Genomic DNA, 106,684 nt, shown 5'->3' with positions numbered 1-106,684 from the left:
GGGTAGAGCGGGCGAGCGGGCGGAGCGAGGCGAGGCGAGCGGGCGGGATGCCAAGGTCCTCTCCCCGCCCGCCACGGGGTTCCGCCCGCTCGCCGTCATGGGGACGGGAGGCGCACCACCCGGCCGCCACGCGCCTCCCGTCCGCCTTGGGGTGAGTGGGCGGAAATGGGCGGTTCCATCCGCCGCAGCGGTGCGTTTTCCGCCCGCTCACACCCGCGTGTCGACTCGAACGGGGCCCGCTCCGGCGAGCGGGTGGAAGCGGGCGGTGCCATCCGCCGCAGCGGTGCGTTTCCGCCCGCCCGCGTGCGCGGGGACGGGAGGCGCGGGGCCAGGCCCCCAGGCGCCTCCAGGCCGCCAGCTGCCCAGTGGGCGGCGGGCGAACGGGCGCAAAGCGGCGCACGCACGGCGCGCGCGCCGCCTTTCCGCCCGCTCACACCCGAGGCGGAGTCGCTCTGGTGAGCGGGCGTTGCAGGAGGGTGCACTCGCGACGGACCCTGGTACTCCGCCCGCTCGCGTGAGCCGGACGGGAGGCACGGGACCAGCCCGCCTCGAACCTCCCGTCCGGCAGACGGCGAGCGGGCACGACCCGTGGCGCGACCGTCACGCACCCTGGCATTCCGCCCGCTCACGCCCGAGGGCGGACGGGAGGCACGGGACCAGCCCGCCTCGAACCTCCCGTCCGGCAGACGGCGAGCGGGCACGAACCCGTGGCGCGACCGTCACGCACCCTGGCATTCCGCCCGCTCGCCCAGCGGACCGGCACGCTCGGCAACGCGACAGCGGCCGGCCCGGAGGCCGACCGCTGTCGGATGGGTCGCGCGGTTCCTCAGTGGAAGGCGGGCACGATCAGGTAGATGCCGTAGAGCACGGCCGCACCGCAGAGCACGAAGCAGACCACGGCGAGCGCCCGCAGCATCCGGACGGCCGACGCCGCGGCGTTCGGGTTCGGGAAGCCCGCCGTGGCCGGTCCGATCGTGCCGTCGTCCTTCACGGTGTACTTGCCGGCCCGGGTGTCGGCGGCGCTCCAGAAGCGGAGGCCGACGGAGTACACCGAGACGACGAAGCACGCAGAGACGACGGCGACGAGTGCCACGAGGAGGAACGCTCCCCAGTCGATGCCCATCAGCAGGTCCTCCCGAGCCGGAACGCTCCGCGGCGTCCGTCAGTGGCGATGCCCATCAGCAGATCCTCCCGAGCCGGAACGCTCCGCGGCGTCCGTCAGTGGCGATGCCCATCAGCGACGGCCTCCCTTGCGTCCGGCCATGCGGCGGAGCGTCCGCTCACGGCTCAGTTCGGCGCGGCGGGCGGCGACGGCCTCAGCGCGCTTCTTGCGTTGCAGTCCGCGCTGCTCCTTGCGGGTCAGCACGGCGTTCGCGGCGACGTCGATCTCGATGGCCGAGGCGTGCTCGTGCGGCTTGCGGAGCGACCACAGGTACAGGCCGAGGATCACGATCGCACCGACGACCGCGTCGATCACCAGGCCGATCACGCCGAAGCGGGCGATGCCCGACGCGACCGCGCCGACCGCAGCCGCCGCCGGCAGGGTGATGAACCAGGCGATGACGATCTTGCCCGCGGTCGACCACTGGATCTTCGACCCGCGCCGACCGAGTCCGGCGCCGATGATCGACCCGGAGGACACCTGCGTGGTGGAGAGCGCGAAGCCGAGGTGGCTCGAGGCCAGGATCGTCGCAGCGGTCGAGGCCTCGGCGGCGAACCCCTGCGTCGCACGGATCTCGGTGATGCCCGAACCGAGGGTGCGGATGATGCGCCACCCGCCGGTGTAGGTACCGAGTGCGATCGCGAGCGCGCAGGCCACCACTACCCAGAACTGCACGCCCTGGTCCGCCGACTGGGCACCAGACGCGATCAGCGTGAGCGTGATGACGCCCATCGTCTTCTGCGCGTCGTTCGTGCCGTGTGCGAGCGACACCATCGACGAGGTGAAGATCTGGCCGATGCGGAAGCCGCCCCGCTCGTTCGGGAACACCGGGCGCCGCGTGATCCGGTACGCGATCCGCGTGGCGAGCAGCGACACCAGCGACGCGATCACCGGCGACAGGAACGCGGGGATGATCACCACCGTCAGCAGCGCCGCGTAGTTCACCGAGTCGAAGCCGGCCCCGACGATCGCGGCGCCGATGAGGCCACCGAAGAGCGCATGCGAGGACGACGACGGTAGGCCGCGCAGCCACGTGATCATGTTCCAGACCACCGCGCCGATCAGACCCGCGAAGATCATCTCCGGACTGATGGCGACGCCACCGGGTCCCTCGTTGATGAGCCCGTGCGAGATCGACGTCGCCACAGCAGTGCTGAGGAACGCCCCGACGAGGTTGAGCACCGCTGCGACGGAGACCGCCACCGTGGGCTTCATGGCGCCGGTCGCGATCGGGGTCGCCATTGCGTTGGCGGTGTCGTGAAAACCGTTTGTGAAGTCGAAGAAGAGGGCCAACGCAATGACCAGGACGACTATGAGCGTGATGTCCACCGCGGGCAAGTGTCCCAGGCGAGGGGGCATCGAGCAAGCCGGACGGACACCTGTTGTTCATCTGGCCTTCACGTTCGCTCAGGTCCGCGGCTCCGGGATGGGAAGATGGACCCGTGGACATCGCCGAGTTGCTCATCCTGCTGGTCGGATCGCTCGCCGTCACGGGGTTCGCTCGGGCCTGGGGACTCCCGGCACCGCTGCTCGTCACCGCCGTCGCCCTGGGCGTGTCGTTCATCCCCGGACTGCCGCACATCGAGATCGACTCAGAGGTGATCCTCACGGTCGTCCTGCCGCCGCTGCTCTACTCGGCGGCGCTCGACGTGTCGTGGCAGAGCTTCCGCGGCTCGATCAAGCAGATCCGACGGCTCGGGATCTTCCTGGTCATCGTCACGGCGCTCGCGGTCGGCCTGGCGGCGTACCTGATCATCCCGGACATGACGTGGCCCGCAGCGATCCTCCTGGGCGCCATCGTCGCCCCGCCCGACGCGGTGTCCGCCGCGGCCATCGGTCGGAAGCTCGGGCTCCCCCGACGCGTGATGACGGTGCTCTCCGGCGAGAGCCTGATCAACGACGCCGCGTCCCTGACGCTGGTCCGGGTGTTCACACTGATCATCGCCGGGGCCTCGTTGACGATCTGGCAGGACCTCGCGATCTTCGGCCTCGCGATCGGCGTCGGACTCGTCGTCGGCGGCGTCCTGGGCGTCCTCGTGCACTGGATCCGGATGCGGATCAACGACCCGGTGGTCGAGACGATCATGAGCATCCTGCTGCCGTTCGTCGCGTACATCCTGGCCGAGGAGCTGTCCGGCTCCGGCGTCATCGCGGTCGTCACCGCCGGGCTCTACATCGGCTACAACTCGCCGAAGGAGGGGTACGCGACCCGACTGCAGGAACGCCCGCTCTGGACGAGCATCGACGTCATCCTCGAGGGCTTCGTCTTCGCGCTGATCGGACTGCAGCTCAACACGGTCGTGCAGGACCTGGTGGAGAGCGAACGCAGCCTCGGCCAGACCCTGACCGCCGCTGCCGTCGTGCTCGCCGTCGTGATCCTGGTCCGACCGCTGTTCATCTTCGAGTCCTACGCCCGGAACCGTCTCCACGGTCGCTTCATCCGTCCCCTGCGCGTCCGGCTGTCCCGAGGACACCGTTCCCTGCGCTGGATCCGCGGCACGGCGGAACCGAGACTGAACTGGCGCGAGTTGACGGTGATCTCGTGGACCGGCATGCGCGGGGTGGTGACCCTCGCCGCCGCCGTCTCCGTCGTCGCGAGCCCGACGCAGATCCCGGCGCAGGACACGATCTTCGTGATCGCGTTCATCGTCACCGTCGGCACCCTCCTGCTGCAGGGGCTGACGCTGCCGTTCGTGATCCGCGCCCTCAGGGTGCAGGACCCGGCCGAGGACGACAAGGACCGCCGCAGCGAGATGCTGCTCAACCAACGGACGACCGTCGCCGCGATCGAGCTGCTCGACCGCCGTCGGCCGGAGTGGGGCACCCGGTACGGTCCGGAAGCGACCGACAAGGTCCTCGCCCGCCTGAAGGCCCGTCTCGAACGCCAGGCGGAGACGTTCCGGCAGGACGCAGAAGAAGAGGAGTCCGAGGACCGCAGGACCTCGGTCCGGCTCCGCGGGACGCAGATCCAGGACATCCGCCGCGAGCTGCTCGACCGCCGACGCGAGATCGTCCTCGAGGAACGCGAGAAGGGCAACCTCGACGAGGAGGTCATGCGCCGCGTGCTCGTGACCCTCGACGCCGAAGAGCTCGCGATGGACTCGGCGCAGGCGTCCCGCAGCCGTTCCTGACCTGCCCGCACCCTGGCGCCCGGGCGTACCCTGGAACGCCAGACGACAGGACAGGAGCGCACCGCCGAGTGAGCACGCCGCGGAACGAAGCACGCAGGAACAACGACCTCCCGACGCGCAGCGCCGACGAGACTGCGCGGGTCGCGCACGAGCGGTCACGGCCGGTCCACCGCCCCGGCCGGGAGGCCCGCCCCACTCCGCCACCGAAGCAACACATCGGCCGCTACCGCCGTTGGTACGCCACGTTGCACCCGTCACTGCAGCTCATCGGGCTCCAGCTGTGGATGCCGCTGTTCTTCATCGTCGGGTTCTGCCTCTGCTACGTGTTCGCCTTCCACGCCCCGCATCCGCACGACGTCCCGATCGGCATCGTCGGCAGCGACCAGACGCTCATCGGGGCCGTGCAGAAGGCCCTCCCCGGCGAGTACCTCTTCTCGTCCTACGACTCGCTCGCCGGCGCGAAGCGCGACGTCGTCGCGGGGACGATCGCGGTGGCCTTCGACCCGTCGGCCAACGAGCTGTTCAAGGCCAGCGCGCACCAGTTCCAGGTCGCGAGCCTGGTGCCCGCCACACTGACCGCGGTGCTGACCGGCGCGGGACTGGCCGCTCCCCGGGTGACCGAGCTCGCTCCCCTGCCGGCCTACGACGAGTACGGCACGGTCGCGATGTACGTGATGCTGGCGTGGTGCATCGGCGGCTACATGGTCGCGATGTTCATCGGCATCATGGGCGGCCCGCTGCGCCACCGGACGCGCATGACGGTCATCGTCACCGGTGGTCTGGTCATCTCGCTCATCACGAACACCCTCGCCGGCCCCGTCGTCGGCGCGATCCACGGGCACTTCATCCCGCTCGTCCTCATCGCCTGGGGCTGGATCGTGGCGATCGGGCTGGCGGTGAACGGCCTGAGCTACTTCGTCGGACGGTTCATCGCCGCGCCGGCCATGATCTGCTTCGTCTTCCTGTCGATGCCGTCCTCCGGTGGCGCCTACCCGAAGTGGTTCATGCCGGAGCCGTTCGCGTGGCTCAACAACGTCGTGGTCGGCTCGAGCATGGTCGACATGATCAAGCACCAGCTCTACGGCGTCGGCCCGGGCCCGGAGCGCGGCCTGGTCACGATGGGCTGCTACGCCGCCGCCGGGCTCGTCCTGATGTTCCTCGGCAAGAAGTGGTGGGAACGCCGCCGGATCCGCGCGATCGTCACCGGCCGGACCACGATGTTCCAGGACGCGAACACCGCGAACCGCGAGTTCCTGGGCCGTGAGCGTGACGCCGAACTCGAGCGGAACGGTCTCATCTCGACCGAGACCGGCACGCTGCAGGTCCTGCGCGACGACGACTGGGAGGACGAACGCGCCGCCGGTGACGTCTTCACCGGCGGACGCGACGGGCTCGAGAACCAGCCGCTGAACCCACGTCGATGAGCGTCCGAGCGAGGGCTATCCTGATCCGATCATGACCCGTACCGCCTGGCACCGCCTCCTCATGACGATCGTCGTCGTCTTCCTCGTCATCGCCGCGCTGTCCTACGTCACGAGCATCGTGCTCGCGCCGGGCGGTGGCCGCAGCGTCGCCGGGCTCTGGGACGGCTGGGCGATGTTCGCGCTCGTCGCCGCGATCGCGTTCGGCGTCGTCGACTTCTTCGTCCGGCCGCTCGGCGGACAGAGCGGGGACGCGGACGTGATGGCCGAGGCCGAAGCCGCGCGCACCGGCAACACCCCGACGCAGCGCGCACGCTGACGAGCGTCGGCGGTCAGAGCGTCAGGACGGCCGTGCCGGGCAGCGATCAGGCCGGTTCGCCGATCCCCGTCCCGGTGAACCCGGCGACCGAGGCGTTGTCCTCCGCGAACACCACCCGCGCATCGACCTGCCCGCCAGCCAGGACCCCGGGCAGCCAGTAGCGCGCGTCGTCCCACATCGCGTCGTACGGCACGGCGTCCACCGGCACCCAGCGGGGCTCCAGCTCGTCACCACCCGACGGGTCGCCTTGCCAGCGGCGGCAGACGAAGACGTCCGAGACCTGGGACCAGGACGGGCGGAACGGGAACCGGTAGTCCAACGTGCCACGGGCCTCCAGGTCGGCCGGGTCGATGCGGAGGCCCACCTCCTCCGCCACCTCGCGCACGGCGGTCTCGACCGCTGTCTCGTCACCCTCGCGCTTGCCGCCCGGCCCGACCACGCGCCCGGTGCCGAGGCCCCGCCGCTTCTCGCCGAGCAGCACCTCCGGCCCGTCCGCACCGTCCCGCAGGAGGTACACGACGACGACGGCCGGGTGCTGGGACTTGCTCTCGTCGCGCTCGGTCATGTGTCCAGTGTGGCCGATCGGATGACGTACGCTCGTTGCATGGCAGGCGTGCTGTGGGGGCGTCATGGCTGAGTCTCGCAGGACGGGGCGCAGCCTCGAGGTGCTGCGCGCCGAAGCCGCCGAGGAGATCTCGGTCATCGTCGAACACCGGTGTCGGCAGGGTGACGATCCCTGGGACTTCATGCACACGCTGCCGAGCGTCGACGAGCAGGTCGTGCTGATCCTCCGGGCCGAGGCGATGGAGCTCGACGTCCGCATCGGCCAGCGCAGCGCACAGTGGTCGTCGCACCCGGCCTCCGGGCACGGCACCGAGCACGGCGAGGAGTACCACCGCCTCCGCCGTATCGCGCTCCAGCACCCGGAACTCACCGAGGCCGTGTGGAAGCTCATGGACGCACTGCCCGGTGGTCGCTGACAACCGCCTGGGGTTGGATGGGGGCATGACCGACACCGTCCTCGCCGTCCTGAACCAGCCCTCCCGCGCTGCCGCGCCGCACGACCCGGAGGCGGAGGCCTTCACGTGGGTGAAGCCGCTCGAGGAGCACATCCAGGTGATGGACCTCGGCCTGACCCGGGGTGACGGTGTGTTCGAGACGATCACGGTCATCGACGGCCGTCCGCAGGCACTCGAGGCGCACCTCGCCCGCTTCGGTCGGTCCGCCGCCAAGCTCGACCTGCCGGAGCCGGACCTCGATGCCTGGCGACAGGCGATCGAAGCGGTCTGCGCACGGCTGGACCCGGTGCGCGAGGCGTACGCGAAGACCGTCCTGACGCGCGGGGTCGAGGGCCTCGGCCGTCCGACCGGCTGGGTCTACGCGGCCCCCTCCGCCGACCAGACCCGCGACCGCACCGAGGGCATCGGCGTCGTCACCCTGGACCGCGGCTACCGGCACGACGTCGAGCGGACGTCGCCATGGCTGCTGCAGGGCGCGAAGACGCTGTCGTACGCGATCAACATGGCCGCCCTCCGCGAGGCCGTCCGCCGCGGTGCCGACGACGCGCTCTTCGTCTCGACCGACGGGTACGTCCTCGAAGGCACCCGCGCGAACCTGGTCATGGCGGTCGGTGGCCGCCTCGTCACCCCACGGACCGACATCGGGATCCTGGACGGCACCACGCAGGCGGACGTCTTCCGCTTCGCCGAGCAGGAGGGCATCGAGACCGCCTACGAACTCGTCACGCTCGACGACCTGCGGGCCGCGGACGCGCTGTGGCTGGTGTCGAGCATCCGGCAGGCCGCTCCGATCCACACGGTCAACGGCGTGCCGCAGGAGATGGACCTCGGGATGACGGAGCGCATCAACGACTTCCTCCTGTCGCGTCAGGACTGAACCGGCCGGACCCGACGACGGACGGGAGGCTCGGTGCGGCGCCGCACCGAGCCTCCCGTCCGTCAGCCGGTCACCGACACCGGGCTGGTCACCAGCGCGGTGTCGTCACGCCCTGTCCGTCGACGTAGGCGAAGACCTGCTCGCCCTCGATCCAGACGCGCTGGGCGCGGCTGGTGGCGTCGAGCGGGTCGCCGTCCCAGAGGACCAGGTCGGCGTCGAGCCCCTCGGCGATGCGCCCGACCCGGTCCCCGAAGCCGAGGATGTCGGCCGGGGCCGAGGTGATCGCTTCGAGCGCGGTCTGTCGCGGCAGGCCGTCGCGCACCGCCATCGTCGCCTGGGTGACGAGCATGTTGATCGGGACGACGGGCGCGTCGGTGGTGATCGCGACGCGGACACCGGCTGCCGCGATCGTGGTGAGGTTCGGGATGCCGCGGTCGCGCAGCTCGACCTTGGAACGGCTGGTGAACAGCGGCCCGTAGATCACCGGGATGCCCTTCTCGGCGAGCAGGTCGGCGATCTTGTGGGCCTCGGTGCCGTGGTTGACGACCAGGCGGTAGCCGAACTCCTCGGCGAGACGGACGGCGGTGGCGATGTCGTCGTGGCGATGGGTGTGCTGGTCCCAGGCGAGTTCGCCGTCGAGGACGCGGACCAGGGCCTCCTTCGTGAGGTCACGGGTGAACGGCTCGTCCTTCCGTGCGGCGGCGTCACGGGCCGCCCGGTAGTCCTGCGCGGCGACGAACGCCTCGCGGATCACCTTCGCCACGCCGAGGCGGGTGGAGGGGGTCTGCCCCTTCTCGCCGTAGACCCGCTTCGGGTTCTCGCCGAGGGCGCTCTTGATGCTCACCGCGTCGGAGATGAGCTGCTCGTCGATGGTCCGGCCACCCCAGGTCTTGATCGCGACCGTCTGCCCACCGATGGGGTTGCCGGAGCCGGGCTTCACCACGATGCTCGTGATGCCGCCGGAGAGGGCGTCGCGGAACCCCTCGTCGTCGATGTCGACCGCGTCGATCGCGCGGACGGCGGCCATGTTCGGGCCGGTCATCTCGTTGGTGTCGTTGCCGGCCGAGCCGTTCGCCTCCTCGTGGATGCCGACGTGGCCGTGGGCCTCGACGAAGCCTGGCAGCAGCCAGGCGCCGGCAGCGTCGATCACGGGCAGGCCGTCGGGAGGCGTCACGTCGGGTCCGACGGCCGTGATCCGGCCGTCCTGGACGACGACCGCTCCCCCGTCGAACTCCGCCCCGTCCACGGGGACGACGTGGGCACCGATGATCACGAACGAGTTGTCAGTCATTCCACAACGGTACCGATCCCATCGGCGGACGCCTCGGTCTTCGTACACGACATACGGGTTCTTCGCGGTGGAGGACGGCTCGTGGGTACCTTCTGGGGACCCGACGAGCGGAGGCAGGATGCACCACCACGACACCCGGCCGCCCCGGCCTGACTGGCCGGCGCACCGCACGGCGACCCGACCGTGGCGCAGCAGTGGACGACCGCCCCGAGCCGACCGCATGGTCCGCTCGGTCCGGTGCTCGCTGCCGCCCCGCATCGCCCACCGCACCTGGACCGCACCCCCGACCACGGCGGACTTCGTGTCGCGGGTGACCGAGCGCCTGACGGACCTCGACCGACGCCTCGGTGACCGCACCGCGACCTTCGACCTGCTGCTCGCCCGGACCGAGGCCGTCTCGTCCTCCCGGATCGAGGACGAGCACGCCACGCTCGACGACTACGCCCGAGCCCTCGTCGGCATCCGCGCGAACGGCAGCGCGACGGCGATGGTCGGCGCGACCGCGGCCCTCAGGGCGATGATCGACGACGCCGGCCGGGGCGGCATCACCGAGCGCTCGGTGCTCGACGCGCACGCCGTGCTCATGCGGGACGACCCCGTCGACGGCCCAGTCGCCGGGCGCTGGCGGCAGGTGCAGAACTGGATCGGTGGCGGAGCGTCCCCGCGCGACGCCGCGTACGTCCCGCCGCCGGCCGACGACGTCGCCGAGGCCATGGACGACCTGTTCGCCTTCCTGTCGCGGGACGAACTCGACCCGATCGTCCAGGCGGCGATCGCCCACGCCCAGTTCGAGTCCATCCACCCGTTCATCGACGGCAACGGGCGGATCGGCCGCGCCCTCGTCAACGCCGTGCTCCGACGACGCGGTCTGACGTCCTCGCTCGTTGTCCCCGTGGCCGCGGCACTCGTCGCGGACCGGGCCGGGTACTTCGCCGAACTCGTCCGGTACCGGAACGGGCACGTCGACGGTGTCGTGACCCTGGTCGCCGCGGCGATCGGCACCGTGTGTGACGAGGTCGAGTACGCGGCACTCCGCCTCGACGAGATCGAGCACGACCGCGCCGCGGTGCACAGCACGAGCTGCGGACCCCGGGTGACGCACGACTCCGCGGTGCTCCGCGTCCTGCTCGCGGACCCGGTCCTGACCGAGGCGGCGATCAGTGCCGCGCTGCCGCCGGACCTGCCGTGGACGGACGCGGTGATCGACGACCTGGTCGACGCGGGCGTGCTGCGGCCGGTCACCGAGCGGCGACGGGGCCGGGCCTGGGTGGCGTCGGACGTGCTGGCGGAGCTCGACGCGCTCGCGGAACGCATCCGGGCGGCCGTGGTGCCGTCGACCTCGGCGGCCGTGCCGGCGGGCTCGGCGGTGGATGCCGAGGCGGTGGGCGGAGCGGCGGGGCCGGGTCGGTCCTCCATGCCGAGCGAATAGGGTGGGCCGGGTGACCAGCGAGCACGACGTGACCATCCCGCCGACCGCCGCCAAGCGGCCCCGGACGCGGACCCACCACGGCATCGACTTCGTCGACGACTACGAGTGGCTGCGCGACAAGGAGTCCCCGGACACCATCGCGTACCTCGAAGCCGAGAACCGCTACACCGAGGGGCAGACCGAGCACCTCAGCGGGCTCCGTCAGCGGCTCTTCGACGAGGTCAAGACCCGCGTGCAGGAGACCGACCTCTCGGTCCCCGTCCGCATGGGCCAGTGGTGGTACTTCACCCGGACCAGCGAGGGCAGCCAGTACGGGGTGCAGTGCCGCGCTCCGATCAGCGGACCCGACGACTGGACCCCGCCGTCGCTCGAGGCGGCAGCCGAGGACTCGCCGACGGGCGCCGGCACCCTGCCCGGGGAAGAGGTGGTCCTGGACGGCAACGCCCTGGCCGAGGGGCACGACTTCTTCTCGCTCGGCACCTACGACATCAGCGACGACGGTCGCCGGCTGGTCTACGGCGTCGACGTCGAGGGGGACGAGCGCTACACCCTGGCGGTCCGGGACCTCGAGACGGGACAGGACCTCGGCGACACGATACCGAACACCGGAGCCGGCGCGACGTTCGACCCCTCGGGCCGGTACGTCTTCTACCCGACCGTCGACGACTCGTGGCGACCGGACCGCATCTGGCGGCACACCGTCGGTACGTCCGCGGACGCGGACGTGGTGGTGTTCGAGGAGCCGGACGACCGCTACTGGGTCGGCGTGGGCGTGACCCGCTCGTCGCAGTACATCGTCATCGAGCTCGGGTCGAAGATCACCTCCGAGGCGCTCGTCCTCGACGCGTCCGACCCGACCGGCGAGTTCCGTGTGGTGTGGCCCCGTCGTGAGGGCGTGGAGTACGAGATCGAGCACGCGATCGTCGGCGGCAGCGACCGACTGCTGGTCCTGCACAACGACGGCGCCGAGAACTTCGAGCTGGTGGACGTCCCCGCCGACGACCCGACGTCGGAGTCCGACCGCCGCGTCGTCGTCGCGCACCACGCCGAGCGACGCATCGAGTCGGTCGACGCCTTCGCCGGACACCTGGTGCTCGAGTACCGGTCCGAGGCGCTCCCCCGGATCGCGATCATCCCGATCGAGGGCGACGGCTACGGCGACGCGCACGAGGTCCCCTTCGACGAGGCGCTGTTCTCGGCTGGCCTCGGTGGCAACCCCGAGTGGGACCAGCCGACGCTCCGCCTCGGGTACACGTCCTTCGTCACCCCGTCCGAGGTCAGCGACCTGGACCTGGCGACCGGCGAGGTCACCGTGCTGAAGCGGCAGCCGGTGCTGGGCGGCTACGACCCGGCCGACTACGTGCAGGAGCGCGACTGGGCGACCGCGTCCGACGGCACGCGGGTCCCGATCTCGCTCGTGTGGCGCCGTGACGCCGTCGATGCCGACACCCCGGCCCCGCTGCACCTGTACGGGTACGGCTCGTACGAGCACTCGATCGACCCGGGCTTCAGTGTGATGCGCCTGTCGATGCTCGACCGCGGGGTCGTCTTCGCCGTCGCCCACGTCCGCGGTGGCGGCGAGCTCGGCCGGCACTGGTACGAGGACGGCAAGACCCTGACGAAGAAAAACACGTTCACGGACTTCGTCGCCGTCGCCGATCACCTCATCGACAGCGGCCGGACCACGCCCGAGCGTCTGGTGGCCGAGGGCGGCAGCGCCGGCGGCCTGCTGATGGGCGCGGTCGCGAACCTGGCACCCGAACGCTTCGCGGGCATCCTCGCCGCGGTGCCGTTCGTCGACGCGCTGACCAGCATCCTCGACCCGGACCTGCCGCTGACCGTCATCGAGTGGGACGAGTGGGGCGACCCGCTGCACGACCCCGAGGTCTACCGGTACATGAGCGAGTACTCGCCGTACGAGAACGTCCGCGACGACGTGCAGTACCCGCGCATCCTCGCTGTGACCTCCATCAACGACACCCGTGTGCTCTACGTCGAGCCGGCGAAGTGGACTGCGAAGCTGCGCGAGGTCGGCGCTCCGGTGCTCCTGAAGACCGAGATGTCCGCCGGACACGGTGGTGTCAGCGGTCGGTACGACTCGTGGAAGGAGCGTGCGTCCGAGCTGGCCTGGCTGCTCGACGTGCTCGGACTGGCCGACGTCTCCCCCGCAGCCGCGAGCGCGAACCCGATCGCGGCGGGCTGACCCGGAGCACGGACCGAATCCGGCCCGACGACGACGGCGCGCACCCGAGCAGGGTGCGCGCCGTCGTGGTTCCGGGCGTCGCCGTCACACGCGGTTGAGCGCGTGCACCGCCTCGTCGTAGGACTCCTCGGCCACGCGGACCCGGTCTCCCGCCAGGACCCCGTACCCGAAGGTGCCCTCGCCGGCCCGTTCCGCGATGCCGGCCTGCACGCGCAGCTGCTCGAGCGCGTGCAGCGACCGGACCCGCTCGGTGAGCACGTCGGCCGCGGTGCCGATGCGCTTCCACAGCGCATGCGGGAACGCGTCGTCGCCGAGGACGTCCATCGCCATCCGGGCGCGGAGCGTCGCGTGCCAGGCACGCTGGGTCGCCTCGCGGTCGCCGGCCTCGTCGGCGGGGTCGTCCCCGACGGCGACGCGGACGAGGTCGCGGATGCGCGGCTTCTCGATCGCCGAGACGTCCTGCGCGACCCGCTTCGGGTCGCGCAGGGCCCACGCCGTCGGTCGGGGGCGCTCAACGGCGTCGTCGAGGGCGTCGAGCAGTTCGAGGAACGACTCCTCGTGCAGGGACAGGACGACTCCGCGGGTGGCGTCGTCGCGGCGCTGGCGAGTGGCGGCGAGGACGCGCTCGCGGGTGATGGAGTCGACGAGCGCCTCCTGCGCCGGGCTCGACGCGTGCGGCAGTCGGTCGACCAGGTACTCGGCGAGGGCGGCTCGTGCCGTGACGGCTGCGAGTGCGTCGGCCGCGGCGGCGGCCCGGTCGATCTCGTCCCCGTCGGCGAAGGCCGGCCGGTACGACCCGAGGACGGCGGCGATGCCGAGCGCGGTCTCGGCCGTCTCGGCCAGGTCGGTCGGTGCGCCGGACCGGAGTCCGGCCTCCAGTCGGAGCAGCGTGCCGCGGAGCTTCCGCAGCCGCTTGGTGAGTGCGCGCGCCGCGGTGCCCTTGTGCGGCTTCTCCTCGGTCTGGAGGCGCGGTGCCGGTGCCCCCGCCAGCCCCCGTGCCAGCTTGGACGCGACGGCGGCGGGGCCGGCGCCGACGGCGGCGAACCGGCCGTCCAGGGCGGCGAAGAGTTCGTGCGCGATCTGCGGGTCGACGCCCTCGACGGCTTCGACCTCGACCTCCCGCCAGGTGTTCGGGTCCGCCGGCGCGTCGTCGTCGAGGCGTTCGGCGACGACCCGGTCGTCGGCGAGTTCGGCGACCTGGTCACCGTCCTCGTCCAGCAGGCGGGTGACGGTGCGGGTGGTGGTGATGCGGACGACGGGGTGGAGTCCGCGGCCGCGGCGTTCGGTGAAGAGTGCGGCGAGGACGTCGACAGGCACGGTGTCCGGGTCCTCGGTGAGCGGGAAGTGCTGCTCGTGGCGGACGGTGTCGGACTCGGCGCGCTTGATGTGCCAGCCGGCGTCGTGTCCGCCGGTCCGCCGTCGGACGGTGACGTGGGCGGCGACGAGGTCGTACCGCTGGGTGTCCCAGTAGGTGGCGTCGAGCTCGAAGGGCTCCTGGACGTCGGTCTGCATGATCCCGCCGGCGCCGACCAGGTCGGGCAGTGCGGCGCCGTCGGGCAGGTCGTAGGTGCGCTCGATCTCGAGGTGGGTGTCGCTCACACGGTCTTGTCTACCAGGGTGGCGGCGTGGTCCTCACCACGGGTGGGTCGGCGGTGTGGCCGTCGTCCCTCGTCAGGGAGCCGCGGCCGGACGCGGGGCCGGAGGCTCGGTCGGACGCAGGGTCGGACGCGGGGTCGGACGCGCCTCCCGGGAACCGGGGTTACCGTGAGCACATGAGCGAGACGATCACCCGTGACGCGTTCGTGCCCGAGGCCGGCGGCGTCACCATGTTCACGACTTCCTGGTGCGGCTACTGCGCCCGACTGAAGAACCAGATGACCAAGGCGGGCGTGCCCTTCCGCGAGGTCGACATCGAGAACACGCCCGGCACGGCCGAGCTGGTCGCCGAGGTCAACGGCGGCAACCAGACCGTGCCGACGCTGGTCTTCCCCGACGGCAGCACGGCGACGAACCCGTCCCTGGCCGAGGTGCAGTCGCGCGTCTGACGCGCGGCGGCGCCCGGCCCCGGCGCCCGGCGTAAGCCGGCCCCGGCGCCCGGCGCAAGCCGGACCCGCACAACAGGAACCCGCTCGAACCACGGTCTCCCGTGGTTCGAGCGGGTTCCTGTTGTGCGCAGCCGAACGGCGCCAGCCGGCCAGCCAGCCAGCCGCGCCCTACCGCGAGAGCGCGTCGAGCAGCAGCGCCGCCATCGCGTCGAGCTGGATGTCGCCGGAGTCGACGACCTCTTCGTCCGACCCGTCGAGCGCGCGGGCGGCGAGGCCGGCCTTCGAGTCGATGAGCTCGGCGATCTTGGTGTCGATCGTCTGCGCGGCGATGATGCGCCACGCGGTGACCGGCTCTTCCTGACCGATGCGGTGCACGCGGTCGATCGCCTGCGTCTGCTCGGCGCTCGTCCACGACAGTTCGGCGAGGACGACGTTGGACGCCACCTGCAGGTTCAGGCCGACGCCCGCCGCGGTGAGCGAGCAGACGATGACGGCCACGTCGGGGTCGTTCACGAACGAGTCGATCTCGGCCGTGCGCTGCGCAGGCGTCTGGTCGCCGCGGATCGTCGCGGTGCGCAGGTGCCGGCGGGCGAAGACCTCTTCCGCCTGGTCCATCACGTCGAGGTGCTTGGCGAAGAACACGACCTTGCCGACGTTCGAGGCGAGCTGCGCCGCGTAGTCCGCCGCGAGCTGCGCCTTGGCACGGCCGATGCGACGCACCATCGAGAACACGTTCTCCCCGGTGGACGAGGCGTCCTGGTCCTCGAGCTCCCAGCGGGCGACCTGGCGGACGAGCTTCTCGTCGATGCCGTCGACCGGCGCCTGGCCGGTACGGGCAGCGAGTGCCTGGTGGTACCGCTTGACCAGCTTCGCGGTGAGCTCGCGCTCGGCGTCGCGGATGGAACGGCCCTCGTCGCCGTCGAGCTCGACGGGGATGTCGGCGATCCGGCGGGCCGGGATGTCCGCGGCGACGTCGACCTTGCGGCGACGGACGATGCCCAGGTCGATCACGGCCTTGCGCGCCTCGGTGAAGAAGCCCTGGTCGGCGGGGGTCAACCCGATCTCCTCGAGCTCGTTCATGAGCTGCGCGCGGGGCTTCTTGTCGTCGATCCAGCCGAGGAACTCCCAGATCGTGCGGAAGTCCTCGACCGAGTTGATGAGCGGCGTCCCGGTCAGAGCCATCAGCAGCGGGTTCGCGGTGCGCTCGCGGATCTTCTCGGCGAGCTGCAGCACGAACTTCGAGCGCTGCGAGTCCTTGTTCTTGATGAAGTGGGCTTCGTCGACGACCATGCCCTTGAACCCGAAGGTCCCGAGCCAACCGACGTGCCGGTCGAGGATCTCGTAGTTGACGATGATGATGTCGGCGAACCCGTCGAGGTCCTGGCCGTCCCCGTGGATGACCGTGGCCCGGTGGTTCGGCACCCAGCGCTCGGCCTCGCGAGCCCAGTTCGTCTTGACGACGTTCGGGACGACGACGAGCAGCGGGAACGCCTTCGCGGCGTCGGCAGCGAGCAGCGACTCCGCGGTCTTGCCGAGGCCCGGCTCGTCGGCGAGCAGGAAGGTGCGGTGCCCCTGCGCCGCCGAGGTGACGAGCTCCGCCTGGTGCTTCATCAGCGAGGCACCGGCCGGGGTGTGCAGCGTGGCGGGCTCGGGCAGCGGCATCGAGGCCACTCCGCCGCCGGCGCCGTACTCGAAGGACTTGAACAGCGGACCGAAGAGCTCCCAGTTCGCCAGACGACGCGGGTGCGCCACGGGCTGGTCGGCGAGCGCGAAGTCGGGCGGCAGGAACGGGTTCGCGAGCTGCCGCTGCACGACGGACTGCGGCACCACGGACCGCTCGGGCGTCTCGACCGCAGCGGTCGGTTCGGCTGCGATGACCAGGTCCTCGGGCTGCAGCTCGATGCCGGCGGCGATCAGCATGTCGCGCTTCACCGTGCGCGTGGCCTCGGAGACCGAGGCTTCCTCGGTGAGGAGCTGGATGACACTGGTGTCCCGCGCAGCGGTCTTCGCGAGGATCGTGGCGACCCCGTCGAGGCGCTTCAGCTGCTCGGCCCGCTGCGAGTCGGTGAGGGTCGCGTCCGCCTTGACGCGCGCACGCTCCTCGCGCATGAGCAGGGCGACAGCCTGGAACTTCGTGCGGTTCGTCGCCTTGAGCGGGCCCCGCTGCGCGGCGGCTTCGACCTCGCGCACGGCGCGGGCGAGAACGGGGATGAGGCCGTCGTTGTCGAGCGGCCGGGTCCGGCGCGCAGCCGTCCGCGTGCCACCGGCAGCGCGACGGGTACCTGATCGAGCCAAGGCTCCTCCTGTTCCGCCCTCGTCGGGGCGAGCCACCCGGTACGGGCGGAAGTCGTGTGGTGCGGCTGCCGTGTGTCGTGGCCGTCGCACCGGTGTCCACCGCGGGCCGCCGTGGCCCGCAGCACGCCGGCACGTTCCGGCAGGACGCATCGGGGGCCCAGGTGCGGGCCGGTGGCCGATGTGACGGTCTGCGCGGGAGTCCGGCGGCGTCTCACGCACGCCACCCATCCCGGAGGAGGTCCCCCGGAGAACGTCCTGGAGGTCTGACCTACCAGGCGACGCGGCTGCGGCCCGCACCGGCCAGGGACCGGTCGTCGCGGCAGGGATCGACGCGACATGCGAGCACGCCGTGCGTGCGCGGTCAGTTTACTCCCCCGGCACCGCCGGAGGCGACTCTCCACACCCCGCGCGTGGCGGGCGTCCCGACCGGGACACGGCGTTACGGGCAGGGCGGACGGGACGGGCGTCAGCGGTGCGGTGCGGAGCGGGGCCGGCCGGCACCGGACGGGAGGCTCGGGGCCGGTTCCGCCAGGGCAGCCCGCGTCGCCGCGAGCAGCTGCTCCGCCGTCGCGATCCCGTTCACCGACCCGGTGGTCGCCTGCCCGCCCGCGTGCGCGAGGAGTTGTGCCCCGATCGCCGGCCCGAGGCGCTCGGCCTCCTGCGGGTTCCGGGCGGCCCAGTCCCGGGCGACGGCGTCCGCGAGGCGCTCGGCGGCGGCACCGCGGTCCACGTCACCACGGGAGCGGTGCCACAGCCCGGTGACGACGAGGTGCGCGACGACCGCGCCGACGTCCCGCACCGGGTACCCCCAACCGGCGGTGTCGATGTCGAGCAGGCCGGAGATGCGCCACGGCTCGTCCTCGTCGACGAAGACCTGCTCGAGGTGCAGGTCACCGTGCACGACCTGCTTCTGCGCGGCGTTCCAGCCGATCGACCGGCGCCCGATCGCGTCGTACAGGCGGTCGATCTCCTCGGCGTCCCCGGGCAGCGCGGTCGTCAGGGTACGGCGGTGCCAGTCCGCGTGGTCCATCGCGTCCGCACGCGCCTGCTGCGTCATCGGGACCGCGGCGATGCGGCCGGTCAGCGCTGCGAGGGACGCCACGAAGCGCGGGTCGTCCGCGATCTCGACGATCCGGCTGCCGGCCGGGACACCCCGGACGAGCTCGAGGACGAGCAGCCCGTCACCGCGGCTCGCCAGCACGCGCGGCACCGGGAGCCCGGCCGCCGCGAACTGCTCGTGGGTGCGGACGATCGGTGCGACCCGGTGCGGCCGGACGATCTTGATGAAGAGGGTGCGCTCGGGTGCGTCGACGCGGACCACGGCACGCTTGCCGGGCCGGTAGGCGGCCACCGTCAGGGTCGGGTCCGTCACCGGCATCCCGAGCGTGGTCAGGAGTTCGGCGACGGCGTCCCGGTAGGTCACCTGCGGCAGCACCGGGAGGCCCGGGTCGTTCGGGTAGGCCCACACAGACACCGGCTCCCCCGTCGCGGGGTCGGTGACGATCGCGCTGTTCTGGTCGTGGGCGCCGCCGGTGTCGACGTAGGTCAGGACGGTGGCCCGCTGGCCGTTCCGGTCGAGGGTGTCGACCTCGTACCCGTAGAGGTAACCGTTGCCCGAGGGTTCGACCGAGTGCGCACGGGCGGCCACGACGGACGTCCCGGACCCGGCGAAGGCCTCGGGGATGACACGCTCATGGTTGGGCCACACGGCCACAGTCAACCGTGTGTGCGGGGATTCGGCGCGTTGCCGAGCGGCTCGGCGTGCGGCTCCTGGCTAGCGTGGAGGGGTGAACCCGGTCAGGCGCCTCCGCAGCTCCAGCCGCACCCCGTTCCTCCAGGTCGTGAAGACCGCGGTGGCGGTGGTCGCGGCGGTGCTGCTGTGCGAGCTCCTGATCCGTGGACCGTTCCCGACCTTCGCCGCGATCGCCGCCCTGCTCGTCGTGCAGCCGAGCATCAACCAGTCGTTCGTGAAGGGCCTGGAGCGCAGCGCCGGGGTCCTGCTCGGCGTGGTCCTGGCGACCGGGGTGCACCTGCTCCTCGGCGACGCGGTGTGGATCGTGCTGCTCGTGGTCGTCCTGGCGATCCTGCTCGCCTGGGCACTGCGCCTGACCCCGACCTCGGCGACGCAGGTCGGCATCAGCGGGATGCTCGTGCTGACCGCCGGGGTCGTCACGCCGAACTACTCGGCCGACCGCATCCTCGAGACCGTGATCGGCGCGGTCGTCGCGCTCGTGGTGAACGCCGTCATCGTGCCGCCGGTCCTCCTCGAACCCGCACACCTGGCCGTCGCACGACTCGCCCGCGACACCGCCGCCGCGTTCGAACGCATCGCCGTCGGCCTGACCGAGGGGTGGAACCACGAGCAGTGGGACGCAGCCCTGCTGCAGGCCCGGGCGCTCCGGCAGCAGCACGGCCGGACGGAGGCCGCGCTGACCTCGGCTCGCGACTCGCTCGCCATGAACCCCCGCGGCGGTCGGCACCACACCGTCCTCGAGCGGGACGTCGCCGTCGCCGAACACCTGCGCGTCCTCGTCACCCGGGTCACGGGCATGACACGCGCCGTCCGGGACAACACCGCCCCGGACCTCCGTGCCGACCCGATGGTGGGGCGGATCGCCACCGAGGTCGCCCGCATCGGCTCCGACGTCCGCCGCCTCGGCGCGCAGGTCGAGTCGGCACGACTCACGCCGGGCGAGCTCGCCGAAGGACCGGAGGAGACCGCGGTCGAGCACGCGCTGACCGCGCCGCTCGCGGTCGTCCGGCCGAACTCCCGGCACTGGGTGCTCATCGGAGCGCTGCTGGAGGACGTCCGGCGCGTCCGTGAGGAACTGCTCGGCGAGGACGACTGAGCAGTCTGCTCCGACGTCGGGTCAGCGGACGGGTTCGTCCGTGCCGCACGCGGCCTGGCGCGCCGCCTCGAGGAGGTCCGCCCACACCCCCGCCGCTGGCCACGACGGGTCGGACGTGACCACCTCGACGTCGGCGAACCGACGGATCTCGGCGACCACGGCCTCCCGGCCGGCTGCACGCGCGGCGCGACCCGCTCCGTCCAGCACGGCGGCGAGCAGGTCGGCGACGACGCGGTCGCGATGTGGTCCGTCGAGCGGACCGAGACCGACGACGCCCTCCCGGGCGGAGTCGAGCTCGGCGCGCAGGCGGACGATCTCCGGACGGTCCGGGTCGTGCATGGTGCCCCCCAGTACAGGACGGTCTGTCGGGTACAGCGTCCGGGCCGGAGCATAGCAAGGCGATGGTCCCGGCCAGTACCCGTCGGTCTCGAGCTGTCCACCGGACGCAACGGGACGCCCGCCGTGCTGTGACGGTGTTCAGGCGTGCCGGATGCCGATCCGCCCGCCGGACGGCGTTCGGTGCCACGATGGTCGCGGGAGGTCCAGATGCGCTTGTTGGTGGTCGAGGACGATGACGAGATGCGCGCGCTCATGGAGCGCGGGCTCGCTGCCGAGGGGTACCGCGTCACCGCGGTCGAGAACGGCGTGGAGGCGCTGATCGCCCTCGGTGAGCAGGCCTACGACATCGCCGTGGTCGACGTGATGATGCCCGGCATGTCCGGGTTCGAGCTCGCTCGACGCGTCCGCGAACGGGAGGACCCGGTCCGGATCCTCCTCGTCACCGCACGTGACGCCGTCGACGACCGGGTGTTCGGACTCGACGCCGGCGCCGACGACTACCTCACCAAGCCCTTCGCGTTCGCCGAACTCACCGCCAGGCTCCGTGCGCTCGGCCGCCGTGAACCGGTCGGTGCTCCCCGCACCATCGAGGTCGGCGACGTCTCGATCGACTCCGAAGCACGCCGCGTGTCCATCAAGGGCCAGCGCGTCGCCATGAGCCCCACCGAGTTCGCGCTGCTGCGGCTGCTCGCCCGCTCGGTCGGCACGGTCGTCGACCGCCCGAAGATCCTCGAAGAGGTCTGGGACGGCTCGCAGCACGTCGACCCGAACGTCGTCGAGCAGTACATCTCGTACCTGCGGAAGAAGCTCGTCGCGCAGGAGGCGACCGTCGCCATCAGCACCGTCCGTGGCCGCGGCTACCGACTCGACCTCGTCGGCGCGTGACGACCGCGTGACGCGGTCGGACGGGGCAGCACCCGCGCGGCGGACCCGGTGGACGCTGCGATCGCTCTCGCTACGTGCCCGCATCACCATCGGCTCGACGGTGATCGCGGCGGTCGTCATCGCGCTGCTCGTGATCGTGATGCGCCTGCAGGTCGTCAGCGTCGTCGCGCGGGCCACCGAGACCCTGCTCGACGCCGACACCGACCCGTACGTCGCCACGCTCGAGGTCGACAGCAACCCGAACCTCTCCCCGCCCGGCAACGCGCAGTTCGTCGCGGTGGTCTCACCCACGGGCGACATCACCCTGTCATCGATGCCCGGACGCCTCGAACAGGCGCTCGGGAGTCTCCGCTCCACCCCGGCCGGCACCTCGGTGATCGACGTCGGCGACTCCGAGTACCGCGTCGTCGTCGAACACCCGGTGAACCAGGCTGGACGCTGGACCGTGGTCGCCGCCCGCAACTCGCAGGCCGAGGCGATCGTCGTCGACGACCTGACCACCACGCTGTCCTTCACGGGTCTGGCGATCCTGGTGGCCTTCGGCGTCGCCTCGTGGGTGCTGGCCACCACGGCGCTGCGTCCCGTCAACCGGATGCGTCGTGAGGCCGAACGGCTCTCCGTCGCCCCGGAGCGCGCCGAGCTGCCGGTCGGCCCCGCGCAGGACGAGCTGGCGTCCCTCGCCACGACCCTGAACGCCTTCCTCGCGCGGACCCGCCAGGCCACCGAGCGGGAACGCCAGATGGTGTCGGACGCCAGCCACGAGCTGCGCACCCCGCTCGCGATCCTCACCACCCAGCTCGACCTGGCGTCCCTGGACGGGGACGACGCCCAGGCCCTCGCCGCCCACATCGAACGTGCGAAGAACAGCGTCGCCCGGCTCTCGAGGCTCGCCAACGACCTGCTCACCCTGTCCCGCATCGAGGAGTCGGAACGCCGATCGGCGGACGGCGCCCCGCAGACGGCCACCGCGTGGTCGGACCTGGGCGACGAGGTCATGGCCGCCGTCGACCGCGTCCGCCTCATCGCGAGCGCCAAGGACGTCACGGTCGACTTCGAACTCGATCCGCCCGTCGCGGTCGGTGGCTCGGGCCCCGGCATCGGCGGCGGCACGGTGGAACCGCGGTACCGGCTCGACACCGGCGGGATGGCGCAACTCGTCACGAACACCGCAGGCAACGCGGTCGCCGCACTCCCCCGAGGCGGCAGCGTCGTCGTCACCTGGCGGACCACCCCCGGCGAGGGTGTGTTGCAGATCACCGACGACGGCCCCGGCGTCCCCGAGTCGTTCGTACCGGTCGCGTTCGACCGTTTCACCCGGCCCGACGAGGCCCGCACGTCACGACGCGACCCGGACGCTGTGCCCGGCATCCCGATGCCGGGCGGCTCCGGACTCGGACTCGCGATCGTCCGCGCGATCGCCGAACGGGCTGGAGGCTCGGCCACCCTCCGCAACGTCCCGGCCGGCGGGCTCGAGGTCACCATCCGCGTCCCTGAGGTGCGGGTCACGCCGAACCCTCGCCGCTGACGGATCCGGGGAGTGCCGCGCTCACGGGTGCTCCCGCGCTCACGGGAAGTGCGCGCTCACTGGAAGTCCCGGGACCGGGTCCGGACCGCGAGGGGCAGGTGCTCGATCCGGTCCGCGACCAGGTTCACGACGCCGTCCGGCGAGCGTTCCAGGATCCCCCGCACGATGACCGCCGGCGACTCCCGGGCCACCCGTCGGTACCGCCCCCACACGCCGACGCTGCAGATGACGTTCACCAGCCCGGACTCGTCCTCGACGTTGAGGAACGTGATGCCCGACGCCGTCGCCGGACGCTGCCGGTGTGTGACGATGCCGCCGACCTCGACGCGCCGACCGGTCTCCGCCGTCCGGGTGTCCTCGACGCTGAGCACCCCGCGATGGGACAGCTCCGGACGGAGGTGTCCCATCGGGTGGTCGTCGGTCGACATGCCCGTCGACCACATGTCCGCGATGAGGACGTCCCCGCTCGTCATCTGCCCGAACAGCGGCGGCTGCACGACGACCTGGGTGTCCGGCAACTGGTCGGCCCGCTCGGCCGCCGCCTGCGCTGCGGACCACATGCCGGCCCGGCGGTCGATGCCCAGGGACTCGAACGCGTCGGCGGCGGCGAGGGCCTCGAGCTGTGCCGTGGTGAGGCCGACCCGCCTGGCCAGGTCGGACATGTCGGTGAAGGACCCGTTCGCCCGCCGTTCGGCGACGATGCGCTCGGCGCTGCGTCGGCCGAGCGAGGCGACCTCGGCCAACCCGAGTCGCACGGCGAACGCGCCGTCCCGTCGGTGGGCGGCGGTGTCGTCCTCGGCGTCCCGGTCGAAGGGCAGCACGGGCGGTTGCTCCGTCGCCAGGCACGCGTCCCCCAGACCGCCGGCGGCGTGAGCGGCGGAACCCGTGGGACCCGTGGGACCGGCGGAACGATCGGGCTGGTCGGGGTCGTCGATCGGCTCGAGGGTCGCGTCGACCTCGGACCGCAGGATGTCCGGCCGGAGCACACGGACCCCGTGCCGCCGGGCGTCGGCGACGAGGGTCTGCGGTGAGTAGAAGCCCATCGGCTGCGCCCGGAGCAGCGCCGCCAGGAACGCTCCCGGGTAGTGCAGGCGCATCCACGCGCTGGCGTAGACGATGAGCGCGAAGCTGATCGAGTGGCTCTCCGCGAAGCCGAAGTTCGCGAACGCCTGGATCTTGGCGTAGATGGCGTCGGCGTCCTCGCCGAGGATGCCGTTCTCCGCCATCCCCCGGTAGAGCTTGTCCCGGAGCCGGTCGATCTTCTCGAGGCCACGCTTGGACCCCATCGCACGGCGGAGCAGGTCGGCGTCGTCCCCGGAGCAGTTGCCGACCGCGATCGCCATCTGCATGAGCTGTTCCTGGAACAGCGGCACGCCGAGCGTCCGTTCCAGCACGGGTTCGAGGGCCGGGTGCATGTAGGTGACCGGTTCCTCGCCGGTGCGGCGTCGGATGTACGGGTGGACCGCGCCGCCCTGGATCGGCCCGGGGCGGACGAGGGCGACCTCGATGACCAGGTCGTAGAACCGTCGGGGCAGCAGCCGGGGCAGCGTGCCCATCTGCGCGCGGGACTCCACCTGGAAGACCCCGATCGTGTCCGCGCGGCAGAGCTGGTCGTAGACCCCCTGTTCCTCCTTCGGGATGGCGTGCATGTCCCACCGCTCCCCGCAGTGGTCCGCAGCCAGGTCGAACGAGTACTGCAGCGCGGCGAGCATGCCGAGCCCGAGCATGTCGAACTTCACGAGCCCCATGTAGGCGCAGTCGTCCTTGTCCCACTGCAGGACGGTCCGGCCGTCCATCCGGGCGTGCTCGATCGGCACGACCTCGCCCACCGGCCGATCGGTCAGGACCATCCCGCCGGAGTGGATGCCGAGGTGCCGCGGGAACCCGAGGACCTGCTGCGCCAGGTCGACCACGGGCTCCGGGATGTCGTGGTCCTGGCTCTCGGTGACCGAGCCCCACCGCTCGACCTGCTTCGACCAGGCATCCTGCTGGCCGGGGCTGTGGCCGAGCGCCTTCGCCATGTCCCGCACGGCACCCTTGGGCCGGTAGGTGATGACGTTCGCGACCTGTGCGGCGTTGAACCGGCCGTACTTGTCGTAGACGTACTGGATCACCTCTTCCCGCCGGTCGGAGTCGAAGTCCACGTCGATGTCGGGTTCCTCGTCGCGCATCGACGACAGGAACCGCTCGAACGGCAAGCCGTACCGGATCGAGTCGACCGCGGTGATCTCGAGCAGGAAGCAGACCGCCGAGTTCGCCGCGGACCCGCGTCCCTGGCAGAGGATCCCCCGGCTCCGGGCGAACTGCACCATGTCCCGGACGATGAGGAAGTAGCCGGGGAACCCCTTGTCCTCGATGACGGACAGTTCGCGTTCGATGCGCTCCCGCTTGTGGGCGTCCACCCCGTCGGCGTCCCCGGGGTAGAACCGACGCGCACCGCGCCATGTGAGGTCTCGCAACCAGCTCATCGGGGTGTGACCGTCCGGCACGTCCAGGTCGGGCAAGCCGGGCTTCGCCGTGCGCAGCGCGAACCCGAGCTCGTCGGCGAGCTCCACACTCCGCTCCACCGCTCCGGGCCACCGCGCGAACCGCCGCGCCATCTCGGCACCGGAACGGAGGTGCGCGGTGTCGGCCGCCGGCAACCACCCGTCGATCTCGTCGAGACTGCGGCGGGCCCGGACCGCGGCGAGGGCGGTCGCGACCGGGAACCGGTCCGGGGTCGCGTAGTGCACGTTCCCGGTCGCCACGACGGGCAGCGCGTGCCGTTCGGCGAGGACGGCGAGGACGTCGTTCCGGGCGCTGTCGAGCGGGTCACCGTGGTCGGAGAGCTCCACCACCACGTTGCCGGTGCCGAACCGGTCCAGCAGTGCGCGGAGGGCCTGCTCGGCAGCGCTCTCACCGCCGCGTTCGAGGGCCTGACGGACGCTGCCCTTCCGACAGCCGGTGAGCACCCGCCACCGGCCGCCCGAACGTTCTGCGAGGTCGTCGAGGTCGTACCGCGGCCGACCCTTCTCGGAGCCCGCGGCGAGGTGCGCGGCCGTCACCGCGCCGGCCATCCGGTGGTACCCGTCCTGCCCGTCGGCCAGGAGCAGCAGGTGCGAGCCCTCGGGGTCGGGGACGCCGTTCTGTGGTTCGGTGAGGCCGAGCGACAGCTCGGCACCGTAGACCGTGGTGATGCTCGGGTACGTCTCGGCGACCTCGGCCATCCGGGCGGCCCCGTAGAAGCCGTCGTGGTCCGTGATCGCCAGTCCACGGAGGCCCAGTCGTGCGGCCTCTTCCAACAGGTGCTCGGGCGGGCTCGCGCCGTCCAGGAAGCTGAAGGTCGAGTGCGCGTGGAGTTCGGCGTACGGGACGGCCGGGGGCGCGTCGGGCGCGGCGGGGTCCGCCGGTCGGTACGGCGCACGCTTCCGCGACCAGGCCGGGCTGTCCCCACCGTCGCCCTCGGGGGTCGTGCCCGGGCTCCGCTTGTCGGAGAGGGCGCGCTCGAACTGCGACCACGGGATCGGCGGGTTGTTGTACCCCATCAGGAACCGTCCTTCACGTCGCGATCGCCTCTGCCCACCAGCGGTGGTCGGCGAGGACCAGGTACCAGGCACGCCCGTCGGCGTCCACGAGCTGCAACCGGTGCAGCCGTCGCCCGCCGGACTCCCACCAGCGCACGACCAGCGGCCAGGGTCCCGCCCAGGCCGTGACGGCGGTGAACCGTCCCCCGCGGTCGCCGTCGGAGCGGAACCGCTCGGGTTCCCCGGTCAGGGCGCCACGGTCGTCGACGTCCACGGATCCGCCGTCCGCCGCGACGACGTCCACCGGCCGGGGGCGTTCGAGGACCGTCGCCGGCGGGGGCCCGGGGAGCTTCCCCGGCCACGGACGGTCCCGCACGACCGCGAGGGCACGCTCGCCACCGATCGGCGTGTCGCCCCACGGCACGAGCACGATGCGCTCGGCCAGGGTGCGACCGCCACCGATCCGGGGCGTGACGACCCCGTCGTGCCCGACCATGCCCTGCACCCGGGCCAGCCCGTGGTGGACCCGCTCGTCCGGTCCGGAGCCCCAGAGCCCGCGCTCGTGGTTCGCCAGGTCGTCCACCGCGACCGGTTCGAGCACGACCGTGGTCACGGGAGCCTCGAGCCCGGTCGGGTCGACCCCACCGGCGAGCTGCCAGCGCACCCGGTCCACCACGTCCGCGGCGTCGAACCACCGCGGGTGCGCCCAGACCCGTTCGAGCAGGACGTCCCGTTCGTCGACGATGCCCACGCGGATGGTCGTCGCCACCAGTCCCGCCGCCCGGAGCTTCGCGGCGAACTCGTCGGCGGAACGACGGAAGGCGAAGGCGATCTGGTCGGCACGGTCGAGCGGCGGCTCGAAGGACGCCTGGACCTCGAGGTCGGGTGGGACGTCCCGCGCGGAGACCTCCCGCGGGTCGCGACCCCCGGCGAGCCGGTGCAGGAACGCCCCGGGCACGCCGAAGCGGTCGCGCACCTGTTCGTCGGTGAGGGCTGCGAAGTCGCCGAGCGTGGTGAGGCCCAGGCGGCCGAGCACCATCGCGAGGTCGGGATCGCCGAGCACCCCGAGCGGCAGCGGGGCGAGGAACGTGCCCGATCCACCGACCGGCACCATCCGGACGCGCTCCCCCGGCCGGGTCGGCCGTGCCCGGGCAGCCTGCTCCGCGGCGAACGGGGTGTCCGCCACACCGGCACGCACGCCGGGAGCGCCGTGGTCGGCGGCGATGCCCGCCAGGATCGTCGCGGCCGCCCGCTCGCCGCCGTGGTAGCGCGCCGGACCGCGGGCACGCAGCGCGATCGTCCCGGGGCGCAGGACCTCCACCCCGGGCGCGGCGGCTTCGATCGCGCGGATGACGGGCTCGAACGCCCGGTGGTCGAGTGCGTCGTCGTAGGGCTGCGTGACCAGGTCGGTGCAACGTGCCTGTGCTTCGCGGACCCGCAGTCCGCGCACCACGCCGACCTGTCGAGCCGAGGCGGAGCTCGCGAAGACCAGGCCCTTCGCGATGAGGGCGAACGGCTGCTCGGGCGGGGTGCCCGCGGCCCGGGCAGCGGCGATGACGGGCCAGTCCGGGCACCAGAGCACGATCGTCCGGGTCGGCGGGGGCTCCGGCAGACCGGCACCACGGCTGAGCGCGTCGGCCCGGACGGCTCCGGCACCCGGCAGCCCCACCCCGGACGACCCGACACTCGGCAGCACGGCACCACCACGCGGCCCGGCGGCCAGAGCCCGGCGTCCGCGGGGGCTCACGATGCCACCGCCACGGGACGCAGGACCCGCCCACCGGCCGAGGCCGCCACCGGGACCGCCGCGCGCACCGCCCCGTCCGCCGCGGGCAACAGCAGCTCGGTGCTGGTCGGCCGGACTGCTCCGGCCCGACCCGAAGCGGTGACGGTCACCCGGCGTTCGGTGAGGTACCCGTGTCCCTGGCCGATGCCGCTCCAGTGCGACTCGGTGACCCGCAGGGTGACGTCCGCGCCGGGCCAGGAACCGAGTGCGACGAGGGCGGCCCCGCGCTGGCGGAGGCGTGCGGAGAGCCGGGCGACGTCACCGGGCACCACGCGGCCGAGCGGCCGGGTGAGGACGATCTGCGCGACGTCGGCGAGCGCCGCGGTGACCGCGAGCCACTGGTCGCCCGGGTCCGGTACCAGGACGAGTCGTTCCAGGTCGATGCCGGCCGCGGCGGCGGCTTCGACGCCGAAGGACGGCACCCCGACCACGGCGCACCAGGATCCGGCCGCGGAGGCCGCCTGCAGCATGGTCTGGGCGAGCAGCACCGACTCCGGCACGGAGTACGTGCCACCGGCGCGGATGGCGCCGCCGGGCAACAGCGGCGCGAGGGCATCGGCCGTGGGCAGCCCCTCGGTGTCCACGCGGGTCGCTTCCATGTCGGCGACCCGGGAGCGCAGTGCGGTGATCCGGTCGAGCGCAGCCCGAGCCGCACCGACGTGGTCGGAAGCCCGGGCAGCACCGTTCCGCCCGATGTGCTCCCGGTCCCCGCGTCCGCGGTCGCCACGCTCATCGGGCGACCGGAGTGCCGCCGCCGTCTGCATGCCCTCATATTCGAACATGTGTTCGATCATGTCAACCGGCACCGACATCCGGTGGACAACCGCTCGAACACCTGTTCGAGCGGTTCAGGACCCGACGATCACCAGCGTGCCACTGCCCCGATCCCCCCGAGCACCGACAGGGTCTTCGTCTCGACCTCGTCCGCCTCGTCCGCCGCCGTGGAGGACCACGTCACCGCACCGCCGGCCCCGAGGGACCGGGACCACACGCGGCCGTCCCGGTGCAGGACCGTCACCAGTGTCCGGATCGCCACCGACAGATCGACCGCTCCGCTCGCCGAGAAGTACCCGATCGCCCCCGAGTAGACCCCGCGCGGCGCCGCTTCGAGGCGGTCCGCGATCGCCGTCGCACTGCGCTTCGGCGCGCCGGTCATCGACCCCGGTGGGAACGCGGCACGTACCACCTCGGCCCGGGAGGCGCCCTCCGGCAGCACCCCGGCGACCGTCGACACCAGCTGGTGCACGCTGGCGTAGGTCTCGACGTCGCAGAGCCGCTCCACGCGCACCGAGCCCGGGCGTGCCGTCCGCAGCAGGTCGTTCCGCAGCAGGTCGACGATCATCACGTTCTCGGCGCGGTCCTTCGCGCTGTCGGAGAGCTCCGCGCGTGTCGCGGCGTCCGCCACCGGGTCCGGGTGACGGGGACGGGTGCCCTTGATCGGTTCGGCGAGCACGCTCCCGTCGGCGTCGATCCGCAGGAACCGCTCCGGCGAACGGCTCGCGATCCGCAGGTCGCCCCAGCGCAGGTAGGCGCCGAACGGGACCGGGTCCCCCTCGCGCACGCGCCGGTACTCCGCCAGGTACCGGTCGCCGTCGCGGCTCGGCGGGGCGTCCGGCACCGAGAAGGCGGTCGTCAGGCACACCTGGAACGCGTTGCCCTCGCGGATCTCGTGTCGACACACGTCCACCGCGTGCTCGTGGGCGACGCGGCGGACGCGACCACGGGCCTCCAGGATGCGCCCGACGACGACCGTGTCGCCGACCGGGAGGCCCGGGCGTGCCACCGTGACGTCGTCTCGCGTCGTCGACGCGCGCACCTCCGCCAGCCACGCTCGGTTCGCCTCCGAGGCAGTCGGCGCGTCGTCGTCCACCAGCGCGATCGCCCAGGCGGAGCCGTCCGCGTGGACCAGGACGGCCCGGTCGACGAACCGGAGGTCGGCGTCGGCGTGTCCGTCAGCGCTCCGGTCGGGTCCGTCGACCTCGCGACCGAGTTCGTAACCGAGGAAGCCCACCCAGCCGAGGGCGAACGCACACCCCGGCAACGGCTCGTCGAGCGTCGGGGTGCGGCGCAGCAGCTCGTCGAGGACGGCGAAGGCCGGGCGGCTCTCGACCCGGCTGGACCCGAACCACCGGGCGGCCGACCCCGACACCGTGACGTGGGCGATCCGGTCCTCGTGCCGGAGGCGGGCGGCGAAGGGGCCGTCCGGGACGGCGAGGACCGACCACGCCGCACGGCGGGCCGCCGCTGCGGGCGAGCCGACCGGCAGCGCCGAGTCCAGCCAGGCCAGGTCGGCGGTGCTGTGACGGGCGAGCTCGCCGAGGTCCCGGACGTCGGCGAGCCGCTGGACCGCGATCCGCGGTACGCCCGCGGGACGGTCCACCGTGACGCTCAGACCGCCGAGATCGTCCACGCGGCAGCGTGCGCGGCGCCGGGCTCGAGCACGACGAGCCCGGCGTCCACGTCACCGGCGAAGGCGTCGGCGTTGAAGGCGTTCGGGGCGCAGGTCATCGGCTCGACGGCGAGGCCGGAGCGGTGGTACTCGGGGACGACGTGGTCGGCGGTGTGCACCTGCGCCCACCCGCAGTCCCTGCCGAAGGCGACCCGCACGCCGTGCCCGTCGGCCGCGGTGACGGTGATCGTGGCGGTGCCCTCGGCGTCACGGTCGAAGCCGGTGAAGGCGTGGTCGATGAAGCGGGCACCGATCGCCGTCGGCCCGCGGAGGTCGAACTCGTCGTGCACGGGGACCAGCTCGGTCGGGATCAGGCGGTCCTCGGTGACCTCGAGCACCTCGGCTGCCGGCAGCGTCAGCGTCCAGTCGTCGACCGTGCCCGCGCCGGCGACGAGGTACGGGTGCGGACCGGTCCCCCAGGGTGCCCGGTCGTCCCCGGTGTTCGTCCCGGTGATCGTGGTGTGCAGACCGTCGGCGTCCAGGCGGTACTCGACCCGCACCTCGACGCGGGCGGGGTAGCCCTCCTGGGGCTGCACGGTGGTGGCGAGGACGACCCGGTCGGCGTCCTGCTCGAGCACGGCGAAGTCGGTCCAGGCCACGAGACCGTGCAGGGCGTGTGCGCGCTTCGGCTCGGTCAGCGCGAGTTCCTGCTCGACCCCGTCGAAGGTGTACCGGCCGTCGACGACGCGGTTCGGCCAGGGGGCGAGCACGGCGCCGCGGAAGACCGGGCGGACGTCGTCGGCGTCGAACGTGGTGACGAGGTCTCGGCCGTCGTGCTGCAGTGCGCGCAGGGTGGCTCCGACGCTCGCGATCTCGGCGGTGTACCCGTCGGAGGCGATGGACGTCTGGGTTCCGGACCGGGGCGCAGCGCTGCTCATGCGCTCAGCGTAGCGGGGCACCGCGTCCGGGCGGCGATCAAGGCGCCAGTGGAGTACGGAATACCGAGTACTGGGTGACCGGGGTGCCGTCTGGTTACGTTCCCTGCGCCGTCACCACCTCCACCGCCCGGACGGGGACGGGGAACGGGGACGGCTGACCATCGGAGGATCCTCATGCGTCACCGCATCACCACGCGCATCGCCGTCGCGTCGACGGCCTTGCTCAGCATCGCGATCGGAACGGTCGCACCAGCGACCGCCGCTCCCCCGGGTCCGGCCGGGCGTCCGCAGGTCGGGCTGGCGATCGACGTCCTGGCGGACGGCGCGGGGCCGTTCAGCCCCGATGACCGACCCGGCGGCGACATCGGGCCGACGAACGGTGTCGTCCGCACGCTCGACTCGGTCACGTACCGGGTGACCGTGAACGCGAACGGCGGTGTCGGCCATCGGCAACGCTTCACCGTCACCGCGCCGACCGGGACGTCGTGGGCGGCTCTGCCCGCAGGCTGTTCAGCGTCCGGCTCGGGCATCGACGGCCGCGACCTCACCTGCGTCCTCGGCGACGTGGCGGAAGGCCAGGTGGTCGCGGTGTCCGTCGTCCTCGACGTCTCCACCGGGCTCGACGACGGCGACGCCGTCATCGTGACGGGGACCGCCACCGCTGACGACGCGGACACACCGGTCTCGGCGACCGCGCCGCGGCTCACCGTCTCGGCGGCGGCCCGCTACAACCTGAGCAAGCGGGTCGTCGGCTCCGTGCTGCGCCCGGACGTCACCGGACCCGACGGCACACGTGGGTTCCAACTCGTGTTCCCGATCGCCGTCGACTGGCAGCCGGTCGTCCCCGGGCAGGGCCTGCTCGGGTTCGCTCCAGGTGACGGGCGGATGACGTTCACGGACGACGTCTCGCAGCTCCGCGGTGACCTGCCGTCCGGCGCGGTGCTCTGGAACGGGGACGCTCCGCCGTGCGGTCCGAACGACCCGTCCGTCTCGTCCCGGTTCGCCTCGCTGCCGGCGGGGAGCGGTGGTGGCCCCCGGGCGGTCGCCGACTCCGGCCGGTTCACGTGCGAGCAGTCCGGTGCCGGTCAGGACGTCTCCGTGACGATCACCGGGACCGTCACCGACGCGTCACGCATGCCGACGCAGAACGCCTTCGGCGGCCCCGTCGTCGGCAACACCCCCGGGTTCGTGGTCTCGGGCTACATCTCGTTCTGGGTGCCGAACCCACCCGCCGGCACGAGTCTCGGATCGGTGAACACGTTCCGCGACGTCCTGACGCACGCGGCGTCAGGGACACCGAACTTCCCCGGCGACGCCGAACCCGTGGCGGACAACCGAGCGACACGGAACATCGTGGCGGACGCCGTCGGGACCGCGGGGAAGCGTCTCCTCAGGGTGCTGGACGACAGCGGTCGGACCGGCGACGGTTCGGCGCGTCGGGGCGACCCGTGGAGCACGCCCGGGTCGGTGCTCCGCAGCGACGTGAGCGCCTCGAACCCCGGACTCGACACGTTCCGGAACACCGTGCTGTGCGACACGTTCGACCGGCACACGCAGCGTCTGACGCGGGTGCAGGGGACGTCGGCCCGGACCAGCGGGCTGCGCGAGGCGCGGGTCGAGTACGCCGCGTACGACATGGACGGTCCGGAGGACGGGCAGCGCCGGGCCACGTGTGACGACGATCGCGGTCCCTGGTTCACGGACCCGGCGGAGGTGCCGGGCGGGATCGACGCCGTCGGCGCCGTCCGTGCCCGCGGTGACGTCGTCGGTGGCACCGCTGCCGCGCTGTCCTCGTTCGTCTCGGTCCGCGAGGTCGCAGACGGGACGCGTGCCTACGACTTCGGGCACGTGCGCTTCAGCGACCGTCACCCCGACTGGGTGCACGACACCCGCTCCGACCCCGAACTCGGCGCCGGAGGGTTGTCCGACAGCGTGCTCGTCACCGAGGACCTGGCCCGGATCGGGAAGACCGTGGCGCTGGCCAGCTCCTCGAGCGCCACGGCGGGCGACATGGACACACCGGTTCCCGTGGTGCCCGGCAACGCCGTGGACTACGTCCTCACGCCGTCGCTCACGAACGGGAACACGACGGGGCGACCACGACTGGTGACGGTCCGTGACGTCCTCCCGGCACACATGGCGTACAGCCCGGGCAGCGCGTCCGTCGAGCCAGCGGTCGACACGGTCCGGGACGACGACGGCATCGAGCACCAGCGACTGACCTGGGCGATCGACGACGTGACGCCGAACACCCGCATCGCGCCGATCCGCTACACCGCCGTCGTCGCACGGGATGCTCCGGCGGGGCCGCTGGAGAACCGGGTCGAGGTCTCGGCTCCGACGGACCGGTCTCCGTCCGAGTACCGGTCCGCCGCGCGGGCCGTGCAGGTCGTCACGAGTGGTGGCCTGCGCGTCGAGAAGCGGGCGGAGGCCCCCGTCGTCGTCACGGGAGACGACCTGGTGTGGTCGCTCGACACGACGAACACCGACACGGATCCCGTCCGCGACGTCCAGCTCGTCGACGTCCTCCCGCACGCCGGCGACGGATCGTCGTTCCACGGCGGAGTCGAACTGGCCCGTCCCGTCGAAGCCGGTCCGGCGGAGTCCGTCGTCTACACCGCCGCCGACCCGGAGGCGGTGTCGCTCGACCCCGCGGACGAGTCGAACCAGCCCGGCGGCTCGACGACGTGGTGCGCGGAGACCGCGTTCGGCAGCGCCGGCTGTCCGGACACCCTCGCCGACGTCACTGCCATCCGGATCGACGACCCGAACGGGATCGCTCCCGGGGAGACCGTGTCCCACCGTGTGTCCATCGCGACCCACGGGCAGCGGGACGGTGACCGGTACACGAACCGCTTCGGGGTCCGCTCCGCCGACCTCGCGCTGCCGGTCCGGTCGAACCCCGCAACCGTCCGGGTCGTGTCGGGCGCCGTGGGTGACCTGGTCTGGACGGACTCGGACGGCAACGGCGTGCAGGACCCGGATGAGCCCGGGATCCCGGACGTCCCAGTGCGGTTGCACGGCACCGACGACCGGGGGCGAGAGGTCGACCGGGTCGCGCGAACGGACCGGGAGGGGCACTACCTCGTGGACGACCTGCGCCCTGGCGACTACGTCGTGTCCGTCGCACCGGTGCCGGATCGCGCGTTCACGATCCCCTCGGTCGGTGACGACGACGCCCGCGACTCCGACGTCGCAGCGGACGGACGGACAGCACCGATCACGATCACCCGGCGGACGGGCCCGGACGGGGCGCTCGAGGGCGTCGAACGGAACGACCGCATCGATGCCGGCGTCCTGCCGTCATCGTCTCCCGAGCCGGGCGACGGCGCCGGTAGCGGCGGTCCCGGGAGCGGCGGTCCCGGAGACGGTGGGTCCGGAGACGGCGGGCCCGGGAGCAGCGGGTCGACGGGCAGCGGGCCGGACGACCACGCTGACGCGACTGCGCATCCGGGCGGGTCAACCGGGCACGCCCTCGCCTTCACCGGAGCAGTCGGGACAGCTGCGGCCGCGATCAGCGCGTTCCTCCTGCTGATGGCCGGTCTCGGCCTCCGAGCCGTTGCCCGCGCACGGCGCCGGGTCTGACGGTCACCAGCGGATCACTCGGTGCGTCTCGTCGCCAGCCCGGTGACGAGACGCACCGAGTCGGACGGCGACCGGCTGCCCGCCTCCGGCTCCGGCTCCGGCTCCGGCTCCGGCTCCGGCTCCGGCTCCGTAGGCACGGAAACCGCAAGCACGCGGACAGCAAGCCCGAACAGGCAAGCACAAGCACGCAAGCCCAGGTACGTGAGCACAGGCAAGCCCAGACACGAAGAAGCCCCGCTGCTCCATGAGCGGCGGGGCTTCTTCGTGATGTCCTTGCTTCTGGTGGATCTGAGGGGACTCGAACCCCTGACCCCCTGCATGCCATGCAGGTGCGCTACCAGCTGCGCCACAGACCCAGAACGAAACGGCCCGGAGGCCGATTCCTGTTCCCCCGGTTCCCCGGAGGCACCAGTACAGCGTACACCACGCGATCACCGGGTGACGAAATCGTCACCGCCACCCGGGCGCGTCGCACTGAGACCGGCGTCAGGCCGACTGTTCGGCAGCCTGCGACTGATCGGCCGCCAGCTCCAGCGGGATGACCGGGCAGTCCGACCAGAGGCGCTCGAGGGAGTAGTACTGGCGCTCTTCCTCGTGGAACACGTGCACGACGATGTCCCCGAAGTCGATCAGAGCCCAGCGGCCTTCGCTCCGGCCTTCGCGACGAAGCGGCTTGGCACCGACCTGGAGCAGGCGGTCTTCGATCTCGTCGGCGATGGCGAGCACGTTGCGTTCGTTGCGGCCGGTGGCGAGCAGGAAGACGTCGGTGAGCTGGAGTGGTCGGGTGACGTCGAGGGCGACGATGTCCTCGGCCTGCTTGGAGTCGGCCGCTTGAGCGGCGATCTGCGTCAGTTCGAGTGCGCGAGCGGAGGCGGTCACGGATTCCTTCCGGTGGTCATCCCGACGCGTGCGTCCGGATGTTCATGATGGGTCACGATCATAGGTCAGACCGCTGACGCGGGCCATGCCCACGGAGTTCGAGGCTCGCTCAGGAGCCGAAGAAGTTCGTCGCGACGAGTGCGACGACGATGACACCGGCAGCGACGACACCCACGGCACTCGCGGCGACGGCCAGCACGACCGGCGTCTTGGAGTCCTTCGGCTTGGCGGCGGCGAGCACGACCTGGCGGGTCGACGTGTGGCTCGACACGGCACGGCTCGCGCGGACGGGACTGGCATCCGTGTCCGGCTGCTCGTCGTGCTGCTCGAGGAGGCGGTCGACCTCCGCGCCGTCGATCGGCCGGTGCGACCCGGTCGAGGACAGCGAGGAAGGCAGGTCGATCGAACCGGTGAGGATGACCTCGCCGGTGGCGTTGAGCGCTCCGGTGGGGTCGGCCAGCGCCGAGTTCGGCAGGATGAGGGCGTTCGTGTGCGATTCGGCGACACGGCGGGTGCCGGTCTCCTCGTCGTGCACCTCGGCGTCGTTCGAGTCGTGCGCGAAGGTCGACCAGTGGCCGGCCGGAGGCTGGAACGCCGTGGTGACGGGCTTCGGCTCGCGCGGCGCATCCGAGGACGTCGGACGCGGGGTCGATCCCGGCTGCGCGGCGGACGTCGGTGCCGAGACGGGCGCGTCTGCCGGCACGACGACCGGGACCTCGTTCGTGTCGTCGTCGTCCAGGTCGAGCGGGAACACGCCGGGAGCCGCGGCAGGCAGCTCGGTGGCGGGCGCCGCGACGTCGTCGGTCGCGGCCATGATCGCGTCGGGGTCGGCGTCGTGCGGCGCCCAGGTCGTACGGTGCTGGCGGGGTTCCTCGCCGTGCGCAGCCGCCTCTTCCAGGGGCTCGATGGCGTCCGGCGAACCGTCGGCGGCGGTGGCCTGCTCGACAGCGGCCGGTTCCAGGTGCGTGAGCTCCGGGTTCGGGTCCTGCCAGTGCGAGGACTCGTCGTCCCCGGCCGCCTGGCTCTGCACGGCGTCGTCGTCGGACCCGCCATCGCCCCGGACAGCGTCGGCGTCAGCGTCAGCGTCGTCGACCTCCGTCGCCCCGAGCCCGACCCCAGCGCCGAGCCCGGCCGCGGCCCCAGCCCCGGCGTCAGTGTCGTCAATGTCGTCATCCGACCGCTCGTCCGTCGGCGCGTCGAACCTGAGGGGCACGAGCGGCGAGGACTGCGCCCCGATGCCGGCGGCAGCGGCTTCGACCGGAGTCGCCAGCGGCGGCACCTGGGCATCCGGTGCGGGCACGGACGAGGGGTCCGTCAGCGTGCCGAGGACGTCCTGCACGGTGCGGTCGGACGACTGCGGAGTCGGGTTCTGCAGCGGGACGGGACGGCCGCCCTGCTGCTGCGCCTCGCGCAGCAGCCGCAGCTGTCGGCGGGACATCCCGCCGGTGCCGGGGACGATCTCGGTCGCGGAGGCCGGGGGCACGTCGGTCACACCGGTGGCGGCTCCCGCGGATCGCGGTGCCGCCTGGTTGGCCGTGGCCGAACCGGGGGCGACGTGGGAACCGGGGCGACGACGAGCCTCCGGTGTGGCGGGGGCGGCGACGGTCGGCGGCGGCGTCGCGGGCTGGGCACCGCCAGAGGCGGCGCGCTCGCGCTCACGCATCTGGCGCCGCGACAGCGGCGGCTGCGCGTCGGACGGACTCATGCAACGCTCCGATACAGATGGTGCTTCGAGATGTACTGGACGACGCCGTCGGGCACGAGGTACCAGACGGGGGACCCGCTCCGCACCCGGTCACGGCAGTCGGTCGAGGAGATCGCCAGCGCGGGGACCTCGAGCACACTAACGTCCCGTTCTGGGAGTCCGGTGATGCTCAGCTGGTGGCCCGGTCGTGTCACGGCGACGAAGTGTGCGAGGTCCCAGAGCCCGTCGTGGTCCTTCCAGTCGACGATCTGCTGGACGGCGTCCGCCCCGGAGATGAAGACGAGCTGGGCGTCGGGCCGCTGCTCGTGCAGGTCGCGGAGGGTGTCGACGGTGTAGGTCGGGCCCGGCCGGTCGATGTCCACGCGGCTGACCGTGAACATCGGGTTCGATGCGGTCGCGATCACGGTCATCAGGTACCGGTGCTCGGCGTCGGTGACGTCGGACTTCATGTACGGCTGGCCGGTCGGGACGAACACGACCTCGTCCAGGTCGAAGTGCTTCGCGACCTCGGACGCAGCCACGAGGTGACCGTGGTGGATCGGGTCGAACGTCCCGCCCATCACCCCGATGCGCGGCCGACCCGTGCTCTCGAGCATCGGGTGGCGGATCAGATCTTGGAGTGGCCGAACTCGTCCACACCGGTCTCGTGCTGCCGGGTGGCCTGGAACTTGTGCGAGTGGCGGTAGGCGACGTCGCGGAAGCTCCACGTGACGAAGCCGAGGAGGGTGAAGACGCAGGCCGCGACGATCGGGAAGACGATCGCGGGGACGCCGGCCGCGTGTTCTGCGGCTTCAGCGAGGAGTGACATCTGGCAGTGCTCCGATCGATCGAGGAAGACTCCGGACCATCCTAGCCGCGGATGTGTCCCTGCCCGCGCACGAGCCACTTGGTGCTCGTGAGTTCGGGCAGCCCCATCGGGCCCCGCGCGTGCAGCTTCTGCGTGGAGATCCCGACCTCGGCGCCGAACCCGAACTCCCCGCCGTCGGTGAACCGCGTCGACGCGTTCACCATCACGACCGCCGAGTCGACGCCCGCCAGGAAGTGCTCGGCCGTGTCGACGTCGTTCGTGACGATCGACTCGGTGTGGTGGGTGGACCACTGTGCGATGTGCGCCATCGCCGCGTCGACGTCGGGCACGACACGGATCGAGAGATCGAGGTCCATCGATTCGGTGGCCCAGTCGGCCTCGGTTGCACGCAGCACCCCGGGGACGATGGTCCGGGTGGCGTCGTCGCCCCGCAGGGTCACGCCGGCGGCCCGGAGGCGGTCGGCCAACACCGGCAGGAGCCGCTCGGCCGCCCGCTCGTGCACGAGCAGCGTCTCGAGGGCGTTGCAGACGCTCGGCCGCTGGACCTTGCTGTTGAGGACGATGTCCACGGCTCGGTCGACCGGTGCCGACTCATCGAGGAAGACGTGCACGACCCCCGCGCCGGTCTCGATGACGGGCACCTGCGACTCGGTGACGACGGTCTGGATGAGGGAGGCACTGCCGCGCGGGATGAGCACGTCGACCAGGCCGCGGGCCCGCATGAGACCGGTCGCTCCGGCGCGTCCGAGCGGGTCGATCGTCTGCACGAGCTCGCGCGGCAGCCCGACCGAGGCGATCGCGTCCTGGATCCGCCGCACGAGCACGGCGTTGGTGCGGAGCGCCGCCGATCCGCCGCGGAGCACCACGGCGTTGCCGGACTTCAGCGCCAGGGCGGCGATGTCGACGGTGACGTTCGGACGTGCCTCGTAGATGGCGCCGACCACCCCGAACGGCACCCGCACCTGCGCGAGCTGCAGCCCGTTCGGCAGGACCGAGCCGCGGACGTGCTCCCCCACCGGGTCGGTCAGCCCCACCACGTGCTCGACCGCGTCGGCCAGGGCGTCCACGCGGTCGACGTCGAGACGCAGTCGGTCCAGCAGGCCCGAGGTCAGTCCGCCGTCCTGACCCGCGATCAGGTCCTCGTGGTTCGCGGTGACGATCTCGGCCGTCGCGGCGCGCAGCCCGAGGGCGATCGCCCGCAGGGCGGCGTCCTTGACGGCCGTCGTCGTGGTCGCCAGCACCGTCGCGGCTGCGCGGGCGGCCGTCAGCGTGTCGACGAGCGGCGTACTCGCCTGGGCCTGCGCGGGAGCGGTGAGGGACATGACCCGATCTTAAGTCGGCCGCGCCTCTGTGACGGGAGGCGTGCCTCCCGTCCGACAGGTCGCCCCGGTCAGGCGCGTGGTGCGGCCCGGAACCAGGTACCGACGTGCTCTCCACCGAGCGCGCGCTCGACGAGGGCCGTCGCCGTGACGAGCACGGACGTGCCGGCCTCGGCCGCGAGGCGGGCGGCCGCGACCTTCGTGCCGGCTCCCCCGGTACCGACCCCGGCTGCGCCGATCGAGCCGAAGGTGACACCCGCGAGCTCGTCGCCGAACGGGACCTCGTCGATGCGGGTGGCGCCCGGCTGCTCCGGCGGCTTCGTGTACAGGGCCTCGACGTCGGACAGCAGCACCAGGGCGTCCGCCTCGACCTGCCGGGCGACGAGCGCGGCGAGCCGGTCGTTGTCACCGAACCGGATCTCGTGGGTGGCGACCGTGTCGTTCTCGTTGACGATCGGGAGCACCCGGAGTTCGAGCAGCCGGTTCATCGCCCGCCGCGCGTTCACCCGGTGCGTCGGGTTCTGCAGGTCACCCGCGGTGAGCAGGACCTGCGCCGCCGTGACCCCGTGCCGGTCGAGTTCCTTCTGGTACCGGAAGACCAGCACCGCCTGCCCGGTCGCGGCGGCGGCCTGCTGCGTGGCGAGGTCCTCCGGCCGTCCCTCGAGCCCCAGGAACGGGAAGCCGGTGGCGATGGCGCCGGAGGACACCAGGACGACCTCGGTCCCACGGCGGTACGCGCCGACCAGGGCGTCGACGAGCGGGCCGATCTGCGACGCGTTGTCCCCGCTGACCGAGGACGAGCCGACCTTGACCACGATCCGCCGGGCGCGCGGGATGTCCGCGCGCTCCGCGACGGTGTTCGGTCCGATCACGGCGCTCAGTCGCGCTCGGACGTCGTCGGCTCGACCGAGTCGGACTCGGCGTCGTCGTCGTCCGCCCACAGACCGGCGATCCGCTCCTGCTCGAGCTCGGCACGTGCGGCGGCCTTGCCGTCCATCCGCTCGAAGTAGTCCGATCGACGCTCGTTGCGCGTCGGTCGGGCGTTGAGGTCGAGCCGGGAGTCCGTCCCGCGAGCACTGGTGATGAGCTCCGCGGTGGAGGTCAGGGTCGGCTCCCAGTCGAAGATCATGCCGCCGTCGCCACCGATGACCACGGTGGACCCGGCGACGGCTCCGGCCTTGAACAGGCCGTCCTCCACCCCGAGCTTGGCGAGCCGGTCGGCCAGGTAGCCGATCGCCTCTTCGTTGGTGAAGTCGGTCTGCTGCACCCAGCGCTCCGGCTTCGCGCCACGGACCCGGTAGAAGCGGTGTTCCTCGCCGCCCTCGGCACGCACCGTGAACGGCTTCTCGTTGACGGCCTTCGGACGGAGCACGATGCGCTCGACCTCGGGCTCGGCGGCCCGCTCGGCACGGGCCTGCTCGACGACGTCGGCCAGGGCGAAGGTGAGCTCACGCAGGCCCTTGTGCGACGCGGTGGAGATCGGGAACACGCGGTAGCCGCGCGACTCGAACTCGGCGGTCACGAACGCGGCGAGTTCCGCGGCGTCGGGCACGTCGATCTTGTTGAGCGCGATGAGCTGGGGGCGGTCGAGCAGCGGGACCTGCCCCTCGGGGACCGGGTACTGCTCGAGTTCGCGGAGGATCACGTCGAGGTCGCTGATCGGGTCACGGCCGACGTCGAGCGTGGCGCAGTCGATCACGTGCAGCAGGGCTTCGCAGCGCTCCACGTGACGGAGGAACTCGAGACCGAGCCCCTTGCCCTCGGACGCGCCCTCGATCAGACCCGGGACGTCGGCGACGGTGAAGCGCGTGCTGCCTGACTCGACGACGCCGAGGTTCGGGGTCAGCGTCGTGAACGGGTAGTCGGCGATCTTCGGCTTGGCGGCCGAGATCGCGGCGATCAACGACGACTTGCCGGCGCTCGGGTACCCGACCAGGGCGATGTCCGCGATGGTCTTCAGCTCGAGGCTGACGTCGCCGCTCCACCCGTCGGTGCCGAGGAGCGCGAAGCCGGGGGCCTTGCGCTTGGTGGTGGCGAGCGCGGCGTTGCCGAGGCCACCCTGGCCGCCGGGGCCGACGACCACGCGGATGCCCGGCTCGGTGAGGTCCGCGAGCACGTCGCCGTTCTCGTCGTACACGACCGTGCCGACGGGGACGGGGAGTTCGAGCGTGTCACCGCTGACCCCGCTGCGGTGGTCGCCCATGCCGGGCTGACCGTTGCGGCTGGATCGGTGTGGTGAGCGGTGGTACCCGAGCAGGGTGGTGACCTGCGGGTCGGAGACGAGGACGATGTCACCGCCGTCACCACCGTTGCCGCCGTCGGGGCCCGCGAGGGGCTTGAACTTCTCGCGACGGACGGACACGCAGCCGTTGCCGCCGTTGCCTGCCGTGAGGTGCAGCGTCACGCGGTCGACGAACGTCGCCATGGGGTCACTCCTGTAGGTGTTCGGGAAATGCAGAAGAGGGGCAGGCACACGGCCTGCCCCTCCCGCTGAAGCTGATCGTCAGCGACTACGCGTTGACGATGTTGATGACCTTGCGGCCACCCTTGGTGCCGAACTCGACCGAGCCGGCCGAGAGGGCGAACAGCGTGTCGTCGCCACCGCGGCCGACGTTGGCGCCCGGGTGGAAGTGCGTGCCGCGCTGGCGGATGATGATCTCGCCGGCGTTGACGACCTCGCCACCGAAGCGCTTCACGCCGAGGCGCTGTGCGTTCGAGTCGCGACCGTTGCGAGTGGAACTCGCACCCTTCTTGTGTGCCATGTCTCTGCTCCCGCCTTATGCGATCTTGGTGACCTTGACGCGCGTGAGATCCGCGCGGAAGCCCTGGCGCTTCTTGTAACCGGTCTTGTTCTTGAACTTCTGGATGACGACCTTCGGGCCGCGGAGGTCGGCCAGGACCTCGGCGGTGACCGTCACGTTCGCGAGCTCGGACGCGGCGGAGGTGATCTTGTCCCCGTCCACGAGGAGCACCGGCGCGAGGTCGATGTTGCCATTGTCGTCGGCCTTGATGCGGTCGATGGTGATGATCGAGCCGACCTCGACCTTCTCCTGACGGCCGCCGGCGCGCACTACTGCGTAAACCACGTGGAATCCTTACGTAACTCTGCTTGAGGGAAGTCTCGGGTGCCCACTTCTGCGCGAGCGTCCTGGGTTGCCCCGGGACGATCGGCGACGCAGGCAGAACGGCCCGCTGACACCAGGGATCGAGAATACTCGATCCGACCAGGCGGGTCAAACGCCGACACACGTACCATGGGGGGATGACCGTGTTGATCGATCCCCCGGCCTGGCCCGCACACGACACGCTCTGGTCACACCTGGTCAGTGACTCATCCTACGACGAGCTGCACGCCTTCGCCGACCGGGCAGGGGTCCCACGGCGCGCCTTCGACCACGACCACTACGACGTGCCGCAGGACCGGTACGCCGAACTCGTGGCCTCCGGGGCCGCCCCGGTGACCGGGCGCGAGCTGGTGCTGCGCCTCATCGCCAGCGGACTGCGTGTGCCGCAGCGCGACAAGCGGAAGACGGCGCGCGACCAGGGCTGACCGCGGCACCGGGAACGTCGGCCGGATCCGTCACCGGGAAGCACACACGGGCGTGTCGCGGGACGTCAGCGCGGATGCCGACCGAGCCACAGCCACGCGGCCGACGCCGACCCGAGCAGCATCAGGGTCATCGGCAGCCCGAGTTGCAGCGGCGTGGTGACGCCGCCGACGAGCACACGTCCGAGCCCCTGCCCCACGCTCCCCTGCTGGCCGGCGTCGTGGACCGCGGTGACGATGCCGACCAGGGCGAGTGCCACGGTGCCCGCAGCACCCGCCAGGACGGTCCGCAGGAGCACGACGGGCAGTGGGGCACGCGGCACCACCGGCACCAGGAAGGCCAGCACCAGGAAGGCCGCGAGGGCGAACGGGGAGCGCGCGACGAAGACGTTCTGCACGAAGGCCTCGACCAGGCTCGTCCCACCGTGGCTCCGGAAGGGGCCGACGATCGTGCTCGTGCCGAGCAGCCCGATCAGGCCCGCCAGGAACTCGACCAGGACGACGCTGACCACGGTGATGGCCGCGCCCGTCGTGGCGACGATGGAGACCCCGGGCGCGAGGACGGACGTGGCGCCGGGCACATCGCCCCGACCAGGACCGGCCCGACCAGGACCGACCGGACCCAGCGGGGGCACCGCCGACGGAGGCGCCGCCGGCGGAGGCACGGCTCCCCAGCCCGTCCGGGGCTGGTCGTGACCCGGTACCGGGTCACGACCAGCCTGACGCTGCTCGTCCGTCACATCACTGCCCGAGGATGACGGTGCCGTCGTCCTCGGTGGCCGTCGGGTTCGCCGGGGCGCTGATGCTCCCCGACGACACGCGACGCGAACGCGCACGACCCTGGCCGGGCTGCTTCGGCTCCGGCAGCGCCTGCAGCACCGAGTCGAGGAGGGACTCCGCCGCTTCCTCGCTCACCCGACGCGGCTCGCGCTTGGCGACGCCGACCGGGATGTCGAGGATGGCGACGGTGGTGTCGGCCGGCGTGACCGGGGCCGACGAGCTGACCCGACGGCGACCGGCGGGACGTTCCTTCGGTGCGACCTCGGCGGCTGGCTGCTCAGCGACAGCCGCGGCCGGCTGCGCCGGTGCCGACTCCGCACGCGTGGACCGCGTGTGGACACCCGTCGTCGTCGCCGGGAGCACCGTCTCCGGGGCGGGCGTCGCGAGCGACGTGTGCTGCTCGGCAGACCCCTGCTGCGCGTCACCCGACGCCTGCTGCGCGTCGCTCGACACCTGCTGCGCGTCACCCGACGCCTGCTGCGCGTCACCGGCCCGGCTGCCACGGCGGCGACGACGCTTCGAGCCACCGGTGGGCTCACTCGGCGCCTCGGCCGCGGGGGCGACCGGCGACGTCGGCGATGCCGCCGTGACCGGCGACGCGGCACCGGCGACGCCGGTGACCGGCACGTCGGACTGCTCGTGCGGGATGGTCGACGCGGCGATCCGTGACAACGCGTGCTTGACGTCGTCGGTGATCTGGTGCGCCTGCGACGCCTTCGACTCGGCCGCGACGGCGTTGCCGTTCGTACCTCCACCGTTGCCGTTGCCACCACGGGCCTTGCGGCGCCCCTTGGTCGGCCCCGGGTCCGCGTTGTTGTCGTTGACCTGCGCGTTGACCTCGTCGAGCGACTCGCGCAGTCCGACACCGATCTTCTTGCGGGTCATCTGCACGAGGCCGAGCGAGGTGACCTCGGCCACCTGGTGCTTCGTCCGGTCGCGGCTCAGGCACTCCATGAGGCGACGGAGCACGAGGTCCCGGTTCTCCTCGAGCACCATGTCGATGAAGTCGACGACGATGATGCCGCCGATGTCCCGCAGACGGAGCTGGCGGACGAGTTCCTCGGCGGCCTCCAGGTTGTTCTTCGTGACGGTCTCCTCGAGGTTGCCCCCGGAGCCGACGAACTTCCCGGTGTTGACGTCGACGACCGTCATGGCCTCGGTGCGGTCGATCACGAGCGAACCACCGGAGGGCAGCCAGACCTTGCGGTCCAGGGCCTTCTCGATCTGCTCGTTGATCCGGTGCTCCTCGAACGAGTCCGGGCCCTGGTAGAGCTCGACCCGGTCCTTGAGGTCCGGCGCGACCGCACTGAGGTACTCGTCGATGGTCTGTCGAGCGGACTCGCCGTCGATGATGAGCTTCGTGAAGTCCTCGTTGAAGACGTCGCGGACGATCTTCACCAGCAGGTCCGGCTCGGAGTGCAGCATGACCGGCGCCTGGCCGCTCTGGACCTTCTTCTCGATGGCCTCCCACTGGCTGGTGAGGCGCTGCACGTCGCGCGTCAGCTGGTCCTCGGTGGCACCCTCGGCGGCCGTGCGCACGATGACGCCGGCGTGCTCGGGGAGGACCTCCTTGAGGATCTTCTTGAGACGGGCACGCTCGGTGTCCGGCAGCTTGCGGGAGATGCCGTTCATCGAGCCGTTGGGCACGTAGACCAGGTAGCGGCCCGGCAGGGACACCTGGCTGGTCAGACGGGCACCCTTGTGGCCGACCGGGTCCTTCGTGACCTGCACGAGCACCTTGTCACCCGGCTTGAGCGCGGCCTCGATGCGACGGCCGTGGCTGGTGTCGACCGAGTTCCAGTCGACCTCGCCCGCGTACAGGACGGCGTTGCGACCGCGGCCGATGTCGACGAACGCGGCCTCCATCGAGGGCAGCACGTTCTGCACCTTGCCGAGGTAGACGTTGCCGATGAGCGAGACGTTCTGCGACTTCGTGACGTAGTGCTCGGCGAGGACGCCGTCCTCGAGCACGCCGATCTCGATGGTCGAGGAGCTCGACCGCACGATCATCTGGCGGTCGACGCTCTCGCGGCGGGCGAGGAACTCGTCCTCGGTCACGACCTGGCGACGACGTCCGGCGTCACGGCCGTCACGACGGCGCTGCTTCTTGGCCTCGAGGCGCGTGGAGCCCTTGATGCGCTGCGGCTCGGTGATGAGCTCGGGCTCGCGGCGACGCGGTTCGGCCTGCTCGCGGTCGCTGCTGCTCCCCCGGCGGCGGGTGCGGCGGCGGCTGCCACCCTGCTCGTCGCGGTCCTCGTCGTCCCAACGGTCGGAGCGGTCGGAGCGGTCGACCCGCTCGGTGCGCTCGTCGCGCTCCGGACGGTCGTCGCGGTCGTCACGGTCGGACCGGTCGTACCGGTCCGAACGGTCGTACCGGTCGCTCCGGCCGGAACGGGAGCCGCGTCCCGAGCGCTCGGCTCGGTCGGAACGGTCGTACCGGTCGCTCCGGTCACGGTCACGGTCACGGTCACGGTCGTGATCGGAGCGAGCGGGCAGCTCCGGCAGCACCGGGGCGTGGAAGATCAGGCTGAGCGTGCTCGTTGCCTTCGGAACGAACGGCTCGGCCGGTGCCGGTGCCTCGTCCGGACGGGAGGCCCGTCGCGCGTCCGGTACATCGCTCGCGTCCGTCGTGCCCTGCGTCTCGACCCCGTCCTGGCCGACGGCCGGCAGGTCACCGGTCAGGGTGCTGACGTCCTCCGGCGCGGTTCCCGCACCCGAGGCGGGTTCCACCACGACGGAGACCGTGCCGGTCGCGGTGTCGACCACGACCTCGACGGTCTCCGGGTCCGGCGACTGCTCGACCTCGGTCGTGTCGCTCACGTCGGCCTCTGCCGTGTCGGTGACGTCAGCCTCTGCCGTGTCGGTGACGTCGGCGGTGTCGCTCACGTCGGCACCGTCGGAGGCGTCGACCGTGTCCGCGACGTCGAGCGCCTCGACCACGTCGGACGACCGGTCGGGCTCGACCTGCCGGTCGGACCCGACCTGCTCGTCGGACCCGACCGTCTCGACGGCGTCGGTCGACGTGTCGGACGGGTCAGGCGCCTCCAGGCCGCCGGACCGAGCGCGACGGCCGCCGAAGAGGCGAGTCCGGCGCTTCGGCGCGTCGTCGGTGTTCTGGTTCTGGTTCTCGTTCTGATCCACCATGGACTGGTGCACTCCTCGACCCCGCACGCACCCGGTGGGTGGCGGGAATTCTCTCGTATCGGTGCGGGCGGCGACTCCGCCCCCGCGCTCGCTGCTGTCAGTGACCGATCCGGCGTCTCGTCCACGCCCGGTCGTCGTGGGCACCCGGCTCACGGCGGCTCGGCGTCGGAGGTGACGCGTCGTCCGGTCACGGTGCTCTGTCACAACACCATCACGTCCGGGCGGTGGCCCGGCAAGTTCTCGTCGTCGCCCGGATCGGCCGGGTGACTCCCCCATCATCGCACGCGGTCACGGAGAACGTCGGGAGCCTCGTGCGAAGATGACGCCGTGAGTTCGACGCCTGTTGCTCCCCGCCGTCCCGTCGCCGTCGCGATCCTGCTGCTCGTGACCGGACTGGTCGGGCTGTACGCGGCGTTCCGACTCGTGCTCGACGAGTTCGAGAAGTACGAGAACCCGAAGGCGGTCCTCACCTGCGACGTCAGTCCGTTCGTGAACTGCTCGAACGTGATGGCGAGTGCGCAGGGGCACCTGTTCGGCTTCCCGAACCCGCTGCTCGGACTGATGGGGTTCGTCGCGCCGATCGCCGTCGGGGTCGTGCTGCTCGCGGGCTTCCGCGGCACGAAGTGGTTCTGGACGCTGTTCAACTCGGGGCTGTTCCTGGCCTGGGTCTTCGTCACCTGGCTGTTCACGCAGACCGTCTGGTTCATCGGCTACCTCTGCCCCTGGTGCATGCTCGTCTGGGCGATGGTGATCCCGATGTTCTGGCTCTTCACGATCTGGAACCTGGCGAAGGGGAACCTGCCGTTCGGCACCGGTGGACGGCGGATCGGCCGAGCACTCCTGCCGTTCTGCTGGGCGTTCCCGCTCGCGAACTACCTGTTCATCGCCGTGGTGATCCTGGTGGAGTTCCCGACGGTCCTCACGACCCTGTGACCCCCGCAACCCAGCTCCAGTGGTGACGTGTCACCTGATTCCTGGGGTCTTCCCAGCACCGGGGCCCGGTCCCGGCGGTCGGAGCCGTTACGCTCGATCCCGATGAGCGACAACGAGAGCAAGAAGGCGCGCCGCAACGCCGCGCGCGAGCGTGCCCGCGAGGCCCGCCAGAAGGAGCAGGCCCGCCGACGTCGGAACAAGACGTTCCTGATCAGCGGCATCATCGTGGCGTCGCTCGCGGTCGTCGCGATCGTCGTGCTCGTGGTCGCGAACTCGATCCAGCCCGTCGGGCCCGGACCGAAGAACATGGCGAGCGACGGCATCGTGCTCACGGGGCAGGACGGCAAGATCGTCCCGGTCGAGACGAAGGGCATCCCCGAGGGCGGGAAGCCGACGGCCACGAAGCAGGACGACTCGGTCGCGAACATCACCGTGTACGAGGACTACATGTGCCCGATCTGCAACCAGTTCGAGACGGGCAACATGTCCCAGATCAAGCAGTGGGTGCAGGACGGCACCGCCACGCTCGAGGTGCGCCCGTTCAACCTGCTCGACCGCGCCTCGCTCGGCTCGAAGTACTCGACCCGCTCGGCCGCCGCGGCCGCCTGTGTCGCGAACTACGATCCCGACGCGTTCCTCGACGTCAACAGCGCCTTCTACGAGAACCAGCCGTCGGAGAACACCCGCGGTCTGACGAACGACAAGCTCGCCGACATCGCGGAGAAGGCCGGCGCGACGAACGCGGAGGTGCAGTCCTGCATCACCGACCAGCGGTTCGCCGGGTGGGTCGCCGACGCCACGAACCGTGCGCTCACCGAGCCCCTGCCGAACTCCGACCTGCCGAAGCTGACCGGCACGCCCACCGTCCTCGTGAACGGCAAGCAGTACAACGGCACCGGCACCAACGCCTGGTCCGACGCCCAGGCCTTCGCCTCCTTCGTGGAGCAGAACGGCGGCTCCGGCGAGTAGTCGCCGGCACGACGACGAAGGCCCCCGCACTCGAGAGTGCGGGGGCCTTCGTCGTACCGGATCAGGCGAACCAGAGTCCGAGCTCGCGTGCAGCGGACTCCGCCGAGTCCGAGCCGTGCACCAGGTTCTGCTGGACCTTGAGGCCCCAGTCGCGGCCCAGGTCACCACGGATGGTGCCGGGTGCGGCCGAGGTCGGGTCGGTGGTCCCGGCGAGCGAGCGGAACCCGGCGATGACGCCGTTGCCCGCGACGCGCACGGCGACGAGCGGTCCGGACTGCATGAACTCGACGAGCGGCTCGAAGAACGGCTTGCCCTGGTGCTCTTCGTAGTGGCTGTCGAGCAGGTCGCGCGGCGCGGTCAGCATCTTCAGGTCGACGATCTCGTAGCCCTTCGCCTCGATGCGGCGGAGGATCTCACCGGTGAGCTGGCGGGCGACGCCGTCGGGCTTGACGAGGACGAGGGTCTCTTCGAGTTCGGACACAGCGGGACTCCCTGCGGTTCGAGGTGGTGGTGGGTCAGTCCTCGCCGAGTGCGGCTCGGCGGGCGGCGTTCTGACGGTCGAGCTGACCGCCCTTGACGAAGCAGAAGACCCACAGCGCCAGGAACACCACGCCCACCACGACCATGAAGGGCTCGATGAACCCGGTGGCGAGGATGGCCGCCTGCAGCAGCCACCCGAACCATACACCGGCACGGGAGCCGGTCAGTCGGGACGCCAGGGCCAGGACGACGATCGCGGCGATGCCACCGCCGAAGGCCAGTCCGGCCGGCAGGGTGTGCTTGCCGTAGACGACGAGCATCGGGAAGAAGAACATGATCGCCTCGAGCACGAGGGTGATCGACAGCAGGCTCTCGCGGGCCCCGCGGTCCCGACGCGGACGTCGCATCCGGGGCGTGCGGGGCGGACGGGAGGCCCGTGGTGCGTCCGTCACTTCGTCCCGCCTTCGCGGTGGACCATCTCCATGACGGCACCCACCATCACGATCGAGCCGGCGACCAGGACCATCGCGTCCTCGGCGTCGGCGTCGTCGGCCAGGTCACGGGCCTCCTGCAGGGCGCCGGCGAGCGACGGTTCGACGACGACCCGGTCGTTGCCGACCTCGTCGACGACGAGCCGGGCGAACTCGTCGGCGTCGAGTGCCCGCTCCCCCGGCGGCTGTGTCACGACGAAGGTCGCGACGGTGTCCTTGAGGGCACGGACGAACCCGCGGGCGTCCTTGTCGCGGAGGATCCCGACGACGCCGACGACGTGTCCGGACGGGAACGCCACGGGCAGCGCGTCGGCGAGTGCCTTCGCGCCGTGCGGGTTGTGCCCTGCGTCGACGACGACGGTCGGACCGGTCGCGATCGGCTGCAGCCGGCCGGGGCTCGTCGCGTTGGCCAACCCCTCGCTGAGGACGTCCTCGTCGAGTGCCTGGCTGCCCCGGCCGAGGAACGACTCGACCGCGGCGACCGCGACCGCCGCGTTGTGCGCCTGGTGGGCGCCGAACAGCGGCACGAACAGGTCGTCGTAGGTCCCGGCGATGCCCTGCACGCTGATCAGCTGCCCGCCGACCGCCGGGGTGTTGCTGGTCACCCGGAAGCGGGTTCCCTCGACCGCCAGCGTCGACTCGGTGAGTTCGGCGGCCCGCTCGAGTTCGGCGAGCGCCTCGGGCACCTGGGCCGACGTGACCACGGACGAGGACGGCTTGATGATCCCGGACTTCGTGCGCGCGATCTCGGCGACCGTGTTGCCGAGCTGCTTCGCGTGGTCGATGGCGATCGGGGTGAAGACCTGCACCTGGCTCTGCACCACGTTGGTGGAGTCCCACTCGCCGCCCATGCCGACCTCGATCACGGCGACGTCGACGGGCGCCTCGGCGAAGCACGCCAGCGCCAGGACGGTCAGCGCCTCGAAGAACGTCAGCGGCAGTTCGCCCTTGGCGGTGAGCTCGGCATCGGTCATCTCGAGGATCGGGGTGATGTCGTCCCAGTTCTCGACGAACCGGCTCGGCTCGATCGGCTCGCCGTCGATGACGATGCGCTCCCGGATCGACACCAGGTGCGGGCTGGTCATGAGCCCGGTGCGCAGACCGTGGGCACGGACGATGCTCTCGGTCATCCGGGCGGTCGACGTCTTGCCGTTCGTCCCCGTGATGTGGATGACCGGGTACGCCAGGTGCGGGTCACCGAGGAGCTCGACGGCACGTCGGGTCGCGGTCAGGCGGTGCTCGGGCGACTGTTCACCGATCCGGGCCATGAGCGCCGCCTCGACCCGCCGGACCTCGTCGTCGTCCCCGCCGTACGGCAGTTCCTCGCCGGGAGCAGTGTCGCCCGCCGGACCGACGGGGATCTCGACGGGCTCGGCCTCGATCCCGTCCGCGTCGTCCGCCGGGGCGTCGTACTCGTTGCTGTCGCTCATGCGCGCTGGACCTCCACGGTCACCTTCGCTCCGTCGCCGACCGCGACGGTGTCCTCGTCCTGACCGAACACCGTCGGCACGACCTGTACTCCGCTGGCGAGGGTCTCGTTCGCGATGAGCGTCTCGTGCACGCCGATCGCGGCAGCGGCCGTCTCGTCTGCACGGAGCGTCAGGTCGATGCGGTCGCCGACGTCGAGACCGGCGTCGCGACGGGCCTGCTGCACGGCACGGACGACGTCGCGGGCGATGCCCTCGGCCTCGAGCTCCGGCGTGGTGACGGTGTCGAGGACGACGAACCCGCCGCCGTCCAGGAACGCCACTGCCTTCGACGTGTCGGCCACCGTGAGGTCGAGCGTGAACTCACCCTCGACCAGGTCGACGCCACCGACGGTGACGCCGGTCTCGGTCGCGGTCCAGTCGCCCTTCTTCGCGGCCGGGATGACCTGCTGCACGGCCTTGCCGATGCGGGGGCCGGCAGCGCGGGCGTTCACGGTGAGCTTCCGCTCGATGCCGTACTGCGCCAGGGACTCCTCGGCCTGCGCCTCGAGCACGACGCGCTTGACGTTGAGCTCGTCGCGCAGGATGTCCGCGAACGGCTCGACCGCTGCGGGGTCCGGCACGACGAGCGTCAGCGTCGCGAGCGGCAGCCGGACGCGCTTGCCGGTCGACTTGCGGAGCGCGAGCCCCTTCGAGGCGACGTCCCGCACGCGGTCCATCGCGTCGACGAGGGCGTCGTCCGCGGGGAACTCGGACGCGTCCGGCCAGTCGGTCAGGTGGACGCTGCGGTCACCGGTCAGGCCCTTCCAGACCTCCTCGGTCACGAGCGGTGCCAGCGGCGCCGCCACCCGGGCGAGGGTCTCGAGGACCGTGAACAGCGTGTCGAACGCGGCACGGGCCTCCGCGGAGGTCTCCGCACCGGCCCAGAACTTGTCCCGCGACCGGCGGACGTACCAGTTGGTTAGCACGTCGGCGAAGTCGCGGATCGCCTGCGCGGCGAGCGGGGTGTCGAGCGCGTCGAGGTGCGTCGTCACGTCGGCCACGAGCACGCGGGTCTTCGCGAGGAGGTACCGGTCGAGCACGTCGGTGCTCGCGGTACTGCGGGCGGCCTGGTAGCCCGACTCCCCCGACGCGTTCGCGTACAGGGTGAAGAAGTAGTACGTCGACCACAGCGGCAGCAGGAACTCGCGGACACCCTGGCGGATGCCCTCTTCGGTGACCACGAGGTTGCCACCGCGGATCACCGACGAGGACATCAGGAACCAGCGCATCGCGTCGGCGCCGTCGCGGTCGAAGACCTCGGACACGTCCGGGTAGTTCCGCAGGCTCTTCGACATCTTCTGGCCGTCGGAGCCCAGGACGATGCCGTGGCTGATGACGTTCGTGTACGCCGGCCGGTCGAACAGCGCGGTGGAGAGCACGTGCATGACGTAGAACCAGCCGCGGGTCTGCCCGATGTACTCGACGATGAAGTCCGCCGGGTTGTGTGCGTCGAACCACTCGGCGTTCTCGAACGGGTAGTGCACCTGTGCGTAGGGCATCGACCCGGAGTCGAACCAGACGTCGAACACGTCGGTGATCCGTCGCATGGTGGACGCACCCGTCGGGTCGTCCGGGTTCGGACGGGTCAGGTCGTCGATGAACGGACGGTGCAGGTCCACCTGTCCCTCGGCGTTCAGCGGCAGCCGCCCGAAGTCGCGCTCGATGTCCGCGAGCGAGCCGTACACGTCGGTGCGCGGGTACTCGGGGTCGTCGGACTGCCACACCGGGATCGGCGTGCCGAAGTAGCGGTTGCGGGACACCGACCAGTCGATGGCGTTGCCGACCCACTTGCCGAACTGCCCGTCCTTGACGTTGTCCGGCACCCAGTTGATGTCCTGGTTGAGCTCGCCCATGCGGTCGCGGAGGTCGGTCACCCGGACGAACCACGACGAGACGGCCTTGTAGATCAGGGGCTTGCGGCAGCGCCAGCAGTGCGGGTAGCTGTGCTCGTAGGACGCCTGGCGGAGCAGTCGGCCGGCGTCGCGGACGGCCTTGGTCAGCGGCTTGTTGGCGTCCATCCAGAGCTGTCCGGCGACGAGCGGGAACTGCGACGTGAAGACACCGCCCTCGTCGAGCGAGAGCACCACGGGGATGCCGGCGGCCGCACAGACCTCCTGGTCGTCCGCACCGTAGGCCGGGGCCTGGTGCACGATGCCGGTGCCCTCGCCGGTCTCGACGTACTCGGCGACCAGGACCTTCCAGGCGTTCTCCATGCCCTCGGTCTCCGCGAGGAAGTCGAACAGGCGCTCGTAGGCGACGCCGTCGAGCTCCCGGCCCTCGATCGTCCGCGTGACGGCGCCCACGGCCTCCTCCGCCGAGGCGTACCCGAGGTCCTTGGCGTGCGCGGCGACCGTGTCGGCCGCGAGCAGGTAGGAGACGGAACCGGCGTCGGACCCGTCAGCCGCGCCTCCCGGCCCGGCCGGCAGGACCGCGTACGCGATCGCCGGACCGACCGCGAGCGCGGCGTTCGTCGGCAGCGTCCACGGGGTCGTGGTCCAGGCGAGGGCACGGACGCCGTCGAGTCCGAGCTCCTGTGCACGTGCACCGGTGAGCGGGAACGAGACCGTCACCGACTGGTCCTGGCGCATCTTGTAGACGTCGTCGTCCATGCGCAGCTCGTGGTTCGACAGCGGCGTCTGGTCGTTCCAGCAGTACGGCAGGACCCGGAAGCCCTCGTACGCCAGGCCCTTGTCCCACAGGGTCTTCCACGCCCACAGGACGCTCTCCATGTAGGTGACGTCGAGCGTCTTGTAGTCGTCCTCGAAGTCGACCCAGCGCGCCTGCCGGGTGACGTACTGCTGCCACTCGTCGGTGTACTGCAGCACCGACCGGCGAGCGGCCGCGTTGAAGACGTCGATGCCCATGGCGTCGATCTCGTGCTTCTCGGTGATGCCGAGCTGGCGCATCGCCTCGAGCTCGGCGGGCAGCCCGTGGGTGTCCCAGCCGAAGCGACGGTGCACCTGCTTGCCGCGCATGGTCTGGTAGCGCGGGAAGACGTCCTTGGCGTAGCCGGTCAGCAGGTGCCCGTAGTGCGGCAGGCCGTTCGCGAACGGCGGGCCGTCGTAGAAGGTCCACTCGTCACAGCCCTCGCGCTCGGCGATGGACGCGCGGAACGTGTCGTCGCCCTTCCAGAAGGCGAGGATCCCCCGCTCGACCGCGGGGAAGGACGGGGACGGGTTCACGCCCGCACCGCTCGTGGACACGTCGCCGTTCGGGGACTCGCGGTTCAGGGGGTAACGCACCGGATGGCTCCTGGAGGTCGGTGGAACTGGACCACGAGGACGGAGCCTGCGCTCCGCGGTACCACCTCGCTTGCCTCGGACCGGCGCGACCGCCTGTTCGTGACCACTCTGCGTCGGGGATGATGACGGTCCCGAACCCGTCCGGTTCTACTGACGACCCCCGACGGGTGCCGCGTTCTTCCGGATGACTCCCCGGTGATGGCCGGATCGATGCCTGTGCGCGCGAGTCTACCGGACGGGAGCATGCTGGAGCGATGCCCTCGTCGTCGTCATCCGAGACCCCCGAGACCGTTCCGGACGCCTCGGCCGGCAGCGCGAAAGCGAAGCCGGAGTCCCTGCTCACCGTCCTCATCGCGTTCGGCGCGAACCTGCTCGTCGCCATCGCCAAGTCCGTCGCCGCGATGCTGACGGGCTCCGCGTCGATGGTCGCCGAGGCCGCGCACTCGTGGGCGGACACCGGGAACGAGATCTTCCTGCTCATCGCCGAACGACGTGGCGCCCGGAAGCGCGATGCGCGCCACCCCCTCGGCTACGGCCGGGAGACCTACATCTGGTCGATGTTCGCCGCGTTCGGCCTGTTCACCGCGGGCGCGATCGTCTCGATCTACCACGGCATCACCGAGCTCGGGGACACCGGGCCGGCGGAGGACGTCGTCCTCAACTACATCGTCCTGGGGGTGTCGTTCCTCCTCGAGGGGACGAGCTTCCTGCAGGCGTTCCGCCAGGCCCACGGTGCCGCGACGAAGCGCCGCGTCCCGGTCCTCCGGCACGTGCTGCAGTCGTCGAACCCGACGCTCCGGGCCGTCTTCGCCGAGGACGCCGCCGCGCTCGTCGGCCTGGTCATCGCGTTCCTCGGTGTCTTCCTGCACCAGGTCACCGGGCTCGCCGTGTTCGACGCCATCGGGTCGATCGCCGTCGGCCTGCTGCTCGGGGTCGTCGCCGTCGTCCTCATCGACCGCAACCGCCGGTTCCTGCTCGGGGAGAGCACCTCCCCCGAGCTCGAGAACGCCGTGCTCGTCGAACTGCTCGCCCGCGAGCAGGTCGAGAGCGTCAGCTACCTGCACCTGGAGTTCGTCGGCCCGTCGCGCGTGTACATGGTCGCCGCGGTCGACCTGGTCGGGAACGACACCGAGGAGCACGTCGCCGGCCGTCTCCGGAAGATCGAACAGTCGCTCGAGGACAGCCAGTACGTCGAGGAGGCAGTGCTCACGTTGTCCGTGCCGGGTGCCGCGGTCCTGAAGCCGACGGGCAACGAGATCCCCGAGGTCGTCAAGGACGGGACCGTCGAGGACGTCGCCGCCGGAGGCGCCGGGACGCTCCGCGCCTGAGCGCCCCGGACGACCGCGGCGACTCGAGCGGCCGGGGCGTCAGCAGTCGGCGTCGGTGAACTCGAGGTCGACGGTCTTGGTCGAGCCCGGGAAGACGTACGAGTACCGCATCGCGATGTCCTCCTCGAGGATGTCCCGCGTCGCCGTCGTCGAGCAGAGGTTCGACAGCACGGAGCTGCGGATCGCCCGCTCGGAGATCGCGGTCGGGTCGGCGGCGACGCTGTAGCGGTAGTGGATCGCCTCGTCCTCGGCGTCCACCCCGGTCCAGGTCGTGATCTCGTCGACCTGCTTCGGGAAGGTCGTCTGCTCGGTGATCTTCGCGACGCCCTGGTCGACGAGCTCCTGCTTCGACGGGCCGCCGAACGACGACAGGCCCCAACGGACCAGGGCACCGGCGACGAGGAACGCCACGATGCCGACCACGGCCACCAGGACCCGACGGCCCCGGGGCTGCTGCGGGCGGCCGCCGTACGCAGCGGCTCCCCCGGGCTGGACCGTCGGGGCGCCGGCACCCTGCCAGGGCTGCTGGCCCTGCGGGGCGCCGGGGTACTGCGGCGGCTGGCTGCCGAACTGCGGGGGCTGACCGCCGAACTGCTGGGGCTGCTGCTGGCCCGCCGGGTACTGAGGAGCCTGCGCGGGGTACTGCGGCGTCTGCTGACCGCCGTCCTGCGGCGCCTGCGCCGGGTACTGCGGCGCCTGCGCGGCGTCCGGCTCGTGGCGCTCCGGGTCCGGACCACCCGTTCCGGACGAGGACGGCTGCTGTTCGGGTGTCTCGGACACGGATCCCCCTGGAGTCATCGGCCGTCCCCCTCGGACGGCGCACCCAGAACCTACCAGCGGAGCGACACCGGGTCAGCGCGCGTCGAGCCCCGCCACCACCGGCGTCAGCGCGGCGGCGACGTACTCGACGAGTGGACGTCGCGCGACCCCGTCGGTCACCCAGACCCCGAAGGCCGCGGCAGCCGCCCCGAGCATCGCCCCTGCCACGGTCTGCGGCCAGAGCGACGCCGGGTGCTCTCCGGTCCGCCCGGCGACGAACGACGCGATCGCCTGGTGCTGCCCCGTGACCCGGGTGGCACCGCTCGCGACGAGTTCGGCACCGACGTCCATCACCTCGGCCTGACTGATCGCCCAGGGCACGCGGTCCGGATCGTGGGCGCGGGCGGTGGCGAGCAGGGCGTCCTCCACGGCGCGGACGGCGCTCGTCTCGGCGGAGGTCGCCAGGTGCTGCGGGAACTCGGCCACCGCGGCGTCGAGGTCGAGCCACATCACGTCGGACTTCGCGGCGAAGTAGTTGAAGAAGGTCGCGCGACTGACACCGGCGCGGGCGGCGATGTGGTCCACGGTGGTCTTCGCGTACCCCTGCTCGAGGAAGAGCTCGGCAGCGGCGTCGGCGAGCACCTCGGCGCTCGATCGTCGCGGTCGACCGCCTCGGCGGGTTGGCTGGTCCATGCCCTCCAGTAAACCGCTAGACTCGTCGCGCCATGATCTTGGACCCAGTACAGAAAAGCCCGGCGCTGCGGCGCATCGTGACCGGCGTCGCCAGCGCGGCCACGGTCCTCCTGGCCGTCGCCGCCTGCTCCGGCGGCGGCAGCCCCAGCGACAGCAGCACCCCGGTCCGTGGCGGCACGCTGACGTACGCCTCGGGCGACGCGGAACCGACCTGCCTCGACCCGCACGTCGGCGGCAACTACCCGCAGGCGCTCCTGGCGACGCAGTACATCGAGGAACTCGTCGGTCTCGACGACGGGCGGCCGACGCCCGAGCTGGCCACGAAGTGGTCGACGAGCGATGACGGCAAGACCCTCACCTTCATCCTGCGGGATGACGTGACGTTCACCGACGGCACCCCGTTCGACGCCGCCGCCGTCGTGGCGAACATCGAGCACGTGCAGGACCCGGCCACAGCATCCAGCACCGGGTACCTCGCCCTGCAGTCGATCGAGAAGGCCACGGCCACCGACGACCGGACGGTCACCCTCTCGCTCAGCCGGCCGGACGCCGCGCTGCTGGAGTCGTTCTCGCAGCCCTGGGTCGGCATGGAGTCGCCGAAGGCCCTGCAGCGGAAGCAGGCCACGAACTGCGAGTCCCCCGTCGGTACCGGCCCGTTCGAGGTCACCGACTGGAAGCACGGCGACCGCGTCACCCTGACGGAGAACGCCGACTACACGCCGCTCGGCGGCTCGACCACGAAGCCCCGGCTCGACGGTCTGACCTGGCGGTTCCTGCCGGACTCGACGTCCCGCTACGCAGCGCTGCAGTCCGGCCAGGTCGACGTCATCGACAACGCCCAGCCCGACCAGCTGCGGGCCGCGTCGTCGAAGGCTGCGATCCGAGACCTCGACGCCCCGCGTCCCGGCGCGTCGAACCGGCTCGAGCTGAACTCCGGCCACGGCGTCTTCCAGGACGAGTCCGTCCGCAAGGCGTTCATCGCAGCTGCCGAGATCGACCCCGGCCTGAAGTCCCTGTTCCTCGGGACCGCGAAGCGCTCGTACTCGGTCCTGTCCAGCGTGGAGCCGACCTCGTACTCCGACGAGTCGCTCTTCGCGTACGACCCGTCCGAAGCGAAGCGCCTGCTCGATGCCGCCGGCTGGAAGACGAACAGCGACGGCGTCCGCGAGAAGGACGGCAAGCCCCTCACCGTCACGTTCCCGGTCTCCACGAACCAGTCGGTGCCCGCCGAGCGCAGCCTGTTCCAGCAGATCCAGGCGTCCGAGGCGGAGGTCGGCATCACCGTCGAGCTCGAGGAACTCGACCTGTCCAGCTGGTACGCGGCGTTGGCGGCGAACCAGTACGACGTCGTCAGTGCTCCGTACACGAAGGTCGGCCCGGACGTCCTGCGCATCCTCTACGACTCCGCGTCGATCACTCCGGCACCGTCCGGGTACTTCGCGAACCTCGCGCAGCTCGACGACCCGGCCCTCGACCGGCTGCTCGAGCAGGCGGCGCAGACCGCCGACTCGTCGGAGCGTGCCGACCTGGTCGAGCAGGCGCAGGAGACGATCCTCGAGAGCCGGACCGTCCTGCCGCTCTACGACCAGCAGAACCACTTCCTGTACCGCTCGGCCGTGCACGGCATCTCGACCACGTCGGTCTCCACGCCGTGGTTCGGGACGGCGTGGCTCGCCCGCTGACGCACCGGTGGGGACGACCAGGAGGCCCGGCACCCGTCCGGCACGCCACTCGCCCGCCGTCGGGTGGGCGCGCTGGGCGGTGCGCCGGCTGCTCGGCGGGGTCGGCGTCCTGTGGGCGGTCGCGACGATCGTGTTCGTCGCGATCCGCCTGATCCCCGGTGACCCGGCACTCGCGATCCTCGGCGGTCCGGGCTCGCAGGCCTCGGCCGAGGCGGTGGCGCAGGTCCGCTCCGAGTACGGCCTCGACCGCCCGGTGCTGGTGCAGTACGCGGTGTTCCTCGGACGCCTGGCGACCGGGCAGCTCGGCGACTCGTACGCGTTCCGCACGCCGGTGTCGACGCTGCTGACGCAGGAGCTCCCGGTCACGCTGACGCTCGCGGTGGCGGGGCTCGTCGTCGCCTGGCTGCTCGCGGTCGTCGCCGCGTGGTGGTCGACGCAGCGCGGGCGCACGGCGGCGCTGCTGACCACCGGGCTGTCGGTGACCGCGAGCGTGATGCCGCACTTCTGGCTCGGCAGCGTGCTCATCGTCGTCTTCGCCGGCAGCCTGGGTTGGGTGCCCGCGGTGAGCGACGGGACCGTCCGCGGGTGGGTGTTGCCCGTGTTGGTCGTCGCGGTGCCGGTCGCCGGCTACCTGGCCGAGACGATCCGCGACGGCGTCGTGGACGCGCAGCGCTCGGCGTTCGCCCTCGCGGCACTGGGCCGGGGCGAGTCCCGCGCGGGGCTGTTCGGGCGACACCTGCTCCGGCACGCGGCGCTGCCCGGCATCGCCCTGTCCGCCTGGGCCTTCGGGTCGCTGGTGTCCGGGGCCGTGGTCGTCGAATCGGTGTTCGCGCTGCCCGGCATCGGGCGGGCGCTGGTGACCGCCGTGACGCAGCGGGACATGCCCCTCGTCGCCGGGATCGCCCTGGTGTCGGCGGCGGCGTACGTCGTGGTGCTCGCCGCGGCGGACCTCGTCGAGCGGGCGGTCGACCCGCGGGGCACGACGTCGGACGAGGCGGAGGCGCGGTGAGCGGCATCGTCGACCCGGGCCTCCCGTCCGGACGCAGCAGCATCGACGGCGTGCCCGGCAGCACGCCGTCCCAGGACCCCGGCGCCGCCCGCGCCGGACGCCGGTCCGAGCGATTCCGTGGGGGGACGCTCGGCCCGGCAGGGACCGTCGCAGCAGTGGTGGTGGCGGTCGCCGTCGTGGCGGCGCTCTGGCCGGCGCTGCTCGGCGGGTCGCACCCACTCGCGGTGCACCCGACCGAGGCGCTCCTGCCGCCCGGTGCCGGCCACCCCTTCGGCACCGACGAGTCCGGACGTGACGTCCTGGCACGGGTGGTCGCGGGGACGCGCGCGTCACTGCTGGTCGGCGTGGTCGCCACGCTCGTCGGCGGTGGCACCGGCGTGGTCCTCGGCGTCCTCGCCGGGCTCGGCGGCCGGGTCGTCGACGCCGTCGTGGGGCGGGTCACCGAGGTCGCCTTCGCCCTGCCGCTGCTCCTCGTCGCACTCGTCGTCATCGCGGTGACCGGCCCCGGACCGGTGCCGGCGATGCTCGCGGTCGGGTTCGCGACCGCCCCCGGGTACGCCCGGATCGTCCGCGGCCTGGTCCGCACCGCACGGTCGTCCCAGGTCGTCGAGACCGCGGTGCTGCTCGGCCGCTCCCCCGCCGCCATCGTGCTCCGCCACGTGTTGCCGGCGGCGCTCTGGCCGGTCGTCGCGGTCGGCACGCTCGGCATCGGCCAGGCCGTGGTGTGGGCGTCGGCGCTCAGCTACCTCGGCGTCGGGACACCGCCGCCGGCGCCCGAGTGGGGTGCGATGCTCGCCGACGGCCGCACCTACCTGCAGACCGCACCCTGGATGAGCACCTTCCCGGGGCTGGCGATCGTGGTGCTCGCGACCGCGGTGACGGTGCTCGGCCGGGCGCTCCGCCGCGCGGGAGCGGCGCGGTGAGCGGCGCGGTGAGCGAGCGCGGCGACGACCTCACCCTCGAGGTCGCCGGTCTCTCCGTCACGATCGACGGCCTCGCCCTCGTCTCCGACGTCACGCTCCGAGTCGCCCCGGGCGAGTGCGTCGCACTCGTGGGCGCGTCCGGGTCCGGCAAGTCCGTCACGGTCCGGGCGGCACTCGGCCTCTCCGCCACCGGTGCGGTGGTGACGGCCGACCGGCTCGCCGTCGCCGACCACGACGTCCGTGGCCTGTCGGAACGCCGGTGGCGCGCGGTCCGCGGTCGGCACGTCGGCTACGTCGGCCAGGAGGCCCTGGGCGCTCTGGACCCGCTCCGTCCCGTCGGGCGCGAGGTCGCGGACGCCCTCCGCCTGCACACCGACCTGTCGGCCCGCGACCGCGTGGAGGCGGTCCGCGCCGAACTGGAGGCCGTCGGGCTCGACCCCGCGCTCGCCACCGACGGCCGGACCGCTGGCACGCTGTCCGGCGGCATGCGACAGCGTGCCCTCATCGCCGCCGCGACGATCGGCCGGCCCGGGCTCCTCGTCGCGGACGAACCGACCACGGCCCTCGACGCCGGGATCGCCCTCCGCGTGATGGAGCAGCTGCGGGCCGCGCAACAGCGGGGCACCGGGCTGCTCGTCGTGACGCACGACCTCGGACTCGTCGCGGGCTGGGCGGACCGCGTCGCGGTGATGGACGCCGGCCGGATCGTCGAGGAGGGTCCGACCGCCACCGTCCTGGAGGCCCCGACCCACCCCGCCACGCAGGCCCTGGTGCGCGCGGCGCGGTCGACAGCGACGGTCCGTGCCGGGGACGTCCCGTCCGCATCGGAGCAGCCGGTGCTGGCGGTCGAGCAGCCGGTGCTCGCCGCGGAGGGCCTCGTGCGTTCCTACCCGGGAGTGGCCGCCGTCACCGACGTCGCGCTGCGGGTCGCGCCGGGCCGGGTGCTCGGCGTGGTCGGGGCGTCGGGCTCCGGGAAGACGACGGTGGCGCGGATGCTCCTCGGGCTCGAGACGCCGGACGCCGGGACGGTCACGCTCGACGGCGAGGCGTGGGCACCGCTCCCCGAGCGCGAGCGTCGTGCTCGGCGACACCGGATCGCCGCGGTCGTCCAGGACCCGGGCGCCACGTTCGACGAGCGGTGGGACGTCGACCGCGTGCTCGCCGACGCCCTGAGCGGAGGCCGTGCCCGGCGTGCGACCGGTGCCCTGGGCGACCGTGTCGAGGCCGCACTGCGACAGGTCGACCTCGACACGAGCCTCCGGACCCGGTCGCCCCGCACCCTGTCCGGCGGTCAGCGGCAGCGGCTCGCGATCGCCCGCGCGCTGGCCACCGAGCCGGAGGTCCTGGTGCTCGACGAGCCGGTGACCGCGCTCGACGCCACCGTGCAGGACGCCGTGCTGGGCCTGCTCGAACGGCTCCGCGACGACACCGGCGTCGCGATGGTCTTCGTGTCGCACGACCTGCGAGCCGTCCGGCGGCTCGCGGACGAGGTGCTCGTCGTCCACGAGGGCACCGTCGTCGAGCACGGCCCGGCCGAGGCCGTGTTCGGCCGTCCGGAACACCCCGTCACACAGCGGCTCGTCCGTGCCGCCGGGCGGCTGGCAGCCGGCCCGTCCGCCTGACGGTCACGCCGTCGGCGTGCCGGACCCGACCACCCACGCGACGGAGGCCCGACCCACGTGACGCGGGTCGGGCCTCCAGGCCGGGTGGTGCGGGTCAGGATCCCGCGGGTGCCCTGTCCTGCGCGCCGTCGCCGACCGGACCGTCCCCGGTCACGACCGGGATCTGGCTCGTCGAGAACTCCTTCGCCCAGTCGGACCGTGCGAGCTCCGAGGTCGGGTCGTTGTAGTCGTCGATGACGCCGGCGACCTCGTCCTCGGACCCGACCGTGGGGCCGGAGCCCATGAGCGGCGTGGCGGCGGTCTCCTTGGTGAAGTACACCGCGACGAGCCCGATGACGGCCGCCAGCATGAGGTAGAAGGCGGGGATGTCCTCGGCCCAGCCGTAGCCGCCGTCCTTCGCCCAGTTGATGAGTGCGGCGGTGGCGAGCGGGGTGGTCCCACCGAACAGCGACACCGACACGTTGAACGCGATGGCCAGGGCGCCGTAGCGGATGATCGTCGGGAACAGCGCCGGCAGGGTGGACGGCATCGTCGACGTGAAGGTCACCAGGACCACGCCCAGGATGAGCAGGCCGGAGAAGACCCCGACGCCGGTGCCGGTCTGGACGAGTCCCAGCGCCGGCCAGGACAGGAGGAAGAAGCCGATGCAACCGGCGGCGAGCACCGGACGACGACCGAAGCGGTCCGACAGCCGACCGCCGAACGTGATCACGACCATCATGAGCAGCATCACGACGACGATCAGGATGAGCCCGAACGTGGCGTTCTGGCCGAGGTTCTGCTCCAGGTAGGTCGGCATGTACGACAGCAGCATGTAGTCGGTCACGTTGAAGACCAGGACCAGCCCGATGCAGATGATGAGCGCACGCCAGTTCTCGGCGAAGAGCTTGAGGAACGGCGTCTTCTGCGACTCGCGCTCGGCGGCCTGCTCCTGCTGCTTCTGGAACGCCGGGGTCTCCTCGAGCTTCAGCCGCAGGTACAGGCCGATCAGGCCGAGCGGCCCGGCGATGATGAACGGGATGCGCCAGCCCCAGCTGAGCAGGGCGTCCTCGGACAGGCCGAACTGCAGGCCGGTGACGATCGAGGCGCCCAGCACGTACCCGGCGAGCGTGCCGAACTCGAGCCACGAGCCCATGAACCCGCGCCGCTTGTCCGGCGAGTACTCGGCGATGAACGTCGCGGCGCCGCCGTACTCACCACCGGTCGAGAAGCCCTGCACGAAGCGGGCGACGAGCAGCAGGATCGGGGCCCAGACGCCGATCGTGTCGTACGACGGGATCAGGCCGATCATCAGCGTGCCGGCGGCCATCAGGATCATCGTCAGCGCGAGGACCTTCTGGCGGCCGATCCTGTCGCCGATGGGACCGAAGACGGCGCCGCCGATCGGTCGGACGATGAACGCGGCCGCGAAGAAGCCGAAGGTCGCGACGACGTTCGACGCCGGGTCACCCTCCGGCAGGAAGACCTGCGAGATCGTGACCGTGAGGTAGGCGAAGATGCCGAAGTCGAACCACTCCATCGCGTTGCCGAGGGCCGCGGCGGCGACGGCACGCTTGAGCATCGACTCCTCGACGACGGTGACGTCGTCCTCGGTCAGCTTCCGTCGGGCACGCTTCACGGCCCCCTTCGTCCGCACGGCGCCCTTCGTCCGCAGCGGGCGGTCCGCGTGCTGCTGCTTCGGTGTGTCGTTGGCTGGCAAGGTGTTCCTCCGGTGTGCTGTGGCGTCCTTCGGGCTCCCGGCGGGACGGCCGGGCTTCCGGCGAGACAGCGACACTGGCGTCCTGCGGACCGCGCTCGCCGGACAAACCCCGGAAGCCTAGCAGGTGGGCTGTCCGGCGCGGCCGACCGGTACGCTGAGGACCGCACCCGCACCACGCGGGGACACTCAGGCACCTCATCACGGACTCGGTGCCGCACATACGAACGGAAGGCGCAGCCATGACCAAGCCCATGCCCGACAAGCCATCGGTGGACGGACTCGAGCAGGTCTGGGGGCCGCAGTGGGAGCAGGACGGCACCTACCGGTTCGACCGCGACGCCGCCGGTGACCGGTCCGCCGTCTACTCGATCGACACCCCGCCGCCGACCGCCTCCGGCTCGCTGCACATCGGTCACGTGTTCTCGTACACGCACACCGACCTCAAGGCCCGGTTCGAGCGGATGCGCGGCAAGCACGTCTTCTACCCGATGGGCTGGGACGACAACGGTCTCCCCACCGAGCGTCGCGTGCAGAACTACTACGGCGTCCGCTGCGACCCGTCGCTCCCCTACGACCCCGACTTCGCCCCGCCGTTCGCCGGCGGTGACGGCAAGTCGAGCAAGGCCGCCGACCAGCTGCCGATCTCGCGCCGCAACTTCATCGAGCTGTGCGACGAGCTGACCGTGCAGGACGAGCAGCAGTTCGAGGAGCTCTTCCGGACCCTCGGCCTCTCCGTCGACTGGACGCAGTCCTACCGCACGATCGACGCGACCTCCCGGGCCAGCGCGCAGCGTGCCTTCCTCCGCAACCTCGAGCGCGGCGAGGCCTACCAGGCCGACGCCCCGACGCTCTGGGACGTCACGTTCCGGACCGCGGTCGCGCAGGCCGAACTCGAGGACAAGGAGATGCCGGGCGCCTACCACGGCCTGGCCTTCCACAAGAGCGACGGCAGCGGCGACGTCGTCATCCAGACCACCCGCCCCGAACTGCTGCCGGCGTGCGTCGCCCTCGTCGCGCACCCGGACGACGAGCGGTTCCAGGACCTCTTCGGCACCACGGTCCGCTCCCCGCTGTTCGACGTCGAGGTCCCGGTGCTCGCACACCACCTCGCGCAGAAGGACAAGGGCGCGGGCATCGCGATGATCTGCACGTTCGGTGACACCACCGACGTCGTCTGGTGGCGCGAACTGCAGCTGCCGAACCGCTCGGTCATCGGCTTCGACGGTCGTGTCCGATCCGACGAGCCGGAGTGGATCGAGTCCGCCGAGGGCCGTGCGCTCTACGCCGAGATGGCCGGCAAGACCGTGTTCTCCGCCAAGAAGGTCGTCGTGGACGCCCTCACTGAGTCCGGCGAGCTGGTCGGTGACATCACGACGATCAACCACCCGGTGAAGTTCTTCGAGAAGGGCGACAAGCCGCTCGAGATCGTCTCCACGCGCCAGTGGTACATCGTGAACGGCGCCCGCGACGAGCAGCTCAAGAAGACGCTGCTCGAGCGCGGTGACCAGATCGCGTTCCACCCCGACTTCATGAAGGTCCGGTACGAGAACTGGGTCGGCGGCCTGTCCGGCGACTGGCTGATCTCGCGCCAGCGCTTCTTCGGCGTGCCGATCCCGGTCTGGTACCCGCTCGACGCCGACGGCAACCCGGTCTTCGACCAGCCGATCGTCCCGACCGAGGCGCAGCTGCCCGTCGACCCGTCGTCCGACCCCGCCCCCGGGTACGACGAGTCGCAGCGCGGTGTCGCCGGTGGCTTCCAGGGCGAACTCGACGTGATGGACACCTGGGCGACCTCGTCCCTCACCCCGCAGCTCGCCGGCAAGTGGGAGACCGACCCGGCGCTCTACGACCTGGTGTACCCGTACGACGTCCGCCCGCAGGCGCAGGACATCATCCGGACCTGGCTGTTCACGACCGTCCTCCGGAGCCAGCTCGAGGCAGACGTGGTGCCGTGGAAGAACGCGTCGATCTCCGGCTTCATCGTCGACCCCGACCGCAAGAAGATGTCGAAGTCGAAGGGCAACGTCGTCACACCGCTGTCCGTCCTCGAGGCACACGGCGCCGACGCGGTCCGCTACTGGGCGGCCTCGTCGAAGCTCGGCACCGACGCGGCGTTCGACCCGCAGAACCCGAAGCAGATCAAGGTCGGTCGACGACTGGCGATCAAGGTCCTCAACGCGGCGAAGTTCGTCTACGGCTTCGAACTGCCCACCGGCGCCCACCGGGTCACCGAGGCACTCGACGTCGACATGCTCGCCGCGCTCGGTACCGTCGTCGACCAGGCCACGGCCGCGTTCGATGCCTACGACCACGCCCGGGCGCTCGAGATCACCGAGCGGTTCTTCTGGACGTTCTGCGACGACTACCTCGAGCTCGTCAAGGAGCGTGCCTACGGCACCGCCCCCGACTCGGTCCACGAGACGCAGGCGAGCGCGGTCCTCGCGCTCCGCGGCGCGATCGACGTGCTGCTCCGCCTGCTGGCGCCGTTCCTGCCGTACGCGACCGAGGAAGTGTGGGCCTGGACCCACGACACCAGCGTGCACCGGGCCTCCTGGCCGGTCCGTGCCGACCTGCCGGTCGACCAGGCCGAGACCGGGCTGCTGGCCGCCGTCGGTCAGGCACTGATCGGCATCCGTGGTGCGAAGACCGCGGCGAAGGCGTCCCAGAAGACGCCGGTCACCCGGGCCGTCGTGCAGGCGCCCACCGCCGTCCGTGAACTCGTCGAGCGGGCGGCCGTGGACCTGGCGGCCGTCGGCCGGATCCAGGACCTGTCGTTCGTCGACGGCGACGAGTTCGCCGTCGTCGAGATCGAGCTGGCGGAGCAGCCTTCGGCCTAGTCGACCCGGACCGGACACCGGACGCCCCGTTACCGTGGAGACACGGGCGGGGCGTCCGTCGTTACGGCGCCCTCCCCCGACACGGACTGGAGGCTCGCATGCAGTTGGGTACGAGATGGAACGTCGGCGCGGAACCACCCGCGCGACTGCCCGAGACGATGGTCGTCGCCGTGCGCGGAGTCGAGGACGAACTGGCCGCCGGACCGGTCGACGCCTCGACGTGGCGCTGGACGCTGACGTTCCTGGAGGGCAAGCCGATGGTCGAGCTGGACGACGGGACGTCGATCCACCTGGACCCGCTCGGGCACGCGCAGGTGACCGACCCGGACGACGCGGGGACCGAGGACTGAACACCTCGCGTGCGGACGAGAGCCGGCCTGCAGCACGGGACCACCGTGGTGCAGGCCGGCTCGGTGTCGGGTCAGGCGCGGACGCCCGACCGGGATCGCCGAGGGATCAGGACTCGGCGAGCCAGGAGAGCAGCACCGCGTTGACCTCGGCGGTGTGCGTGGTGAGGAGGCCGTGGGGCGCGCCCTCGATCTCGACGTAGCGGGCCGCGGGCAGCGCCTGGGTGAAGCGTCGGCCGGTGGCGTCGATCGGCAGGACGTTGTCCGCGGTGCCGTGCACGATGAGCGCCGGGACGGTGACCTCCGGGATGTCCTTCCGGAAGTCCGTCGGCCAGGTCAGCGGGGCCGCGACGGAAGCGATCGCACCCGAGCCGGCGGCGACGTTCCAGGCGTTGCGGACCTGCTCCTCGGAGATGCGGGTGCCGAGGTTCTCCGACAGGTTGAAGAAGCCCTCGTAGAAGGACGTGAAGTACGCGTAGCGGTCCTTCGCGACGTCCGCGGAGACACCCTCGAAGAAGGCCATCGGCGCGGCACCGTCGGGGTTGTCGTCGGTGATGGCCAGGTAGGGCTCGAGCGAGGCGAGGAACGCGACCTTCGCGATCCGGTCCTCACCGTGGCGGGCGATGTAGCGGGCGATCTCGCCGGTCCCCATCGAGAAGCCGACCAGGATCACGTCCTGCAGGTCGAGGGTCTCGAGGACGGTGTGCAGGTCGTCGGCGAAGGTGTCGTAGTCGTAGCCGGTCGAGGGCTGCGAGGACTGCCCGAACCCGCGACGGTCGTACGTGATGACCCGGTAGCCGGCGTCGAGCAGCGGCGGGACCTGGCCCTCCCACGAGTTGCCGTCCAGCGGGAACCCGTGGATCAGCACGATCGGCTGCCCCTGGCCCTTGTCCTCGTAGTGCAGGGCGATGTCGACGCTGTTCTCGGTCCCGACGGTGATGGATCCCATGGTGTTCCTCCTGGTGAAGTGCACTGAGCCCCGTGGAGAACGGGCGTTCTCCGGTGGTGTCGCCTACACTAGAGAACGATCGTTCCCGGCGCAACTCGGATGCCGGTGGACACTGAGTGGACGGAGCACGCACATGGCGACGAGCACGGTCGAACCCGAGACGGCAGCACGGATCGTCGAGACGGCGGACGCGCTCTTCTACACGCGCGGCATCCAGGCCGTCGGCATGGACGAGATCCGCTCGACCGCCGGCGTCTCGCTGAAGAAGCTCTACGCCGCGTTCCCCGGGAAGGAGCAGCTCATCGCCGCCGTCCTCGCCGGCCGCCACGAGTTCTGGGAGCAGGGCATCCGGGCCGCGGTCGACGCCGCCGACGGTCCGCGCGCGCAACTGCTGGCCGTGTACGACTTCCTCGAGTCGTGGTTCGGGGACGAGACGTTCCGCGGCTGCGGCTTCATCAACGCCTTCGGTGAGCTCGGCGCGACCTCCCCCGCGATCGCCGAGATCGCCCGCGACCACAAGGACTCGTTCCAGCGGTTCGTCGCCGAGATCGCCGCGCGGGCCGTCCCCGACGCTGACCGGGCGGAGGAACTCGCGTCGCAGCTGGCCCTGCTCGCCGAGGGAGCGCAGACCACCGCGGCGATCGCGGGGACGACCGAGGCGGCCGTGCACGCACGCCGAGCAGCCGCGGTGCTCATCGACGCAGCGACGCACTAGGACCGAGGGGCTCGCGCGCCCGGCGTGGCGCGCACGTCGCTAGGTTGGGGCGATGGCCACTCCGTTCGATGGACCGAGCACCCTCCCCTACGCCCTCCCCCCGTTCGACGACGTCCGGACCGAGCACTACCGGCCGGCCTTCGACGCGGGCATGGCCGAACACCGCGCAGAGGTCGAGGCGATCGCCACCGACCCCGAACCACCGACGTTCGAGAACACCCTCGTCGCGCTCGAGCGTGCCGGGCAGCTGCTGCAGCGTGTCGAGATGGTCTTCTCCACCGTCACCTCGGCCGACTCCACCGACGAGCTCCGTGACCTCGAGGCCGAGCTCTCCCCGCTCCTCGCCGCACACCGCGACGCGATCGTCCTGGACGGCCGACTGTTCGCCCGGGTCCGCGCCGTGCATGACGCGCTCGACGCCACCCCCGGTCGCTCCGAGGAGGACCGCCGTCTGGCCGAACGCACGCTGACCGAGATGACCCTGGCCGGTGCAGGGCTCGACGACGCCGGCAAGGAGCGCCTGACCGCGGTCAACCAAGAGCTTTCTTCGCTGACGACGACGTTCGAACGCAACCTGCTCGAGGACACCAACGACGCCGCGGTGCACGTCACCGACGAAGCCGAACTCGCCGGCCTCGACGACGGTGCGAAGTCCGCCGCCGCGGCAGCCGCCGCCGACCGTGGTCTCGAGGGGTGGCTCGTCACCCTGCCGCTGTACACCGGGCACCCGTGGCTCGCGACCCTCACCGACCGCGGCCTCCGCCAGCGGATCATGGAGGCGTCGCTCGCCCGCGGCCGCCGCGGCAACGCGTTCGACAACCGGGCGGTCCTGCTCCGCATCGTCCGCCTCCGAGCCGAACGGGCCGAGCTGCTCGGCTTCCGCGACCACGCGTCGGTCGTCACCGCGGACGAGACGGCCCGTACCCCGGAAGCCGTGGCGGGCCTCCTGTCCTCGCTCGTCACCGCCGCCGTCGCGAACGCACGCGACGAGCGCGAGGCTCGTTCCCGCACCGTCGGCTTCGACGTCGAGTCGTGGGACTGGGCGTACGCCACGGAGGTGCTGCGGGGCGCCCAGTTCGCCGCCGACAGCAGTGCCCTCCGTCCGTACCTGGAGGCCGACCGGGTCCTGGTCGACGGCGTCTTCCATGCCGCAGGAGCCCTGTACGGCCTGCGCTTCACCGAGCGTCATGACCTGCACGGGTACAACGAGGAGGTCCGCGTCTTCGAGGTGGTCGACGAGCAGGACGCCCCCGTCGGGCTGTACCTGCTCGACCTGTACACGCGCGACGGCAAGCGCGGTGGTGCGTGGATGAACCCCGTCGTGGAGCAGTCACACCTGCTCGGCACGCTGCCGGTCGTCGTGAACAACCTCAACGTGCCGAAGCCCGCGGTCGGCTCGCCGACGCTGCTGACGCAGGACGAGGTCGAGACCCTGTTCCACGAGTTCGGCCACGCCCTGCACGGCCTGATCGCCCGGACGACGTACCCCCGGTTCTCCGGCACGAACGTCGAGCGCGACTTCGTCGAGTTCCCGTCGCAGGTGAACGAGATGTGGGTCACGTGGCCGTCGGTCCTGGCGAACTACGCCCGGCACCACGAGACCGGCGCGCCGATGCCGCCCGAGCTCGTCCTGGGCCTCAGCAACTCGGAAGGGTTCAACGAGGGCTTCGGCACGACCGAGTACCTGGCCGCCGCGCTGCTCGACCAGGCGTGGCACCGGTTGAGCGCCGCGGACGCCGCTGCGGTGACGGACGTCGAGGCGTTCGAACGGGAGGCCCTGGTCGCCGCCGGCATCGACGCCCCGGCCGTCCCGCCCCGATACTCGTCGACGTACTTCGCGCACACGTTCTCCGGCGGGTACGACGCCGGCTACTACGGGTACATATGGAGCGAGGTGCTCGACGCCGACACCGTGGAGTGGTTCCGCGAGCACGGCGGACTGTCCCGCCAGGCCGGCGAACGCTTCGCGCGGCTGCTGCTCGGCGTCGGCGGCGCGAAGGACCCCCTCGAGGCCTACCGCGAGTTCCGCGGCCGTGACGCCGAGGTCGGCCCGCTGCTGCGTCGCCGCGGGCTGGAGTAGCCCGGGCGGTCGCCACGCGACACAGAAGCGCGCCCCGTCGAGGACGGGGCGCGCTCCTGTGTCGGGGTGCGTTCGGCTACGCGGACTTCTCGACGCGCTTCGGCTGCGACCGGGGCACGATCGTCGGTGCCGCGTTCTCGAGCACCGAGGCCCGGGTGACGACGACTCGGGCGACGTCGTCGTCCGAGGGGACGTCGAACATGATCGGCCCGAGGACCTCTTCCATGATCGCGCGGAGGCCACGGGCACCGGTCTGGCGCAGGACGGCCAGGTCGGCGATCGCCTCGAGTGCAGCGTGGTCGAACTCGAGCTCGACGCCGTCGATCTGGAACATCCGCTGGTACTGACGGACCAGGGCGTTCTTCGGCTCGGTGAGGATCTGCATGAGCGCAGCCTGGTCGAGCTTCGACACCGTGGTGACGACGGGCAGACGACCGATGAACTCCGGGATCAGGCCGAACTTGTGCAGGTCTTCCGGCAGGACCTCCGAGTACAGGTCCTGGTGGTCGGTCGGGCTGTGCAGCTGGGCACCGAAGCCGATGCCGTGCTTGCCGACACGCGAGGAGACGATCTCTTCCAGCCCGGCGAAGGCACCGGCGACGATGAACAGGACGTTCGTCGTGTCGATCTGGATGAACTCCTGGTGCGGGTGCTTCCGACCGCCCTGCGGTGGGACCGAGGCGACGGTGCCCTCGAGGATCTTGAGCAGCGCCTGCTGCACGCCTTCGCCCGAGACGTCGCGCGTGATCGAGGGGTTCTCGGCCTTCCGCGCGATCTTGTCGACCTCGTCGATGTAGATGATGCCGGTCTCGGCACGCTTGACGTCGTAGTCGGCCGCCTGGATCAGCTTGAGGAGGATGTTCTCGACGTCCTCGCCGACGTAGCCGGCCTCGGTCAGGGCAGTGGCGTCGGCGACGGCGAACGGCACGTTGAGCCGCTTCGCGAGGGTCTGCGCCAGGTACGTCTTGCCACAGCCGGTCGGGCCGATGAGCAGGATGTTCGACTTCGCGATCTCGACGTCGTCGCGGTCCTCGGCGGCGGTGATCTGCCCCTGGGCCCGGATCCGCTTGTAGTGGTTGTAGACGGCGACCGCGAGGGCGCGCTTCGCCGGGTCCTGCCCGATGACGTACTCCTGCAGGAAGTCGAAGATCTCGCGCGGCTTCGGCAGGTCGAACTCACCACTGCCGGTGTCCTCACCCGCTTCGGCGAGGCGCTCTTCGATGATCTCGTTGCAGAGCTCGACGCATTCGTCGCAGATGTAGACGCCGGGTCCGGCGATCAGCTGCTGCACCTGCTTCTGGCTCTTCCCACAGAAGGAGCACTTCAGGAGGTCGGCGCTCTCTCCGATGCGTGCCATGCTCTCGGCCTTCCCTGGTCGACGTGCACCGCCAGTGCGGTCCACGAGGTCGTCGTGCACCGAGCCTAACCGCTCCCGGTGACACAGTCGGGGACCCCCGGCCGCGTTCGCCCAGGGCGTGGTCGGCCTGGTAGCGTGAGCGGCGTTGCTCTACAAGTTGTAGAGAACGGCTCCTGGAGGAACCATGCAGAAGCGCCTCGCCACCGGCGGTGTCGTGACCCTCGGCGTCGCCGCCGCCATCGTCCTCGGCACCGCGGCCTCGGCCAGCGCCCACGTCGAGGCCGAAGCGTCGTCGACCGCCGTCAACTCGTACACCACCGTCACGTTCTCCGTGCCGCACGGCTGCGACGGATCCCCCACCACGAAGCTGCAGTTCCACGTCCCCGAGTCCGTGATCGAGGTCACGCCCACCGTGAACCCGAACTGGACGATCACGAAGGCGACCGAGCCGTACACGGCCCCGAGTTCCGCAGCCGGATCCGACGAGGACGCGGCGGAGGCGGCCGCGGAGCGCATCACCAGCGTCACCTACACCGCCAAGACCCCGCTGCCCGCCGACGAGCGCGACACCTTCTCGCTCTCCTTCGCGCTGCCCGACGGCAAGGCCGGTGACACCGTGTCGATGCCGGTGACGCAGACCTGCGAGCAGGGTTCCACCGCGTGGGACCAGGCGACGAAGGCCGGTCAGGCCGAGCCGGAGCACCCCGCACCGACGATCACGCTGACCGCGGCCGCATCGGGCGACGACGAGCACGGCACCACCGAGTCGACTGAGCCCGACGCGGCCACCGCGACCACGGCCTCCAGCCCGTCCACCTCCACCCCCGCCGACCCGGACCTGGTCGGCCGCTTCCTCGGTCTCGGCGGCCTGCTCCTGGGCGCCGTCGCACTCGTCGTCTCGGTCGCCGCCTCGCGTCGCCGCGGCAGCAGCAAGTGACGACGGGCACCGAGCAGTCGGGCATGCAGTCGGACGTGCAGCCGGGCGCACGTCCGGCGCTGCGCCGCCGGGTCCGGGCCGGGAGGCTCGGTGCCGGGACGCTCGCAGCCCTCACGCTCGTGGGTGGTGTGGTCCTCGGCCTCGCCGCCCCCGCCAGCGCGCACAACTACGTCGTCGCCGCGACCCCCGCGTCGAACAGCACGCTGACCGCACTGCCGAAGACGTTCGCCATCACCACGAACGACCGTCTGCTCGACATCGGCGACACGGACTCCGGGTTCGCGTTCCGCATCGTCGGTCCGGACGGCCGGTACTTCGAGGACGGCTGCGTCGACGTGGAGGGCCCGACGATGTCCACCGCGGCCGCCCTCGGGAAGTCCGGCGAGTACCAGGCCGAGTGGCAGATCATCTCGGCCGACGGGCACACCGTGTCGGACTCGTACGACTTCACCTGGAAGGCGCCGGCGGGCTTCACCCCCGCAACCGGTGCGACGAAGCCTCCGACCTGCGCGACCGACGGCAACGGCTCGACAGCCGCGGCCAGCACGACCGGCACGGAGTCCGGCGGCACGGCCTCGACGGCCTCCGACGCGCTGTGGATCGGCGCCGGCGGACTCGTCGTCGTGGCCGCGGTCGTCGCCGTGCTGCTGCTCGTGCGTCGCCGACCGGCACCCGCCGCCGACGGCGACGACGACTGATCGGCAGTTCCCGCCGCGGGAACGACGACGGCCCCGCACCGATAAGGTGCGGGGCCGTCGTGTGTCCGGGTGCTACTTGACGAGCGCGGGGACGTTCTTGCGGCTGGTGAGGACCTGGTCGATCAGGCCGTACTCCACGGCTTCCTGCGCGGACATGATCTTGTCGCGCTCGATGTCGTGGTTGATCTCGGCCGGCGTCTTGTTCGAGTGCTTCGACAGCGTCTCTTCGAGCCAGGTCCGCATGCGGAGGATCTCCGCCGCCTGGATCTCGATGTCGGACGCCTGACCGCCACCCTGCTGGACGGCAGGCTGGTGGATGAGCACACGGGCGTTCGGGAGCGCCAGGCGCTTGCCCGGCGTGCCGCCGGCCAGGAGCACCGACGCGGCCGAGGCCGCCTGACCGAGGCAGACCGTCTGGATCTGCGGACGGATGTACTGCATGGTGTCGTAGATCGCCGTCATCGCGGTGAACGAGCCACCGGGCGAGTTGATGTACATGACGATGTCGCGGTCGGGGTCCATCGACTCGAGCACGAGCAGCTGGGCCATGACGTCGTCGGCCGACGCGTCGTCGACCTGGACACCGAGGAACACGATGCGGTCCTCGAAGAGCTTCGCGTACGGGTCCTGCCGCTTGTAGCCGTAGGCCGTGCGCTCCTCGAAGCTCGGGAGGATGTACCGATCAGAGGGGGCCGGGACGTTCTGCGCGCCACCGAGCATGGGGAGATGCATTCTCGTTTCCTTTTCTTCGGTGGGGATCAGGACTGGGCGTCGGGCTCGGCCGCAGGGGTCTGCGTCTCACCGTCGTTGACGGTTCCGCCACCACCGACGACCTCGGCGGACGAGGCGCGGAGGTGGTCGACGAAGCCGTACTCCAGGGCCTCCTGCGCCGAGAACCAGTTGTCGCGGTCGTTGTCCTTGAGGATCTGCTCGATGGACTTGCCGGTCTGCTCCGCCGTGAGCTCGGCCATCCGCTGCTTCATGTCGAGGATGACCTTCGCCTGCGTCTGGATGTCGGCAGCGGTGCCACCGAACCCACCCGACGGCTGGTGCAGGAGCACGCGCGCGTTCGGCGTGATGTAGCGCTTGCCGGGCGTGCCGGACGAGAGCAGGAACTGCCCCATCGAGGCGGCGAGGCCGATGCCCACCGTGACGATGTCGTTCGGCACGAACTGCATCGTGTCGTAGATCGCCATGCCGGCGGTGATCGAGCCACCGGGCGAGTTGATGTAGAGGTAGATGTCCTTCTCAGGGTCCTCGGCGGCGAGCAGCAGCAGCTTGGCTGCGATCTCGTTCGAGTTGTCGTCGCGGACCTCGGAGCCGAGCCACACGATCCGGTCTCTCAGAAGGCGGTCAAAAACACTGGGGTTCAGTGTTGCTTCGGCCATGGAAAAGCTCCCGTTCAGTTGTCGCTTGTTGTCGAACTTATCGGTTGCAACGCACGCGGTCGCGCCTGTTCGCTGTCGGCAATGCGGTCGACCGGAAACCGACCGCGGACGCACAGGAGGCGCGGTGCCAGCTGGCACCGCGCCTCCTGTTGCGGAATGGCTCCCGACTACTTCGCGTCGGCCTCGGCGGACTCGTCGTCGGTCTCGTCGGACTCCACGTCGTCACCCTCGGCGACACCCGCGGTGAACGCGGAGAGGTCGACCGGGTTGCCGGCGGTGTCCTTCACGGTGACCTTCGACAGCACCGTGGCGACGGCCTTCGAGCGAGCGACCTCGCCGACCATGCCGGGGATCTGGCCGTTCTGGTCGATGACCTTGATGAACTCGGCCGGCTCCATGCCGTACTGCGCCGCGGCCTGGATCAGGTACTGCGTGAGCTCTTCCTGCGAGACCTGGATCTGCTCCTTCTCGGCGATGGAGTCGAGGAGGATCTGCGAGCGGAAGGCCTTCTCGCTGGACTCGGCGACCTCCTTGCGGTGCTCGTCGTCCTCCAGACGGTTCTCCTGCTCGAGGTGACGGTGCACCTCGTCCTCGATGAGCTTCTCGGAGATCGGGATCTCCACCGACTCGAGGAGCTGCTCGACGAGCTTGTCGCGTGCCGCAGCGCCCTGGCCGAAGGTCTTCGACTTGGCGATCTGCTCCTTGAGGTCGGCCTTCAGCTCGTCGAGCGTGTCGAACTGGCTCGCGATCTGGGCGAACTCGTCGTCGGCCTCGGGGAGCTCGCGCTCCTTGACGGCGGTGACGGTGACGGCGATCTGGGCGGTCTCGCCCTCGCGGTCGCCACCGACGAGCTTCGACTCGAAGGTGGTGGACTCGCCTGCGGTGAGGGACTCGAGCGCCTCGTCGATGCCCTCGAGCAGGTCGCCCGAGCCGATCTCGTAGGAGACGCCGGTGGCCGAGTCGACCTCGTCGTCACCGATGGTGGCGGTCAGGTCGAGCTGGGCGAAGTCGCCCGAGGTCGCCGGACGGTCCACGGTCACGAGGGTGCCGAAGCGCGTGCGGAGGTTCTGCAGCTCTTCGTCGATCTCGTCGTCGGAGACCTCGACCGCGTCGACCGTCAGCTCGAAGGAGCCGTAGTCGGGCAGGTCGAACTCGGGACGGACGTCGACCTCGAAGGTGAGGACGAGGTCGCCCGAGAAGTCCTTGACGTTCGGGAGCTCGGCGACGTCGGCCTCGGCGCGGCCGAGGATGCGCAGCTCCTGCTCGTCCACCGCCTGACGGTAGAAGGTGTCGATGGCGTCGCCGACGGCGTGGTTCAGGACCTCGCCGCGACCGACGCGCTGATCGACGATCGCCGGCGGGACCTTGCCCTTGCGGAAGCCGGGGATGTTGATCTGCTCTGCGATGTGCTTGTACGCGTGGTCGATGCTCGGCTTGAGATCGTCCGGCGTCACGTTCACGGTGAGCTTGACGCGGGTGTCGCTCACCTTGTCGACGGTGCTGGTGGCCAAGGGATGTTCTCCTGTTGGTTGACGTTCGATGTGACCTGGTCGGGGCGACAGGATTTGAACCTGCGACCTCCCGCTCCCAAAGCGGGCGCTCTACCAAGCTGAGCTACGCCCCGGTACGAGGGCCAGGATCGTCGCGTGCGCCGTTCAGCGCGCGGGCAGGACGAATCCCACCCAGCGACCTCGACGAGTCTAGCGGGCTCCAGGTGCGCGCCGCCCGGGAGGACCGCCGGTTGTGGGAAGTCACCCGTCCGCGGACTGCCGCAGACCCCGACGCCACTGCACGCCGACGACGACCTGGACGGCCAGGGCGGCCACCCCGAGGAGCAGCCCGACGACGATCCGCCACACATGCAGCAGTGCGTGCCAGGGCTGCGCCTGCGGGTCACCGAACAACTCCGGGCGGAGCGAGAGGACCACCGCGGCGACGGCCACCAGCGCGTACGACAGCACCCGGGAGCGCCTGATCGTGCGCTGCGACGACTCGTCCGGCGGCGGCAGGATCATGGGGGTGTCGTTCGTCCGGTATGGTGGTGGGGCTGCGACATGTGCGCAGGCGCGGGGATGTAGCTCAATGGTAGAGCCCCAGTCTTCCAAACTGGCTACGCGGGTTCGATTCCCGTCATCCCCTCCACAGACGCGAACCGGCACAGCGCCGATCCTCGATTCCCGTCATCCCCTCCACTCTCTCCCCCGTCCGGCGCCGTCTGATCGGCGCTGTCTCGGCGTGCCCGACTCCTCCGCGAAAGCGACAGATCGGCGCGCATCTTCGGCGCAGGACTGTCGCTTTCGCGGACGACTCGGCGAGCGCGGCCCCGGACCGCGCCGCTTGACAGCGCCCGGGGGCGGTCCCTATGGTCGTGGAATCGATTCCATGGAATCGATTCCATGACTCGCCCAACGGAGTGCTCACTGATGAACACCGTCACCATCAAGGACGTCGCCGCCCGCGCCGGCGTCTCCGCAGCGACGGCGTCCCGCGTGCTCTCCGGCAACGCAGCGACGAGCGAGGAGTCGCGTCGAGCGGTCGAACAGGCGGTCAAGGACCTCGACTTCCGTCCGAACCTGCAGGCCCGGGCACTGCGCTCGACACGGTCGGACACGATCGGTCTGCTGGTCTCCGACGTCCGCAACCCGTTCTTCGCCGACCTCGCCCACACCATCGAGCAGGCGGCACTGGCCGAGGGGTACGTCACGCTGCTCGGCAACGCGAACGAACGAGCCGACCAGCAGAACCGGTACCTCGACACGCTCATCGCCCGCCGGGTCGACGGTGTGATCGTCGCTCCGCAGGGCAACGACACCGGCACCGTGCAGCAGCTCGTCGACCGCGAGGTCCCGACCGTGTTCGTCGACCGCGTGATCCCGGGCATCGACGTCCCGAGCGTGACCACCGACAGCAGCACCGGCATCCGGCAGACCGTCGACCATCTCGCCGCCCTCGGCCACACCCGCATCGGGTACATCGCCGGCCCGCAGAGCGTCTCCACCGGCCGCGAGCGGTTCACCGCCTACCAGGACGCCGTCGTCGCAGCCGGGCTGAGCGAGGACCCCGAACTCGTCGTCTTCGGTGACTTCCAGGCCGCGTCCGGTTCCGCCGGCGTCACCACGTTGCTCGAACTCGACGACCCGCCCACGGCGATCTTCGCCGCGGACAGCCTGATGGCCGTCGGTGCGATCGCGATCCTCAACCGACTCGGCCTCCGGGTCGGCCAGGACATCGCGCTCGTCGCCTTCGACGACATCGAGTGGTTCTCGTTGTTGGAACCCGCGCTCTCCGTCGTCGCCCACAGCGTCGAGGACATGGGTCGCGTCGCCGTGGGCCTGCTCCGCGACGTCATCGACGGCGGCAGCCCCGAGTCCGTCCGTCTGCCGAGCGAACTGATCGTGCGTGCGTCCTCGGCCACTCCCATCCGACCCGCCCGGCAGGCCGCATCGTCGCGCCCCGCCGCCCAGCAGCACCCGGAGAACTGACATGGCGCAGACCCCCCTCCTCACCCTCGACCAGGTGAGCAAGTCGTTCGGCCCCGTCCAGGTGATCACCGACGTCACCGTCGACGTGCACGCCGGGAAGGTCCAGGTCCTCCTGGGCGAGAACGGCGCGGGCAAGTCGACCCTCATCAAGATGATGTCCGGGATCCACCAGCCCGACGGCGGACGGATCCTGGTCGACGGGGCCGAGGTGAGCCTCCCGACCGTCTCCGCCGCGGAGCGGCTCGGCATCGCGACGATCCACCAGGAACTCAACCTGGTCGGCTCGCTCAGTGTCGCGGAGAACGTGATGATGGGCCGGATCCCGACCCGCTTCGGGCTGGTCGACCGGAAGACGCTCCGCCGTCAGGCCGAGGCCGCCCTCGCGGTGATCGGGCTGGATGTGGACGTCGACACCCCCGTCGGCGAGCTCGGCATCGCACGGCAGCAGCTGGTCGAGATCGCGAAGGCGCTCAGTGTGGAGGCGCGGATCCTGATCCTCGACGAGCCCACCGCCGCCCTCACCCGCCACGAGACCGAGGCCCTGTTCCGCGTGGTCGCGGACCTCCGCGCCCGGGGCGTCGGCATGCTGTTCATCAGTCACCACCTCGACGAGATCGCCGAGATCGGCGACACCGTCGCCGTGCTCCGCGACGGCCACTTCGTCGCCGAGGTCCCCGCATCGACCCCGGAGGACGAACTCGTCCGACTCATGGTCGGCCGGAGCATCGAGGAGCAGTACCCGACCGGTAGCGCCGTCGTGGACCGTGCGGACGCCGTCCTGCGGGTCGAGCACCTCACCGCTGCCGGCCGGTTCCAGGACGTGTCCTTCGACGTGCACGCCGGTGAGATCGTCGGCATCTCCGGACTCGTCGGTGCCGGACGGACCGAACTGGTCCGGGCCATCGCGGGCGCCGACGGGTACGACAGCGGCACGGTGACCGTCCGCGGCCGCCAGCTCGGCAAGGGCAGCGTCGCCGGGGCGATCCGCGCCGGCATCGGACACGTGCCCGAGGACCGCAAGGGCCAGGGCCTGGTGCTCGGCGCCTCCGTCAACGACAACCTCGGGTACGCCACGCTCGCGTCGAGCGCCCGGGGTGGACTCGTCGACTTCGCCGGGCAGAAGCAGCGTGCCGAGCAGGTCGCTGCCCGGCTCCGCATCCGGATGCACGACATCGACCAGCCGATCGGGTCGCTCTCCGGCGGCAACCAGCAGAAGGCCGTGTTCGGTCGGTGGATCCTCGCGGGCTCGAGCGTGCTGCTGCTCGACGAGCCCACCCGTGGCGTGGACGTCGGCGCGAAGGTCGAGATCTACGAGCTCGTCAACGCCATCACCGCCGGTGGGGGTGCCGTCGTGATGGTGTCGAGCGAGCTGCCCGAGGTGCTCGGCATGAGCGACCGGATCCTCGTCATGCGAGACGGTCGGATCGCCGGCGAACTCGACGGTGCCGACGCCACCGAGGACGCCGTGATGACCCTCGCCGCCCGCGACGTCCCGGACGCCGACGCCGCCTGACGACGGCGCCCCCTCCCGCGCGGTCACCCGCGCGCACATCCCCGCGTACAGCGCAGTACCCACGAGAAAGCACATGCCGCATGTCATCGACCACTGCGAAGGCCCCGAACCGGTCCTTCTCGTTCACGAAGTTCCTGGCGAACAACGGCGCCCTCGTCGGCCTCGTCGTGCTCTGCATCGCGCTCTTCATCGCGACGCCTGACTTCCTCACCGGCCGCAACATCCTCAACATCGGCATCCAGGTGTCGACCGTGGCCGTGCTCGCGTTCGGCGTGACCTTCGTGATCGTCGCGGGCGGCATCGACCTGTCCGTCGGCTCGGTCGCCGCACTGTCGGCGATGGTCTCCGCGTGGTTCTTCGCCACCGCGGGGCTGCCCGGCTGGCTGGCCCTGGTCGGCGGACTCGTCGCCGGGCTCGCCACCGGCGTCGTGAACGGCCTGGCCAGCGCCTACGGCAAGCTGCCGTCGTTCATCGCGACCCTGGCGATGCTCAGCGTCGCCCGCGGTCTGACCCTCGTGCTCTCCGACGGCAAGCCGGTGCCGACCTCGCCCCAGGTGTCGTTCCTCGGCGGGGACATCGGCCCCGTGCCGGTGCCGATCATCGTCCTCGTGGTGGCCGCGCTGATCGCGTCCTTCATCCTCAACCGCACTGTGATCGGTCGGAGCATGTACGCCGTCGGGGGCAACGCAGAAGCGGCACGGTTGTCGGGCCTCCCGGTCAAGCGGATCGTGGTCGTCGTGTTCGGGCTGTCCGGGCTGTTCGCCGCACTCGCCGGCCTGCTGCTGGCGGGTCGACTCGACTCGGCGCAGCCGCAGGCCGCCAGCGGCTACGAGCTCGACGCCATCGCGTCGGTCGTCATCGGCGGCGCCTCGCTCGCGGGCGGTGTCGGCCGGATCTCCGGCACCTTCATCGGCGCGCTCGTCCTCGTCGTGATCCGCAACGGCCTGAACCTGCTCAACGTCAGCTCGTTCTGGCAGCAGGTCGTCATCGGCCTGGTCATCGCGGTCGCCGTCGGGTTCGACGTGCTCCGCCGCAAGACGCGCAGCAGCTGACGCGCAGCAGCTGACGCGCTCCTCTCCTCTTCCTCCTCCCCCACCCTCTCCACAAAGGAACCAACGATGAAGTTCTCCTCCTTCCAGAAGGTCGCCACCGTCGGCGTCGTCGCCGGCCTGGTCGTCCTCGGCACCGCCGGGTGCAACCGCACGAGCAGCACCGGCGCGTCGGGTGGCGGCGCCATGAAGATCACGCTCGCCCTCTCCACGCTCAACAACCCGTTCTTCGTCGAGGTCCGCGACGGCGCGAAGGCCGAGGCGAAGAAGCAGGGCGTCACCCTCGACGTCGTCGACGCCCAGAACGACTCGGCCCAGCAGGCGAACCAGCTGCAGACCGCCTCGAGCGGCAGCACCAAGGCCGTCATCGTCAACCCGGTCGACTCCGACGCTGCCGGCCCGAGCGTCACCGCGCTGAACAAGGCCGAGATCCCGGTCATCGCCGTCGACCGCACCGTCAACGACGCCTCGGTCGACTCGTTCATCGCGAGCGACAACGTCGCCGGTGGCAAGCAGGCCGCCGACGACCTGGCGAAGGCGATCGGCGAGAAGGGCGAGATCCTCGTCCTTCAGGGTCAGGCGGGCACCTCCGCCAGCCGTGACCGTGGCCAGGGCTTCGCCGAGGGCATCAAGGCCTACCCGGGGATCAAGGTCGTCGGCAAGCAGACCGCGAACTTCGACCGCGCCACCGCGCTCGACGTCACCACCAACCTGCTGCAGGCCCACCCCGACGTCGTCGGCGTCTTCGCCGAGAACGACGAGATGGCACTCGGCGCGATCAAGGCCCTGGGCGCGAAGGCCGGCACGAGCGTCAAGGTCGCCGGCTTCGACGGCGAGGCCGACGGCCTCAAGGCGATCCAGGACGGCACACTGAGCAGCTCGGTCGCCCAGCAGCCCGCCAAGCTCGGCGCACTGGCCGTCGACCAGGCAGTGAAGGCCGTCTCCGGCAAGGCCGAGAAGACCGTCCAGGTGCCCGTCGTCTCGGTGACCAAGAGCAACGTCGGAGACTTCACCAAGTGAGTCGTCCCACCGGAACCGTGGTCGTCGTGGGTTCACTCAACGTCGACCAGGTCGTGACCGTCGATCGCCACCCCGCACCGGGTGAGACGCTCATCGCGACCTCCTTCTCCCTGCTCCCGGGCGGCAAGGGTGCGAACCAGGCCGTCGCGGCCGCCCGTCGGGGCGCGCCGACCGTGATGGTGGGGAGCGTCGGACGCGACGGTGCGGCGACGGTGGCCACTAGCCTCCTGGCCGACAGCGGCGTCGACGTCACCCACGTCCGCGCGGTCGACGCCCCCACCGGGCTCGCGACCATCACGGTCGACCGCAGCGGCGAGAACACGATCGTCGTGGTCCCCGGGGCCAACGCGTCGACCGGGACGGAGGCTGTGCTCGCGGCCGCGGACACCGTCGCGTCGGCCGCGGTGGTCGTCCTGCAGGGCGAGGTCCCCGCGGACGGCATCGGCGCCGCCGTCACGGCGGCGACCGGGCGGGTGCTGCTCAACCTGGCACCCGTCGTGCCGGTCGGACGGGAGGTCGTGCTCGCCGCCGACCCGCTCGTCGTCAACGAGCACGAGGCAGCGCTCGTCCTCGCGCAGCTCGTCCCCGGTGCCGAGGTGCCGGCGGACGAGGGCGCGCTCGTCGCGACGCTCCGCTCGCTCGGGATCCGGTCCGTGGTCGTCACGCTCGGAGCACGCGGTGCCCTGGTCTCCGACGACGAGGACCCGACAGCGGTGATCGCCGTGCCGTCACCGCGCGTGGTCGCGGTCGACACCTCCGGTGCGGGCGACGCGTTCGTCGGGGCGCTCGCCGCCGGGCTCGCCGCGGGACGCTCCCTGCTCGAGTCGGCTCGTCAGGCCGTCCGGGTCGGGGCGTTCGCCGTGCAGGGGGTCGGGACCCAGCCGTCGTACCCGGCGCTCGACGACGTGCTGCCCGAGGACCGGACCGACGGAGCGCAGGGAGTCGACGCGTGAAGAAGACCGGCATCCTCAACGCGGAGTTGAACGCGGGGCTGAGTCGGCTCGGCCACGGCGACCTCGTCGTGGTCGCGGACTGCGGGCTCCCGATCCCACCGGGCGTCCCGGTCGTGGACCTCGCCCTCGTGCACGGAGTCCCGCGTTTCGTCGACGTCCTCGACGCACTGCTCGGAGACGCGGTCTTCCAGGACTGCGTCGTCGCGACGGAGGTCGCCGGGACCGAGGTCGAGACGTGGTTGGCCGAACGGTTCCCGGAGCGCCGGTCGGTGTCACACGAGCAGCTCAAGGCGATGTCCGGCGGAGCGCGGCTGTTCGTGCGCACCGGCGAGGCGACGCCGTTCGCCAATGCGGTGCTCGTCTGCGGCGTTCCGTTCTGAGGTCCGGGCCGTCCCCGGCTCGCCACCGACCGTTTGTACCCCGATGGTCCCCATGGTGGAGGACTAGCTTGGCGGTGACCCGGAAGGACGTCGACTCCGCGGCGGACACGCTGCTGCGCTGGTGCGACGGGGATGCACCGATGTCACGAGCCCGCGAGATGGTCCGGTCCGCACTCACGATGCCGGTGCGTGTGGGGCGGATGAGCGAGTTCGTCTTCCGCCGTTCCGACGCCGCCTGGGACGTGTTCCCCGACGACGACCCGGCCGGCACCGTCCCGGGGTCGGCGGTCGACCGGGTCTGGTTCGTCGGCGAGCGAGGTGAGCTCTCGCTCGGCGTCCGTACCCACGAGCTGTCCCTCCCGGCGTTCTTCGCCCGGAAGCGCGCAGGCCGATGTGGTCGCGGGACCTCGTGGTCGATCGCCAGCGCACCGTCGTCGAGCGTCCGACAGCTGCCACCGATCGTCCATGCGCACCGCGAACACCTGCAGGAGTGCGAGCTCGCTGTCGTCATGGTGGGCATCACCGACGCGCTGCGGGTGATGCCTCCGAGGACGTGGGAGGAGCACCTCCGGGACACCGTCACCGCACTCCTCGAGGTGCTCCCGCCCACAGCCCGGGTCCTCGTCGGTGAGATCCCGCCCCTCGACAACGCCGGCAGCCTCTCCCGTCCCGCGCGGGCCGCCGCCGGCGTGCACGGGAAGGCGCTCAACCTCCGGTCTCGCGCGGTGGCGGAGGACCACCCGCGTGTCAGCGTCGTCGGCTTCCCGGAGGAGCTGACGCGATCGGTGTGGCGTCCGGAGGCGGAGGAACACCGGTACCGCGACACCTACGCGGTGTGGGGCGCACACCTGGCCGCTCACGCCTGAGCGTCCGTCCCGATCTCCACGACCCCATCGACTCACGTCCGCGGTCCCTCAGCGCTCCGGCGTCAGCCCAACAGAGCGCGCAGGGCGGCGACGTGTCCCTGGTAGGCGCTGCGACCCTCCGGGGTGAGTGCGAGCCACGTCTTGACCCGACCCTTGCCGGTCGGCTTGCGCACCGTCAGGTACCCCGCGTCCTGCAGCACTTTGACGTGCTTGCTCGTCGCCGAGTCGCTCGCGCCGAGCACGTCGCGCACCACTGAGAACTCGGCCTGGTCGAGCGGATCGAGGAACGCGCAGATCTGCAGACGGTTCGGCGCGTGCACCACCTCGTCGAACGTCCCGCTCACGCCGCTCCCCCGACCCGTCGACGGCGCGGTCACGAGGCCTGCACGCGGCCGTGCCGCAGCTCCGAGCGCAGCCGGCGGTCGAACCGACGTCCGAGCAGGACCATCGCCACGACGACCATCGCCGCCAGCACCCACACCGGCCAGAGGAGGCCCGTGGCCTCGTGCACGAAGATCGCGGCGACGACCGCGATCACATCGAACACGCCCATCGCCACTGCCCACCGGGTTGCGGCTCCGGCTCGGTGGCCGGAGACCCACACACCGGTGAGTCGGCGGTAGGCCGAGACGAGCGTGAAGATCCCGGCGAAGAAGACGACGAGCACGGCCACTCGGACGATGGTGTCGCCCAACGCGTAGCCGACCAGGTAGGCGCCGGCGAGCAGGCCCAGGGCCGGGTGGTACCACCACGGGGTCACCAGACGGTCGGCGACGGAGGCCCTGGTCGCGTCGACCGCGGCGAGCGCCTGTCGGGCGTCGGTCGGGTCCGAGCCGTCGGGTGCGCTGTTCCTCGGGTCGTTTTCCATGTCGGCAAGTCAATCATTTGCCGCCATGGAAAGTCAACGGTCGACCGGGACCGGGACCGGGACCGGAGGATCGTCACGCAGCCGCTGGAACATGCGGTGGTCCTGCCACCGGCCCGCGATCTCGAGGTACCGCGGGGCGAGGCCGTACTGGACGAAACCGTTGCGGGCAAGCACCCGCTGCGAGGCGGTGTTCTGGACGAGGGTCTCGGCCTGGACCCGATGCAGGCCGAGCTCGTCGAACGCATGCCCGAGCGCCGCGGCGACTGCGCGGGTCGCGAGGCCTCGGCCGGTCCGGTCCTCCGACAACCAGTACCCCATCGCGCAGGACCGGAACGAGCCGCGCACGATGCCGCTGAGGGTCAGACGACCTGCCACCTGGCCGTCATCGTCGAGGACCACGAACGGGACGGTCCCGCCGCGACGGTGTTGCTCCAGCACGAGGTCGATGTCCGTCCGCTGACCGGCGACGGTCTCGTACCCGTCGGCGCGGATGGGGCTCCACGGCGCGAGGAACGCCCGGTTGCGGACGAGCAGGTCGGAGAGTGCGCGGCCGTCGCCGGGTTCGATCAGGCGGATGCTGGTCATCGTGCGCGTCCGTCGAGAGGACGCCCGCTCTGCAGCTCCCGCACCAGCGGCCAGTCGCCCTCGACGGATCTGCGGCCGGAGGACGAGACACTCATACCGATGACGGTAGCGGGCCGCCTGCTCCGGCCGGAGCGCCAAGGTCGGCGTGTGCTGAACCGGAGGCAGGAGCGCGACCGCGGCGATCGCGACGGCCGACTTCAGCTCGCGAACCCCGAGAAGGCAGGCCGGACGGTCACCCGCATCGGCGGAGCGGCGAGCAGGTCGATGACCTCCTCGTGGTTCGCGTCGATCACGGGGTCGGCGAAGTGGCGTTCGAACGACGCGTCGTCCGCGTAGAACTCGAACGCCCACAGGGTGTCCGGGTCGTCGTCCGCACGGCAGAGCACCCAGTCGGTGGGACCGTCCGGGTCCCCGGTGAAGTGCAGCGCGTTGGTGAGTTCGAACAGGCGGTCGCCCATGCCGGGCTTCGCCTGGAACTGCAGGACGGTGCCGGGCTGGTTCGAGGTGAGCATGCGGATCCTTCTTGGGAGGGAAGACGGCGACATCGGTGACGTCACGTTGGAACGGTGTTCCATCGCAGCGTATGGAACGTGGTTCCAGTCATGTCAAGATGGGGTCGTGCAGGACGAGCAGCGAGCCGAGCGGCGCAGGGAACCGTTGACGAAGGACGTGATCGTCCGGGTGTCGGTCGAGATCCTCGACGCAGCCGGCGAGACGGGACTGACCTTCCGGGCGCTCGCGACCCGGCTCCACACCGGCGCAGGAGCGATCTACCACCACGTCGCGAACAAGAGCCAGCTGCTGACAGCCGTCACCGACGACGTGGTCGCCGCAGCCCTGCACGACCGAACGCCCCCCGCGGAACCAGCGCAGGCCGTGCGGATCCTCATGCTCGACGTGTTCGACGTGTTCGACGCGCACCCGTGGGTCGGCACGCAACTGGCAGCAGAGCCGTGGCAGCCCGCGGTCCTCCGGGTCTTCGACCGTGTCGGCACACTGCTGGACGCGCTGGGCGTGCCCGCCTCGGCGCAGTTCGATGCCACCTCGACGCTGGTGCACCACGTCCTCGGCGTCGCCGGGCAGTACGCAGCAGCAGCGCGCCTCGCCGGCCCCGGCACGGACCGGTCCGCGTTCCTCGGCGCCGTCGCCACCAGGAGGACCACCCAGGGAGGCGCCGGCGCGTTCCCCTTCCTGGACCGGGTCGCGACGACGTTCGCCGACCACGACGACCGTGCGCAGTTCCGCGCCGGAGTCGACGTGATCCTGGCCGGGATCGCGACGCTGCGCTGACCCACGGGGGAGCTCCGCGTCAGGGACGCGGCGCTCGCCCGTCGGGCACGACCGAACGCCCGTCCCCACCCGTAGCCCGGGCCCGCAGTCCCTGGTCGAGGAAGTCGATCATCCAGGTGAAGCTCTCGTCCACGTCGGCGCCGAGCTGGAACCCGCCGGACACCTCGAGGGTGGCGAAGCCGTGCAGCATGCTGCGGAGCATCCGGAGCGCGTGCACCTCGTCGGCCGGGTCGAGCCCGTAGTCGCGGAGGACGGTGACGAACGACGACAGCGACCGGTCGAGGGCCGTTGCGAGCGGGTCGTCGGCGTCCGCCGGTCGGCTGCCGGTGGTGGCGGCGTAGCGACCCGGGTGTTCCTGCACGTACCGACGGACGGTGCGCGCGGCGGCGGCCAGGGCCTCCCGTCCGGTGCTCCCCCGGGTCGCCTCCGTCAGTGCCTCGGTCAGCTCGGCGGCAGCGAGCGCTGCGATCCGCCGGGTCAGGTCCGGGAGGCCCGCCACGTGTTTGTAGAGCGACGGCGGCTTCACGCCGAGCCGGTCCGCGACGGTGCTCATGCTCAGCTGCGCGAGGCCGTTCTCGTCGGCGAGGACCGCGGCGGCCTCGGTGACGACCGCGGGGTCGAGTCCGGCCCTAGGCACGGTCACCACCCGTGGTGGTCGCCGTGAGCGTGCGCCGAAGGAACGGGAGCAGGAGGTCCATGACCTCGGCCGGGGTCTCGCGGTGCGGGTAGTGCCCGGCGCCCTCGATGACGGCGAGTTCGCCGAGGCCGGTCGGCAGGTCGCCGAGGATGCGGCGACCCTCGGCTGCGGGGTCGGCCCAGTCCGGGTCGGCACCGCCCTGGACGACGAGCACCGGGCAGCGGACGTCAGCCAGTCGAGCGCCGGCGTCGGCCGGGTTGGTCTTCGTCATCGCCGTGAGCACGGCCATCCGCTCGGGCTGCCGCAGGGTGTCCTCGATGTGCCCGCGTTCGGTGGCCCAGTCGGCGGGCTTGGTGGCGACCGCCAGGTCCAGGTAGGCGAGCCAGCCCGGCAGGCTGCCGGCCGTCATGACCCGCAGGAGTTGGACGGTGCCGGATCGGTGGTGGTTCCGGTTGCGGAGGAACCCGCCGAGGTCGAAGGACTGCGCCCGGGTGAAGGGGGCGAGTTCCACGACGCCGGTGATGAGCTCCGGGGCGTCGGCGGCGGCGATCGTCGCGGCACCGCCACTGATCGACTGACCGACGACGACGGCCGGGCCACCGAGGTGCCGGACGACGGCGACGAGGTCCCCGGCGATGTCCGCGCGGGAGTACCCGGTCCATCCGGTGCTCGAGTCGCCGCAGCCGCGGATGTCGACGTTCGCGACCCGGTACCCGGCGGCGACCAGTTCGGGGACGAGGAACCGGTACGAGTGCCGGGTGTCGCCCATGCCGTGGGCGAGGACGACGAGGGGTCCGGTACCGCTGACGTCGACGGCGATGGTGCCGCCGTCACGTTCGATGTGTTCGAGCATGCTTGCCTCCTGGCTACGAGTGTTAGCCAAAAGCTAACACCCATAGCCAGGAACGTCAACAGCCGGTCAGGAAGTGCCGTCCGCGGCGATGAGCTGCAGCTGCGACAGCGTGATCGGCGTCAGGGCGTGGAACGTCAGGGTCCCGCCGTGGACCCCGCCGTCGAACGGGAACACCCGGGTCTGCCCGGCCCAGTCGAACACCTCGTCCCGCCCCTCGAGCACGTGCACCGCTGCACCGTCGACGTCCCGCAGCACGATCCGCCATGACGCGGTACCGGCGGCCGCGACCGTCACCGTGACGAGCGACACGGCCTCGACAGTCACCGGCACCGTGGCGGACTCCCCCGCCTCGAGCGCCACGACGGTCGCCCCCGTGTCGTCGGTGAGCGGCGACGCGCCGACCGGCAGCACGTCGTCGGGGGTGTCCCGGTACCCGTGCAGCACGGATGCCGATGCCGGCCGGCTGTCCGCCGCCCACCCCCGGGGTGTGTCGGTGAGCGCGACCTCGATGCGCGAGGCCCCGACCACGACCGCGTGCGGGATGCTCACCGACTCCCACGGCTCGCCGTCGACGGTCACGGCGGCGATGAACGCCCCACTGCCGGTGGTCTCGATGACGGTGGGCGACCCTCCAGCCCGGTTCAGCACGGTCCGGCGGACCGACGGCGGCACGATCACGTAGGTCCCGGTCGACGGCGCCAGGGGGTAGAGCCCGATGGTCGCGAAGACGTACCAGGCGCTCATCTCGCCGTTGTCCTCGTCACCGGGGTACCCCTGACCGATGTCGGAGCCGACGAACAGCCGCTCCAGGCACTCGCGGACGACGCGGTGCGCGTCGTCGTGCCGGCCGGTGGCCATCGGGAGGAACGGGATGTGGTGCGCGGGCTGGTTCGACAGTCCGAGCATGCCCATCCGGATGTCGCGGGCCTCGGTCATCTCGTGGATCGCGAACCCGTACGAGCCGGAACGATCGGTCCCACCGGTCTCCCGTCGCGCCCAGAACCGCGCGAACGCGTCGTCGAACCCGGCCGGACCGCCGTGCAGCTGGACGACGCCGGCGCTGTCGTGCGGCGCGGTGAACATCGTGCCCCACGCGTTGGTCTCGGTGTAGTCGCTGCCCCACACGTCGGGGTCGAAGTCGTCGCGCCAGGCGCCGTCGGGCGTCCGCCCGATGAAGAACCCACGCTCGCGGTCGAAGACGTTCCGGTACTGCAGGGAACGGCGCGCGAACCACTCGTGCTCGGCGCGGTACCGGGCAGCGCCGACGTCGTCACCGGCCCCGACCGCGCGGTCGGCCAGGGCGTCCGCCAGCACGGCGACGCCCCAGTCGTTGATGGCCGCGTCCAGGGTCCACGACATGCCCTCGCCGGTCGCCGTGTCGACGTACCCGCGGAACAGGCCCGGGAGGCTCCCCTTCCGCCCGACCCGCCGGTCCCGCGCCGGGACGGTCGCGTTCCGCAGTGCGGACCGGTACGCCTGCTCGAGGTCGAACCCGTCGACACCCTTCGCGACGAGGTCGGCGAAGACGGTGTCGCTCGTGGTGCCGGTCATCACGTCCTCGGCGCCGGGAGCACTCCACCGCGGGGTCCAACCACCGTCGGCGAAGTGGCCGACGACGCCCTCGGCCAGGTCGGCCGCGGTGTCCGGGGTGAGGAGTGCCAGCAGCGGCCAGGCGGTCCGGTAGGTGTCCCAGAACCCGTTCGTGGTGGTGAGCGGTCCGTCGACGACCTCGGGCCCGGGTTCGTCGCGGATCGGTTCGGTGAGCACGGAACCGTACGGGGACCGGTGACGCGGGCTGCCGGCCGGGTCGTCCTGGTGGACGAGGGCGGTCTCGCCGGCGCGGGTGGGGTAGAGGAACGCCCGGTACAGGCCGGAGTAGATCGACACGAGTTGGTCCTCGGTCGCGCCCTCGACCTGCAGGGTGTCGAGCTCGGCGACCCACCGGTCCTCGGCGTGCCGGCGCATCGCGTCGAAGTCGCCCGCGGCGTCGAGGTTCGCGACCGCGTCCGCCGCGGAGACCGTCGAGATGCCGAGCAGGACGTCGCTGTCGCCGGCGACCTCGACCGAGCCGCGCAGCAGCCCGTCGACGACCGTCGTGTGCTCGGCGACGGCGTTCCCGATCCGCAGGTGCACGTGGTGCGGTGGCGTCTCGGCGCGGTCGTCGAGCAGGGCGTCGACGATCGTCGTGCCGTCCTCGATCCGGACCTCGCACGAACGGAGCACACCGTGGTGGTCGAGGACGATGCTCCGGACACCGGTGAACCGCCACGCCAGGGCGAACTCACCGGCGGTCATCTCGGCGGTCACCCCCTCGTCGAGCGTGACCCGGTAGCGGTGCGGGCCGTCGAGCTCGTCGACGTGGTCGAACCCGAGCGCACGGGCGGTCCGGTCGACGTCGGGGTCGGCGAGCGGTGACGGCATGACCTGGAACACCCCGCGGTCGGCCATCCACGGTGAGGGCAGGTGGCTGGTGGCGAACGCCTGGACCGCGGGCCGGTTGTCGCTCGGCCGGTTGTGCTCCTGGTAGGCGTACGGCCACCGGCTGTCGGCGGCGTTCGTCATCGGCAGGCCGAACACCCCGCCGTGCGGCAGCCCCACGAGCGGTGCGTTGTTGCCGCGGGAGAACGTACCGGACGAGTGTGTGCCGCGGGTGGTGCGGACGTGGTCGAGTGGGCGGGCGTCCGCGGGCAGGGCACCGGTGGCGGGCCCTGCTGGCTCGATCCGGACGTCGTCGAGCCAGCCACGGACGGTGCGGACCACGCCGTCGGTGGGGTCGGGAGCAGGGGCGGGCGCTGGCCGGTCCGTCCGGCCGAGCCGGGCCTCCAGGCGGTCCACCACGCGGCCGGCGTGCGCCGACAGGTCGACGGTCCGCCGGTTCCACTGGTCGACCCACTGCTTGCGGGCGTCGTCCTGCGCCTCCGGGGTGACGATGTCCCCGTACTGGTCGCGGGCCGAGTCGGTGCCGGACCCGACACTGAGCCGGGTGCCGTCGGTGAAGACGATGTCGAGTGCGAACGCCGTGGCGGCCCAGAACCCGTCGAGGTCCGCCTCGGCCGGTTCGGTCTGCCCGTCGGGCAGTGACCGTTCCGGGAACCAGACCCAGGTCAGGACGTCGGTGGGTCCGACCTCCTGACCTGCCGGCCCGGGGACGACCACCACGGTCGCCCCCGGGCCGGTCTGTTCGATCAGGGTCGCCTCCTGCGAGACGAACCCGACCCCGTTCCGGGCCGCGACCGCGGTCGTCGGTCCGGCTGTCGGTCCGACTGCGGTCGGGCCACCACGGCGCACGTCACTCATCGATCAGTCATTCCTCACCGGTAGACGGCCGACTGGCCGTACAGCACCTTCGTGAGCTGCGACACGTAGGGGCTGACGTCACCGTCCGGCAGGTTGTACGTCATGTAGACGCCGTACCCGTCGGCCTTGGTCCGCTCGGCGAACGAGACGGCCGTGGCCACCGGGGTGTTCTGGATGTCGACCGCGGCGGCCGAGAGCTTCGACTTCGGCACACCCGGGATCTGCGGCGCCGTGTAGGTGCCGTAGTAGGGGTTCCACGCGTAGTCGAGCTTCTTGCCGATCGACGGCTTCTCCTGCTGCAGCGACGTCGACGACGGGCCGATGTCGTAGAAGGAGATGATCTTGCCGGGCATGTCCGCGCGCAGCGCCGAGACGAGCCAGCCGATCGACTGGTCGTTCGGCTGCGGTGTGCCGTCCACGCCGTAGTCCGAGTACTCGTCGTCCAGGTCCACGCCGTCCAGGCCGTACTGCTTGACCGTCGCGGAGACCTGCGCCGCGAAGTCGCGGGCGTCGGCCTTGGAGGTGAAGTTCGCGAGCCCGGTGCCCTGGTGGTTGCCGAGCACGGAGAGCGTCACCTTGATGCCCTTGGCCTGCAGGGGCCGGATCTGCGTCGCCGCCTGGTCCAGCGTGCGCTGCACGTTCTCGTTGGCGTACAGGACCGCGTCGCCGTCCGCGTCGCGGTTGATGTTCGCGGCGAAGATGATCGCCACGTCGAAGGCGTTCGCACCGTTCTCGAGTGTGTACCGACCGACGTTCCGGAACTCGTCGTTGTTCACCTCGACGTACGCGATGCTCGTCGGCCCGGACTTCGTCGGGGCGTGGTGTCCCGGCCGCCCGTGGCCGTGGCCGTGGCCGTTGCCGTGCCCCTGGCCGTGCGACGCGGCTGCCGGCCCGCCCGGTGTCGCCGAAGCGGCGGCGGGCACCATCGGTGCCGCCACCATGGCGACCAGCGCCGCCACGATCCCGATCTTCATGGACTTCTGCATGTCACTCCTCTTCGAGTGGTGTCCGCGGCGACGAGGTGCCGCCGCGGGTCCACGACCGATCGGCCGTGGGACCCGCCGCCGGGACACCCGAAGTCCCGGCGGCGGGGGTCTCATCCGGCCACGGTCAGTGCGCTGCACCCCGTCGCGGGAAGCGGAACGTGCGGACCTCGAACGCGTCGACCGGGAAGGCCGCCACCCCGTCGGTGATCGCGGCGACGCCCGGCAGTGCCGGGTCCGTCTCCTCGAGCAGCGTGACCTCGACCGGCTCGTCGAAGGGCCCGTCGACCGCCAGGCCGCCCGTCCCCCGGCGTCCAGCCGGCTCGTAGACCCGGACGACCAGGTCGCCGGAGCGGTCGTCGGCGAGCTTGACGGCCGAGACCACCACGTCGCCGGAGGCCTGCACGAGCGAGTCGAAGCCGTGCGCACCGGTGACCGTCCGGACGGCGGTGTTCATCGCCGTGCCGGCCGCGGTCGCGCCGACGATGTCCGTCCCGATGACGATCCCGTACCGGTGCGTCTGCACGCCCTGGTCGGTCTCCGGGTCCGGGAACCGCGGTGCCCGCAGCAGCGAGAGCCGGAGCGTCGTGGTGACGTGGCCGTCGACCGAGTCGCGTGTGACGTCGAACCCGTGGATCGAGTCGTTGACCAGGGCCACACCGAAGCCGGGCTCCTCGACGAGCACGTAGCGGTGCATGGACGTCTCGAACTTCGCGGCCTCCCACGAGGTGTTCGTGTGCGTCACCCGCTTCTGCGCGCCGAACTGCGTCTCGGCGACGGTGTGCTCGGCGCGGACGTCGAGCGGGAACGCCACCTTGAGGAACTTCTCGGTCTCGTGCCAGTCGGTGACCTGGGCGAACTCCAGGGTGCGTGCGCCCGGTGCGAGCGTGATCTCCTGCGTCACGGTGGACTCGCTGAACGCCCGCGACACCGTCACCCGGGCGGTCCCGTCGGCATCGACCGAGGCGCGGAGGCCGGTCACGTCGACCAGGTCCTCGACGCGGTTCCGGTAGTACCGGTCCACGTCCCACGCGTCCCACATGTTCGGGAAGTCCTGGTGCAGCTGCAGCAGGTTCGCGACCTGGCCGGGGGCGATCGCGTCGCGTCCGGTGGTCAGGTCGACCGCACTGGTGACGAGGCCGCGGCCGTCGACGACCACCCGGACCAGGTCGTTGGTGAGCACGAACCCGCCGTCGACCTCGGTGAGGGTGACGGCGGTCGTCGCCGCCACGTCGGTGGTCAGGATCGCGCTCTGCGCCAGGGCATCGCTCTGGAGGCTCGGGGCCGGGTTGACGACGACCGTCCGGTCCCCGTCGCCGGCGAGCGCCGACAGGGCGGAGGCGATGAGGGCCTCCAGGCGGTCTGCGATCTCCGCGTACCGTTCGACGGCCTCGCGGTGCACCCACGCGATCGAGGTGCCCGGCAGGATGTCGTGGAACTGCTGCAGCAGCACCTGCTGCCAGAGTGCGTCGAGCTCGTCGTACGGGTAGGCGAAGTCGGTGTGTGCGGCGGCCGTGGCACACCACAGCTCCGCCTCGACGAGCAGGTGCTCGCTGCGGCGGTTGCCCTGCTTGGTCTGGTGCTGGCTGGTCAGCGTCGCGCGGTGCAGCTCGAGGTAGAGCTCGCCGACCCACACGGGCGGGTTCTCGAGCTCGCTCTTGGCCCGGTCGAAGAACGCGTCGGGGTGCTCCCACGTGACGCGGGCGCTGCCCTCGAGGTCGGCCAGGCGTGCGGCCGTGCCGGTCATCTCGCGGGTCGTGCCGCCGCCGCCGTCGCCCCAGCCCACCGGAGCGATCGAGCCCGTGGCCAGACGGTTCTCGCGGAACTGGCGGGAGGCCTTGGCGACCTCGGACCCGGAGAGCCGGGAGTTGTACGTGTCCATCGAGGGGAAGTGCGAGAAGACCCGCGAGCCGTCGATGCCCTCCCAGAGGAACGTGTGGTGCGGGAACTTGTTCACCTGGTTCCAGGAGATCTTCTGCGTGAAGAACCACTCGAAGCCGGCGCGGCGCATCAGCTGCGGCAGCGCCGGCGAGTAGCCGAAGCTGTCCGGCAGCCACACGCCCTTCGGTCGGATGCCGAACTCGCGCTCGAAGAACCGCTGGCCCTGCGAGAACTGCCGGACGATCGACTCCCCCGTCGGCATCACGGTGTCGGACTCGACCCACATGCCGCCGAGGGGCAGGAAGCGTCCGGCGGCGACGGCGTCCTTGACCTTCGCGTAGACCTCGGGGCGGTGCTCCTTGATCCAGGCGTACTGCTGCGCGCTGGACATCCCGTAGAGGAAGTCGTCGGTCTGCCCGATCAGCTCCGTCATGCTCGACGTGGTGCGGGCGACCTTGCGGATGGTCTCGCGGACGGGCCAGAGCCAGGCGGAGTCGATGTGGGCGTGTCCGACGGCGGAGATCCGGTGTGCCGAGGCCTCGGCCGGGGCGGCGAGCACCTCGGCGAGCGCCGCACGGGCGGCGGGGGCGGTCTCCGGGATGTGCTGCAGGTCGAGCGCGTCGAGGGCGTCGTCGAGCGCCTGCAGGATCCGCATCCGCCGGGGGCCCTGCGGCAGCTCCTCCTGCAGTTCGAGCAGGACGTCGATGTCGAGTGCGAGCTCGTGCACCTCGGCCGCGAACACGGCCAGGTCCATCCGGCGCGAGGTGTACAGGCGCTTCGGGGACGAGGTCCGGACATCGCCCTCCTGCGTGACCAGGAAGGGGTGGTAGTCGAGCAGCACCGGGTTCGACGCCGCCTCGACGAAGAACTCGACGGTCTCGCCACCGACCGCCTGCTCAGCGATGAGGACCCACTGGTTGCGCGGGTTGATCGACTTCACCGGGGTGCCGTCCGACAGGTAGACCAGGCCCTCGCACTGGAAGCCCGGCATGTTCTTGTCGAACCCGAGGTCGATGAGTGCCTCGATGCGCTGCCCGGCCCACTCGGCGGGGACGGTCCCGGAGAGGCGGAACCAGGTGGTGCCCCAGGCTGCTCCCCAGGGGGTGCCGACCTCGTACGGCTCGAAGGTGAGCGCGAGTCCCTCGGCGGGGGCGATCGGCTCGCCGGGCAGCTCGTGCCAGGCGGTGTCGAGCGGGACGGCGGTGGCGTGCACCTCGGGCAGGATGCGCTCGTCGAGCACGCGGCGTGCGCGGCCGATGGTGAGCGGGATGTCGTCGTGCATGGGTCCTTCCGGGGACGGCGGTGGTCGTCGGGTCGGTGGTGTTCGTCGTGCAGTCGGTCGTGCGGTCGGTCGTGCGGTCGTGCGGTCGCGCGGTCGGTCGGTCAGGGCATGGTCGCCGGGTGCGTGACCGAGAGCGCGGTCGCCGTGGTGCCCGCGGGCACGTCGACGCAGGTACGGATGCCGCGGGCTGCGAGCAGCGCGGGGTCGGCGAGTCGGGAGCGCAGCACCACCTGGGGCCCACGCCCGTCCTGCTCGGCGAGCGCGAGCCAGGCGGCGGCGAACCGGCCGCCGGGGGCCGAGTCGGCACGGGTCCCGTGCAGCGGCGCACCGTCCGGGGCGACGTCATCGAGGACGAGCGCGGTGGCCGGCGGGGTGGGTGCGTCGTAGCGGCCGTCGCCGAACGCCAGCGCCATCTCGCGGAACCGCTCCCCCGTCGGCTTCACGCGGCCGTCGTTCGTCAGCAGCCCGAGGTCGTACTCGAGCTCCGGGAAGTCGGCGAGCGAGCGGGAGACGTCGTGCGAACACCACCACGTGATCCCGGACAGCTCCTGCACGTCGAGGGCGTGCCGGATCGTCTGCTCGGTGAAGGTCGGGGCGTCGGCCACGTCCACCACGTTCGTCGGTGCGCCGACCTCCTGCAACCAGTTCGGCCGGTCTGCGCGTCCGTTCCACGCCGCGGCGAGTTGGAGCAGGTACTCCCCGTGCCGCACCGACCCGGCACCGAGGGCACCGTGCAGGCGGGCTGCGCCGTTGAACACCCACGAGTGCGTGACGGTCGCGTCACCGTGCTCGGCGGCGTGCTCGGGGCCGAACGGCTGGGCGTCGTCGTACCAGGCGGCGTCGTACTGGGCCAGCGTGACCAGCGGTCGGCGGGCCGGCGGGACGGACGCGCTACGGACCTCCCGGCCGTCACCGAGCCCGCCCCGGGCCGCGTCGACCATCGCCGCCGCCCACGCGTGTCCCTGCTCGGCGGTCGTCGCGAACGGCGCGGGGTGCGGGGCGTGCGCGAACTGGTTGACCTCGTTGCCGATGGTGATGCCGAGCAGGTTCGGCCGGTCCGCGACCGCGGCGGCGAGCGCCCGGACGTACGCGGCGGTCGAGGCGACGACGTCCGGGTCGGTGAACATGTTCCGGCGGTGCCAGCTCTCCAGCCAGGACGGCACGAAGTCGAAGCTGGACAGGTGACCCTGCAGGGCGTCGACGTTGACGTCGAGTCCGAACGAGCCGGCGATGTCGACGACGGTGGCGACGTCCTCGAGTGCCGAGGGGCGGATCAGCGTCCGGTTCGGCTGCACGACGGGCCAGAGCGGGAAGATCCGGACGTGGTCGGCGCCGAGCGACGCGATGGCCTCGAGGTCCCGCGCGGTGTCCGAGGGCGAGAAGTCCAGCCACGAGTGGAACCACCCGTTCGACGGCGTGTGGTTGACGCCGAAGCGCATCAGCCCTTCACCCCGCCCTCTTCCACGCCCTTGAAGAAGAAGCGCTGCAGGAGCGCGAAGATCACCGCGATCGGGATGAAGGCGATCATCGTGCCCGCCGCGATCATGCGCTGGTCGGTCGCGAACGTGCCCTGCAGGTACTGCAGTCCGACGGTCAGGGTGAGCTTGTCCGGCGACTGCAGGACGATGAGCGGCCAGAGGAAGTCGTCCCACGCGCCGATGAACGAGAAGATCGCGATCACCGCGATGGTCCCCTGCACGGCCGGGAACGAGATGTACCGGAGCCGCTGCAGGGCGTTCGCGCCGTCCATCACCGCGGCCTGGTCGATCTCCTCGGGGACCTGTCGGAACGCGTTGAACATGAGCAGCACGTTGAGCGCGGCGATCATGCCGGGCAGGGCGACGCCGACCAGGGAGTCGGCGAGGCCCAGGTCCTTCACGGTGACGAACTGGGAGATGATCGTCGCTTCGCCGGGCAGCACCAGGGTGGCGAGGAACAGGCCGAGGACGACCTTGCGGAAGCGCCACTGCAACCGTGCCAGGGCGAACCCGGCGAGGGTCGCGAAGACGATGTTCCCGAGCACGTCGATCGCGGCGACGATGAGCGAGTTGCCGATGTAGCCGAAGACCGGGATCGCGTCGGCGACGCGCAGGTAGTTGCCGATCGTCGGCTGCGACGGGATGAACGACGGGTTCGCCGTGTAGATGTCCTCACCGGTGCCCTTGAGCGAGGTGGAGAGCTGCCAGAGGAACGGGCCGATGGTGATGAACAGCACCACGATGAGCAGGACGTAGCGGACCACCTTCTCGCGGGTGGACATGACGCCCCAGACCGCACGGCGGCGGCGCTTGCCGGTTCCGCCCGGTCCGTCCGTTCCGCCCCGTCGGTCCGTTCGGGAGGCCCGTCCGCCGCCCGTCGCGCCGGCCACGTCGGGCGTCGGTGCGGCCAGGCCGGCGTTGCCGCCGATGACGGGTTCGCTGGTGTCGGTCGTGTTCGTCACTTGTCCGCCTTGCTGTTCATCCGGGCGAGGGCGAGCATCGGGATGAGCGTCACGGCGAAGAGCAGGAGGCTCAGGGCGGACGCGTAGCCGAGGTTGCCGGTGAAGCCACGGGCGTACTGCTGGATGAGCATGACGAGGGAGTTGTCCTGGCCGCCGGGGCCACCCGTCCCGTTCGTCAGGATGTAGAGCTCGCTGAACACCCGGAGCGCACTCACGCACACGAGGATCCCGACGAGGGTCATCGTGCCGCGGACACCGGGCATGGTCACCGACCAGAAGCGTCGGACCGAGCCGGCACCGTCGAGTGCGGCGGCCTCGTGCAGGTCCTTGCCGACGTTCCCGAGCGCGGCCAGGAAGATGATCATGTAGTAGCCGAGGCCCTTCCACACGGTCAGGCTGATGGCGCTGAACAGCAGGAGCCACCGGTCGGTCAGGAACGGGATCGCGCCCTGCACGATGCCGAGCGACTGCGCCATCTCGTTGACGACACCGCGGTCGTCGAGGATCCAGTTCCAGATCAGCCCGACGACGACCGCGCTCGCGATCACCGGCGTGTAGTACGCGGTCCGGAAGAACGCGATGCCGGGCATCTTGTGCTGGACGAGCACCGCCATCAGGAGCGGGAGGACCGTCAGCAGCGGCAGACACACCGCCATGTAGATGACGCTGTTGAGCAGCGCCTCCCACACCTGCGGGTCCGCGAGCAGGGTCCGGAAGTTCGCCGTCCCCACCCAGGCGCTGACCCCGCCGAGCGGGCTGGCGTTCGTGAACGACAGCCGCACGGTGTTGATCGACGGCCAGAGACTGAACGCGAGCAGCCAGACCAGTGCGGGCAGCACCAGCAGCCAGGGCGTGAACCAACGGTTCGCACGCATGACGATCCTCCCTCTTCCTTGACGTGACGAGCTGGGTCAGCCGTTGGCGAGCAGGGTGTTCATCTTGTCCTGCGCGGTCTGCAGCGCCTTCTCCGGGGTGGTGCCGCCCTTCATCGCCAGCGCGATCTGCTGGTCGAGGAAGTCGGTCATCGCCGAGTTCGCCTCGACCGGGTTGAGGTTCTTCGCGGTCTTCAGCGCCTCGTTCGCGAGCACACGGGCCTTGGCCTGCACGGTGCCGTCGTCCTTCGAGAAGAACGGGTCGGACTGCGACGACTTCGTCGACGGGAAGATGTTCACCAGGTGCGCGAACGCCTCCTGGTTCTCCGCGTTGGTCATGAACTCGGCGAGCGCTTCGGCCGTGGCGATGTGCTTGCTCTTCGCCGAGACGCTGAGGCCCTGCACGTAGAGCGGCGGGTTGTCCAGCGCCGGCGAGACGATGATGTTGCCCTTGAGCGACGGGTTGTTCTTCTCGAAGTCGCTGATCGCGGTCGCACCACCGGTGGTCCAGGCGACCTTGCCCTGGGTGAACAGGGTGGAGTTGCCGAGGTAGTCGGTGTTGAGGACCGACGACGGCATCAGGCCGTCCTTGTAGGCCTTGGCGTACTTCGTGATGAGGTCGGCGGCCTTCGAGGAGTTCGCGAAGGTGAACTTCGTGCCGTCGGCGTTGAGGATCTTGACGCCGGCGAGCGAGAAGTCGGACAGACCGGGCTTGCGGCTCATCAGGTAGTCGTCCGGGCACTTCTGGTGCATCGTCTCGGCCTGCGTGAACAGCTCGTCGGTCGTCTTCGGCGGGCTGGCCGGGTCGAGACCGCACTTCTCGAACATCGTCTTGTTCCAGTAGTCGATGTCGGTGTTGAGGTACCAGGGGTAGCCGAACGTGCCGTCGACGCCCTTGTAGTCGTACGCCGCGAGGGCGCCCTCGACGTAGGTGCTCGAGAGCTTGCTGTCGTCCTTCGACACGTCCTGCAGGAAGCCGCGCTTGGCGAGGGGCAGGGCGATGTCCGGCGGCAGGTTGACGACGTCCGGCAGCGAGTTCGACGAGGCCTGGCTGAGCACCTTGTCCGCGTAGCCGTCGCCGGGCTGGTCGACGAGCTTGACCTTCGCATCCGGGTACTTCTTCTCGAACGCCTTGACCACCCCGTTGAGGTAGTCCGTGTAGGTCGGCGTGAGGGCCCAGGTCTGCAGGGTGATCGACCCGCTGACCTCGCCGTCACCGCCGCCGGTGCTGGCGGTGCCGCCGCTCGAGCAACCGGTGAGGACGAGGGCGGTGGCTGCGGCGCCTGCGAGGATCGCGGCCACTCGGCCCGACGTGGTGCGGTGGGTGCTTCTCATCGTTGCTGACTCCTTCGTCGAGCTACTGAACCGGTTCAGCCTTGTGCGCCGAACCCCTACGTGACGGCGACAATGCCTGACTAAAGCGCTATAGTCAAGCCCGTGGCCACAGGACGCCGAACGACGATCGCCGACATCGCAGCGCGGGCGGGCGTGTCGATCAGCGCCGTCTCGTTCGCGCTCAACGGCCGCCCCGGCGTCTCCGAGACGACACGGGAACGGGTCCGTCAGGTGGCCCGTGACCTGGACTGGCAACCGCACACCGCAGCACGGGCACTGGGCGGCGCGAAGGCCGGGTCGATCGGCTTCGTGCTGAACCGCCCCGCCCGCACCCTGGGCACCGAGTCGTTCTTCGGCGACCTGATCTCCGGCATCCAGCTCGGCCTGACCGGCACCCACATCGGCATGACGCTGCTCGTCGCCCGCGACGCCGACGAAGAGCTCGAGACCTACCGCGACTGGTGGCGCGGACACCGGGTCGACGGCGTGATCGTCATCGACCCACGGAGGGACGACGAACGCCTGCGCCTGCTCGCCGACCTGGGCATGCCGTCGGTCATCGTCGGGTCACACCCCTCCCCTGCCGGCGCAGCCCCGAGCGTCTGGATCGACGACTCGGACGCCACCGACACGGTCTTGCGCTACCTGCGAGCCCTCGGGCACCGGCGGATCGCGCACGTCTCCGGGCCGCCCGAGTTCGAACACACCGCACTGCGGATCGACCGGGTGCGGGCGTTCGCCGGGACCGATGTCGACGACCGCATGGAGTCCGTGCCGACCGACTACTCCGCCGAGGCCGGTGCCGCAGCCACCCGGCGCCTGCTCTCCGGCGCGACCCGGCCGACGGCGATCGTGTTCGACAACGACGTGCTCGCCGTCGCCGGGCTCGGCGTCGCGAGCGAGATGGGCGTCCGGGTGCCGCAGGACGTGTCGATCGTGTCGTTCGACGACTCGGCGATGATCCGGCTCGTGCGTCCGGCGATCACCTCGCTCACCCGGGACACCGTCGAGCTCGGGCAGCGAGCCGCGGTGCTGCTCCGCGAGCAGATCGAGTCCGAGGTGCCCCTCCCGTCGCGCCCCGGGCCCGAGCTGACGCTGAGCGTGCGCGAGTCCACCGCGCGCGCCGCCCCCTGACCTCGGCCGCGCGAGCCGGCCGCGCGAGCCGGCCGCGCCGCAGCCGCGGCCGCGGCCGCACCCGTCCTGCACGCGAAAGCGACAGATGCGCGCCGAATTCCGGCGCACATCTGTCGCTTTCGCGTCTAGGTCGGGCCCTCCGAGCCGTGCTGGACACGCCGGAGCACGCGCCGGACTTGACGGGGCATTCGAACGCACGTTCGAATACGAGGGTGGGACGGCGTCGCGAGAACCGGTGGCAGCCCCCGGAGCACCCGGAGGTGGAGCGCCCCAGCGCCTTCTCCCTGTCGGAGGAGGCCCGTGGCGGCGACGTGTGCCACGCGGTCACCCCGATGCCGGTCTGGGCATGGGTGCAGTTCCCGACCTTCCACGTCCGGGTGAAGGCCTTCGCACGGAGCTGGACGCGCGACGCCGTCCTGGTCGAGTGGGCGCAGTTCGGACAGCAGGCCGACGCCTGGATCTGGCGTTCGGCCGTGAAGCACCGCACCCTCCGTGCGGTGGATCCGCGGACCGGACACGCGCCGACGAGCGGCAGCCGATCAGACCCCCGACCGGCGAGATCGCGTTCCCCGGAGTCCGCATGACGCACTGCGTTGACTTCCTGCGCGCCGGCGAGGATCGTTCGTGACACACCGGCTCACGAAGATTCTCGACGATCGAGACATCTGCGCCGGAGACCGAGAGGAGGCACCGTGAAGAAGACCGACGTGCCGTCCTGGGGCGCCCACGTGCTCACCCCACCCGAGGTCATCGAGGCCTACGTCGACCGACGCGTCAACGACCCCTCGCTCCTGTCGGGCGTCCAGTCCGAGCCAACCTACGCCGACTTCCTGCGCGCCGAGTAGTCGGCCCTCGGCCGGCGGACAGCCGGATGACGTCAGACCGACGGATGACGTCAGACCGCGGCGGCGCCCCGCCGCGACGTCAGGGTGACCCCGGCGCTCGCCGCGGTGACGCAGACGAGGGCGACGACCTCGAGTACCGACAGGGCCTCACCGAGGACGACCAGGCCGGCGAGCGCTGCGATCGCCGGGCCCAGGCTCTGCAGCACGCCGAACACCCGCGTCGGCATCCGGCGGAGCGCGGACATCTCGAGCGCGTACGGCAGCACACTCGAGAGCAGCGCCACGACGCCGAACACGACGAGCAGCAGCGGGTCGGCCACGACACCCTGGACTGCGGACCGGAGTCCGAACGGCAGCGCCACCACCATCGCGACGAGCATGGACACGGCCAGCCCGTCGATGCCCGGGATCGCCGCACCGACCCGGCGGTTCATCACGATGTACGCGGCCCAGCACCCGGCGGCGAGGACGGCGGCCACGACTCCCCCGACGTCGCCGACCGCGGACGGTCCGACGCCGAGCAGCACCACGCCCACGAGCGCCAGCGCCGCCCAACCCGCATCCCGCCAGCGCCGGGTGTGCGCGAGCGAGAGCGTCAGCGGGCCGAGGAACTCGATCGTCACGGCGACGCCGATCGGGATCGTCGCGAACGCCACGTAGATGAACAGGTTCATGCCGCCGAGCGCCAGGCCGAGCAGGACCGCGGCGAGCCACTGGGCTCGGGTCCAGTGCCGGACCCGGGGGCGGACGACGAGCGCCAGGACGACCGCGGCGATGACGAGCCGGAGGGTGGCGGCGCCCACCGAGCCGACGTCCTCGAAGCGGGTCTTCGCGACCGCTGCGCCGATCTGCACCGACAGCATCGCGGTGAGTGCCAGCAGCGGTGCCGGGACGCGGTTCATCCGAGGTAGGCCAGGACGGCCAGGACGCGGCGGTGGTCCTCGCCGGTGTCCTCGAGCGCGAGCTTGCCGAAGATGCTCGTCACGTGCTTCTCGACCGCCCCGGTGCCGATCACGAGTGCACGGGCGATGGCGGCGTTGGTGCGACCCTCCGCCATCAGGCCGAGGACCTCGCGCTCCCGGGGTGTCAGCGCCGCCAGGGGGTCGCGGCGGCGACTCATCAACTGGGTGACGACCTCGGGGTCCAGCACCGTGCCTCCCGATGCGACCCGACGGACGGCGTCGTCGATCTCGTCGAGCCGGGTGACGCGGTCCTTGAGCAGGTAGCCGATGCCGGCGCTGCCGGCGGCCAGGACGTCCTCGGCGTAGGCGGCCTCGACGTACTGGGACAGCAGCAGGATGCCGGTCCGGGGGGCGATCCGCCGCGCCTGGACGGCTGCGCGGACACCCTCGTCGGTGAAGGTCGGCGGCATCCGCACGTCCATCACGACGACGTCCGGGGTCAGCGCGGGCAGTGCGGCGAGGAACGACGCCGGATCGCCGAACTGGCCGACGACGTCGATGCCGGCCTCGTCGAGCACGCGGGCCAGGCCCTCGCGGAGCAGGACGGCGTCGTCGACGACGACGGCCCGGATGCGTGCTGAATCCGGGCCGTCGGTCATGCGCTCAGCCTAGCGGCGACGCGCACCTGCTCACGTGCGGGGCGTGGGGACACCGTTCAGCGCACCGAGCGGGATCCGGGCGGTCGCCTCCGTCGGTCCGCCGAGCGGGCTGGACACCGTCAGTTCACCGTCCAGGGCGCGCATCCGGCCCATCAGCCCCTCGATGCCGTGCCCTTCGCGCGGGCTCGCCCCGCCGCGGCCGTCGTCCGTCACGCTGACGGTGAGGAACCAGGTGCCGGCCGTGTCGACCAGCAGCCCGAGGTACACCCCGGCCGCCGAGGCGCCGGCGTGCTTGGCGGTGTTCGTCAGCAGCTCGCTGACGGTGAAGTACACGTTCCGCTGGATCTCGGTCGCGAGCTCGAGCCCGTCGGGAAGGCGGATGTCGAGTCCGACTGGGATCGGCGAACGGGAGCACAGCGCTTCGAGGGCCGCGACGAGCCCACGGTCGAGCAGGATCGGCGGCGCGAACCCGCGGGACAGCGCCCGCAGTTCGTCGAGCGCGTCCTGCGCGTGGCCGGACGCCTCACCGATCAGCCGCTTGGCCCGCTCCGGGTCCTTCTCGAACGACCGCTCGGCCGCGGCCAGGTCCATCCGCAGACGCACCAGTCGCTGCTGCGGGCCGTCGTGCAGGTCGCGTTCGATCTGGCGGAGCGCCTGCCCCTCCGCGGTCACGGCGCCGGCACGCGAGGCCTGGAGGCCCGCCACCCGCTCCTCGAGCACCTCGGCCCGGAAGCCGCCGAGCAGGCCGTGGTCGATCCAGTAGTGCGCGAGCACGGAGCCGCGCAGCCAGAGCGGGAACAGGAGCACGCTCGCCGCCATCGACAGGAGGCCGAGGAAGACGACCCCGGCACCCGAGCCGATGTCGTTCGGGTCGAGCACGTACCGGCCGGCGACGACGTACACCAGGACGACGACGACCGGCCAGAGGAACCCGACCACCAGGAGCAGCCCGGCACCGACCGTCACGGCAGCGGTCAGCGGGTAGACGACGACCGCGTGCAGCAGGTACAGCCAGTAGTGCGGGTTCGCGACCGCCGACCCGGTGCGCGTCCACCAGTTCTGCTGCCACTTCGGCGTCCAGTCCACCGGACGGATCGGCCGTGGGTCGGCCCAGCTCATCCGCAGCTTCTCGAACTGTCCGAGCCAGCGGGCGACGAACAGCGCCACGAAGAACAGCAACAGCGTGAACGGGTTGAACACGTCGCGGGACCCGAGGCCGCCGATGCCCAGGATCGCGGGGAACGCGAAGTACAGCGTGCAGAGGAGCACCGCGGTGAGGGCCATGTAACCGAAGTCCCGCGGTGACCGACGCCAGGCCTCCCGGTAGAAGGCACCGGCGCTCGGTCGCCCACCGCTGCCACCGCTGCCGGAGCGGATCGGGGCATCCGGACCGCGACCGCCGGGGGCCGACGCCGTCGGCTTCGGCGGCTGCGGCGTGGTCACCGGCGGGGTCGCGTCCCAGGCGCCGGGAGGCCCGCCAGGACCGGGTGCAGGGGCGGAGGGCATCGGGATGGTCGCTTCCGGTGTCGTGGTGTCGAGCGGAACGGTCTCGGCATGGTCGGGCGAGGTCATCGCGTCGTCCAGGGGGACGGTGCGGGCCAGGTCGAGCCGGTCGGTGTCGGTCATGCATCGAGCCTCGCCCAGGAGCGGGCCCGGTCCCATCCTGCCGCCTCCCGGACGCGTGGTGGGGTTGTCCCCACCCCGCGTCCGGGCGGCGCCGGGATGGGGCCGGGCCCGCGCCCGGGCCAGGCGCGATGATGCGCCGACACGGAGCGGCC

Annotated in this window: 90 protein-coding genes and 3 tRNA genes; 38 read left to right on the top strand and 55 right to left on the bottom strand. The window is 71.4% G+C overall.

The features are described from left to right. Positions 1–826: 826 nt before the first annotated feature. Complete coding sequence (locus DEJ33_RS13665) at positions 827–1,123, bottom strand: hypothetical protein (protein WP_111078782.1); 297 nt, start codon at positions 1,121–1,123, stop codon at positions 827–829. Positions 1,124–1,234: 111 nt separating this feature from the next. Beyond that, the gene (locus DEJ33_RS13660; RefSeq protein WP_110903952.1) at positions 1,235–2,491 is read right to left on the bottom strand and encodes an inorganic phosphate transporter; all 1,257 of its coding nucleotides are present in this window, start codon (positions 2,489–2,491) and stop codon (positions 1,235–1,237) included. A gap of 113 nt (positions 2,492–2,604) precedes the next feature. Between DEJ33_RS13660 and DEJ33_RS13655 the strand changes: the two genes are divergently transcribed. From DEJ33_RS13655 to DEJ33_RS13645, 3 genes are all read left to right on the top strand, one after another. Continuing rightward, positions 2,605–4,293, top strand: a complete 1,689-nt coding sequence (locus DEJ33_RS13655; RefSeq protein ID WP_111045185.1) for a sodium:proton antiporter — start codon at positions 2,605–2,607, stop codon at positions 4,291–4,293. Between the two features lie 68 nt (positions 4,294–4,361). Further along, complete coding sequence (locus DEJ33_RS13650) at positions 4,362–5,717, top strand: ABC transporter permease (RefSeq protein ID WP_111195256.1); 1,356 nt, start codon at positions 4,362–4,364, stop codon at positions 5,715–5,717. 31 nt (positions 5,718–5,748) lie between these two features. Next, positions 5,749–6,033 carry a hypothetical protein gene (locus tag DEJ33_RS13645; protein WP_111195255.1) on the top strand — a complete coding sequence of 95 codons (285 nt, stop codon included), beginning with the start codon at positions 5,749–5,751 and terminating at the stop codon, positions 6,031–6,033. A 46-nt stretch (positions 6,034–6,079) separates the two neighbouring features. Here DEJ33_RS13645 and DEJ33_RS13640 read toward each other — a convergent pair whose 3' ends face one another. Beyond that, complete coding sequence (locus DEJ33_RS13640; RefSeq protein WP_181437312.1) at positions 6,080–6,598, bottom strand: 8-oxo-dGTP diphosphatase; 519 nt, start codon at positions 6,596–6,598, stop codon at positions 6,080–6,082. A gap of 64 nt (positions 6,599–6,662) precedes the next feature. Between DEJ33_RS13640 and DEJ33_RS13635 the strand changes: the two genes are divergently transcribed. Both DEJ33_RS13635 and DEJ33_RS13630 read left to right on the top strand, forming a co-directional pair. Further along, entirely contained in the window at positions 6,663–7,013 is a 351-nt protein-coding gene (locus DEJ33_RS13635) for a tryptophan synthase subunit alpha (protein ID WP_110904027.1), read from the top strand. A 25-nt stretch (positions 7,014–7,038) separates the two neighbouring features. Further along, entirely contained in the window at positions 7,039–7,929 is an 891-nt protein-coding gene (locus tag DEJ33_RS13630) for an aminodeoxychorismate lyase (protein ID WP_111195253.1), read from the top strand. 88 nt (positions 7,930–8,017) lie between these two features. Here the strand turns inward: DEJ33_RS13630 and DEJ33_RS13625 are convergent, their stop codons facing one another. Then, positions 8,018–9,220: an amidohydrolase gene (locus DEJ33_RS13625; RefSeq protein WP_111195252.1), complete on the bottom strand. Its 1,203-nt coding sequence runs from the start codon at positions 9,218–9,220 to the stop codon at positions 8,018–8,020. A 220-nt stretch (positions 9,221–9,440) separates the two neighbouring features. Here DEJ33_RS13625 and DEJ33_RS16980 point away from each other — a divergent pair, with 220 nt between their 5' ends. Further along, complete coding sequence (locus DEJ33_RS16980) at positions 9,441–10,649, top strand: Fic family protein (RefSeq protein WP_181437311.1); 1,209 nt, start codon at positions 9,441–9,443, stop codon at positions 10,647–10,649. Between the two features lie 28 nt (positions 10,650–10,677). Further along, positions 10,678–12,852, top strand: a complete 2,175-nt coding sequence (locus tag DEJ33_RS13615; protein ID WP_375342153.1) for a S9 family peptidase — start codon at positions 10,678–10,680, stop codon at positions 12,850–12,852. Between the two features lie 84 nt (positions 12,853–12,936). On the opposite strand, the gene DEJ33_RS13610 is transcribed toward DEJ33_RS13615, so the two are convergent. Beyond that, a complete protein-coding gene (locus DEJ33_RS13610; protein WP_111195250.1) occupies positions 12,937–14,451 on the bottom strand; it encodes a CYTH domain-containing protein in 1,515 nt (504 codons plus the stop codon). Between the two features lie 173 nt (positions 14,452–14,624). On the opposite strand from DEJ33_RS13610, the gene DEJ33_RS13605 reads away from it, so the two are divergent. Beyond that, positions 14,625–14,897, top strand: a complete 273-nt coding sequence (locus DEJ33_RS13605) for a mycoredoxin (RefSeq protein ID WP_110903960.1) — start codon at positions 14,625–14,627, stop codon at positions 14,895–14,897. 168 nt (positions 14,898–15,065) lie between these two features. On the opposite strand, the gene DEJ33_RS13600 is transcribed toward DEJ33_RS13605, so the two are convergent. Both DEJ33_RS13600 and DEJ33_RS13595 read right to left on the bottom strand, forming a co-directional pair. Then, positions 15,066–17,192 (bottom strand): DEAD/DEAH box helicase, encoded by a 2,127-nt coding sequence (locus DEJ33_RS13600; protein WP_111195249.1) that lies wholly within the window; start codon positions 17,190–17,192, stop codon positions 15,066–15,068. Between the two features lie 466 nt (positions 17,193–17,658). Further along, entirely contained in the window at positions 17,659–18,900 is a 1,242-nt protein-coding gene (locus DEJ33_RS13595) for an aminoglycoside phosphotransferase family protein (RefSeq protein WP_111237994.1), read from the bottom strand. A 79-nt stretch (positions 18,901–18,979) separates the two neighbouring features. On the opposite strand from DEJ33_RS13595, the gene DEJ33_RS13590 reads away from it, so the two are divergent. Continuing rightward, complete coding sequence (locus DEJ33_RS13590; RefSeq protein ID WP_111195248.1) at positions 18,980–20,041, top strand: aromatic acid exporter family protein; 1,062 nt, start codon at positions 18,980–18,982, stop codon at positions 20,039–20,041. Between the two features lie 21 nt (positions 20,042–20,062). Here the strand turns inward: DEJ33_RS13590 and DEJ33_RS13585 are convergent, their stop codons facing one another. Further along, on the bottom strand, positions 20,063–20,380 hold the full coding sequence (locus tag DEJ33_RS13585) for a hypothetical protein (protein ID WP_111195247.1): 318 nt from the start codon (positions 20,378–20,380) through the stop codon (positions 20,063–20,065). A gap of 207 nt (positions 20,381–20,587) precedes the next feature. On the opposite strand from DEJ33_RS13585, the gene DEJ33_RS13580 reads away from it, so the two are divergent. Both DEJ33_RS13580 and DEJ33_RS13575 read left to right on the top strand, forming a co-directional pair. Next, on the top strand, positions 20,588–21,265 hold the full coding sequence (locus DEJ33_RS13580) for a response regulator transcription factor (protein ID WP_111195246.1): 678 nt from the start codon (positions 20,588–20,590) through the stop codon (positions 21,263–21,265). Beyond that, positions 21,228–22,790, top strand: a complete 1,563-nt coding sequence (locus tag DEJ33_RS13575; protein ID WP_258378170.1) for a cell wall metabolism sensor histidine kinase WalK — start codon at positions 21,228–21,230, stop codon at positions 22,788–22,790. Before DEJ33_RS13580 ends, DEJ33_RS13575 begins: the two co-directional genes overlap by 38 nt. A 56-nt stretch (positions 22,791–22,846) precedes the next feature. Here DEJ33_RS13575 and DEJ33_RS13570 read toward each other — a convergent pair whose 3' ends face one another. The 5 genes from DEJ33_RS13570 to DEJ33_RS13550 form a co-directional block, all read right to left on the bottom strand. After that, positions 22,847–26,314 (bottom strand): error-prone DNA polymerase, encoded by a 3,468-nt coding sequence (locus tag DEJ33_RS13570; protein ID WP_111195245.1) that lies wholly within the window; start codon positions 26,312–26,314, stop codon positions 22,847–22,849. A 13-nt stretch (positions 26,315–26,327) separates the two neighbouring features. Then, the gene (locus DEJ33_RS13565) at positions 26,328–27,905 is read right to left on the bottom strand and encodes a DNA polymerase Y family protein (RefSeq protein WP_375342152.1); all 1,578 of its coding nucleotides are present in this window, start codon (positions 27,903–27,905) and stop codon (positions 26,328–26,330) included. Between the two features lie 131 nt (positions 27,906–28,036). After that, positions 28,037–28,861 (bottom strand): hypothetical protein, encoded by an 825-nt coding sequence (locus DEJ33_RS13560; protein WP_258374676.1) that lies wholly within the window; start codon positions 28,859–28,861, stop codon positions 28,037–28,039. A gap of 80 nt (positions 28,862–28,941) precedes the next feature. Beyond that, the gene (locus DEJ33_RS13555) at positions 28,942–30,489 is read right to left on the bottom strand and encodes an anthranilate synthase component I family protein (RefSeq protein WP_111195244.1); all 1,548 of its coding nucleotides are present in this window, start codon (positions 30,487–30,489) and stop codon (positions 28,942–28,944) included. Next, the gene (locus DEJ33_RS13550) at positions 30,468–31,406 is read right to left on the bottom strand and encodes an aldose 1-epimerase family protein (RefSeq protein WP_111195243.1); all 939 of its coding nucleotides are present in this window, start codon (positions 31,404–31,406) and stop codon (positions 30,468–30,470) included. The genes DEJ33_RS13555 and DEJ33_RS13550 overlap by 22 nt, the downstream gene beginning before the upstream one ends. Before the next feature lie 174 nt (positions 31,407–31,580). On the opposite strand from DEJ33_RS13550, the gene DEJ33_RS13545 reads away from it, so the two are divergent. After that, a complete protein-coding gene (locus tag DEJ33_RS13545) occupies positions 31,581–34,991 on the top strand; it encodes an SdrD B-like domain-containing protein (protein WP_111195242.1) in 3,411 nt (1,136 codons plus the stop codon). A 280-nt stretch (positions 34,992–35,271) separates the two neighbouring features. On the opposite strand, the gene DEJ33_RS13535 is transcribed toward DEJ33_RS13545, so the two are convergent. The 10 genes from DEJ33_RS13535 to rplU all read right to left on the bottom strand — a co-directional run bounded on the left by DEJ33_RS13535 (position 35,272) and on the right by rplU (position 42,788). Beyond that, a tRNA-Ala gene (locus tag DEJ33_RS13535) sits at positions 35,272–35,347 on the bottom strand. A gap of 130 nt (positions 35,348–35,477) precedes the next feature. Continuing rightward, entirely contained in the window at positions 35,478–35,870 is a 393-nt protein-coding gene (rsfS, locus tag DEJ33_RS13530) for a ribosome silencing factor (protein ID WP_111078800.1), read from the bottom strand. 109 nt (positions 35,871–35,979) lie between these two features. Continuing rightward, positions 35,980–37,575, bottom strand: coding sequence for a hypothetical protein (locus DEJ33_RS13525; RefSeq protein ID WP_111195241.1), 1,596 nt, complete (start codon positions 37,573–37,575; stop codon positions 35,980–35,982). Beyond that, positions 37,572–38,171, bottom strand: coding sequence for a nicotinate-nucleotide adenylyltransferase (gene nadD / locus DEJ33_RS13520; protein ID WP_111195240.1), 600 nt, complete (start codon positions 38,169–38,171; stop codon positions 37,572–37,574). Before nadD ends, DEJ33_RS13525 begins: the two co-directional genes overlap by 4 nt. Before the next feature lie 11 nt (positions 38,172–38,182). Beyond that, positions 38,183–38,383, bottom strand: a complete 201-nt coding sequence (locus tag DEJ33_RS13515) for a hypothetical protein (protein WP_110903974.1) — start codon at positions 38,381–38,383, stop codon at positions 38,183–38,185. A gap of 41 nt (positions 38,384–38,424) precedes the next feature. Then, on the bottom strand, positions 38,425–39,705 hold the full coding sequence (locus tag DEJ33_RS13510; protein ID WP_111195239.1) for a glutamate-5-semialdehyde dehydrogenase: 1,281 nt from the start codon (positions 39,703–39,705) through the stop codon (positions 38,425–38,427). 68 nt (positions 39,706–39,773) lie between these two features. Then, positions 39,774–40,571 (bottom strand): glutamate 5-kinase, encoded by a 798-nt coding sequence (gene proB / locus DEJ33_RS13505; protein ID WP_111195263.1) that lies wholly within the window; start codon positions 40,569–40,571, stop codon positions 39,774–39,776. Positions 40,572–40,579: 8 nt separating this feature from the next. Further along, positions 40,580–42,127, bottom strand: a complete 1,548-nt coding sequence (gene obgE / locus DEJ33_RS13500; RefSeq protein ID WP_111195238.1) for a GTPase ObgE — start codon at positions 42,125–42,127, stop codon at positions 40,580–40,582. 85 nt (positions 42,128–42,212) lie between these two features. Next, a complete protein-coding gene (rpmA, locus tag DEJ33_RS13495; RefSeq protein WP_071257351.1) occupies positions 42,213–42,464 on the bottom strand; it encodes a 50S ribosomal protein L27 in 252 nt (83 codons plus the stop codon). A gap of 15 nt (positions 42,465–42,479) precedes the next feature. Then, positions 42,480–42,788, bottom strand: coding sequence for a 50S ribosomal protein L21 (gene rplU, locus DEJ33_RS13490; protein ID WP_110903978.1), 309 nt, complete (start codon positions 42,786–42,788; stop codon positions 42,480–42,482). Positions 42,789–42,964: 176 nt separating this feature from the next. Here rplU and DEJ33_RS13485 point away from each other — a divergent pair, with 176 nt between their 5' ends. Further along, a complete protein-coding gene (locus DEJ33_RS13485; RefSeq protein WP_110903979.1) occupies positions 42,965–43,252 on the top strand; it encodes a DUF4031 domain-containing protein in 288 nt (95 codons plus the stop codon). Positions 43,253–43,317: 65 nt separating this feature from the next. Here the strand turns inward: DEJ33_RS13485 and DEJ33_RS13480 are convergent, their stop codons facing one another. Both DEJ33_RS13480 and DEJ33_RS13475 read right to left on the bottom strand, forming a co-directional pair. Continuing rightward, positions 43,318–43,830, bottom strand: coding sequence for a hypothetical protein (locus tag DEJ33_RS13480; protein WP_111195237.1), 513 nt, complete (start codon positions 43,828–43,830; stop codon positions 43,318–43,320). Positions 43,831–43,990: 160 nt separating this feature from the next. After that, positions 43,991–47,173 (bottom strand): Rne/Rng family ribonuclease, encoded by a 3,183-nt coding sequence (locus tag DEJ33_RS13475; protein WP_111195236.1) that lies wholly within the window; start codon positions 47,171–47,173, stop codon positions 43,991–43,993. A gap of 327 nt (positions 47,174–47,500) precedes the next feature. Between DEJ33_RS13475 and DEJ33_RS13470 the strand changes: the two genes are divergently transcribed. Together DEJ33_RS13470 and DEJ33_RS13465 are read left to right on the top strand one after the other, a co-directional pair. Continuing rightward, on the top strand, positions 47,501–48,106 hold the full coding sequence (locus DEJ33_RS13470; protein WP_111195235.1) for a vitamin K epoxide reductase family protein: 606 nt from the start codon (positions 47,501–47,503) through the stop codon (positions 48,104–48,106). A 102-nt stretch (positions 48,107–48,208) separates the two neighbouring features. Further along, positions 48,209–49,075, top strand: coding sequence for a thioredoxin domain-containing protein (locus DEJ33_RS13465; RefSeq protein ID WP_111195234.1), 867 nt, complete (start codon positions 48,209–48,211; stop codon positions 49,073–49,075). Between the two features lie 61 nt (positions 49,076–49,136). Here the strand turns inward: DEJ33_RS13465 and ndk are convergent, their stop codons facing one another. Genes ndk through ileS form a run of 4 tightly spaced genes read right to left on the bottom strand, consistent with a single transcriptional unit; the run spans position 49,137 to position 54,757 of the window. Then, positions 49,137–49,556, bottom strand: a complete 420-nt coding sequence (ndk, locus tag DEJ33_RS13460) for a nucleoside-diphosphate kinase (protein WP_110903983.1) — start codon at positions 49,554–49,556, stop codon at positions 49,137–49,139. 34 nt (positions 49,557–49,590) lie between these two features. Continuing rightward, on the bottom strand, positions 49,591–50,007 hold the full coding sequence (locus DEJ33_RS13455) for a DUF4233 domain-containing protein (protein WP_146236750.1): 417 nt from the start codon (positions 50,005–50,007) through the stop codon (positions 49,591–49,593). After that, positions 50,004–51,476 carry a folylpolyglutamate synthase/dihydrofolate synthase family protein gene (locus DEJ33_RS13450; protein WP_111195233.1) on the bottom strand — a complete coding sequence of 491 codons (1,473 nt, stop codon included), beginning with the start codon at positions 51,474–51,476 and terminating at the stop codon, positions 50,004–50,006. The genes DEJ33_RS13455 and DEJ33_RS13450 overlap by 4 nt, the downstream gene beginning before the upstream one ends. After that, a complete protein-coding gene (ileS, locus tag DEJ33_RS13445) occupies positions 51,473–54,757 on the bottom strand; it encodes an isoleucine--tRNA ligase (protein WP_181432947.1) in 3,285 nt (1,094 codons plus the stop codon). The genes DEJ33_RS13450 and ileS overlap by 4 nt, the downstream gene beginning before the upstream one ends. 254 nt (positions 54,758–55,011) lie before the next feature. Here ileS and DEJ33_RS13440 point away from each other — a divergent pair, with 254 nt between their 5' ends. Then, positions 55,012–56,085 (top strand): cation diffusion facilitator family transporter, encoded by a 1,074-nt coding sequence (locus DEJ33_RS13440; RefSeq protein WP_111195232.1) that lies wholly within the window; start codon positions 55,012–55,014, stop codon positions 56,083–56,085. 39 nt (positions 56,086–56,124) lie between these two features. On the opposite strand, the gene DEJ33_RS13435 is transcribed toward DEJ33_RS13440, so the two are convergent. Together DEJ33_RS13435 and DEJ33_RS13430 are read right to left on the bottom strand one after the other, a co-directional pair. Then, positions 56,125–56,865 carry a hypothetical protein gene (locus DEJ33_RS13435; protein ID WP_111195231.1) on the bottom strand — a complete coding sequence of 247 codons (741 nt, stop codon included), beginning with the start codon at positions 56,863–56,865 and terminating at the stop codon, positions 56,125–56,127. A gap of 72 nt (positions 56,866–56,937) precedes the next feature. Beyond that, entirely contained in the window at positions 56,938–57,537 is a 600-nt protein-coding gene (locus DEJ33_RS13430) for a TetR/AcrR family transcriptional regulator (protein WP_111078812.1), read from the bottom strand. A 32-nt stretch (positions 57,538–57,569) separates the two neighbouring features. Between DEJ33_RS13430 and DEJ33_RS13425 the strand changes: the two genes are divergently transcribed. From DEJ33_RS13425 to DEJ33_RS13410, 4 genes are read left to right on the top strand one after another with little or no spacing between them, the layout of a single operon-like run. Continuing rightward, positions 57,570–59,219, top strand: coding sequence for an ABC transporter substrate-binding protein (locus DEJ33_RS13425; protein ID WP_111195230.1), 1,650 nt, complete (start codon positions 57,570–57,572; stop codon positions 59,217–59,219). A 7-nt stretch (positions 59,220–59,226) separates the two neighbouring features. After that, positions 59,227–60,228, top strand: coding sequence for an ABC transporter permease (locus DEJ33_RS13420; protein ID WP_111195229.1), 1,002 nt, complete (start codon positions 59,227–59,229; stop codon positions 60,226–60,228). Then, positions 60,225–61,151, top strand: coding sequence for an ABC transporter permease (locus DEJ33_RS13415; protein WP_111195228.1), 927 nt, complete (start codon positions 60,225–60,227; stop codon positions 61,149–61,151). The genes DEJ33_RS13420 and DEJ33_RS13415 overlap by 4 nt, the downstream gene beginning before the upstream one ends. Continuing rightward, positions 61,148–62,773, top strand: coding sequence for an ABC transporter ATP-binding protein (locus tag DEJ33_RS13410; protein WP_111195227.1), 1,626 nt, complete (start codon positions 61,148–61,150; stop codon positions 62,771–62,773). Before DEJ33_RS13415 ends, DEJ33_RS13410 begins: the two co-directional genes overlap by 4 nt. Before the next feature lie 94 nt (positions 62,774–62,867). Here DEJ33_RS13410 and proP read toward each other — a convergent pair whose 3' ends face one another. After that, complete coding sequence (gene proP / locus DEJ33_RS13405) at positions 62,868–64,472, bottom strand: glycine betaine/L-proline transporter ProP (RefSeq protein WP_258378168.1); 1,605 nt, start codon at positions 64,470–64,472, stop codon at positions 62,868–62,870. A gap of 239 nt (positions 64,473–64,711) precedes the next feature. Between proP and valS the strand changes: the two genes are divergently transcribed. Further along, positions 64,712–67,309 (top strand): valine--tRNA ligase, encoded by a 2,598-nt coding sequence (gene valS, locus DEJ33_RS13400; protein WP_258374674.1) that lies wholly within the window; start codon positions 64,712–64,714, stop codon positions 67,307–67,309. Between the two features lie 98 nt (positions 67,310–67,407). Continuing rightward, complete coding sequence (locus DEJ33_RS13395; RefSeq protein WP_111195226.1) at positions 67,408–67,659, top strand: hypothetical protein; 252 nt, start codon at positions 67,408–67,410, stop codon at positions 67,657–67,659. A gap of 106 nt (positions 67,660–67,765) precedes the next feature. Here the strand turns inward: DEJ33_RS13395 and DEJ33_RS13390 are convergent, their stop codons facing one another. Then, positions 67,766–68,605, bottom strand: a complete 840-nt coding sequence (locus DEJ33_RS13390) for an alpha/beta fold hydrolase (protein WP_111078817.1) — start codon at positions 68,603–68,605, stop codon at positions 67,766–67,768. Positions 68,606–68,738: 133 nt separating this feature from the next. On the opposite strand from DEJ33_RS13390, the gene DEJ33_RS13385 reads away from it, so the two are divergent. Both DEJ33_RS13385 and DEJ33_RS13380 read left to right on the top strand, forming a co-directional pair. After that, positions 68,739–69,320, top strand: a complete 582-nt coding sequence (locus DEJ33_RS13385) for a TetR/AcrR family transcriptional regulator (RefSeq protein ID WP_111195225.1) — start codon at positions 68,739–68,741, stop codon at positions 69,318–69,320. A 52-nt stretch (positions 69,321–69,372) separates the two neighbouring features. Beyond that, positions 69,373–71,400 (top strand): M3 family metallopeptidase, encoded by a 2,028-nt coding sequence (locus tag DEJ33_RS13380; RefSeq protein WP_111195224.1) that lies wholly within the window; start codon positions 69,373–69,375, stop codon positions 71,398–71,400. Between the two features lie 76 nt (positions 71,401–71,476). On the opposite strand, the gene clpX is transcribed toward DEJ33_RS13380, so the two are convergent. Continuing rightward, positions 71,477–72,757 (bottom strand): ATP-dependent Clp protease ATP-binding subunit ClpX, encoded by a 1,281-nt coding sequence (gene clpX, locus DEJ33_RS13375; RefSeq protein WP_111078820.1) that lies wholly within the window; start codon positions 72,755–72,757, stop codon positions 71,477–71,479. Positions 72,758–72,941: 184 nt separating this feature from the next. On the opposite strand from clpX, the gene DEJ33_RS13370 reads away from it, so the two are divergent. Next, positions 72,942–73,694 carry a YcnI family protein gene (locus DEJ33_RS13370; RefSeq protein ID WP_111195223.1) on the top strand — a complete coding sequence of 251 codons (753 nt, stop codon included), beginning with the start codon at positions 72,942–72,944 and terminating at the stop codon, positions 73,692–73,694. A gap of 23 nt (positions 73,695–73,717) precedes the next feature. Continuing rightward, on the top strand, positions 73,718–74,392 hold the full coding sequence (locus DEJ33_RS13365; protein ID WP_146242632.1) for a copper resistance protein CopC: 675 nt from the start codon (positions 73,718–73,720) through the stop codon (positions 74,390–74,392). Between the two features lie 72 nt (positions 74,393–74,464). On the opposite strand, the gene DEJ33_RS13360 is transcribed toward DEJ33_RS13365, so the two are convergent. The 5 genes from DEJ33_RS13360 to DEJ33_RS13340 all read right to left on the bottom strand — a co-directional run bounded on the left by DEJ33_RS13360 (position 74,465) and on the right by DEJ33_RS13340 (position 77,795). Beyond that, on the bottom strand, positions 74,465–75,124 hold the full coding sequence (locus DEJ33_RS13360) for an ATP-dependent Clp protease proteolytic subunit (protein WP_110903998.1): 660 nt from the start codon (positions 75,122–75,124) through the stop codon (positions 74,465–74,467). A gap of 26 nt (positions 75,125–75,150) precedes the next feature. After that, on the bottom strand, positions 75,151–75,780 hold the full coding sequence (locus DEJ33_RS13355; RefSeq protein ID WP_110903999.1) for an ATP-dependent Clp protease proteolytic subunit: 630 nt from the start codon (positions 75,778–75,780) through the stop codon (positions 75,151–75,153). 167 nt (positions 75,781–75,947) lie between these two features. Beyond that, positions 75,948–77,291, bottom strand: a complete 1,344-nt coding sequence (gene tig, locus DEJ33_RS13350) for a trigger factor (protein ID WP_111195221.1) — start codon at positions 77,289–77,291, stop codon at positions 75,948–75,950. Between the two features lie 36 nt (positions 77,292–77,327). Next, a tRNA-Pro gene (locus DEJ33_RS13345) sits at positions 77,328–77,404 on the bottom strand. 127 nt (positions 77,405–77,531) lie between these two features. Next, entirely contained in the window at positions 77,532–77,795 is a 264-nt protein-coding gene (locus DEJ33_RS13340) for a hypothetical protein (RefSeq protein ID WP_111078824.1), read from the bottom strand. 53 nt (positions 77,796–77,848) lie between these two features. Here DEJ33_RS13340 and DEJ33_RS13335 point away from each other — a divergent pair. The 8 genes from DEJ33_RS13335 to DEJ33_RS13300 all read left to right on the top strand — a co-directional run bounded on the left by DEJ33_RS13335 (position 77,849) and on the right by DEJ33_RS13300 (position 85,043). Then, a tRNA-Gly gene (locus DEJ33_RS13335) sits at positions 77,849–77,922 on the top strand. A gap of 281 nt (positions 77,923–78,203) precedes the next feature. Next, positions 78,204–79,262, top strand: coding sequence for a LacI family DNA-binding transcriptional regulator (locus DEJ33_RS13330; protein ID WP_111195220.1), 1,059 nt, complete (start codon positions 78,204–78,206; stop codon positions 79,260–79,262). 1 nt (position 79,263) lies between these two features. Continuing rightward, complete coding sequence (locus DEJ33_RS13325) at positions 79,264–80,775, top strand: sugar ABC transporter ATP-binding protein (RefSeq protein WP_111195219.1); 1,512 nt, start codon at positions 79,264–79,266, stop codon at positions 80,773–80,775. Between the two features lie 80 nt (positions 80,776–80,855). After that, entirely contained in the window at positions 80,856–81,827 is a 972-nt protein-coding gene (locus DEJ33_RS13320) for an ABC transporter permease (RefSeq protein ID WP_111045316.1), read from the top strand. 66 nt (positions 81,828–81,893) lie between these two features. After that, positions 81,894–82,844, top strand: coding sequence for a substrate-binding domain-containing protein (locus DEJ33_RS13315; RefSeq protein WP_111195218.1), 951 nt, complete (start codon positions 81,894–81,896; stop codon positions 82,842–82,844). Continuing rightward, positions 82,841–83,797, top strand: coding sequence for a ribokinase (locus DEJ33_RS13310; RefSeq protein ID WP_111195217.1), 957 nt, complete (start codon positions 82,841–82,843; stop codon positions 83,795–83,797). The genes DEJ33_RS13315 and DEJ33_RS13310 overlap by 4 nt, the downstream gene beginning before the upstream one ends. Next, a complete protein-coding gene (gene rbsD, locus DEJ33_RS13305; RefSeq protein WP_111195216.1) occupies positions 83,794–84,177 on the top strand; it encodes a D-ribose pyranase in 384 nt (127 codons plus the stop codon). The genes DEJ33_RS13310 and rbsD overlap by 4 nt, the downstream gene beginning before the upstream one ends. A 140-nt stretch (positions 84,178–84,317) precedes the next feature. Further along, positions 84,318–85,043 carry a hypothetical protein gene (locus tag DEJ33_RS13300; protein WP_111195259.1) on the top strand — a complete coding sequence of 242 codons (726 nt, stop codon included), beginning with the start codon at positions 84,318–84,320 and terminating at the stop codon, positions 85,041–85,043. A 62-nt stretch (positions 85,044–85,105) separates the two neighbouring features. Here the strand turns inward: DEJ33_RS13300 and DEJ33_RS13295 are convergent, their stop codons facing one another. The 4 genes from DEJ33_RS13295 to DEJ33_RS13280 all read right to left on the bottom strand — a co-directional run bounded on the left by DEJ33_RS13295 (position 85,106) and on the right by DEJ33_RS13280 (position 87,008). Then, the gene (locus tag DEJ33_RS13295) at positions 85,106–85,387 is read right to left on the bottom strand and encodes a transcriptional regulator (protein ID WP_111078828.1); all 282 of its coding nucleotides are present in this window, start codon (positions 85,385–85,387) and stop codon (positions 85,106–85,108) included. A 29-nt stretch (positions 85,388–85,416) separates the two neighbouring features. Further along, complete coding sequence (locus DEJ33_RS13290; RefSeq protein WP_111078829.1) at positions 85,417–85,911, bottom strand: hypothetical protein; 495 nt, start codon at positions 85,909–85,911, stop codon at positions 85,417–85,419. A 33-nt stretch (positions 85,912–85,944) separates the two neighbouring features. Next, positions 85,945–86,496: a GNAT family N-acetyltransferase gene (locus DEJ33_RS13285; protein ID WP_111195215.1), complete on the bottom strand. Its 552-nt coding sequence runs from the start codon at positions 86,494–86,496 to the stop codon at positions 85,945–85,947. Positions 86,497–86,693: 197 nt separating this feature from the next. Continuing rightward, positions 86,694–87,008 carry a putative quinol monooxygenase gene (locus DEJ33_RS13280; protein ID WP_111078831.1) on the bottom strand — a complete coding sequence of 105 codons (315 nt, stop codon included), beginning with the start codon at positions 87,006–87,008 and terminating at the stop codon, positions 86,694–86,696. Between the two features lie 106 nt (positions 87,009–87,114). Here DEJ33_RS13280 and DEJ33_RS13275 point away from each other — a divergent pair, with 106 nt between their 5' ends. Next, on the top strand, positions 87,115–87,786 hold the full coding sequence (locus DEJ33_RS13275) for a TetR/AcrR family transcriptional regulator (protein ID WP_220034486.1): 672 nt from the start codon (positions 87,115–87,117) through the stop codon (positions 87,784–87,786). Between the two features lie 19 nt (positions 87,787–87,805). Here the strand turns inward: DEJ33_RS13275 and DEJ33_RS13270 are convergent, their stop codons facing one another. From DEJ33_RS13270 to DEJ33_RS13230, 9 genes are all read right to left on the bottom strand, one after another. Then, positions 87,806–88,423 (bottom strand): TetR/AcrR family transcriptional regulator, encoded by a 618-nt coding sequence (locus DEJ33_RS13270; protein WP_111195258.1) that lies wholly within the window; start codon positions 88,421–88,423, stop codon positions 87,806–87,808. After that, entirely contained in the window at positions 88,416–89,276 is an 861-nt protein-coding gene (locus DEJ33_RS13265; RefSeq protein WP_111078833.1) for an alpha/beta fold hydrolase, read from the bottom strand. Before DEJ33_RS13265 ends, DEJ33_RS13270 begins: the two co-directional genes overlap by 8 nt. A 66-nt stretch (positions 89,277–89,342) precedes the next feature. Further along, on the bottom strand, positions 89,343–92,573 hold the full coding sequence (locus tag DEJ33_RS13260) for a GH92 family glycosyl hydrolase (protein WP_111195213.1): 3,231 nt from the start codon (positions 92,571–92,573) through the stop codon (positions 89,343–89,345). 14 nt (positions 92,574–92,587) lie between these two features. Then, the gene (locus DEJ33_RS13255; protein WP_111195212.1) at positions 92,588–93,559 is read right to left on the bottom strand and encodes an endo-beta-N-acetylglucosaminidase H; all 972 of its coding nucleotides are present in this window, start codon (positions 93,557–93,559) and stop codon (positions 92,588–92,590) included. A gap of 124 nt (positions 93,560–93,683) precedes the next feature. Beyond that, positions 93,684–96,719, bottom strand: coding sequence for a glycoside hydrolase family 38 C-terminal domain-containing protein (locus DEJ33_RS13250; RefSeq protein ID WP_111195211.1), 3,036 nt, complete (start codon positions 96,717–96,719; stop codon positions 93,684–93,686). A 101-nt stretch (positions 96,720–96,820) separates the two neighbouring features. After that, the gene (locus DEJ33_RS13245; RefSeq protein ID WP_111195210.1) at positions 96,821–98,158 is read right to left on the bottom strand and encodes a cellulase family glycosylhydrolase; all 1,338 of its coding nucleotides are present in this window, start codon (positions 98,156–98,158) and stop codon (positions 96,821–96,823) included. Beyond that, positions 98,158–99,159, bottom strand: a complete 1,002-nt coding sequence (locus DEJ33_RS13240; protein WP_220034485.1) for a carbohydrate ABC transporter permease — start codon at positions 99,157–99,159, stop codon at positions 98,158–98,160. The genes DEJ33_RS13245 and DEJ33_RS13240 overlap by 1 nt, the downstream gene beginning before the upstream one ends. Then, the gene (locus DEJ33_RS13235) at positions 99,156–100,034 is read right to left on the bottom strand and encodes a carbohydrate ABC transporter permease (protein WP_110904020.1); all 879 of its coding nucleotides are present in this window, start codon (positions 100,032–100,034) and stop codon (positions 99,156–99,158) included. Before DEJ33_RS13235 ends, DEJ33_RS13240 begins: the two co-directional genes overlap by 4 nt. A gap of 36 nt (positions 100,035–100,070) precedes the next feature. Continuing rightward, a complete protein-coding gene (locus DEJ33_RS13230) occupies positions 100,071–101,366 on the bottom strand; it encodes a sugar ABC transporter substrate-binding protein (RefSeq protein WP_111195209.1) in 1,296 nt (431 codons plus the stop codon). Between the two features lie 102 nt (positions 101,367–101,468). On the opposite strand from DEJ33_RS13230, the gene DEJ33_RS13225 reads away from it, so the two are divergent. From DEJ33_RS13225 to DEJ33_RS17315, 3 genes are all read left to right on the top strand, one after another. After that, entirely contained in the window at positions 101,469–102,500 is a 1,032-nt protein-coding gene (locus tag DEJ33_RS13225; RefSeq protein ID WP_111078839.1) for a LacI family DNA-binding transcriptional regulator, read from the top strand. Between the two features lie 212 nt (positions 102,501–102,712). Beyond that, the gene (locus DEJ33_RS13220; protein WP_111078840.1) at positions 102,713–103,084 is read left to right on the top strand and encodes a hypothetical protein; all 372 of its coding nucleotides are present in this window, start codon (positions 102,713–102,715) and stop codon (positions 103,082–103,084) included. A gap of 108 nt (positions 103,085–103,192) precedes the next feature. Then, a complete protein-coding gene (locus tag DEJ33_RS17315; RefSeq protein ID WP_181436597.1) occupies positions 103,193–103,345 on the top strand; it encodes a hypothetical protein in 153 nt (50 codons plus the stop codon). 50 nt (positions 103,346–103,395) lie between these two features. Here the strand turns inward: DEJ33_RS17315 and DEJ33_RS13215 are convergent, their stop codons facing one another. Genes DEJ33_RS13215 through DEJ33_RS13205 form a run of 3 tightly spaced genes read right to left on the bottom strand, consistent with a single transcriptional unit; the run spans position 103,396 to position 106,532 of the window. Further along, entirely contained in the window at positions 103,396–104,247 is an 852-nt protein-coding gene (locus tag DEJ33_RS13215; RefSeq protein ID WP_111078841.1) for a DMT family transporter, read from the bottom strand. Continuing rightward, positions 104,244–104,906, bottom strand: a complete 663-nt coding sequence (locus DEJ33_RS13210) for a response regulator transcription factor (protein WP_111195208.1) — start codon at positions 104,904–104,906, stop codon at positions 104,244–104,246. The genes DEJ33_RS13215 and DEJ33_RS13210 overlap by 4 nt, the downstream gene beginning before the upstream one ends. A gap of 30 nt (positions 104,907–104,936) precedes the next feature. Next, positions 104,937–106,532, bottom strand: a complete 1,596-nt coding sequence (locus DEJ33_RS13205) for a sensor histidine kinase (protein WP_111195207.1) — start codon at positions 106,530–106,532, stop codon at positions 104,937–104,939. Between the last annotated feature and the right edge of the window lie 152 nt (positions 106,533–106,684).

This window comes from Curtobacterium sp. MCPF17_047 (assembly GCF_003234045.1).
Taxonomy (GTDB): domain Bacteria; phylum Actinomycetota; class Actinomycetes; order Actinomycetales; family Microbacteriaceae; genus Curtobacterium.
This window is presented reverse-complemented; position numbering and strand designations above follow the sequence as displayed.

Bases quoted from the DNA above. Each gene is read 5' to 3' on its own strand.
- DEJ33_RS13385 (WP_111195225.1), top strand. From the start codon at position 68,739: ATGGCGACGAGCACGGTCGAACCCGAGACGGCAGCACGGATCGTCGAG.
- DEJ33_RS13430 (WP_111078812.1), bottom strand. From the start codon at position 57,537: ATGGACCAGCCAACCCGCCGAGGCGGTCGACCGCGACGATCGAGCGCC.
- DEJ33_RS13525 (WP_111195241.1), bottom strand. From the start codon at position 37,575: ATGAGTCCGTCCGACGCGCAGCCGCCGCTGTCGCGGCGCCAGATGCGT.
- DEJ33_RS13665 (WP_111078782.1), bottom strand. From the start codon at position 1,123: ATGGGCATCGACTGGGGAGCGTTCCTCCTCGTGGCACTCGTCGCCGTC.
- DEJ33_RS13510 (WP_111195239.1), bottom strand. From the start codon at position 39,705: ATGTCCCTCACCGCTCCCGCGCAGGCCCAGGCGAGTACGCCGCTCGTC.
- DEJ33_RS13265 (WP_111078833.1), bottom strand. From the start codon at position 89,276: ATGCTCGAACACATCGAACGTGACGGCGGCACCATCGCCGTCGACGTC.
- valS (WP_258374674.1), top strand. From the start codon at position 64,712: ATGACCAAGCCCATGCCCGACAAGCCATCGGTGGACGGACTCGAGCAG.
- DEJ33_RS13245 (WP_111195210.1), bottom strand. From the start codon at position 98,158: ATGCGCTTCGGCGTCAACCACACGCCGTCGAACGGGTGGTTCCACTCG.
- DEJ33_RS13260 (WP_111195213.1), bottom strand. From the start codon at position 92,573: ATGAGTGACGTGCGCCGTGGTGGCCCGACCGCAGTCGGACCGACAGCC.
- DEJ33_RS13550 (WP_111195243.1), bottom strand. From the start codon at position 31,406: ATGAGCAGCGCTGCGCCCCGGTCCGGAACCCAGACGTCCATCGCCTCC.
- DEJ33_RS13440 (WP_111195232.1), top strand. From the start codon at position 55,012: ATGCCCTCGTCGTCGTCATCCGAGACCCCCGAGACCGTTCCGGACGCC.
- DEJ33_RS13450 (WP_111195233.1), bottom strand. From the start codon at position 51,476: ATGAGCGACAGCAACGAGTACGACGCCCCGGCGGACGACGCGGACGGG.
- clpX (WP_111078820.1), bottom strand. From the start codon at position 72,757: ATGGCACGCATCGGAGAGAGCGCCGACCTCCTGAAGTGCTCCTTCTGT.
- DEJ33_RS13285 (WP_111195215.1), bottom strand. From the start codon at position 86,496: ATGACCAGCATCCGCCTGATCGAACCCGGCGACGGCCGCGCACTCTCC.
- DEJ33_RS13395 (WP_111195226.1), top strand. From the start codon at position 67,408: ATGCAGTTGGGTACGAGATGGAACGTCGGCGCGGAACCACCCGCGCGA.
- DEJ33_RS13485 (WP_110903979.1), top strand. From the start codon at position 42,965: ATGACCGTGTTGATCGATCCCCCGGCCTGGCCCGCACACGACACGCTC.
- DEJ33_RS13645 (WP_111195255.1), top strand. From the start codon at position 5,749: ATGACCCGTACCGCCTGGCACCGCCTCCTCATGACGATCGTCGTCGTC.
- DEJ33_RS13320 (WP_111045316.1), top strand. From the start codon at position 80,856: ATGTCATCGACCACTGCGAAGGCCCCGAACCGGTCCTTCTCGTTCACG.
- DEJ33_RS13365 (WP_146242632.1), top strand. From the start codon at position 73,718: ATGCAGTCGGACGTGCAGCCGGGCGCACGTCCGGCGCTGCGCCGCCGG.
- DEJ33_RS16980 (WP_181437311.1), top strand. From the start codon at position 9,441: ATGGTCCGCTCGGTCCGGTGCTCGCTGCCGCCCCGCATCGCCCACCGC.
- DEJ33_RS13300 (WP_111195259.1), top strand. From the start codon at position 84,318: ATGTCACGAGCCCGCGAGATGGTCCGGTCCGCACTCACGATGCCGGTG.
- DEJ33_RS13250 (WP_111195211.1), bottom strand. From the start codon at position 96,719: ATGCACGACGACATCCCGCTCACCATCGGCCGCGCACGCCGCGTGCTC.
- DEJ33_RS13355 (WP_110903999.1), bottom strand. From the start codon at position 75,780: ATGGCCGAAGCAACACTGAACCCCAGTGTTTTTGACCGCCTTCTGAGA.
- DEJ33_RS13585 (WP_111195247.1), bottom strand. From the start codon at position 20,380: ATGCACGACCCGGACCGTCCGGAGATCGTCCGCCTGCGCGCCGAGCTC.
- DEJ33_RS13280 (WP_111078831.1), bottom strand. From the start codon at position 87,008: ATGCTCACCTCGAACCAGCCCGGCACCGTCCTGCAGTTCCAGGCGAAG.
- DEJ33_RS13205 (WP_111195207.1), bottom strand. From the start codon at position 106,532: ATGACCGACACCGACCGGCTCGACCTGGCCCGCACCGTCCCCCTGGAC.
- DEJ33_RS13425 (WP_111195230.1), top strand. From the start codon at position 57,570: ATGATCTTGGACCCAGTACAGAAAAGCCCGGCGCTGCGGCGCATCGTG.
- DEJ33_RS13640 (WP_181437312.1), bottom strand. From the start codon at position 6,598: ATGACCGAGCGCGACGAGAGCAAGTCCCAGCACCCGGCCGTCGTCGTC.
- DEJ33_RS13325 (WP_111195219.1), top strand. From the start codon at position 79,264: ATGGCGCAGACCCCCCTCCTCACCCTCGACCAGGTGAGCAAGTCGTTC.
- DEJ33_RS13340 (WP_111078824.1), bottom strand. From the start codon at position 77,795: ATGATCCTGCCGCCGCCGGACGAGTCGTCGCAGCGCACGATCAGGCGC.
- DEJ33_RS13290 (WP_111078829.1), bottom strand. From the start codon at position 85,911: ATGGAAAACGACCCGAGGAACAGCGCACCCGACGGCTCGGACCCGACC.
- DEJ33_RS13465 (WP_111195234.1), top strand. From the start codon at position 48,209: ATGAGCGACAACGAGAGCAAGAAGGCGCGCCGCAACGCCGCGCGCGAG.
- DEJ33_RS13210 (WP_111195208.1), bottom strand. From the start codon at position 104,906: ATGACCGACGGCCCGGATTCAGCACGCATCCGGGCCGTCGTCGTCGAC.
- DEJ33_RS13560 (WP_258374676.1), bottom strand. From the start codon at position 28,861: ATGTTCGAATATGAGGGCATGCAGACGGCGGCGGCACTCCGGTCGCCC.
- DEJ33_RS13255 (WP_111195212.1), bottom strand. From the start codon at position 93,559: ATGCAGAAGTCCATGAAGATCGGGATCGTGGCGGCGCTGGTCGCCATG.
- DEJ33_RS13635 (WP_110904027.1), top strand. From the start codon at position 6,663: ATGGCTGAGTCTCGCAGGACGGGGCGCAGCCTCGAGGTGCTGCGCGCC.
- DEJ33_RS13545 (WP_111195242.1), top strand. From the start codon at position 31,581: ATGCGTCACCGCATCACCACGCGCATCGCCGTCGCGTCGACGGCCTTG.
- DEJ33_RS13230 (WP_111195209.1), bottom strand. From the start codon at position 101,366: ATGAGAAGCACCCACCGCACCACGTCGGGCCGAGTGGCCGCGATCCTC.
- DEJ33_RS13315 (WP_111195218.1), top strand. From the start codon at position 81,894: ATGAAGTTCTCCTCCTTCCAGAAGGTCGCCACCGTCGGCGTCGTCGCC.
- DEJ33_RS13330 (WP_111195220.1), top strand. From the start codon at position 78,204: ATGAACACCGTCACCATCAAGGACGTCGCCGCCCGCGCCGGCGTCTCC.
- DEJ33_RS13390 (WP_111078817.1), bottom strand. From the start codon at position 68,605: ATGGGATCCATCACCGTCGGGACCGAGAACAGCGTCGACATCGCCCTG.
- obgE (WP_111195238.1), bottom strand. From the start codon at position 42,127: ATGGCGACGTTCGTCGACCGCGTGACGCTGCACCTCACGGCAGGCAAC.
- DEJ33_RS13625 (WP_111195252.1), bottom strand. From the start codon at position 9,220: ATGACTGACAACTCGTTCGTGATCATCGGTGCCCACGTCGTCCCCGTG.
- DEJ33_RS13360 (WP_110903998.1), bottom strand. From the start codon at position 75,124: ATGCATCTCCCCATGCTCGGTGGCGCGCAGAACGTCCCGGCCCCCTCT.
- DEJ33_RS13370 (WP_111195223.1), top strand. From the start codon at position 72,942: ATGCAGAAGCGCCTCGCCACCGGCGGTGTCGTGACCCTCGGCGTCGCC.
- DEJ33_RS13515 (WP_110903974.1), bottom strand. From the start codon at position 38,383: ATGTCACTCCTCGCTGAAGCCGCAGAACACGCGGCCGGCGTCCCCGCG.
- DEJ33_RS13605 (WP_110903960.1), top strand. From the start codon at position 14,625: ATGAGCGAGACGATCACCCGTGACGCGTTCGTGCCCGAGGCCGGCGGC.
- DEJ33_RS13570 (WP_111195245.1), bottom strand. From the start codon at position 26,314: ATGGGGTACAACAACCCGCCGATCCCGTGGTCGCAGTTCGAGCGCGCC.
- DEJ33_RS13235 (WP_110904020.1), bottom strand. From the start codon at position 100,034: ATGCGTGCGAACCGTTGGTTCACGCCCTGGCTGCTGGTGCTGCCCGCA.
- DEJ33_RS13580 (WP_111195246.1), top strand. From the start codon at position 20,588: ATGCGCTTGTTGGTGGTCGAGGACGATGACGAGATGCGCGCGCTCATG.
- rpmA (WP_071257351.1), bottom strand. From the start codon at position 42,464: ATGGCACACAAGAAGGGTGCGAGTTCCACTCGCAACGGTCGCGACTCG.
- DEJ33_RS13215 (WP_111078841.1), bottom strand. From the start codon at position 104,247: ATGAACCGCGTCCCGGCACCGCTGCTGGCACTCACCGCGATGCTGTCG.
- DEJ33_RS13630 (WP_111195253.1), top strand. From the start codon at position 7,039: ATGACCGACACCGTCCTCGCCGTCCTGAACCAGCCCTCCCGCGCTGCC.
- DEJ33_RS13475 (WP_111195236.1), bottom strand. From the start codon at position 47,173: ATGGTGGATCAGAACGAGAACCAGAACCAGAACACCGACGACGCGCCG.
- DEJ33_RS13380 (WP_111195224.1), top strand. From the start codon at position 69,373: ATGGCCACTCCGTTCGATGGACCGAGCACCCTCCCCTACGCCCTCCCC.
- nadD (WP_111195240.1), bottom strand. From the start codon at position 38,171: ATGCTCGAGAGCACGGGTCGGCCGCGCATCGGGGTGATGGGCGGGACG.